We start from the raw sequence: 114766 nt of genomic DNA, 5'->3' as shown, positions 1-114766 counted from the left end.
AACGTCGGCGGCCTGACCCTGGAGGGCGGTGCGGGTGATGATGTGTACACGATCAACAGCGAGGGTGTGACCATCATCGAGCAGAATTTCCCCGGTGGCATCGATCAGCTGAACACCAGCCTGTCGTCGATGCACATGGCTGCGTTCATCGAGAACATGACCTACACCGGCACGGCGGACTTCACCGGATACGGTAACGACGAAGACAACAGAATCATCTCCGGTGCCGGCAATGACGTCCTGTCGGGTGGCGCGGGCGGTGATCGCTTTGAGGGCGGGGCCGGTATCGACATCGTCAGCTACGACGACAGCAACGAAGGGTTGAGCGCCTCGCTGGGCTGGGGGCCGCAAAGCGGTATCGCGCTCTACGATACCTACGTCGATATTGAAGGGCTGCGCGGTAGCCGGTTCGATGACTTCCTGCGAGGCGACTCGGGTGACAACGTCCTCGAAGGCGGGTCTGGTAGTGATCAGATTGTGGGTGGCGATGGCAATGACTATCTCTATGGCGGACTGAAATCCGGTCTCGACACAAATGTCGCGCAGGCCGACTTGCTGTCTGGCGGTTCGGGCGATGACGTCATCGTCAGTGCCGTGAATGACCTGGGTACATTGGCCCATGGAGACGAGGGCGATGACACCGTCACGGTCAACCGCGGCAGTGCCTACGGTGATGAAGGCAATGACGTGCTGACCGGGACCGGCAGCAACTACATGCTGTTCGGTGACAGCGGTCATGACGTGCTGGTTCTCAACCTGGCGGGCCAGTCCGGCACTGGCGGCTTCGCGTTCGGCGGTACGGGTGATGACACCTATGTCGTGAACACCACCGGGCTGGTAACGATTCAGGACGAAGGCTGGGACCTCAATGACACGCTGATCCTGAATACTGTCGCCAATCTCAGTCAGCTGAACGTCACTCGCATCGGTGATGACGCCTATCTGCATGGCGCCAACGACGGCAGCGTCGGCGTTCCCGACAGCGGCGTGAAGCTGCAGGGCTGGTACGCCGAGTCTGCCGTGTATGCCGGGTACAACAAAATCGAGCATCTGCAGACCGCTGACGGCCAGATCTACGACCTGCCGGCCACAATCGATGGATTCGCGATGTTTGGCTGATCCGTCCGATTGATTGAAACAGCTTGATGAAAGGGATGAGTCCGGCCACGGATTCATCCCTTTTTTCATGCCTGCATTTCCTCGCCGACGCAGGGCTGGCGGAGCTGGCGCGTTTCCTGCAAGTCCCCCTCAAATCGCCATAAAACGAGCGCTCGCGGTCATTCACCTGCGCCCGGACTGGCAAAGGTTCAGCCGCAAAGGCCTGCAACAGCGAGGCCGAGCCCTGTGACGTAGAAGAGGGGAGACGATGAAGGCAGTTATTTTGGCGGGTGGCCTCGGCACGCGCATCAGTGAAGAGTCGCACCTCAAGCCCAAGCCGATGATCGAGATCGGCGGCAAGCCAATTCTCTGGCACATCATGAAGCAGTATTCCGCCCACGGAATTCACGACTTCGTGATCTGCCTCGGCTACAAGGGCTACGCGATCAAGGATTTCTTCGCCAACTACTTCCTGCACACTTCCGACGTCACGTTCGACATGCGCAACAACCGCATGGACGTTCACCAGAACTACAGCGAGCCGTGGAGCGTCACCCTGATCGACACCGGCGAGGAAACCATGACCGGTGGCCGTCTGCTGCGTGCCGGCCGTTACCTCAAGGATGAAGAGGCGTTCTGCTTCACCTACGGCGACGGCGTCTCCGACATCAACATTGCGCAACTGGTCGACTACCACAAAGGTCACGGCCGTCTGGCGACCGTCACCGCCGTGCAGCCACCGGGCCGTTACGGCGCCCTTGAGCGGCATGGTGATCAGGTACTCGGCTTCACCGAAAAACCTCGCGGCGACGGCGGCTGGATCAATGGCGGTTTCTTCGTGTTGTCGCCGAAAGTGCTGTCCTACATTGCTGGCGACGAAACCACCTGGGAAGCGGAGCCTTTGGCTCAACTGGCTCAGGACGAACAACTGAAAGCCTTCGAGCACGAAGGTTTCTGGCATCCGATGGACACCCTGCGCGACAAAAACCATCTCGAAGCACTGTGGCAGAGCGGGGAGGCCCCATGGAAGCAATGGGCCTGAGTCCTGAGTTCTGGCGCGGCAAGCGGGTTCTGGTCACCGGGCACACCGGTTTCAAGGGCAGCTGGCTGACCCTGTGGCTGCAAAGCCTCGGTGCGCAAGTCAGCGGTTTTTCCCTCGACCCGTCGACCGAGCCGAGCCTGTTCGAACTGGCACGCGTCAGCGAAGGCATCAACGACCAGCGCGGCGACCTGCGTGACCTCGGCGCCTTGCTGGAAATCATCGCCGACAACGAGCCGGAAATCGTCCTGCACCTGGCGGCGCAGCCGCTGGTGCGCGAAGGCTATCGCGATCCGCTCGGTACTTATTCGAGCAACGTCATGGGCACCCTCAACCTGCTCGAAGCGATTCGTCAGGTCGGTTGCGTGCGGGCCTGTGTGCTGGTGACCACCGACAAGGTCTACGCCAACAAGGAATGGCTGTGGCCGTACCGCGAGGACGAAGCCCTCGGTGGCCACGACCCTTACAGCAGCAGCAAGGCGTGCTGCGAATTGCTGGCGCAGTCTTACGCGGCCTCGTTCTTCCCGGTCGACAAGTACGCCGAGCACGGTCTGGCCCTGGCCACCGCGCGCGCCGGCAACGTGTTGGGTGGCGGTGATTTCGCCCCTGAGCGCCTGATTCCCGACGTACTGAAAGCCTGGTCGGCCGACGAGCCGGTGACTTTGCGTTACCCGCAAGCCGTGCGCCCGTGGCAGCACGCGCTGGAGCCGTTGGCCGGCTACCTGCAACTGGCCGCCGGGCTCTACGAACTAGGCCCGGAGTACGCCGGGGCGTGGAACTTCGGCCCGGGTGAGGCGGACATGTGCAGCGTCGGCGAGGTGGTCGAACTGCTCTCCAATCGCTGGCCTCAGGCCCGTGGCCTGCGCCTCGAAAAGAGTGACCTGCACGAAGCCGGCCTGCTGCGTCTGGACAGCAGTCGCGCCCGTCAGGTGCTGGGCTGGCAACCGCGCTGGTCGTTGCAGCAGTGTCTGACCCAGACCCTCGACTGGCATCTGGCCTGGCAGAACGGCGACGACATGCGCACCGTGACCCTCGGCCAACTGAACCTGTACCGGGGCGCGCTGTGAGCGAATTCTCCTTGAAACAGTTGCCGCTGGTCGGGCTGTTCAGCGTCCAGCACAAACGCTTCGAAGATCAGCGCGGGCATTTCGCCCGACTGTTCTGCGAAGGCAGCCTGAAGGCGTTTGGCGCCGAATTCCACATCCGCCAGATCAACCATTCCTGCACTCGCGAGAAGGGCAGCGTGCGCGGTCTGCATTACCAGAACGCCGACGCGCCGGAAGCCAAATTGATCACCTGCCTGCGCGGTGAAGTGTGGGACGTGGCGGTGGACCTGCGCCCGGATTCCGAGACCTTCCTGCACTGGCACGCCGAGCACCTGAAGGCCGGCGACGGTCGCAGCCTGTTGATCCCGGCCGGCTTCGCCCACGGCTTCCAGACCCTCACCGAGGATGCCGAACTGCTTTACCTGCACAGCGCCGACTACGCGCCGGAGCATGAGGGCGGCCTGTCGGTGAACGACCCGCGGCTGGCGATTGCCTGGCCGTTGCCTGTCAATAATTTGTCAGCGCGTGATTCCAGCCATCCCGCGCTCGATCAACACTTTGCTGGAGTGCGTCTATGAACTGCCGTGGGTGCGCCGCACCGCTGAGCCTGCCGCTGATCGACCTCGGCACCTCGCCACCGTCCAACGCCTACGTGCACGCCGATCGGCTGGAACAGGCCGAACAATGGGTGCCGCTGAAGGTCGCCGTGTGTCAGCAATGCTGGCTGGTGCAGACCGAGGATTACACCTCAGCCGACAGCCTGTTCGACGCCGAGTACGCCTATTTCAGTTCGTTCTCCAGCACTTGGCTGGCCCATGCCGAGCGCTATGTGGCCGAGATGGTCGAGCGCTTCGGTCTGACCGCTGACAGTCGGGTGGTGGAAGTCGCCGCCAACGACGGTTACCTGCTGCAATACGTGGCCGGTCGCGGCATCCCGTGCCTGGGCGTCGAGCCGACCCGCAGCACCGCGCAGGCGGCACGGGAAAAAGGCCTGGAGATCCGTGAGCTGTTCTTCGGCCGCGATACTGCCGCACAGCTGAAAAGCGAAGGCTGGGCCGCCGACCTGATGGCCGCCAACAACGTGCTGGCTCATGTGCCGGACATCAACGATTTCCTCGGCGGTTTCGCCACGCTGCTCAAACCGACCGGCGTGGCTACGTTCGAATTCCCGCAACTGCTGACGCTGATGGCGGGCGCGCAGTTCGACACGCTGTATCACGAACACTATTCGTACCTGTCGTTGACCGCCGTACAAACGCTGTGCGAACGCAACGGCCTGGAAGTGTTCGACGTCAGCCAGCTGACCACCCATGGCGGCTCGCTGCGGGTGTTCGTCCAGCGCAAGGACGGCGAACGCCGCGCCGTGCAGTCTGCGGTGCAACAGCAGTTGCAGGCCGAGCTCGACGCGGGTGTCAAAACCTCCGAGTACTACGCGACACTGGCGCCGGCCGCCGAACGCATCAAGCACGACCTGCTGCGTTTCCTGTTGCAGGCCAAGGCCGATGGCAAGCGTGTGGTCGGTTATGGCGCTGCGGCCAAGGGCAACACCTTGCTCAACTACGCCGGGGTCAAGCCTGATCTGCTGGCCTGGGTCGCCGATGCCAACCCGCACAAGCAAGGCAAGTTCTTGCCGGGCAGCCGTATTCCGATTGTCGCGCCGGCACGGATCGACATCGAGAAGCCGGATTACGTGCTGGTGCTGCCGTGGAACCTGTTGCACGAAGTCAGTCAGCAACTGGCCCAGGTGCGTCAGTGGGACGGTCGCTTCGTGATCGCCGTGCCTGAGTTGAAAGTCCTGTGAAGGTTCTGGTCACCGGAGCCACCGGCTTCGTCGGTCGCCATCTGGTCGCGGCATTGCTGGCCCGTGGCTGCACGGTGCGAGCGGTCGCGCGTAATGTGCAAACCGCCGCGAGCATGCCGTGGATCAATGACGTCGAGTTTGTGAGCGCGGATATTCACGCGGCGGATCTGGATGTCGGTGCGTTGACCGAGGGCGTCGATGCACTCGCGCACCTGGCCTGGCCGGGGTTGCCGAACTATCGGGCGCTGTTCCATTTCGAGCACAACCTGATGGCCGACTACCGCTTCATCAAAGGCGCGGTGGAGGCGGGCGTGAAGCAGGTCCTGGTCACTGGCACCTGCTTCGAGTACGGCATGCAGAGCGGCCCGCTGAGTGAGCAGAATGAAGCGCAACCGGCCAATCCCTACGGACTGGCCAAGCACACCCTGCACCTGTTTTTGCAAAACCTGCAGCAGGAGCATCCGTTCACTCTGCAATGGGCGCGGCTGTTCTATCTGCACGGCGCCGGGCAAAACCCCAACAGTCTGTTGGCGGCGCTGGACCGGGCAATCGATGCGGGCGAGACGACGTTCAACATGTCGGCCGGCGAACAGCTGCGGGACTTCCTGGCGATTGAAACAGCCACCGGTTACCTCGCGGCGATCCTGCATAAGCGCGATTTCGACGGCACGATCAATTGCGCCAGCGGCCAGCCGGTTTCGGTGCGTGCGCTGGTCGAAGAGCGCGTGCGCGTGCGTGGCGCAACCATCGGCCTGAACCTCGGCCACTACCCGTATCCGACCCACGAACCGCTGGCGTTCTGGGCGGTGACCGAGCGCTTGCAACAGTTATTGGGAGAGTCGCAATGAGGCACGAGTTGTATCGGGTCACCGACCTGCCGGTGCTGCAGAACCGCACTTTTGCCGATCCTGAATCGGCGAAAGCGTCGGCCAGCGCCGACCTGTTGCTGGTGCAGGATGAACGCAGCGGTCTGATCTTCAACGCGGCGTTCGACGCCGACAAGCTCAGCTACGACGCCGACTACCAAAACGAGCAGGCGCACTCCGGCCAGTTCCAGAAGCACTTGAGCGATGTCGAAGGCATCATTGCCCGGCACTTCAAGGGGCAGGAGCTGATCGAAGTCGGCTGCGGCAAAGGCTATTTCCTGGAGCTGCTCAAAGGCTTTGGCTATCGCATCACCGGCATCGACCCGGCCTACGAAGGCGAGAACGCCGACGTGATCAAGGCCCCGTTCACCCGTGGTCTGGGGCTGGAAGCGGACGCCATCGTGCTGCGCCATGTGCTGGAGCACATTCAGGATCCGGTGAGTTTTCTGGCGGTAATCGCCGAAGCCAATCAGGGTGGCGGGCAGATCTACATCGAAGTGCCGTGCTTCGACTGGATTCTCGAACATCGCGCCTGGTTCGACCTGTTCTACGAGCATGTCAATTACTTCCGCCTCGATGACCTGCGCCGGATGTTCGGCACGGTGCATGAGGCCGGCCATCTGTTCGGTGGCCAATACCTGTACATCGTCGCTGACCTTGCCACGTTGCGTCTTACCCCGGAACAGCCGGTACCACGCCTGGCATTGCCTGACGATTTCACCGCCAGCCTCGAGCGCGCGGTGCAGATCATTCAGGACGCACCCGAGCAGGGGTCGGCGATCTGGGGCGCCTCGTCCAAAGGCGTGATCTATTCGCTGTTCCTGCAACGCGCCGGTGTGGCGGTGGATCGGGTGGTGGATATCAACCCGGCCAAACAGGGGCGTTACCTGCCCCTGAGCGGCGCGCGGGTGTCCTCGCCGCAAGAGGCGATGGATGCGTTGCCCGAAGGCGCCAACCTGTTTGTGATGAACTCCAATTACCTCGAAGAAATCAAGCGGATGACCGGTGGACGCTACGTCTATCACGCCGTCGACAGCGCTTCGTTCCAGTGACCATTGAGAATTTTCAAATGACCGACAACAGCATCAATAAAGCCTTTGAAGCCGAGTGCCGCGAGCAGATCGCCCAGCAGGGTGACGACCAGAAACTTACCGGTCTGGCCCGTGATTTCTTCAACGAATCGGCCAAACACAAATACAGCTACCACTTCTCGTGGATGGGTCGTCCGATCATCCAGCTGCCGCAAGACATGATGGCCATGCAGGAAATCATCTGGCAGGTGAAACCGGACCTGGTCATCGAGTGCGGCATCGCCCACGGCGGTTCGATCATCTACTACGCCTCCTTGCTGGAGCTGCAAGGTCACGGCGAAGTGCTGGGCATCGATCTGGATATTCGTCCGCACAACCGCGAAGCCATCGAAAGCCACCCGATGAGCAAGCGCATCAAAATGATCGAAGGTTCGAGCATCGACCCGGCCATCGCCGCTCAGGTGCGCGCTGCTGCCGAAGGCAAGAAAGTCATTCTGGTACTCGACTCCAACCACACCCACGACCACGTGCTCGAAGAGCTGCGCCTCTACGCACCACTGGTTTCGGTCGACAGCTACTGCGTGGTGATGGACACCGTGGTTGAAGACATGCCGGCCGACTTCTTCCCGGATCGTCCATGGGGCCCGGGCGACAACCCGAAGACCGCCGTGTGGAAATACCTGGAAGAGAACAAGGATTTCGAAATCGACGTTCAGCTGCAGAACAAGCTGCTGATCACCGTGGCGCCGGACGGTTACCTGCGTCGCGTTCGTTAATTCGCAAATCAACAAAGCGTCATTTTGGCAAATTGCCGGTTGTGGGGAGAGGTTATGCAAGGCAAGTACAGTTCTGAACAAGCGCTGCCGCTCAATGAGCTGTTGACCGTGGTGTTGATTACTCACAATCGTCCGGCGTTTCTGCGCCGGGCGGTGAAGTATTACAGCAGCTTGCCCTGCAAGATCATGGTGCTGGACTCCACGGCCGAGCGTCCTGAAGGCGATTTTTCTGCGGTCGATTATCACCACGTGCCGCAGTTCGCCTACTGGGGCATGCAGGCCAAGCTGGCTTACGGCGTCGAGCAACTGACCACGCCGTACATGGTGCTGGCGGCCGACGACGACTTCATCCTGCATGACTCGCTGGCCGAGTCGGTGAGCTTCCTGCAAGCGAACCAGGATTACGGCATGTGCCACGGCTATTGCCTGATGTACCTGTCGCTGGCCGGTGACGTGAGCTACTACCGCCGCGACAAGAAAGTCATGGAAGATTATTCGTCCGAGAAAGCCCAGGATCGAGTGATTGACTACATGAGTCAGTACATCCCGCCGTTCTACGCGGTGACTCGTACCGACCTGATGAAGACCTGGCATTCGGCATTGCCGCCAGGCACCAGTTTCCAATGGCAGGAAATCGGCCATGTGTATTTCTTGCTGGCCAGCGCCAAGGCGCGGATCCTGCCGATTCCTTACGTGGTACGCGAGATCAACTACGGCAACTCCGAGCACAGCACCGAGGTGTACCACTCGCTGACGTACGCCGACGCCAAATCCGTGGCCGAGCGTGAAGCCTTTGCCGAGTTCCTCGCCGGGTTGCCTACTGCGATCCAGGGCCTGGATGCAGAACAGAGCAAAGCGTTTGTCCTGCAAAGTTTCGAGGCCATGGTCGACAGCCTGCAAAGCGGCCGGGCGCTGACGGCGGAACTGATTGTCCAGTCCACCTGGAACCAGGTGCTCAAGGTGCCGGACCGTCGATTCGGGCCGTTGCAGTACGTCGAAATGCCGTTCTACAACCAGGCATTCTTCGATCGTCTGGCGCAATTCGAATTCATGCTGCACGCGATGCCCGCCGGCCGCGTTCAATTGCAGGGGCTCGAAGGGGTGTGGACGCGTCAGGCGCATCTGCTCCAGGCACGCAACAACGACACGCAGGACAGCGTGCTTGAGCGTCTGTGGCAGGCCCACGACCTCAATGCCTTCAACCGTACCGTGAACAAGCGTCTGGTGGCGCAACTGGAACTGGCGGGCGAAGACGAAGAAGCGCAAAAAATGCGTGACTGGATTGCACGCCTCGATGCGCTGACGGTGGAAGATCACCATCGCACGTTCGACGCCATGCAGTCCGGCCGGCTGCTCAAGTGGCTGGATTCGCGTCAACCGCAAGCCGGGCAGGTCGAGGCGATTGCCGAGCATCTGGCCGTCAACGGTGGCGGTCAGCAGTTCGGCATTTTCCTGCTGGATATGGACAACGATATCGACAAGCTGCAAGTCAGCCTCGACAGCTTGCTTGAAGGCCAGTGCAAGACGTTCAGGATCGTCGTGTTCACCACCGGTGAAGCCCCGGCGGCCACCACCGCACAGAACACCCTGCATTTTGTCCGCGTGACGCCAGGCAACCTGATCGACAAACTCAACCAGAGTGCCCGTCAGTCACCATCCGACTGGGTGCTTCTGGCGCAAGCCGGGGATGAATTCACCGCCAGCGGCCTGTTGCGCGCCAGCCTGGAACTGATGAACGCCGGCGATTGCCGTGCCGTCTCCACCGACGAAATCCAGCGCGCGGAAAACGGTGCGCTGGTGGGCGTGTTCCGTCCGGGTTTCAACCTGGACCTGCTGCTGAGCCTGCCGGCCATGATGGCGCGTCACTGGTTGATTCGTCGCGATGCGCTGGTGGAGGCCGGTGGTTATTCGGCTGACTTCAGCAAGGCGCTGGAGTTCGACCTGCTGCTGCGCATCATCGAGCAGGATGGCCTCAACAGTCTGGCCCACCTTGATGAGCCGCTGCTGATCACCGAGGCGCCAGTGCTGGAGGAGAACGCTCACGAGCGTCTGGCCCTGCTGCGTCACCTGGGCAACCGTGGCTACAAGGCCAAGGTCACGTCGTCCGTGCCGGGCATTTACCAGATCGATTACCACCACAGCGATCGTCCTCTGGTGTCGATCATTGTGCCGGCCGGCGACGATCTGCCAGCCCTGCAGCGCTGCCTGGAAGGGGTGCAGCAACGCACGCGCTATCAGAAGTACGAAATTCTGGTCGCCATCAACGCCGGGCAGTCGGCTGAGGTCAATGACTGGCTTGGCACGTATCAGCATCCGAAAGTCCGGGTACTGCGTGCCGATCAATCGCTGAGTGCACCGGCGTTGTACAACGCCGCCAGCCAGCAGGCGCAGGGCGAGTATCTGGTATTGCTCGCGGCTGACGCAGAGGTAGTCAACCCGAACTGGCTCGACTCGTTGCTCAACCATGCCCTGCGTCCGGAAGTCGGCGTGGTGGGCCCGAAACTGGTCGACCGTGACGGAAAAATCAGCCAGGCCGGTTTGATTCTCGGCATGAACGGCGGGGTTGGCTCGGCATTCGTCGGCGAAAAACACGATGCCCAGGGTTACCTGTACCGGTTGTCCGTGGATCAGAACTACTCGGCGGTTTCGAATGTGTGCCTGATGGTGCGCAAAGAGCTGTTCGTTGCGCTGGACGGTCTGGACGACGTCACATTCTCTGACGGTTTCAGCGATGTCGATCTGTGCCTGAAAGCCGCTCAGGCAGGCTTCCTCACGGTCTGGACGCCTTCGGTGCAAGTCATTCACCAGGCCGAAATTGCCCCGGCAACCCGGGCACTGGCTGCCCTGCAGGAAAAATGGGCCGCGGCTTTCGCCCAGGATCAGGCTTACAACGCGAACCTGAGCCTGAGTGGCAAAGGCTTTGTTCTGAATGACAGCGCTTCGCTGAACTGGGCGCAGTTGATCGGCTAGGTCGACAGGGAACAGGACTCAAGACATGTTCAACGGTAAATCGATTTTCATCTCCGGTGGCACCGGCTCGTTCGGGCGCAAGTTCATTGCGCGCCTGCTCGAGCAATACCAGCCCAAGCGCGTGGTGGTGTTCTCCCGGGATGAGCTCAAGCAATACGAAATGCAGCAGACGTTCAACGCGCCGTGCATGCGTTACTTCCTCGGTGACGTGCGCGACGCCGATCGTCTGCGCCAGGCCATGCGCGGCATCGACTACGTGGTGCATGCCGCGGCGTTGAAGCAGGTGCCGGCGGCGGAATACAACCCGACCGAATGCATCCGCACCAACGTCAACGGCGCGGAGAACATCATCGCCGCTGCCATCGACAACGGCGTGAAGAAAGTCGTCGCGCTGTCGACCGACAAGGCGGCGAGCCCGATCAACCTGTACGGCGCCACCAAGTTGCTGTCGGACAAATTGTTCGTGGCGGCCAACAACATCGCCGGTGAACAACAGACGCGTTTTGCCGTGGTGCGCTACGGCAACGTGGCCGGTTCGCGCGGGTCAGTGGTGCCGTTTTTCAGCAAACTGATTGCCGATGGCGCGAAAGAGCTGCCGATCACCGACGAACGCATGACCCGTTTCTGGATCACCCTCGATCACGGCGTGCAATTCGTCCTCGACAGCTTTGCGCGGATGCACGGCGGTGAAGTGTTCGTGCCGAAGATCCCGTCGATCCGTGTGGTCGATCTGGCTCGCGGCATGGCCGAGCATCTGCCGCACAAGAACGTCGGCATCCGTCCGGGCGAGAAACTGCACGAACTGATGGTGCCGCTGGACGATGCGCGGATGACCCTGGAGTTCGAGGATCACTACACGATCCAGCCTTCGATCCGCTTCACCAGCGTCGATGTCGATTTTGCCGTCGATAAACTTGGCGAGCACGGGCGGCCGGTGGGCGAGGACTTTGAGTACCGCTCCGACACCAACCCGCACTTCCTCTCGGTGGGGCAGATCGCCGACCTGCACGCGAAGCTGTCGGTATGATCCCCTACGGTCGGCAAAGCCTCGACCAGACGGACATCGACGCGGTCGTCGAGGTGTTGCAGTCCGACTGGTTGACCCAGGGACCGACCATCGAGCGTTTCGAACAGGCGATGGCCGAGCGTTGCCAGGCTGATTTCGCCGTCGCGGTGTGCAACGCCACGGCGGCGCTGCACATTGCCTGTCTGGCGGCGGGGCTGGGAGCGGGCGACCGCTTGTGGACCACGCCGAACACCTTTCTGGCGTCGGCCAACTGCGGTCGCTACTGCGGCGCCGACGTTGATTTTGTGGACATCGATCCGCTGACCTGGAACCTCGATGCCGAGGCGCTGGCCAGCAAACTCGACGCGGCCGAGCGCGACGGCACCTTGCCCAAAGTGCTGGTGGCGGTGGCGTTTTCCGGGCAGAGCTGCGACATGCGGCGCATTGCCGAACTGGCCGAACGCTACAACTTCACCGTGATCGAAGACGCTTCCCACGCGGTCGGCGCGAGTTACGCCGGTCGCCCTGTGGGTTGCGGTGAATTTGCCGCGATGACCGTGTTCAGCTTCCACCCGGTGAAAATCATCACCAGTGGCGAAGGCGGCATGGTGCTGACCAATCGCTCGGAGCTGGCCGAGCGTCTGCAACGCCTGCGCAGCCACGGCATGACCCGCGATCCGCAGCAGATGACCGAGCCCAGTCATGGGCCGTGGTACTACCAACAGGTCGAGCTGGGTTTCAATTATCGAATCACCGATCTGCAAGCGGCACTGGGCCTGTCACAGCTGAGCAAACTGGACGACTTCATCGCCCGTCGCCGGGCGCTCGCCGCACGTTACGACCGTTTGCTGGCGTATTTGCCGGTCACCGTGCCGAGCGCCCAGCCGGAGGCCGAATCGGCCTGGCACCTGTACGTGGTGCGCTTGCAGACCGATCGCATCAACCTCAGCCACCGTCAGGTGTTCGAAGGCTTGCGTGCCGCCGGCATTGGCGTGAACCTGCACTACATTCCGGTGCATTTGCAGCCGTACTATCGTGACCTGGGTTTTGCCGAGGGTGACTTCCCCGAGGCCGAGCGTTATTACGCCGAAGCGATCAGCCTGCCGCTGTTTCCGTTGCTGAGCGATCAACAACAGGATTACGTGGTCGAGCAATTGCGTCGGTTGACTGAATGATTGCCGCTGCGGCGGTGGATGGAAAACGGCAATGCGTGATCTGAGCGAACAGGAACAATTCTGGCAGGGCGAATTCGGTAACCAGTACGTCGACCGCAACGTCGGGCAACCGCTGGTGGCCGCCAATCTGGCGTTGTTCGCCAAGGCGCTGACCCGGGCCGGGCGGATCGACAGCCTGCTGGAACTGGGCACCAACGCCGGCAACAACCTGCAGGCGCTGCGTCAGCTGTTGCCGCGTTGCGAGCTGTTCGGGGTCGAAATCAATGCCAGTGCCTGCGCCCAGGCGCGTGCGCTGGAGATTGCGAACATCTGGCACGGTTCGCTGTTCGACTTTCCCCGTGAGCGCCAATACGACCTGACCCTGAGCAAAGGCGTGCTGATTCACCTGGCCCCGGAGCTGTTGCCGACGGCCTATGCGCAGTTGTATGAGTTGAGTTCGCGCTACATCCTGATCGCCGAGTACTACAATCCGTCGCCGGTGGAAGTGTCCTATCGCGGCAACAGCGGCAAACTGTTCAAGCGTGATTTCGCCGGGGAAATGCTCGATCGCTATCCTGATCTGCAACTGCTGGATTACGGATTCGGTTATCGCCGCGATCCGCAATTTCCGGTGGACGACATCACTTGGTTTCTGCTGGAAAAACGTCCTTGAACAACGTCGCAATCATCCCGGCCCGCGGGGGCAGCAAACGCATCCCGCGCAAGAATCTCAAGCCGTTCGACGGCGTGCCGATGATTGTCCGTTCGATTCGCACGGCGCTCGATTCGGGGGTGTTCGATCAGGTGGTGGTCAGCACCGATGACGAAGAAATCGCCGAACTGGCGCAGGCCCATGGTGCGCAGGTGCCGTTCTTGCGGCCGGCGGAGCTGGCCGATGATTTCACCGGCACCGCTGCGGTGATCGTGCATGCCTTGCGGCAACTGCCGCGCTTTGATTACGCCTGCTGCGTGTACGCCACGGCGCCGCTGTTGCAGACGCGGTTTTTGCGCCAAGGGCTTGAGTTACTGGAGCAGTATCCCGACAAGTCCTTTGCTTTTTCGGTCACCGATTTCGGCTTTCCGGTGCAGCGTGCCTTGACCCTCGACGGGCAGGGCGCGCTGACGGCGTTGTATCCCGAGTTTCGCAATACCCGTTCGCAGGATCTGCCCGCTGCCTTTCAGGATGCCGGCCAGTTCTATTGGGGGCGCAGCGAGGCCTGGTTGCGTGGCGAGGTGCTGTATTCGCCGGCCAGTCTGCCGGTGATCCTGCCCCGGTATCTGGTGCAGGACATCGATACCGTCGAAGACTGGAAGCGCGCCGAATACCTTTACGCCGCCCTCAAGGCTGGTGGAGAGCTGCAATGAGAGTGCTGATCCGCGCCGACGCCTCGCCGACCATCGGCAGTGGCCACATCGCCCGGTGCCTGACGCTGGCGCGGGTGTTGCGCGCTCAGGGCAGTCATGTGGCGTTTGCCTGTCGTCGTTTGCCGGGCAATCGGCTTGATGCGTTGCAGGGTGAAGGTTTTGAGACGTTCGCGTTGCCGGATCGTTATGCCGGTGAAGACCCGGAGCAGGCCATCGAATCGATGCTGCCCTGGCAGGCGGATATCGATGCACTGGCGAAGCAGCTGGACGGTCAGGCCGGATTCGACTGGGTCATCGCCGACCACTACGGCCTCGATCATCACTGGCAGACTGCGGCCCGTCGCTTCGCGCCACGAATCGCCGCCGTCGACGATCTGGCGACCCGTCGGTACAGCGTGGACTTGCTGCTCAATCAGAACCTCTCCGGTCTCAGTGAAAATTATCAGCCGCTGCTGCCGCCAGGCTGCCGAACGCTGCTCGGTCCACGCTTCGCCATGCTGCGCGAGGAGTTCAGCGGCCCGGCCATCGACATCAAACCCGTGGCGCGACGGGTGCTGGTGAACTTCGGCGGCTTCGACGCTGCCCGGCAGACCCATCACGCGATGCAGGCGCTGGCGGATTTTTCCGGGCTTGAAGTGGACTTCGTCGCCGGTGCCGATAACCCGGCATGGGCAGAGATGCAGGCACTCGCCGAGACACGGCCGAACTGGCGCCTGCACAGTTTCGTCAGCGATTTTCATCGACGCATGACTGAAGCCGACCTGTTCATTGGCGCCGGCGGTGGTACCAGTTGGGAGCGCGCAGCCATGGGCCTGCCGACGATCTGCATCGCGGTGTCGAACAACCAGCAGGCCAACGGCGAGGTGATGGCCGCGGCCGGGGCACATGTGTTCATGGGCGCCCGGGAGCAGGTCAGCGTCGAGCAACTGCGCGATGCCATCGGCTTTGTCGTGGGCAACGTTTATCTGCGCCAGAGCCTGGCCGAGCGTTCGCGGCAACTGGTGGACGGGCGCGGCGCGCTGCGGGTTGCGGCGGCACTGGCCGGCGCGGTGCTCAAGTTGCGCGCAGTGACGTTGGACGATGCGCAGATGTTGTTCGACGGGCGCAATGCCGAGGTGGTGCGTCGCTGGTCGCTGTACAGCGCTGCGATTGACTGGACGCAACATGTGAACTGGCTGGGCGCGAGTCTGCGCAATCCTCAGCGGTTGCTGCTGGTGGCCGAGGCGGATGATGGCCCGGTCGGCGTCCTGCGCTACGATTTGCGTGGCTTCGAGGCAGAAGTTTCGCTGTATCTGTTCGAAGGGCGTTTCGGCCTTGGTTGGGGCAGGGCGCTGCTGGCGCAGGGTGAAGCTTTCGTGGCTGCGCACTGGCCGCAAATGACCGCCATCACTGCCCGGGTCTTGCCGGCCAATCGGCCCTCGATGAATGTTTTCCGTGACGCCGGGTACACACAAAGTGCCTGCGCGTTCACCAAGGTTTTGAAGGAATCCCGTCCATGAGCAGTTTCAAGATCGGCAATCGCCTGATCGGTGCCGACGCACCGCCGTTCATCATTGCCGAAATGAGCGGCAACCATAATCAGTCGTTGGACGTCGCCCTGCAGATTGTCGAGGCGGCGGCCAAGGCAGGTGCTCACGCCTTGAAGCTGCAAACCTACACCGCCGACACCATGACTCTGGATCTGGCTGAAGGCGAGTTCTTCATCAAGGACCCGAACAGCCTGTGGGCGGGCACTTCGCTTTACGACCTGTATGAAAAGGCCCACACGCCTTGGGAGTGGCATGCGCCGATCTTCGCCCGGGCCAAAGCGCTGGGCATGCTCGCGTTTTCGACACCGTTCGATGACAGCGCCGTGGACTTCCTTGAAAGCCTCGAGGTGCCGGCCTACAAGATCGCCAGTTTTGAAAACACCGATCTGCCGCTGATCCGGCGTGTTGCGGCGACCGGCAAGCCGCTGATCATTTCCACCGGCATGGCCAGCATCGCCGAGCTCGACGAAACCGTACGCGCCGCCCGCGAGGCCGGGTGCAAGGATCTGGTGCTGCTCAAGTGCACCAGCACCTACCCGGCGACGCCGCTCAACAGCCATGTGCGCACCATCCCGCATCTGCGAGAACTGTTTGGTTGTCAGGTGGGGCTGTCCGATCATTCGATGGGCGTCGGGGTGTCGGTGGCCGCCGTGGCGCTGGGCGCGACGGTGCTTGAAAAGCACTTCACCCTCGACCGTGCGGCGGGTGGGGTGGATGCCAGTTTTTCGCTGGAGCCAGCGGAACTGGCCAGCCTTGTGGTCGAAACCGAGCGCGCCTGGCAGGCCATGGGCCAGGTGCATTACGGCGTGACCGAGGCTGAGCAGAAGTCGCTGGTTTACCGCCGGTCGCTGTACGTGACGGCTGACATGGCGGCCGGTGAACCCTTCACGGCGGCCAATCTGCGCGCCATTCGTCCCGGTCTCGGTCTGCCGCCCAAGCACGCCGATGCCGTCCTGGGCCGCCGCGCGCGGGCGCCGATCAAGCGCGGTACGCCGCTGGAATGGTCATTGGTCGAATAACCCGATCTGCACCGATTCGGCAAAATAGCGTGACCTGCGAGTCATAACGCGCATCTTCACTGTATTGTATTGACCGGGGAGATGGCGCCTGGCCCGTTATCGGTTGCAGTGATAGCCCTTTGCGCTCCCCGTGGCTGCCCGTTGTGGCGGCCGTTTTCTGTTTGTCGGCGCCCCTCGAATCCTTGCGAGCGGTGGTATTGGGCTGTTTATTATTGGGAAGCCGTAATGATTGGCATAAAAAGCATTGCGAGCTACGTTCCTGTAGCCGGCGTGGACAATTACGCACAAGGTGCAAAATTCGAGAAGGATGAAGAATTCATCCTCGGCAAGATCGGTTCGGCCTTCCTGCCACGTAAAGACGCAGAACAGGAAACTTCCGATCTGTGTGTTGAAGCGGCCAATGCGCTGTTTGCCAGCAACCCTGAACTGAAACGTGAATCCATCGATGCACTGATCGTCGTCACCCAGAACGGTGACGAAGAAGGCCTGCCGCACACCGCAGCAATCGTCCAGGACAAACTGGGTCTGCCAACCAATGTCGCCGCGTTCGACATTTCCCTGGGCTGCTCCGGTTACGTTTATGGCATCTACGCGATCAAGGGCTTCATGGAAGCTGCCGGCCTGAAGAACGGCCTGCTGATCACCGCTGACCCATATTCGAAGATCGTTGATCCGGAAGATCGCAACACCACCATGCTGTTCGGCGACGCCGCCACCGCGACCTGGATGGGCGAAGACCCGACCTGGGCGCTGGGCAAGGCCAAGTTCGGCACCGACGGTTCCGGTGCGCCGCACCTGAAAGTTACCGATGGCGTGTTCTTCATGAACGGGCGTCAGGTGTTCAACTTTGCGTTGCTCAAAGTCCCGGCGCACTTGCATGAGTTGCTCGACGATTCGGGCCTCAACGCCGATGACATCGATGCGTTCTGCATTCACCAGGGCAGCGCGGCGATTGTCGATGCCGTGGCGCGCCGCTTCGAAGGCGAGCCGGAGAAGTTCATCAAGGACATGGTCGAGACCGGCAACACCGTGTCGTCCAGTGTGCCGCTGCTGCTGGAAAAACACGTGATGGATTCCGACTGGAACCGTATCGCGATCAGTGGTTTCGGTGTCGGTCTGTCGTGGGGTTCGGCGATTATTTATCGTCCTTGAATCTGTTAAAAACGGCGGATACAAAAATAGCGTTCAAGGGTTAACCTTGAACGCTATTTTTTTGCCTGAAGGGAGCGCGAGGCGCCATGAGCGAGTTTTTCCAGGCCAATGCCCACGTCATTGAGCGACGCTGGCCGGCGCTGTTCGCGCGATTGCTGAACGAAGACAGTTCGGTGATCGACGCCGGATTGACACAGGGGCTGGGTTCGACGCTGAGCATCAACGGCATTCAGCTCACCAGTCGCCACGACCGCGTCCATGAGGCCCGGGTTCAGGCCGCCAGCCTGCCGGCGGACAAGTCGCGATTGCACGTCTATGGCACCGGCCTCGGAGATCTGCCGACGGTTCTGCTGGAGCGTGCCGGGCTCGAGCGGCTGTATGTACACATCCTCAATGGCGCGCTGTTTGCGCTGGTGTTGCAGTTGCTCGATCAGCGGCAATGGCTGGAAGACTCGAGGGTAGAGCTTCTGTACGCCGGGGACATGCCGGACATCTGCACGCCGTTCTTTGCCTTGCCTGCCGAAATGCTGCTGGCCGATGACTTCAACGCGAAGATCCGTGATCGGCTGGTCAGTGAAGTGCACTTGAGTTTCAACAATCGTGAGTTCGATCCGCAGTCGCCGTTCATTCTGCAGCGTCTGCAGGACTGCTTGCCGGTGCTGCTCGCTGACGATGATGTGGCGCAATTGTTCGGCACTTGCACTGGCCGGGAAATCTACGTGATCGGCACCGGGCCGACGCTTGAGCAGCATTTCGAGCGACTGGCCACGATTCGCGAGCGAGACGAGCGCCCCTTGTTCATTTGCGTCGACACCGCTTACCGGCCGCTGCGCGAGCACGGGATTGTGCCCGACTATGTAGTGAGCATCGATCAGCGCATCAGCTTTCGGCATTTGCCTTTCGAAGAATCCGACGGCATTCCCTTGGTGTATCTGCCCATGAGCGATCCTGAGGTGTTGAGGGCCTGGAAGGGCAAACGCTATGGCGGTTATTCGCTTAGCCCGGTCTACGCAGCGTTGCGAGAGCAACATCCACGGGCACTGCTGCATGTGGGTGGCAGCGTGATTCACCCCGCGGTGGATCTGGCGGTGAAGATGGGGGCTGCGCAGATCACCCTGTTCGGCGCCGACTTCGCTTTCCCGATGAACAAGACCCACGCCGGCTGGAACGATGGTGATCTTGGGCCGTCGGTGAATCAGGCGCGGCACTGGGTGCGTGACGGGTTCGGTGAGCGCGTCAGTACGCAGCTCAATTTCCGCGGTTATCTGTGTGTGCTGGAGCGATACATCGCCAGCCAGCCGCACGTCGAGTTTTTCAACAGTAGTCGCGCAGGAGCGTTGATTGCCGGGACGCGCTTCAATCAGGAGTTCGTGCAATGAGTGCAATGCAACGAAGTGTCGACGAATGCCGTCGGTGTGCCGGCCTGTTTCGTCTGGGGCGTGATGTCGAAGCAGCGCTGGACATGGTTGATGTATTCGAAGGTGCGCAGCATTTGCTGGTGTCCGCCTCGCCGGATATCCAGCAGTCGTGGGCGCAAGTGCTCACACAAATGCTCGATTGTCAGGAGCGCCAGGATTGGCTCGGGCTCGCCGACTTCATGGAGTACGAATTGATCCGGTTACTGGAAAGTTCGGCGTCCTGAAAAATGCCGAGGGCGCTGGCCCGCAGGTTTGCGCTGCAGACGGTTTCATGGCGTCATTTTTCCGAGGGTGAAGTGCTGCTAAGTCTTTGTTTTCTAGGGGGTGGCAGGGTGATGGCAAATTTTTTCAAAAAAGCCCTCAAGCAACCTGCAAACCCGACGATAACTATTACGAAGGTTCTCTAGGCCATACCCGGCGGTTGCCAGGGCCGGAAGCCGCAGTACCCAACCAACGAGGAATTCGTCATGGCTTTAACAGTAAACACCAACACCACGTCGTTGAACGTTCAGAAGAACCTGAACCGCGCTTCCGACGCTCTGTCGACTTCGATGCAGCGCCTGTCTTCCGGCCTGAAAATCAACAGCGCTAAAGACGACGCTGCTGGCCTGCAAATCTCCAACCGTATGTCTTCCCAGATCCGCGGTAACACCCAGGCCATCCAGAACGCCAACGACGGTATCTCCGTTGCTCAGACCGCTGAAGGCGCTCTGCAAGCTACTACCGACATTCTGCAGCGTATGCGTGAACTGGCTGTTAAAGCACGTAACGGTACCAACGGCACTGCTGACCAGACCGCTACCAACGCTGAATTCGCACAAATGTCCGACGAGATCACCCGTATCTCGGCTTCGACCAACCTGAACGGCAAAAACCTGCTGGACGGTTCGGCTGGTACTGTGACCCTGCAAGTTGGCGCAAACACCGGTTCGGCTAACCACATCGACCTGGTACTGAGCTCCAAGTTCGACGCCGCCAGCCTGTCGGTAGGTAGCGGTACTGTTGTTCTGACCGGTGCTACTTCGGCTGCCGCCGCTTCGAACATCGACAACGCTATCACTGCAATCGACGCCGCTATCGCTGCAATCGGTGCAACTCGTGCCAGCCTGGGTGCTTCGCAAAACCGTCTGAACAGCACCATCCAGAACTTGCAGAACATCAACGAAAACACCACTGCTGCACAAGGTCGCGTACAAGATACCGACTTCGCCGCAGAGACTGCTAACCTGACCAAGCAGCAAACCCTGCAACAGGCTTCGACCTCTGTTCTGGCTCAAGCCAACCAACTGCCTTCCGCTGTACTGAAGCTGCTTCAGTAATTTCGGAATGAGTTTTGGCGGGGGAGTGCGCTTGCGTGCTCTCTCGCTTTTTCACGTTAAGAGGTGATGAGCATGGACATGAGCGTAAAGCTTAACGTGACTTATCCGGCTCCCAAGCCAGCCAGTACCGTCACCGACAAGCCGTCGGAGACCAAGCCTCATGTGGTTGATGCTGTTACTGATTCGAAAAAGAGTCAGGAAACGGATGAAACCAAATTGAAGCTGGCGGTGCAGGAGATCGAGAAGTTTGTTCAGTCGATCAAGCGTAACCTGGAGTTCTCGATCGATGAGCATTCCGGAAAGGTCATCGTCAAGGTGATCGCAAGCGAGACGGGCGAGGTCGTACGACAGATCCCCTCCGCAGAAGCTCTCAAGCTGGCAGACAGCCTCGCCAATGCGAGCCACGTGTTGTTCGACGCCAAAGTCTGATAGCTGGCATGAATCGTGTTTGAAGTTCTTTAGACCCCACAAGGGTCAAAAGACTGGCAACAACCCCAAGGGAGATGCACATGGCAAGTCCAATTTTACCGGGTTCCGGCCTGGGTTCCGGCCTGGACATCGGTGCGATCGTTACTGCGCTGGTCAACGCTGACAAGTCGGCGAAACAGACGCAGATCGATGCCAGTACCAAGACCAACACGCTGAAGATTTCCGGTGTCGGTACGCTGAAGAGTGCGCTGACCGCATTCCAGACGGCGATGACCAACCTGGGCAGCAAGACCAATCCGGCGTTTTCCGGTTACACGGCCACTTCGGGTACTCCGACTGTTCTGGGCGTGACTTCGGATAACACTGCGGTCTCGGGCACTTACAGTGTTGTTGTGAACAATCTGGCTACCGGCTCGAAAATAGCCAGCGCATCCTTTGCCGGCGGTGCTGCCAGTGCCATTCCGAGTGGTACTCTGAAAATCAGTCAGAATGGCACTGATTACAATGTCACGATTCCAGCCAATGCGACCTTGCAGACTACTCGTGACGCGATCAACACGGCTCAGGGTATCAATGGTATTTCTGCCAACATCGTGACGGATAGCACCGGTTCGTCGCGTCTGGTCATCAGCTCGAGCAAGACAGGCGCGGGCTCGGACATGACGGTCAGCGGTATTGCCGGTCTGGAAATCGATGGCACCAAACCGATGAGTGCCACCCCGGCGGCGGGTGATTCCGGAGCGGTCAATGGGCTCGCCAAGGATGCGTCGCTGACCATCGATGGCCTGGTGGTGACCAGCAAAAGCAACAATGTGACGGGTGCCATCAGTGGTTTGTCGATGAACCTGCTGACTGTCCCTAATCCGCCTGGCACGCCAGTTGTGGTGAGTGTTGACGCCAACACCAAGGGATTGCAGACGTCGGTTCAGGCCTTCGTTGATGCCTACAACACCTTGAAAAGTACTGTCGACACCTTGTCCAAGGCAACGCCGGACGAAGATGGCAAGCTGACCGTTCAGGCGGCTTTCACTGGGGATTCCCTGCCGCGTTCGCTGATTGCCGATATTCGTAGCCAGTTGACCATGCCAAGCGGCACCACCGGCGGTCCGATGGCCTACCTGTCGCAGCTGGGCGTCATGACTGACAAGCTCACCGGTAACCTGACTTTCGACACGGTCGCGTTCAACAAAACGATGAGCACGCCAGGCATGACCGGCCAGGTGCAGCAGATGTTCTCTGGCACCACCGATAAAAACGGTTTGTTGGCGCGCATGAGCAAGGCGGTGGATCCGTACCTCAAAGGGGCGGATGGTGTATCTCCCGGTTTGCTCGATCAGCGCATGACCATCCTGAACGGTAACGCGCGCAGCCTTACCGCCCAGCAAACGGCACTGGATATACGCGTTGCCGGCATGACCAAGACGTTGACTGCAAAATACAACGCCATGGACTTGCTGGTAGGGCAAATGAAGGCCACGGCGAGCAGCATTACGTCGTTCTTCAGCTCGCTGAACGCTCAGCAATCTGCGAAGTAACATGTAAGAGCGACAAAAACCCGGCTACGCTTTCGAGCGTGTGCCGGGTTTTTGTCTTGTGGTCTAAAGTTTTTCGGCTCGCTGGCGATACACTGGTCATGCGAGTCATTGTGGCAAATGAGGTAGAACATGAATCCGATGTTAGCCCTTCGGCAATACCAGAAAGTTGGCGCCCACGCTCAGACGTCCGAAGCGAGCCCCCACCGTCTGGTACAAATGTTGATGGAAGGTGGTCTGGCGCGCATTGCGCAGGCCAAGGGCGCGATCGAGCGCAAGGACATCCCTGCAAAATGCACGGCGATCGGCAAGGCCATTGGCATCGTCAGCGGCTTGCGTGAAGGCCTGGATCTGGAGAAGTCCGCCGATACGCTGGCTGATCTGGACGGGCTGTATATCTACATGATGAAGCGTCTTGCCGAGGCCAACATCAACAGCGATCCGCGTATTCTGGATGAAGTCGCCGGCTTGCTGAGCACGGTAAAAGAAGGCTGGGACGCCATCGCGCCTACGCCAGCTCCTCAGTTCTAAGGAGATCACCATGAGTCTTGTATTGCAGCGAATCGAAGAAACCCGAGAAGCGTTGGTCGGTGCCCTGGCCGAGCGCAACTGGGAGGCGATCGGTCAACTGGACCTCGATTGCCGTTCCTGCATGGAAGATGTCTTGAGTGAGACTTCGGTGGATGAAGTGGCGCTACGCGACAATCTTGAGGAGCTGCTGCATGTCTACAAGGAGCTTCTTGAGGTCGCCATGGGTGAACGTCAGGCGATAGTCGACGAGATGTCGCAGATCACCCAAGCGCAGAACGCGGCAAAGGTTTACCATCTGTTTGGTTAATTAACCCTCAGTTAATCCAGACATGTGCGCCATAAATTTGACTGTGCACGGTTTTTTGACTTAACTAGTGGCTGTTTTCAGATTTCAGGCGTCTACAGGCACACGGTGTCCTGCAAGCGTCTCGCTTGCCCCTCGTTTTGGGCATTGAGTTGACTAGGGAAGTTGCTATTGCATGTGGCGTGAAACCAAAATTCTGCTGATCGATGACGATAGCGTCCGCCGCCGCGACCTGGCGGTGATCTTAAATTTTCTTGGCGAAGAAAATTTACCCTGCGGAAGCCATGACTGGCAGCAGGCAGTCGGCTCTTTGTCGTCTAGTCGTGAGGTCATTTGCGTACTGATCGGGACGGTCAATGCTCCTGGTGCGCTTTTGGGCTTGCTAAAGACACTCTCAACCTGGGATGAGTTCCTTCCGGTTTTGCTGATGGGCGATAATTCTTCGGTGGACCTGCCCGAAGACCAGCGCCGCCGGGTGCTTTCGACCCTCGAAATGCCGCCGAGCTACAGCAAATTGCTGGACTCCCTGCACCGTGCCCAGGTCTATCGCGAAATGTATGACCAGGCCCGCGAGCGCGGCCGTCATCGCGAACCCAACCTGTTCCGCAGCCTCGTCGGCACCAGCCGGGCGATCCAGCATGTGCGCCAGATGATGCAGCAGGTGGCCGACACCGACGCCAGTGTATTGATCCTCGGCGAGTCCGGCACCGGCAAGGAAGTGGTTGCGCGCAACCTGCATTACCATTCCAAGCGTCGCGACGCGCCGTTCGTACCGGTCAATTGCGGGGCGATCCCGGCAGAGTTGCTGGAAAGCGAACTGTTCGGCCACGAGAAGGGCGCCTTTACCGGCGCGATCACCAGTCGTGCCGGCCGCTTCGAGCTGGCCAATGGCGGCACACTGTTCCTCGACGAAATCGGTGACATGCCGCTGCCGATGCAGGTCAAGCTGCTGCGCGTGCTGCAGGAACGCACCTTCGAGCGCGTGGGCAGCAACAAGACCCAGAGCGTCGACGTGCGCATCATTGCCGCGACCCACAAGAATCTCGAAAGCATGATCGAGATCGGCACCTTCCGCGAAGATCTCTACTATCGCTTGAACGTGTTCCCGATCGAGATGGCGCCGCTGCGTGAGCGCGTCGAAGACATCCCGTTGCTGATGAACGAGTTGATCTCGCGCATGGAGCACGAGAAACGCGGTTCGATCCGTTTCAATTCCGCCGCCATCATGTCCCTGTGTCGTCACGGCTGGCCGGGCAACGTCCGCGAGCTGGCCAACCTGGTGGAGCGCATGGCGATCATGCATCCGTACGGGGTGATCGGCGTGGTCGAGCTGCCGAAGAAATTCCGCTACGTCGACGACGAAGACGAGCAAATGGTCGACAGCCTGCGCAGCGATCTGGAAGAGCGCGTGGCAATCAACGGTCACACGCCTGACTTCACTGCCAACGCCATGCTGCCGCCGGAAGGGCTTGATCTGAAGGACTACCTCGGTGGTCTGGAACAGGGCCTGATCCAGCAGGCGCTGGATGATGCCAACGGCATCGTGGCCCGTGCCGCCGAGCGTCTGCGCATCCGTCGCACCACGCTGGTGGAGAAGATGCGCAAGTACGGCATGAGCCGACGCGATGGTGATGAACAGGCGGATGATTGACGCCTGTTTTTCAACGGCTTCATTTATAAGCAGTTTTTTTTAGGCACGGGTATTGCTAAGTCCCTCGCAACGTTCCGTTTAACTGACGGTCAGCCAAGCGAGAGAGCACAATGCCCCAAGCCTCCCAGATGTCTTCTGTTCCCGAGTCCTCGGGGCAACTGCCGTCCGTAGAGCAGGCCGGTCGCCAGGGGCTTGAGCAGGCGTTTGCGCTGTTCAACCAGATGTCGAGTCAATTGACCGACTCCTACAGCATGCTTGAAGCGCGGGTCACCGAGCTCAAGGGCGAGCTGGCCGTGGTCAGCGCCCAGCGCATGCAGGAGCTGGCGGAAAAAGAACGTCTGGCCAACCGTCTGCAAAATCTCCTTGATCTGTTGCCGGGTGGCGTCATCGTCATCGATGGCCACGGCATCGTGTGCGAGGCCAATCCCGCCGCCATCGATCTGCTGGGTTTACCGCTGGAAGGCGAGCTGTGGCGGCATGTGATTACCCGTTGCTTTGCGCCCCGTGAAGACGACGGTCATGAAATCTCCCTGAGAAACGGTCGACGCCTGTCGATTGCCACCCGTTCGCTGGATGCCGAGCCGGGGCAATTGGTGCTGCTCAACGACCTGACTGAAACCCGTCACTTGCAGGATCAGCTCGCGCGCCACGAACGGCTGTCGTCGTTGGGGCGTATGGTCGCCTCGCTGGCCCACCAGATCCGAACTCCGCTTTCCGCCGCACTGTTGTATGCCAGTCATTTGACTGAGCAGGCGCTGCCGGTCGCCACCCAGCAGCGCTTTGCCGGGCGCCTCAAGGAGCGTCTGCATGAGCTGGAGCACCAAGTGCGCGACATGCTGGTGTTCGCTCGCGGTGAATTGCCGCTGACCGACCGCATCACGCCCAATGCCTTGATGCAGTCGTTGCAGGCGGCGGCGCTGACCCATGTGCAGGATCTGCCGATCCGTTGGCAATGCGACAGCCATGCGGGCGAGTTGCTGTGCAATCGCGACACGCTGGTCGGGGCAGTCCTCAATCTGATTGAAAACGCGATTCAGGCCAGTGGCGGTGATGTGCGCCTGAAAGTGCATTGCTACACCCGCGACAACACCCTGCGCCTGTGCGTCAGCGATAACGGTGGCGGCATCGAGCCGGCGGTGCTGGCGCGGCTGGGCGAGCCGTTTTTCACCACCAAGGTCACCGGCACCGGCCTGGGCCTGACCGTGGTCAAGGCTGTGGCCCGTGCGCATCAGGGAGAATTGCAACTGCGTTCGCGAGTCGGGCGCGGCACGTGCGCGCAGGTCGTCCTGCCGATGTTTTCCGTTGTACAGGGAGCTGAGTGAAGGTCATGGGCATCAAGGTTCTGCTGGTCGAAGATGACCGCTCGTTGCGCGAAGCGCTGGCCGATACGCTGTTGCTGGCCGGTCACGACTATCATGCAGTGGGTTCGGCCGAAGAGGCGTTGAACGCTGTCGAGCGCGAAGCGTTCAGTCTGGTGGTCAGCGACGTCAACATGCCGGGCATGGACGGCCATCAATTGCTCGGCCTGTTGCGCGCCCGTCAGCCGCAGCTGCCGGTGCTGCTGATGACCGCTCATGGTGCAGTCGAGCGCGCGGTGGATGCCATGCGTCAGGGCGCGGCGGATTATCTGGTCAAGCCATTCGAGCCCAAGGCCCTGCTGGATCTGGTAGCGCGTCACGCCTTGGGCAGCCTTGGTGCCAGCGATGCCGAAGGGCCGGTCGCGGTCGAGCCGGCCAGCGCCCAGTTGCTGGATCTGGCAGCGCGGGTTGCCCGCAGTGATTCCACCGTACTGATTTCCGGCGAGTCCGGCACCGGTAAAGAGGTGCTGGCGCGCTACATTCACCAGCAATCCAATCGTGCCAGTCAGCCGTTCATTGCGATCAACTGCGCGGCGATCCCGGACAATATGCTCGAAGCGACATTGTTCGGTCACGAGAAGGGGTCGTTCACCGGCGCCATCGCGGCGCAGGCCGGCAAGTTCGAGCAGGCCGACGGCGGCACCATTCTGCTCGACGAAATTTCCGAAATGCCCCTGGGTCTGCAAGCCAAGCTGCTGCGGGTCTTGCAGGAACGCGAGGTCGAGCGGGTGGGTGCGCGCAAGCCGATCACCCTCGACATTCGCGTAGTCGCCACCACCAACCGTGATCTGGCGGGTGAAGTGGCGGCGGGGCGGTTCCGTGAAGATCTCTACTATCGTCTGTCGGTGTTTCCACTGGCCTGGCGTCCGCTGCGTGAGCGGACCGCCGACATCCTGCCGCTGGCCGAGCGTCTTTTGGCCAAGCACGTCAATAAAATGAAGCATGCGATGGCGAAGTTCTCGCCCGAGGCGCAGGCGTGCCTGATCGGTTATCCATGGCCGGGCAACGTGCGCGAGCTGGATAACGCGGTCCAGCGGGCGTTGATCCTCCAGCAGGGCGGCTTGATTCAGCCGCAGGATTTCTGCCTCTCCGGGCCTGCGCTGTTCGCCCCTTTGCCGGTGGCGATGCCACTCACTCCCGTCATTCGTGAAGTCGAGATCGAGGCGGATTCGGCCGGTGCGCTGGGCGATGACCTGCGTCGTCGCGAGTTCCAGATGATCATCGACACCCTGCGCACCGAGCGCGGTCGACGCAAGGAGGCTGCCGAAAAACTCGGTATCAGCCCGCGTACGCTGCGCTACAAACTGGCGCAAATGCGCGATGCGGGGATGGACGTCGAAGGCTATCTGTTCGCTACCTGAAGGGTGGTGCAAACGTTTGAAAACGCATTTCTCGAAGCGGTGCCCGTGAGCTGGCACCGTTGTTGCTAACACCTGAGTACCCGCCGAGTGAGTGTCAAAAAATTGCGGGCCGCCCAAGAGAGTAGACCATGAGCCAAGGTATTGAATTTAATCGGTTGATGATGGACATGAAGGCCATGCAAATGGACGCCATGTCGAAGCCGAAATCGACTGCCGCCGTCCCTGAAGTGGCAGGCAGCAGCTTTTCCGACATGCTCGGTCAGGCCATCAACAAAGTGAACGATACCCAACAGGCCTCGAGCCAATTGGCCAACGCGTTCGAAATCGGCAAAAGCGGCGTCGATCTGACGGACGTGATGATTTCCTCGCAGAAGGCCAGCGTGTCGTTCCAGGCACTGACCCAGGTGCGCAACAAGCTGGTTCAGGCTTATCAAGACATCATGCAGATGCCGGTTTAAGGACGAGATTGAGTCATGGCAGAAGCAGTCGCCGATAACGTTCCGGCCAAGGCCACCCCGATAGACGGCAAACCGCCGCTGTTCGGCCTGTCCTTCCTGGAAAACCTCTCCGAGATGACCGTGCTGCGTCAGGTGGGCCTGTTGGTCGGCCTGGCCGCGAGCGTGGCGATTGGCTTTGCCGTGGTGCTGTGGTCGCAGCAACCGGACTACCGGCCTCTGTACGGCAGCCTTGCCGGCATGGACGCCAAGCAGGTCATGGACACTCTGGCCTCCGCCGACATTCCCTACACCGTCGAACCGAATTCCGGCGCCTTGCTGGTCAAGGCCGATGACCTGTCCCGTGCGCGGCTCAAGCTCGCGGCCGCTGGTGTCACTCCCAGCGACGGCAACATCGGTTTTGAAATCCTCGACAAGGAACAGGGTCTGGGCACCAGCCAATTCATGGAAGCGACCCGTTATCGTCGCGGCCTCGAAGGCGAACTGGCCCGCACCATCTCCGCCCTGAACAACGTCAAGGGCGCACGCGTTCACCTGGCCATCCCGAAAAGTTCGGTGTTCGTGCGTGACGAACGCAAGCCAAGCGCATCGGTACTGGTGGAGTTGTACTCCGGTCGTTCGCTGGAGCCAGGCCAGGTCGTTGCCATTATCAACCTGGTGGCGACTTCCGTTCCCGAGCTGAGCAAATCGCAGATCACCGTCGTCGACCAGAAGGGCAACCTGCTGTCGGATCAGGCGGAAAATTCCGAAATGACCATGGCCGGCAAGCAGTTCGACTACAGCCGCCGCATGGAAAGCATGCTCACCCAGCGCGTGCACAACATTCTGCAACCGGTACTGGGCAACGATCGCTACAAGGCTGAAGTGTCGGCCGATATCGATTTCAGTGCCGTCGAATCCACCGCCGAGCAGTTCAATCCCGATCAGCCGGCGCTGCGCAGCGAGCAGTCGGTCAATGAGCAGCGCACCGCCAGCAATGGCCCGCAAGGCGTGCCGGGCGCCCTGAGCAATCAGCCACCGTCGCCGGCGTCGGCGCCGCAAACCACCGGTGGCGCCCAGGCTTCCACCGGCATGGTGCAGCCAGGCCAGCCACTGGTTGACGCCAACGGTCAGCAGATCATGGACCCGGCCACCGGCCAGCCGATGCTCGCGCCGTACCCGGCAGACAAGCGTCAGCAATCCACCAAGAACTTCGAACTCGACCGTTCCATCAGCCACACCAAACAGCAGCAGGGTCGCCTGAATCGCCTGTCGGTGTCGGTGGTGGTGGACGATCAGGTCAAGATCAACCCGGCCAACGGCGAAACCACTCGTGCGCCGTGGAGCGCCGACGAATTGGCGCGCTTCACCCGTCTGGTACAGGACGCCGTCGGCTTCGACGCCAGCCGTGGCGACAGTGTCAGCGTAATCAACATGCCGTTCTCCGCCGAGCGCGGTGAAGTGATTGCCGACATTCCGTTCTACTCCCAGCCATGGTTCTGGGACATCGTCAAGCAAGTGCTGGGTGTGTTGTTCATCCTGGTGCTGGTGTTTGGCGTGCTGCGTCCGGTGCTGAATAACATCACCGGCGGCGGCAAAGGCAAGGAACTGGCCGGTCTGGGCGGTGACGTGGAACTGGGTGGCATGGGCGGTCTGGACGGTGAACTGTCCGGCGATCGCGTCAGCCTCGGTGGCCCGACCAGCATCCTGCTGCCGAGCCCGAGCGAAGGCTATGACGCTCAGTTGAACGCAATCAAGAGTCTGGTGGCAGAAGACCCGGGTCGTGTGGCCCAGGTCGTGAAAGAGTGGATTAACGCAGATGAGTGATAACCGAGCCGCCGTCGCCAAATTGTCCCGGGTCGATAAAGCCGCGATTCTGCTGCTGTCCCTGGGTTCGACCGATGCTGCACAAGTGCTGCGCCACATGGGCCCCAAAGAGGTTCAGCGGGTCGGCGTGGCCATGGCCCAGATGGGCAACGTCCACCGTGAGCAGGTCGAGCAGGTCATGAGCGAGTTCGTCGACATTGTCGGCGACCAGACCAGCCTGGGCGTCGGCTCCGACGACTACGTGCGCAAAATGCTCACCCAGGCCCTGGGCGAAGACAAGGCCAACGGCCTGATCGACCGCATCCTGCTGGGTGGCAACACCAGCGGTCTCGACAGCCTGAAATGGATGGAACCGCGTGCCGTTGCCGACGTGATCCGCTACGAGCACCCGCAGATCCAGGCGATCGTGGTCGCGTACCTCGATCCGGATCAGGCCGGTGAAGTACTGGGCAACTTCGACCACAAGGTGCGCCTGGACATCATCCTGCGCGTCTCGTCGCTGAACACCGTGCAGCCGGCGGCACTGAAAGAATTGAACCAGATCCTCGAGAAGCAGTTCTCCGGCAACTCGAACGCCTCGCGCACCACCCTGGGTGGCATCAAGCGGGCGGCGGACATCATGAACTTCCTCGACAGCTCGATCGAAGGCCAGCTCATGGACTCGATCCGCGAAGTCGACGAAGACCTGTCCGGTCAGATCGAAGACCTCATGTTCGTGTTCAACAACCTGGCCGATGTCGACGACCGCGGTATCCAGGCGCTGTTGCGCGAAGTGTCCTCCGATGTGCTGGTGCTGGCCCTCAAGGGTTCGGACGAAGGCGTCAAGGAAAAGATCTTCAAGAACATGTCCAAACGTGCTGCCGAACTGCTGCGCGACGACCTCGAGGCCAAAGGCCCGGTGCGCGTCAGCGACGTGGAAACGGCGCAGAAGGAAATCCTCACCATCGCCCGCCGTATGGCCGAAGCCGGAGAAATCGTGCTCGGTGGCAAGGGCGGTGAGGAAATGATCTAACACCATGGTCAAGAACGACGACGATGTGACGGACCTGATCCGTGCCCGGGATGTCCGTGGTTTCGAAACGTGGGCGATCCCGAGCTTCGATCCGCCGGCACCGGAACCCGAGCCGGAACCGGAGCCCGAACCGCCGGAAATGGAAGAAGTGCCGCTGGAGGAAGTCCAGCCACTGACCCTGGAAGAGCTCGAAAGCATCCGTCAGGAGGCTTACAACGAGGGTTTCGCCATCGGCGAAAAAGAAGGTTTTCACAGCGCCACCCTCAAGGTGCGTCAGGAAGCCGAAGTGGTCCTCACAGCCAAGGTCAACAGCCTCGAGCAGTTGATGGCGAACCTGTTCGAGCCCATCGCCGAGCAAGACACGCAGATCGAAAAGTCGCTGGTCGACCTTGTGCAGCACATTGCCCGTCAGGTGATCCAGCGCGAGCTGGCCATCGACTCGACGCAGATCGAGCACGTCATGCGCGACGCCCTCAAGCTGTTGCCGCTGGGCGTGGGCAATGTGCGGCTGTACGTCAATCCGCAGGATTTCGAGCAGGTCAAAGCCCTGCGCGAACGCCATGAGGAAACCTGGCGTATCGTCGAGGACGAATCGTTGTTGCCGGGCGGTTGCCGGGTTGAAACCGAACACAGCCGGATCGATGCGAGCATCGAAACCCGTGTCGGCCAGGTCATGGCCAAACTGTTCGATCAACTGCACGAACAGGCCCTGCACCCGGCCGAACCGGACCTGAGCCTGGATCTGCCGCAAACGCCGAAACCGGCACCGGTCACTGACGAGCCGCTCGCGGACGCCCCCGATGCGCCTTGAACGCACCAGTTTCGCCAAGCGCCTGAGCACCTACGCCGAGGCCACCGAAATTCCCGGCGCGCCGATCCTCGAAGGACGCCTGCTGCGCATGGTCGGCCTGACCCTCGAAGCCGAAGGTCTGCGCGCTGCCATGGGCACCCGTTGCATGGTGATCAACGACGACAGCTACCACCCGTCCCAGGTTGAAGCCGAAGTCATGGGCTTCTCCGGCAGCAAGGTTTTCCTGATGCCTGTTGGCAGTGTTGCCGGTATTGCGCCGGGCGCCCGTGTGGTGCCGCTGGCCGATACCGGTCGCCTGCCGATGGGCATGAGCATGCTCGGTCGTGTGCTGGACGGCGCCGGACGTGCGCTGGACGGCAAGGGCGGCATGAAGGCCGAAGACTGGGTGCCGATGGACGGCCCGACGATCAACCCGCTCAACCGTGACCCGATCAGCGTGCCGCTGGACGTCGGCATCCGTTGCATCAACGGTTTGTTGACGGTCGGTCGAGGCCAGCGTCTGGGCCTGTTCGCCGGTACCGGTGTCGGTAAATCCGTCCTGCTTGGCATGATGACCCGCTTCACCGAGGCCGACATCATCGTCGTTGGCCTGATTGGTGAGCGGGGTCGAGAAGTCAAAGAGTTCATCGAGCACATCCTCGGTGAAGAAGGCCTCAAGCGTTCCGTGGTAGTGGCATCGCCGGCGGACGATGCGCCCCTGATGCGTCTGCGGGCGGCGATGTACTGCACGCGGATTGCCGAGTATTTCCGTGACAAGGGCAAGAATGTCCTGTTGCTGATGGATTCCCTGACCCGTTTCGCCCAGGCCCAGCGGGAAATCGCCCTGGCCATCGGCGAGCCGCCGGCGACCAAGGGCTATCCGCCGTCGGTGTTCGCCAAACTGCCGAAACTGGTGGAGCGCGCCGGTAACGCGGAGAAGGGCGGGGGTTCGATCACCGCGTTCTACACCGTGCTGTCCGAGGGTGACGACCAGCAGGACCCGATTGCCGACTCGGCGCGGGGCGTGCTCGACGGCCACATCGTGTTGTCCCGGCGTCTGGCCGAGGAGGGGCATTACCCGGCCATCGACATCGAAGCGTCGATCAGTCGGGTAATGCCGGCCGTGGTGCCGCCTGATCACATGGTCCGGGCGCAATACTTCAAACAGCTGTGGTCCCGTTATCAGCAGAGTCGCGACCTGATCAGTGTCGGTGCCTATGTCGCCGGTGGTGATCGCGAGACTGACCTTGCCATCAATCTGCAGCCGCAACTGGTCAGGTACCTGCGCCAGGGGCTGAACGACAGCATCAGTCTGGGCGAAAGCGAGGCGTACCTCGAAACAATCCTCGCCCCTGCGACCGGCGGGTAACCGGTCATGGCCCTGAGCCGCGCCGCGCGTCTGGCACCGGTGGTGGAAATGGCCGAAAAGGCCGAGAAAACCGCCGTGCAGCGTCTCGGGTATTTCCAGGGGCAGGTGAAAGTGGCCGAAAGCAAACTTGCCGACCTGCATGCCTTTCGTCTGGATTACTCCGAGCAATGGATCGTACGCGGCAGCACCGGCGTGACCGGTCAGTGGCTGCTCGGGTTTCAGGGGTTTCTGACCCAGCTCGACACGGCGGTGGACCAGCAACGGCAAAGCCTGCAATGGCACCAGAACAATCTGGACAAGGCCCGCGAGGCCTGGCAACAGGCGTTCGCCCGCGTCGAAGGCTTGCGAAAACTTGTACAACGCTATCGAGATGAAGCCCAGCGAGTCGAAGACAAGCGCGAGCAAAAGCTGCTGGACGAACTGTCCCAGCGCCTGCCGCGCCGCGATGCTTATTGACGGGGGGATCTCTGACAGTCTCCGGCGGCTTCCTGCCTTGCCCATGGCCCTTGCAAGTGCTAAACCTTGTACACGTTCGTCAATGACAAGGAAGCCAGTACATGTCAGTCGTTACAGAAGTCTCTCCCGATGGTCAAAAGCTGACGATTTCGATCAAGGGGCGGTTCGATTTCGGTCGCCATCAGGAGTTTCGCGAGTCTTATGAACGACTCGACAGGAAGCCCGACTCCATCGTGGTGGATCTGAAGGACGCCACTTACCTCGACAGCTCGGCTCTGGGCATGTTGCTTCTGCTGCGTGATCACGCCGGAGGCGACGACTCGGATGTGCGCGTGGTCAACAGCAATTCGGATGTGCGCAAGATCCTCGCCATTTCCAATTTCGACAAACTGTTCGACATCAGTTGACGGCCATGCAGCCGCAAGAGCCGCTGACGATCCTCATCGCCGAGGACAGCGCCGCCGACCGGTTGCTGTTGTCGACCATCGTCCGTCGTCAGGGGCATGCCGTGCTCACGGCCGCTAACGGTGCCGAAGCCGTTGAGGTGTTTTCCAGCCAGCAGCCCCATCTGGTGCTGATGGACGCGATGATGCCGGTCATGGATGGTTTCGAGGCCGCGCGGCAAATCAAGGTGCTGGCGGGTGAAAACCTGGTGCCGATCATATTCCTCACGTCGCTGACCGAAAGCGAAGCCCTCGCGCGATGCCTGGAGGCGGGGGGTGACGATTTTCTGGCGAAGCCTTACAACCAGGTGATCCTGTCCGCCAAAATCAAGGCGATGGACCGCTTGCGGCGCCTGCAGGCTACGGTCCTTCAGCAGCGCGACCTGATTGCCCGGCATCACGACTACCTGCTCAACGAGCAACGGGTCGCCAAGGCCGTGTTCGACAAAGTCGCGCACTCCGGTTGCCTGAGTGCGCCGAACATCCGGTACCTGCAATCACCCTATGCGCTGTTCAACGGTGATCTGTTGCTGGCGGCCTATACACCTGCCGGCGACATGCATGTGTTGCTGGGTGACTTCACCGGTCACGGTTTGCCTGCGGCGGTGGGGGCCATGCCTCTGGCAGAAGTGTTCTACGGCATGACCGCCAAGGGCTACGGTCTGGCCGAAACCCTGCGTGAAATGAATGCCAAGCTCAAGCGCATCCTGCCGGTGGACATGTTCTGCTGCGCCACGCTGCTCTGTCTGAGTTTTCAACGACGCAGCGTGGAAATCTGGAACGGCGGCATGCCCGACGGTTACCTTCATCGCATCGCCACAGGGGAGCGGGTGCCCCTTGCGGCACGGCATCTGCCGCTGGGAGTGCTCAGTCCTCAGGCCTTCGATGATCGCACCGAGGTGTTCTCGATGGCGGTGGGGGATCGCGTTTTTCTGCTGTCCGACGGCGTGATCGATACCTGCGATGCCAATGATCAGTTGTTCGGCGTCGAGCGCTTGCAGCAGGTGTTTGCCGGTAACCGGCAGCCGGATCGCCTGTTCGCCGAAATCGAGCAGGCGTTGCAGGATTTTCGCGGCGAAGCCCGGGACGATGTGAGCATGGTCGAGGTCAGCCTGCTGGACGTGGTGCAGGTCAATCCGCCGGCTCCGGTGTACTCCGACAGCGGCCAGTCCTGTCCGCTGGACTGGTCGGTGAGTTTTGAATTTCGCGGCGCTACGCTCAAACGCTTCAACCCGTTGCCCTACCTGCTGCAATTGCTGCTGGAGGTGCACGGTCTGCGCACCCAGAGCGGAGCGTTGTACAGTGTACTGGCCGAGCTTTACTCCAATGCGCTGGAGCATGGGGTGTTGGGGCTGGACTCCAGTCTCAAGCGCGATGCCTCGGGTTTTGCGCGTTACTATGAACAGCGCAACAAGCGTCTGGATGCCCTGCAGGACGGCTATGTGCGTGTGCATCTGCAGGTTCGTCCGCAAGGTGAAGGTGGTTGTCTGGTGGTGCGTGTCGAAGACAGCGGCAAGGGTTTTGACGTGGCGCGGGTGATGGAGCGTCCGCTGGACGATGTCCGTCTGTCGGGACGTGGCGTCAGCCTGATCCGGCAATTGAGCAGAAACCCGAGCTGGTCCGACGATGGTCGCAGTGCTCGCGTGGAGTTTTTCTGGGAGGCTCTGGCATAATCCGCGCATTCTTGATCAAGGAGTGAACAAGTGACTGATGCCTGTGTAGATCGCGACGTGCTGAGCGCGTTGCAAGAAGTCATGGAGGATGGCTATCCGGAATTGCTGGATACGTTCCTGGCAGATTCCGAAGCGCGCCTGTGTGAATTGCAAAAAAACGCCGATGCCGACGCCTTGTCGTCTGTCGCCCACAGTTTCAAAGGCAGTAGCAGCAATATGGGGGCGACCCGCCTGGCCGAGCTTTGCCAGGAGCTGGAACAGCACGCCAAGGACAGGAGCCCCTCCGAAATCATCAAGCTGGTGGCCGAAATCCACGACGAATTCGCGCATGTGCGCCCCGTCTATGAGGCCGAGCGACAGCGCTCACCTGCCCATTGAGTCAGCCGTCCGGCGCTTTTGTCCGATGCCGGACGAAACTGGCCCGGCACTTGCAGTCATCTCGTTCAACTGTACCTTTGATCCCAGTGCAGCGGAGACCGTGCCATGCCTGCAACCCCTAACATTCTTCTTCAGACTGCCGCCCAGGCCAAGGCGCAAGCCGCCTCTGCCAAGTCGTCAGCGGTGGCCGCAGTGCCCGGGGACAAGGCCTCCAGCTTCGCTCAAGTATTTGCCGATCAGGGGCAGAACAAGCCTTGCGCTGCCACCGATAACTCGGTGGCACCTGCACGCGACAAGGACTCGGGCAGCGTGGGCAAGGCGGACGCCGGCAAGGATCAGTCTGCCGCTGCTGCATCGACGGTTGCCGATAGCGGCAAAGCCTTGCCCGCCGACAAAACGTCGTCGACCCCCTCGGACGACGACAAGGTTGCCAGCGACGATGCATCCGACACCCCGGCCACGCCGGTCGCCGACACTGCGCCTGTTGTGGATCCGGCACTGGATCCGGCGCTGATGCAAGTCGTGCAGCCGGTTGTCACGCCGCCGGTCGTGGCGGCACCTGTCGTTGAAACGCCAGCGAAGCCTGAGACCCAGGCGCCGGCGGTGGCTGCGTTGCCGGCGGCTGCCACGGCGACGCCTGCCGCCGACAGTGATTTCGATCCCGAGGCCGATCCGCTCGATGCGCTGCCGGTGCTGCGTATGGCGATGGAGCAGAGTGGTCACATTTCCGCTTCCAGCCAATCGCAGCCCAAGGCGACGCCTGCGCAAGCCCAGGCTGATGGCGAGCTGACTTCGGCGCAGACGTTTGCCGCCGGCATGGTCAGCATGCTGGATGTGCAGGCTGACAAGGACAGCACCAGCCAGGGTGGCGAAAAATCCTTCACTGGCCTGATCGACGATGGTCTGAAGGACTTGAAGTCCGCCACCAGCGATACCCGCGTCGATGATTTCGCCAACCGTCTGGCGGCACTGACTCAGGCGGCCACGCCGAAAACCGCCAACGCGGTGCCGGTGAACCAGCCGATCGCCATGCATCAGAATGGCTGGACCGAAGAAGTGGTCAACCGCGTCATGTACCTGTCGAGCAACAACCTGAAGGCTGCCGATATTCAGTTGCAGCCGGCCGAGCTGGGTCGTCTGGATATCCGGGTGAACATGGTGCCGGACCAGCAGACCCAGGTGACATTCATGAGCGCACACCCGAGTGTTCGCGAAGCGCTCGACGGCCAGATGCATCGCCTGCGTGACATGTTCACGCAGCAGGGCATGGGGCAGGTCGATGTCAACGTGTCCGACCAGAACCGTGGCTGGCAAGGGCAGGGCCAGGAACAGGCGCAGCAGGGGCAGGCTGGTCGCACCAGCGCCGCCGGCGGTCGCCTGGATTCGGCCGAAGAAGAGTTGACGCCGGCGGCCGTGGCTGAAGCCGCCGCTCAAACCACCAGCGTGATCGGCAGCAGCGCCGTCGACTACTACGCCTGACACGACGCTGTACTCCTGTGGGAGCGGGCTTGCTCGCGAAATCGGTAAGACAAACAACACATCTGTTGAATGTTTAACCGCATTCGCGAGCAAGCCCGCTCCCACATTGGTTTGTGGTGCTCTCCACGATGCTCCGACACTTCTGGCATAACACTTGCTCTTGCCTTGCCGTGCGACTGTGAAAACCCGATTAGTGACGGATTATTGGCATGGCGAAGAGCGAAGCAGCAGCAGTAAAAGACCCCGCAACCAAAGGCAAACTCAAGATGATCATTGCGATCGTTCTCGGGTTGCTGCTGGCCATCGGCGCGTCTGTGGGGGCGACCTGGTTCTTCATGCACAGCGCCCAGAGCAAACCTGCGGCTGCAGTGGAAACCGCTCCGGTCGGCAAGCAGCCGGCGATTTTCGAGCCGATGGCGCCCGCCTTTGTGGCCAATTACAACCAGAACGGCCGTCAGCGCTACATGCAGGTGAGTATCACCATGCTGGCGCGCAATCAGGCTGATCTGGACGCGCTCAAAGTGCACATGCCGGTGATCCGCAACAACCTGGTGATGCTCTTTTCCGGTCAGGACTTCGCCACACTGGCGACGCCGGTCGGTCAGGAGATGTTGCGCCAGAAGGCCACGGCCAGCGTCCAGGAAGTGGCGCAGAAAGAGCTGGGCAAAGTGGTGATCGAACAGTTGCTTTTCACTAATTTCGTACTGCAGTAGGAACACGACATGGCCGTGCAGGATCTGCTGTCCCAGGATGAAATCGACGCGCTGTTGCATGGCGTCGACGATGGTCTGGTACAGACCGATAACGCTGCCGAACCCGGCAGTGTCAAAAGCTACGACCTGACCAGCCAGGATCGCATCGTCCGTGGACGCATGCCGACTCTGGAGATGATCAACGAGCGTTTTGCCCGCTATACCCGCATCAGCATGTTCAACATGCTGCGCCGCTCGGCGGACGTTGCCGTCGGTGGCGTGCAGGTGATGAAGTTCGGCGAATACGTACACTCGCTGTACGTGCCGACCAGCCTCAACCTGGTCAAGATCAAACCCCTGCGCGGCACCGCGCTGTTCATCCTCGACGCCAAACTGGTGTTCAAGCTGGTGGACAACTTCTTCGGCGGCGACGGCCGTCACGCCAAGATCGAAGGGCGTGAATTCACCCCGACCGAACTGCGTGTGGTGCGCATGGTGCTGGAACAGGCGTTCGTCGATCTGAAGGAAGCCTGGCAGGCGATCATGGAAGTCAATTTCGAGTACATCAACTCGGAAGTGAACCCGGCCATGGCCAACATCGTCGGCCCGAGCGAAGCGATCGTGGTCTCCACGTTCCACATCGAACTCGATGGCGGTGGCGGCGACCTGCACGTGACCATGCCGTACTCGATGATCGAGCCGGTGCGCGAAATGCTCGACGCCGGTTTCCAGTCGGACCTCGACGACCAGGACGAGCGCTGGGTCAACGCCCTGCGTCAGGACGTGCTCGATGTCGACGTGCCGATTGGCGCCACCGTGGCTCGCCGCCAGTTGAAACTGCGCGACATCCTGCACATGCAGCCGGGTGACGTGATCCCGGTCGAGATGCCGGAAGACATGATCATGCGCGCCAACGGCGTGCCGGCCTTCAAGGTCAAGATGGGCTCGCACAAAGGCAACCTTGCGTTGCAGGTGATCGAGCCGATCGAGCGTCGCTGAAGCGACGCAACACCCCTTACGCCTTTAACTGAATTGTTGCCCGCCGAGGACAAATGATGAACGACGAAATGAACGCCCAGGACGATCAGGCACTGGCCGACGAATGGGCTGCGGCCCTGGAAGAGACCGGTGATGGCGGCCAGGCCGACATCGACGCACTGCTGGCCGCCGACGCTGGCACTTCGAGCTCCAACCGTCTGCCGATGGAAGAGTTCGGCAGCGTGCCGAAGAGCAACGAGCCGGTCAGTCTGGACGGTCCAAACCTGGATGTGATTCTCGACATCCCGGTTTCCATCTCCATGGAAGTGGGCAGCACCGACATCAACATCCGCAACCTGCTGCAACTCAACCAGGGTTCGGTGATCGAGCTTGATCGCCTGGCCGGTGAGCCACTGGATGTGCTGGTCAATGGCACCCTCATCGCTCACGGCGAAGTGGTCGTGGTCAACGAAAAGTTCGGCATCCGCCTGACCGACGTGATCAGCCCAAGCGAACGCATCAAGAAGCTGCGCTGAGTGAAAAAGGTTCTGGGTTCCTTGCTGGCCGCGGTGCTGGCACTGCCATTGACTGTCATGGCTGCAGAGCCTGCGGCCGCGACCGCTGCTGCAGCGTCTCCTGCGGCGCCCGCGATTGCTCCGGCAGTCAGCAGTGGTGTCGCCGGGCAATTGACGCAGTTGGTATTCGGCCTGTTGCTGGTGCTGGGGCTGATCTTCTTCCTCGCCTGGCTGCTGCGCCGGGTGCAGAACGCGGGACCGGCGGGCAAGGGGCAGGTGATCGAGCTGATCGGTTCCCGAGCGCTCGGCCCGCGTGACCGTCTGATGCTGGTGCAGGTCGGCAACGAGCAGATTCTGCTTGGCCTGAGCCCCGGCACCATCACCGCGCTGCATGTGCTCAAGGAGCCGGTGGACGTCCCGGCCACCTCCGAAAAAGCGACTCCGGAATTTGCCCAGCATCTGTTGAAGATCCTCGGCAAGGATCAGAAGGATAAGAAGTAATGGGTGCGTTGCGCATCGTCTTGACCCTGGCCTTGATGTTGGCCGCGCCACTGGCGTTTGCCGCCGATCCGTTGTCGATCCCGGCGGTCACCCTGGGCACCAATGCCAACGGGGCGCAGGAGTATTCGGTCAGCCTGCAGATCCTGCTGATCATGACGGCGCTGAGTTTCATCCCGGCTGCCGTCATTCTGATGACCAGCTTTACCCGGATCATCATTGTCTTCTCGATCCTGCGTCAGGCCCTGGGCCTGCAACAGACGCCGTCGAACCAGATTCTCACCGGCATGGCGCTGTTCCTGACCCTGTTCATCATGGCGCCGGTGTTCGACCGGGTGAACAACGATGCCTTGCAGCCGTACCTGGCGGAGAAACTCACCGCCCAGCAAGCGGTGGAAAAGGCCCAGGTGCCGATCAAGGACTTCATGCTCGCGCAGACCCGTTCCAGCGATCTCGAGCTGTTCATGCGTCTGTCCAAGCGCACCGATATCGCGACGCCGGATCAGGCGCCGCTGACCATTCTGGTGCCGGCGTTTGTGACGTCCGAATTGAAAACCGCGTTCCAGATCGGCTTCATGATCTTCATTCCGTTCCTGATCATCGACCTGGTGGTGGCCAGTGTGCTGATGGCGATGGGTATGATGATGCTGTCGCCGCTGATCATTTCCCTGCCGTTCAAGATCATGCTGTTCGTGCTGGTGGATGGCTGGGCGCTGATCATCGGCACCCTGGCCAGTAGCTTCGGAGGTGTTTCGCCATGACGCCGGAAGTTGCGGTCGATATCTTTCGTGAAGCGCTGTGGCTGACCACGATGATGGTCGCGATCCTGGTGGTCCCGAGTCTGCTGGTGGGCCTGCTGGTGTCGATGTTCCAGGCCGCGACGCAGATCAACGAACAGACCCTGAGCTTTCTGCCGCGTCTGCTGGTGATGCTGGTGACCCTGATCGTCGGCGGTCCGTGGATCATCCAGACCTTCATGGAATACATCATCCAGCTGTACAAAAACATTCCGCTGGTCATCGGCTAGGTCATGCAATCGCTGCTTCAGTTGACCGACACCCAGATCAGCACCTGGGTGGCGACGTTCATGCTGCCGCTGTTTCGCATCGGCTCGATGCTGATGGTGATGCCGGTCTTCGGCACCACGCTGGTTCCCAAACGCATCCGCCTGTACCTCGCACTGGCGATCACTGTGGTGATCTCGCCGAACCTGCCGCCCATGCCTGCGGTGAGTCCGCTGGATCTCAGTGGCTTGTTGTTGATCGCCGAGCAGATCCTGGTCGGGGCGGTGCTCGGGTTCTCCTTGCAACTGTTCTTCCAGGCTTTCGTGATCGCGGGGCAGATCGTTGCGATCCAGATGGGCATGGGCTTCGCCTCGATGATCGACCCTACCAACGGCGTGTCGGTGGCGGTGATCGGGCAGTTCTTCACCATGCTAGTGACGTTGCTGTTTCTCGGCATGAACGGTCACCTCGTCGTCTTCGAGGTGCTGACGGAAAGCTTCACCACGCTGCCGGTGGGTGCAGGCCTGATGACCGCGCATTACTGGGAACTGGCCGGCAAGCTCGGCTGGGTGCTGGGCGCGGCATTGATGCTGGTGCTGCCAGCGGTCACTGCGCTGCTGGTGGTCAACATTGCGTTCGGTGTGATGACCCGTGCGGCGCCGCAACTGAACATCTTCTCGATCGGTTTTCCGCTGACCCTCGTGCTCGGTCTGTTCATCGTCTGGGTCGGTCTGGCAGACATTCTCAATCAGTATCAGCCGCTGGCCGTCGAAGCCTTGCAGCTGCTACGTGAACTGGCACAGGCGCGCTGAGTCATGGCAGAGAGCGAGAGCGGTCAGGATAAAACAGAAGACCCCACGGAGAAGCGCAAGAAGGACTCCCGGGAAAAGGGCGAGATTGCGCGCTCCAAGGAGCTCAACACCCTGGCCATCATGCTCGCCGGTTCCGGTGCGCTGCTGGTGTTTGGCGGCATGCTGGCGCAGGACCTGATGGAACTGATGCGCATGAACTTCACGCTGTCGCGAGAAGTGATCATGGATCAGGGGGCCATGGGCAAGTTCCTGATGAGCTCCGGGCTGACAGCGCTGGTGGCGATCCAGCCGATCATGATCACTTTGCTGCTGGCTGCGTTTCTCGGGCCGATCGCGCTCGGCGGCTGGCTGTTCGCCGCGGGCTCTCTGGCACCCAAGTTCAGTCGGATGAACCCCGCTTCGGGGTTCAAGCGCATGTTCTCCATGAAGTCGGTGGTCGAACTGCTCAAGGCATTGGCCAAGTTTCTGATCATTCTGGCCGTGGCGCTGGTGGTGCTGTCCGGGGATGTCGACGACCTGTTGCGCATCGCCCATGAGCCGATGGACCGGGCCATCATCCACAGCCTGCAAGTGGTCGGCTGGAGCACCCTGTGGATGGCGTGCGGGTTGATCATTATCGCGGCAGTCGACGTCCCGGTGCAGATCTGGGAGAGCATCAAGAAGCTCAAGATGACCAAGCAGGAAGTGCGCGACGAGCACAAGGATCAGGAAGGCCGGCCGGAGGTCAAGCAGCGGATCCGTCAGGTGCAGCGCGAGATGTCGCAGCGGCGGATGATGGCGGCGATCCCGGATGCCGATGTGGTCATCACCAACCCGACGCACTACGCCGTGGCCCTCAAGTACGATTCGGAGAAGGGCGGGGCGCCGGTGTTGCTGGCCAAGGGCAGCGACTTCCTGGCACTGAAGATCCGCGAGATCGCCGTGGCCAACGAAGTCATGCTGCTCGAATCGCCAGCCCTGGCGCGTTCGATCTATTACTCCACCGAGCTGGAAGAAGAGATTCCCGGCGGTCTGTACCTGGCGGTCGCTCAGGTGCTGGCGTACGTCTACCAGATCCGCCAGCACCGCGCGGGCAAGGGCAAGTTCCCGGAACCGCTCAAGGACGACCTGCCGATTCCGCCGGACCTGCGGCGCGATTCCTGATTTTTTGGTGATGAAAAAAACCGCCTTCCGGTTGAACCCGGTGGCGGTTTTTTTACGCCTGATGACCTGTGTTGCTTGTGAGAACGCCTTCGCGGGCAAGTCGAATCGTCGCACCGCCGCTCCCACAGGGAAATGCATTCCAAATGTGGGAGCGGGCTTGCCCGCGAAGGCGTCAGCCACCACGACGCATTTCTCAAGCCTTTACACAGAGGTCTGCGACGGCGGTAGTTCCAGATTATTCAGCACCCGATTCGCTGCCAGCTCCCCGAGCATGATCAGTTGCCCGATCCCCATCAGCGTCCTGCGCTGCGAGGCGGGCATGAGGTGAGCAAAGTCATTGGCGATGGTTCTGGCTGAAGCGAGGGTTTCGCAGAGTTCGACCAGCAGCTCTTCGTTTTTGAAGTCTGCGGTGACGGCAAACATTCGACGGGTTTTGCGCGGCGGTGCAGTGGAGCCGGGCGGGCAGAGATAGTGATCGAGCGCGCGGTCGGCGGCTTCGTGAAGCTTTCTGGAGTCGAGGGATTCGTAGGGCGAGGCGGGGTCGGTTTCGGGTGGGTTGGGTGTTGGTTTGATCATGGTGAAGCTCCTGAGGTTATGGAGCCACTTTCGCCTGTCGCTAAACAAGTGAAGGTGGCAGCTGTACGCAGGTTAGCGAACCGGTCTCAGGCACCCCGGCAGACCCAAAGGTCTCCCGCATACAGCCACCATAACGTTATTGCGGACGAAGAGTCCCACAACGAAGCCATGAACGCTGATGCGCTGAGAAAGTTCGAGTCGCTAAACCCGATCGCTGATTCGTCAGCGACCGATCCACAATAGAACCCGCCCCCAAGGCGCACAAGCCGGCGGATTCTGGCGTAGCTGTAGGCAATGGCGCAAGGATTCGTAGCCTGTAAGGCGTGACTGAAAGTGTCTTTTAAACGGCTGAGTTTAAAAGGCACTTTGTGCTGATTTCTCGGGTCTCTTCGCGAGCAAGTCGCATCGTCGCTCCCACATTTGGAATGCATTTCTCTGCGGGAGCGAGCTAGCAGGTTAATAAATACGCCCCTTTTTTGCGAAACGCCCGATGCGATGCATCGGGCACTGGCGGTGAAACAGGTGTAGACCTATTTCAGGACTTGATAAAGTAAAAAGCGCTCAATAGAACATTGAGAAGTTATCTAGGTATGAGTCGCCTCCTCCATCAGTTATGTCTATAAATTTAATTTTTCTGTTTGGTGTTTCTGTTATGTCAACCCATACTTGGTCCTGTCCACCATATGATGGGGTGGACCCGGCTTTAATTAGTTGTAGGTTTTCATCGTAGCATTTGTATGGTGACGGGATTTTAGAGCCGTCGGCAATTCCGAATCTAATGCTTTTTGCTGGTTGTTTTAGTGTGAGTCTTAGAGTTGCGAAGGGGCTAATGTATAAATACTTTTCTGTTATAGGGGGGGCATAAAAACTGCCGTTATCACCGATAGCTACGCGTGCTGCTACTACCGTAACGGTCATGCTGGGGAAGTCCATGACTGTGCCAACGGGCTTTTCACCCACTATGCCTGTCTCGAAACCCTCTAAGATCACTAAAGTGTTTTTCAATAAGTTTAAAGTCAAGGTCGGGAAAGCAATGGGTGCCAAATTGTTGGTGGTGCCTGGCAATACTTCAAGAGATACATTGAATTCAGTATCATGTTTCAGAGTTAATAATTGCTCTCTGGTTAGTGTTTCTTTTATTCCGGAACTCACTTCTGTTGCTGTTATCTTATGGTTGGTTAGTATTGGTAATGTCTGGTCGCTGTTGTTGTTGTCTTTTCCAGAGATTTTTAGTTGCACAATGTTTTCAGTGCTGATACCTGTCCATGGCAGCACGGTAACCTGAGCATTTCCGTCAAAAGAATTCAAATTCAGCACTTTGTCATCCGGTGCTTGTGGAATTTTCGGCGAGGGTAACCGTGCATCTTCATCTGCAATCTTCAACACGTTCAAAGGCAGAATCGGCGATTTGCCGAACTGGGCGTTGTTGCGATTCAAATTCCAGCGCAGTTGGATCGTTTGACCATGCCGCGCGGCAAGAAATGCAGGGCTCAATACGGTGTTCACTCGCTTGTTGCTGTTGAACTCCACCAAAGGAAACTGCGGCGACCCCGCTGGTGGATTGACTTCCACCAGCCGTGCCCGATCGCCGCTCAGTGCTTCAAGGAATTCGATGCGCACCGTAATTCCTTCCGGATAGGCCAAAACATCAATAGGATCTTCTGCCGGTGCTACAAGAAACGGTGGCAGTAGATCCTCCAGCGCTGTCCCGATGCGCAACGTCAATTCATGAGAATGTCCCAGCGTCTCGCCCGCCCGCTGAATGTTGTAATCGGCAACCACCGTACCGTTCAGGTTGGCGGTCACATATTTTTTATCCACGGTAATGCGCACATGCCGGCCAGCGGTGGCAGGGATCAGATCGACATGACCATTGGTGCTGCCACCGCTGGCGGAGCCGCGCCAACGGTAGTTCACGCGATCTTTGTCGCGGGTGTCGAGGTGCGGCGCCACCAGCACGGCACCGGTCGGTGGCACGTTTTCCGGATCGAGCACGTCGTTGGCACCTGTGCCCTCGACTTCCGGTCGCTTGAACGTCGGCAAGGCCACGCCGACCTGCATCCTGAACGGCAGCGACTCGCGAACGCTCAACAGCCCCGTTTCGCTGTCGGAGACGACGTAATAGACCGTGACGTTCAGGCCGTTGAAGCGCTGGATTTCGGCATTGCTCACGCTGCGCAGGACGGGTTGATTGTCCGCTACGTCGCCGACCGTGCGGGGATCCTCGTAGTAAACCTTGTCACCGCCGGGCTTCTGGGCCGACCAGATCAGGTTGATCAGGTGGCTGCTGTTGCGACCGGGATACCAAGGGATCTGCACGGTCGCCCACTTCGTTTCGGATGGCAACGTTCCGCCCGTTGCCTCGACGACGGTAGGGGCGACTAACTGGCTGATGTCGCCAATCACGGTGACGCTGGCATTTTTTGAGCGGCGGTCGCTTTCATCGCTGCGACGGCGCACATAGCCGACCGAGGCTGCGCCTTTGGCGATGGCTTTGACGGCGGCGTTGGGGATCGTGAAGTCGAGATGAAAGGGCACGAACTCCACTCGCATCGATAACGGCCCGACGATGATTTGCGAGCCTTGCGCGGGGGTGCCGGTCCAGGTCAGGAGCACTTCGTCGTAAACGGCAAAGTCCTTCGTCGGCGTGTACACGCGAACGATGACATCGTCGTCACCCAGTGTGTCGAGGTCCACCCGATCGGTCGGCTGGCCGTTGACCAGCACCTGCGGTGCATCCAGCCGATTGCCCCCCAGGTCCACCAACACGTGATGCGTCGCCGACCACGGCGCGCGTTCGTCCGGGTAGTTACCGCAGCGATCAATGGGCTGATACGCCACCGCGACACGATCGCCGTCCCCGGCGGCGTCGATGAGGGCGCGGCTGAAAACGACCTCGATCGGGTTTTTGATCGGGTCCTGGGCCTGTTCCGGCGTAACGACATGCACCCGTTGCTGGCTGCCCCAGCGGGCGAGAATGCGGTCGTATCGGGTGAGGTTGCGGTAGGGCACGATATGCATCGTCACCCCCTCGGGTGGCAGGTTTTCATCGACCTCCTTATGAGAGAGGGTGAACTTGAGATCGGAGTGGCCGTCCTCGCCCGGATCGTCATCGTACTCGCCGGGCCGCGAGAGTTTGACCAGTAAAGTCTGGAAGGGCGTCGAGTCCTCCGGGGTCTGGTTCTTGCGTGTAACCCGGTAGAACACGGGTGTGGCATCCCCCTCATGTACTTGGCCCTTGGCAATGGTGAATGCCACATCTTTGTCGAGCTCGTCGGCGTTTAAGAGTTCTTTGCTCCAGATCGCTGCGCTGTCATTGCCCCAGAACACCTCGACCAGATCGCCAATGGACATGATCAACCAGGCGGGGATGATGCCTTGCAGACCGCCTTCCACGGCTCTGATGGGAATGCCTGCGTCATAGTGTTCGGCGGGGTTGAGGGTAACTTGGGACGGAAAATACAGTGACTTCAGGGCCAGGGGGGGAACAGGCAGTTTCTGACCATTCATGCTACGGACTCCGAACGATGTGTGGGCATGGAGTGATTTAGCTCGCAGCGAGAGATTTGCGCACCTGTTAGATCTTACAGGTGGCGACGAGTGGTCATTAATGAAGAACGCACTTGTGCAGGCGCTTCCGCGGGCTGGAACCGCTCAAGGACGACCTGCCGATTCCGCCGGATCTGCGGCGCGATTCCTGATTTTTTGGTGATGAAAAAAACCGCCTTCCGGTTGAACCCGGTGGCGGTTTTTTTACGCCTGATGACCTGTGTTGCTTGTGAGGCCGCTTTCGCGAGCAGGCTCGCTCCCACATTGGGAATGCGTTTCCCTGTGGGAGCGAGCCTGCTCGCGAAGGCGTCAGTCGCTACGACGCATTTCTCAAGCCTTTACACTGAGGTCTGCGACGGCGGTAGTTCCAGATTATTCAGCACCCGATTCGCTGCCAGTTCCCCGAGCATGATCAATTGCCCAATACCCGTCAGCGTCCTGCGCTGCGAGGCGGGCATGAGGTGAGCAAAGTCATTGGCGATGGTTCTGGCTGAAGCGAGGGTTTCGCAGAGCTCGACCAGCAGCTCTTCGTTTTTGAAGTCTGCGGTGACGGCAAACATCCGGCGGGTTCTGCGCGGTGGTGGCGTGGCGCCGGGCGGGCAGAGATAGTGATCGAGCGCGCGGTCGGCGGCTTCGTGAAGCTTTCTGGAATCGAGGGATTCGTAGGGCGAGGCGGGGTTGGTTTCGGGTGGGTTGGGTGTTGGTTTGATCATGGTGAAGCTCCTATAAGAGTGGAGCCGCACGAAACTGTCGCTAAACAGAAAGGTGGCGGCTGTACGCGGGTTAGCGAACCGGTTATAGGCACCCGGCAGACCCGAGGGTCTCCCGCATACAGCCACCATAGCGGAGTTGCAGACATTGAGTCTGCGACAAGGCATGGAGCGCTGGTGCACCTATTTATGATTCGAGTCGCTAAACCCGATCGCTGATTCGTCAGCGACCGATCCACAATAGAACCCGACCCCAAGGCGCACAAGCCGGCGGATTCTGGCGTAGCTGTAGGCAATGGCGCAAGAATTCGTAGCCTCGAAGGCGTGTCTGGAGGTGTCTTTTAAACACCAGAGTTTAAAAGACAATGGGTGCCGTCGGTCTGAAACGTCCCGCGACCTGTTAGTTCTGACAGTAGACGCGTGTTGTTCCCGGGCGCCTTATAAATCCGGAATTCACGCCGTTGCCTATTCGCACTCTGCGAACGCAGTGGTTGATAACTCATTCACTTGAAGTAGGGGATAGAACATGACAGGGCGCGTTTACCGAAAACTGCCGGGCATGGAGATGGAGTTCGTTTCAGGGAAGCTGGAAAGGGACGCAGGCGAGCGGGCCATCGTCTATGAGGTGACGTGCGACCTGAAGTTGGACTTTCTCAATTTTCTGGTCATGGCCAATCAGTACATTCCGAATTATCTGGATAACCCCATCAATGCGATCCGGCCTGAACTGGCCGGGTTTGCGTATCACTACTCCTACAACTACTTCTTTGGCGCCGCCGGTAATATCAGCAATAACCCGTCGTTGTTCGCTCTCTTCACCGACCGTGGTTATTACATGGACCAGTGGGCGACTGATGGCGGGCCCGTAGAGCGACGATATGGAAAACCCTCATTCACGTTGGTCGGCAACCAATTGCGCATCACGTCGCGGCAGTACTTTCGGCTGGATGCGGGGGCTCCTCCGATCGAAATCAGGGACCTGCCATTCATTCGCTTCGAATGGGCATTTAATCTGATGAAGGGTCATGCGAAGTCCACTGATGTCGCGCCTGTCACCATGGTGGTACTGATGTCTACGGAGGAGGACGTTGTCGATGTCGATGGTCACAGCGTGTTCAGGGGCACGCGCTATCTGGATAATGCAGCCCTCTCTTTCGGTCCGATCACTTCGGCGCACATTCTGGTAGCCAGTTGACTATCGGGGTTTCATCTCAGTGAGCATCGCTGAACAGGGGCGGGCGCACGACGTGCGTGCCGCCCCTTTGTGCATTCATCACCCCTCTGTTTCAAGCCTTGGCAAAAGTTGGAAGGCTTCTTGCAGTAGCCGCCGTGCGCCTGCTTCGGGCGTCAAAAGTTTGCTTTAAAGGAACGGGGAAAACCGGTGGATCGCTCTCAGTTAATCAACAGTGCTCGCTCGAACATTGCCGATCTCAGTCGGGGCAATCTGGGTGTGCCGCTGTTGCTGCTGGTCATGCTGGCGATGATGATGTTGCCGGTGCCGCCGTTCCTGCTCGACGTGTTCTTCACCTTCAACATTGCCCTGTCGATCGTCGTGCTGCTGGTCTGTGTGTACGCCTTGCGGCCGCTGGATTTTGCGGTGTTTCCGACGATCCTGCTGGTGGCGACGCTGTTGCGGCTGGCGCTGAACGTGGCGTCGACGCGGGTGGTGATGCTCCACGGTCAGGACGGCCACGCCGCTGCCGGCAAGGTGATCCAGGCCTTCGGTGAGGTGGTGATCGGCGGCAACTACGTGGTCGGTATCGTGGTCTTCGCGATCCTGATGATCATCAACTTCGTCGTAGTGACCAAGGGGGCCGGGCGGATCTCCGAGGTGAGCGCGCGTTTCACCCTCGATGCGATGCCCGGCAAGCAAATGGCGATCGACGCCGACCTCAACGCCGGTCTGATCGACCAGAACCAGGCCAAGGCCCGTCGTTCCGAAGTCGCCCAAGAGGCTGAGTTCTACGGTTCGATGGACGGTGCCAGCAAGTTCGTTCGCGGTGACGCCATCGCCGGCCTGCTGATTCTGTTCATCAACCTGATCGGCGGCATGGCCGTCGGTATCTTCCAGCACAACATGTCCTTCGCTGACGCCGGCAAGGTGTACGCCTTGCTGACCATCGGTGACGGTTTAGTGGCGCAATTGCCATCACTGTTGTTATCGACAGCGGCAGCGATCATGGTGACCCGTGCTTCCGGCTCGGAAGACATGGGCAAGCAGATCAATCGCCAGATGTTCGCCTCGCCCAAGGCGCTGGCGGTGGCCGCCGGTCTGATGGCGGTCATGGGACTGGTGCCGGGCATGCCGCACTTCTCGTTCCTGACCATGGCCGCGCTGGCCGCCGGTGGTGCTTATCTGTTCTGGAAAAAGCAGAACGTGGCCAAGGTGCAGGCGCTGGAAGAGGTCAAGCGTCAGCAGGAACTGCTGCCGTCGCCGGCCCGTGCCATGGAAACCAAGGAGCTGGGCTGGGACGACGTGACGCCCATCGACATGATCGGCCTGGAAGTCGGCTATCGCCTGATTCCGCTGGTGGACCGCAACCAGGGCGGCCAGTTGCTGGCGCGAATCAAGGGCGTGCGCAAGAAGCTCTCCCAGGACCTTGGCTTCCTGATGCCGACCGTACACATCCGCGACAACCTCGACCTGGCGCCGAGCGCCTATCGCCTGACCCTGATGGGGGTGATCCTGGCCGAAGCCGAGATCTATCCGGATCGCGAACTGGCGATCAACCCGGGGCAGGTCTACGGCACGCTCAACGGCATCACCGCCAAAGATCCGGCTTTTGGCCTGGAGGCGGTGTGGATCGAAGTCAGCCAGCGCGCCCAGGCGCAATCGCTCGGTTACACCGTGGTGGACGCCAGCACCGTGGTCGCCACCCACTTGAACCAGATTCTGTACAAGCACTCCAGCGAGCTGATCGGCCACGAAGAAGTGCAGCAACTCATGCAATTGCTGGCCAAGAGCTCGCCAAAACTGGCTGAAGAGCTGGTGCCGGGTGTGGTCACGTTGTCGCAGTTGCTCAAAGTTTTGCAGGCGCTGTTGGCCGAACACGTGCCGGTGCGCGACATCCGCAGCATTGCCGAAGCCATCGCCAACAACGCCGCCAAGAGTCAAGATACCGCCGCGCTGGTGGCTGCCGTGCGCGTTGGCGTATCCCGCGCCATCGTCCAAAGCATTGTAGGCACTGACTCCGAGCTGCCTGTGATCACCTTGGAACCAAGGTTGGAACAAATATTGCTCAACAGTCTGCAGAAGGCAGGACAAGGCTCGGAAGAGGGCGTTCTGCTGGAGCCGAGCATGGCCGAGAAACTGCAGCGTTCGCTGATCGAAGCGGCGCAGCGTCAGGAAATGCAAGGACAACCGGTGATCCTGTTGGTAGCAGGCCCGGTTCGCGCGATGCTCTCGCGCTTCGGCCGCCTGGCAGTTCCTGGACTGCATGTGCTGGCCTACCAGGAAATTCCGGACAACAAGCAAGTGACCATCGTTGCGACAGTAGGGCCCAACGGCTGAGGTAGTGGTTTATGCAAGTTAAGCGTTTTTTCGCCGCCGATATGCGTCAGGCCATGAAGCTGGTTCGTGATGAGCTGGGCGCTGATGCCGCCATCATTGGCAACCGCCGCATTGCCGGCGGTGTCGAGCTGACGGCGGCGCTGGATTACAAACTGTCGGCGCTGGCCCCGCGTGTTCCGAACATGGAACTCGAGGACGAGCTGCGCAAGACCCAGTCGCGTATCGTCACCGCCCAGGCCGAACTGAGCCTGCGTGGCGAAGCCGACGGCAACACCAATCGCCAGCTGTTCGCCGGGCTGCCATTGACCGCCGGCCTGCCGCTGACCGCAGCCGAGCCTCTGACAGAACCGACGTATGCCGCTCCGGCCCGTCCAGCCCCGGCACCTGCGCCGGCGGCCGCTGGTGTCGATCCGCGTGCGCTGGATTCGATGCGTTTCGAACTCAACAGCCTGCGCGAGCTGATGGAAGTACAGCTCGGCACCCTGGCCTGGAACCAGCTGCAAGGCAGCCGCCCGGCTCAGGCGAATCTGTATCGTCGTCTGCAGCGCATCGGTCTGTCGGGCCCGCTGTCCCGTGATCTGCTGTCGATGATCACCGAGATCGACGAACCTCGTCAGGCCTGGCGCATGCTGCTGGCGCACCTGGCACGAATGATTGCCGTACCGGAAGTCGAGCCGCTGGAAGAGGGTGGGATCATTGCCATGGTCGGCCCGGCCGGCATGGGCAAGACCACTACTCTGGCCAAGCTCGCTGCCCGCTACGTGCTCAAGTACGGCGCGCAGAACATTGCGCTGGTGAGCATGGACAGTTTCCGCATTGGTGCTCAGGAACAGTTGAAAACCCTGGGCCGGATCCTCAATGTGTCGGTGACCCACGTCGATCCGGGCCAGTCCCTGGTGCAGGCGCTGGATCCACTGCTGCGCAAACGCGTGGTGCTGATCGATACCGCCGGCCTGCAGGCCAGCGATCCGGCACTGCGCATGCAGCTGGAAAGCCTGGCCGGTCGTGGCATTCGGTCGAAAAATTATCTGGTGCTGGCAACCACCAGCCAGAAACAGGTTCTAACCGCCGCTTATCACAGTTACAAGCGTTGCGGGCTGGCCGGGTGCATCCTGACTAAACTGGATGAGACGGCCAGCCTTGGCGAAGTGCTGAGCCTGGCGATCAGTCATGAACTGCCGGTCGCCTACCTGACCGACGGCCCGCGGATTCCGGATGATCTGCATCTGCCGCGCCGTCATCAATTGGTCAGCCGCGCCGTCAGCGTGCAAATGCAGGAAGAACCCAGCGAAGAAGCCATGGCTGACATGTTCGCTGATATCTACCACAGTCCGACCAAGCAGGTTGGCTGAGGTAATGAACCGTTTTTGTACCTACATCGATGGTCTGCCATGCATTGTTCCGGTTGTGAACGCGCAGCCAGTAATGTGGCCTCCGTCTATGCAAGACAAGGTAAAGAAATAACATGGGCAGCATGCATCCCGTACAGGTGATCGCGGTGACCGGCGGCAAAGGTGGCGTCGGCAAGACTAACGTGTCAGTGAACTTGTCCCTGGCGCTGGCAGAGCTTGGCCGTCGGGTCATGCTGCTGGACGCCGACCTGGGGCTGGCGAACGTCGACGTTCTGCTGGGCCTCACCCCCAAACGTACCCTGGCCGATGTGATCGAGGGCCGCTGCGAGCTGCGCGACGTGCTGTTGCAAGGCCCCGGCGGGATCCGCATCGTGCCGGCCGCGTCCGGCACCCAGAGCATGGTTCACCTGAGCCCGGCCCAGCATGCCGGTCTGATTCAGGCGTTCAGCGACATCGGCGACAATCTCGACGTGCTGGTGATCGACACCGCTGCGGGTATTGGTGACTCGGTAGTCAGTTTTGTTCGCGCAGCCCAGGAAGTGTTGCTGGTGGTCTGCGACGAGCCGACCTCGATCACCGACGCCTACGCGCTGATCAAGCTGCTCAACCGCGATTACGGCATGAACCGATTCCGCGTCCTGGCCAACATGGCCCAGAGCCCGCAGGAAGGTCGCAATCTGTTCGCCAAGTTGACCAAGGTCACGGATCGCTTCCTCGACGTCGCCTTACAATACGTCGGTGCGGTGCCTTACGACGAGAGCGTGCGCAAGGCGGTGCAGAAGCAGCGTGCGGTCTATGAAGCCTTCCCGCGTTCCAAGTGCGCACTGGCATTCAAGGCGATCGCGCAAAAGGTCGATACCTGGCCGCTGCCCGCCAACCCGCGCGGCCACCTCGAATTTTTCGTCGAGCGCCTCGTGCAGCAAACGGCAGGACCTGTGCTATGACCGCCAGCGGTATGAATCTTTACAAGAAGTCGGCGCGTGACGCGCAGTACGAGCTGATCGAGCGTTACGCGCCGCTGGTCAAACGCATTGCCTACCACTTGCTGGCGCGATTGCCGGCCAGTGTGCAGGTCGAGGACCTGATTCAGGCCGGGATGATCGGCCTGCTCGAAGTCTCGACCAAATACGACGCCAGCAAGGGCGCCAGTTTCGAAACGTACGCGGGCATCCGGATCCGTGGCGCGATGCTCGATGAAGTGCGCAAGGGGGACTGGGCGCCGCGCTCGGTTCACCGCAACACCCGAATGGTCAGCGATGCGATTCGCTCGATTGAAGCTAAAACCGGACGTGACGCTAAAGATCACGAGGTTGCGGCCGAACTCCAATTGAGTCTCGACGATTACTACGGGATTTTGAATGACACCCTGGGCAGCCGACTGTTCAGTTTCGACGACCTGTTGCAGGACGGCGAACATGAAGGGCTGCACGAGGATGGCGCCAGTGCTCATCTTGAGCCGTCGCGTGACCTGGAAGACGAGCGCTTCCAGGCGGCGCTGGCGGACGCGATTGCCAATTTGCCGGAGCGTGAGCGACTGGTGTTGGCGCTGTACTACGACGAAGAACTGAACCTCAAGGAAATCGGTGAAGTCCTTGGCGTCAGTGAATCGCGGGTCAGCCAGTTACACAGCCAGTGCGCGGCCCGTTTGCGGGGGCGTTTGGGAGAGTGGCGAGCGCGCTGAAGGCAGTGTGGGGACACTGCGAACGAGGCTGGTGCGGTGGTGAACGGCACCGGTCTTGCTCTGTTGTGCTCCAGACAGTCGTCGAGTGCTTTGCCGGATTGATTGAAATGGCGCGTCCAGGTGCTGGGCGCGTTTAAGACTGCTTGGAGGTCGAATTGAACAAAGACATGAAAATCCTCATCGTTGATGACTTCTCAACGATGCGGCGGATCATCAAGAACCTGTTGCGTGACCTCGGGTTCACCAACACCGTTGAAGCCGACGATGGCACCACCGCCATTCCGGTGCTCAACAGCGGCAGCATCGACTTTCTGGTGACCGACTGGAACATGCCCGGCATGACCGGTATCGACCTGCTGCGTCACGTGCGCGCCGACGAAAAACTCAAGCACCTGCCAGTGCTGATGGTGACCGCTGAAGCCAAGCGCGAGCAGATCATCGAAGCGGCCCAGGCCGGCGTTAACGGCTACGTGGTCAAACCTTTCACGGCTCAGGCGCTGAAAGAAAAAATCGAGAAGATTTTCGAACGCATCGGCTGATGACGCGCGGGGGAGCTATGGAGCATAAAGAATCTTCACAGGGCGACTTCGAGTCGACCCTGAAAAAACACGCGGTCGAACTGGTCGAAAGCCTTGAAAAGGGCAGGTTCGGCGACGCTGTGCAACTGATCCATGAGCTCAATCAGACCCGTGACCGTGGCCTGTACCAGGAAGTGGGCAAGCTCACGCGTGAACTGCACAGTGCGATCGTCAACTTCCAGATCGATCCGCACATGCCGCAGGCCGAGGAAGTGTCGCAGATCACTGATGCGACCGAGCGTCTGGGCTATGTGGTCAAGCTGACCGAAGCCGCGGCCAACCGCACCATGGATCTGGTGGAAAGCGCGACCCCTGTGGTCAATGGTCTGGCTGACGAAGCCCAGGCGTTGAGTGCTGACTGGGGCCGCTTCATGCGTCGTGAGGTCGGGGCTGAAGAGTTCCGCGAACTGGCGCGCCGGGTCGACGGTTTTCTGTCACGCAGCAGCGCGGACAATCGCGCGGTGTCGAGCAACCTCAACGACATTCTGCTGGCCCAGGATTACCAGGACCTCACAGGTCAAGTGATCAAGCGCGTGACCCAGTTGGTCACCGAAGTCGAAAGCAACCTGCTCAAGCTCGTGCTCATGGCCAGCCAGGTGGACCGCTTTGCGGGCATCGAACATGACCGTGCGGCGATGCTTGCTGAAAAAGATCCACAAAAACATCTCTCGCAGGGTGAAGGTCCGCAGATTCATGCCGATAAACGAGAAGACGTTGTGTCCGGTCAGGACGATGTGGACGATTTGCTATCCAGCCTTGGATTTTGAGTTTAGGTTTTTAGACCTGTAGGAGCACCCCATTAATGAGCTTCGGCGCCGATGAAGAGATCCTTCAGGATTTCCTGGTTGAGGCCGGCGAGATTCTTGAGCAACTGTCCGAACAACTGGTCGAGCTGGAAAGCCGCCCGGATGACGCAGATCTGCTCAACGCAATTTTTCGCGGTTTCCACACTGTAAAAGGGGGCGCCGGCTTCCTTCAGCTCAACGAGCTGGTGGAGTGCTGTCACATCGCCGAAAACGTGTTCGACATCCTGCGCAAGGGTGAGCGACGCGTCGATGCAGAACTGATGGACGTGGTGCTCGAAGCGCTGGACGCGGTGAACAGCATGTTCAGCGAAGTCCGCGATCGCAGTCCGATCACCGCCGCCACCCCGCAACTGCTGGCCGCCCTGGCGCGTCTGGCCGAGCCGCAATCGGCGGATGAAGCCCCGGCTTCGCCCGTTGCCGAGATGATCGAAGAACTGGTCGTTGAGAACGAGGCCGGGGACTCCAGCGACATCACCGATAACGAATTTGAACAGTTGCTGGACTCGCTGAACGCCGTCAAGGCCGAAGCCGAAGCTCCGGCGGCTGCCGCTGCGCCTGCCTCCGATGAAGCGGCCAGCGATGAAATCACCGATGCCGAGTTCGAGTCGCTGCTCGACCAGTTGCATGGCAAGGGCCAGTTCGCGGCGGACGCCGTGGCACCGACGGCTGCTGCACCTGCTGCTCCGGCGGCGGGCGACAGCTCGGACATCACCGACGACGAATTCGAAGCCTTGCTCGATCAGTTGCACGGCAAGGGCAATTTTGCTGTCGATGCGCTGGAGTCGGCGATTGCTTCGGTTCCTGCGACGTCTGCCCCGGCAGCGGCGGCGGCCGGTAGCGATCTGATCACCGACCACGAGTTCGAATCGCTGCTCGACGATCTGCATGGCAAAGGCAAGTTCACTGACGTCGCCACCGGTGCCGTCGTGACTGCCGGCAATGCTTCGGCGGTTGCAGCGCCTGCCGCCAAAGCCCCGGCCGCTGCGGCGAAACCTGCCGCAAAAGCGCCTGAGCCGAAAGCCGAACCGGCCAAACCGGCTGCCGCTGCTGCACCGGCTCCGGCCCGTGCTCCGGCGACACCGCCACCGGAAAAACCGGCGAGCGAAGCCGAGACCACCGTTCGCGTGGACACCGCGCGTCTCGACGAAATCATGAACATGGTCGGCGAGCTGGTGCTGGTGCGTAACCGTCTGGTGCGCCTGGGCCTGAACAGCGGCGACGAGTCGATGCAGAAGGCCGTGTCGAACCTCGACGTGGTCACTGCCGACTTGCAGACCGCGGTGATGAAGACCCGGATGCAGCCGATCAAGAAAGTCTTCGGCCGCTTCCCGCGTCTGGTTCGCGATCTGGCTCGTCAGCTCAAGAAAGAGATCAACCTGGAACTGGTGGGCGAAGAGACCGACCTCGACAAGAACCTCGTCGAGGCACTGGCCGACCCGCTGGTCCACTTGGTGCGCAACGCGGTTGACCACGGTATCGAGTCGCCGGAAGAACGCGAAGCGTCGGGCAAGGCCCGTGGCGGCAAGGTGATCCTGGCGGCCGAGCAGGAAGGCGACCACATCCTGCTGTCGATCTCCGACGACGGCAAAGGCATGGACCCGAACGTCCTGCGCGCCATCGCCGTGAAACGCGGTGTGATGGACAAGGATGCTGCCGATCGCCTGAGCGACACCGAGTGCTACAACCTGATCTTCGCCCCGGGCTTCTCGACCAAGACCGAGATCTCCGACGTGTCTGGCCGCGGTGTGGGCATGGACGTGGTGAAGACCAAGATTTCCCAGCTCAACGGTTCGATCAACATCTACTCGACCAAGGGCGCGGGCTCGAAGATCGTCATCAAGGTACCGCTGACGCTGGCGATCATGCCGACCCTGATGGTGATGCTCGGCAACCAGGCGTTCGCGTTCCCGCTGGTGAACGTCAACGAAATCTTCCACCTCGACCTGTCGACCACCAACGTGGTGGATGGCCAGGAAGTGGTGATCGTGCGGGACAAGGCGCTGCCATTGTTCTACCTCAAGCGCTGGCTGGTCAGCTCCGCGGCTCACGAAGAGCAGCGCGAAGGCCATGTGGTGATCCTTTCGGTGGGCACCCAGCGGATCGGCTTCGTCGTCGATCAACTGGTCGGTCAGGAAGAAGTGGTCATCAAGCCATTGGGCAAAATGCTGCAGGGAACCCCGGGCATGTCCGGCGCCACCATCACCGGTGACGGCCGTATTGCGCTGATTCTCGATGTTCCAAGCATGCTCAAGCGTTACGCCGCACGGCGTATTTGAATCCGGGGCGGCGGGGCGACGACGTCCCGCCGCACCTAATGGAGTGTTTATGGCAGTCAAAGTCCTGGTGGTGGACGATTCGGGTTTTTTCCGCCGCCGCGTCTCGGAAATTCTTTCAGCGGATCCGAGCATCCAGGTTGTCGGTACGGCAACCAACGGTAAAGAGGCGATCGATCAGGCCCTGGCCCTCAAGCCGGACGTGATCACCATGGACTACGAGATGCCGATGATGGATGGCATCACGGCCGTGCGGCACATCATGCAGCGCTGCCCGACGCCGGTGTTGATGTTCTCCTCGCTGACGCACGAAGGCGCCCGGGTCACCCTGGATGCGCTGGACGCCGGCGCGGTGGATTTCCTGCCGAAGAATTTCGAAGACATCTCCCGCAATCCGGAGAAGGTCAAGCAACTGCTGTGCGAGAAGGTTCACAGCATCTCGCGCAGCAACCGTCGTTTCAGTGCCTACAGCGCGCCGACGCCTGCCGCTGCACCGACGCCTGCACCGGCGGCTCCCGCGCCGTCGAGCTTCAGCAGTCACAGCAGCGCACCGGCCCGTCCGGCACCTGCGCCTGCACCGACTCGCGCGCCAGCGGCCAGCGCTTCGTCGCCGGCCCCGAAACGCAAAAACTACAAGCTCGTGGCGATTGGTACATCGACCGGCGGCCCGGTCGCACTGCAGCGGGTTCTGACCCAGTTGCCGGCCAACTTCCCGGCACCGATCGTGTTGATCCAGCACATGCCGGCAGCCTTCACCAAGGCCTTTGCCGAGCGTCTGGACAAGCTGTGCCGCATCAGCGTCAAGGAAGCCGAGGATGGCGACATCCTGCGTCCGGGCCTGGCGCTGCTGGCTCCGGGTGGCAAGCAGATGATGATCGACGGCCGTGGCGCGGTGAAAATCCTGCCGGGCGACGAGCGTCTGAACTACAAGCCTTGCGTGGACATCACTTTCGGTTCCGCAGCGAAATCCTACAGCGACAAAGTTCTGGCGGTCGTGCTGACCGGCATGGGCGCCGACGGTCGCGAAGGCGCCCGTCTGCTCAAGCAGGGCGGCAGCACCGTCTGGGCTCAGGATGAAGCCAGTTGCGTGATCTACGGCATGCCGATGGCGATCGTCAAAGCTGACCTCGCGGATGCGGTATACGGTCTGGACGATATCGGCAAGCACATCGTCGAGGCGTGTATCTGATGGATGTTCTGAGCCTTATCGGGATCATCATGGCGTTTGTCGCGATCATCGGCGGCAACTTCCTTGAAGGCGGTCACCTAGGCGCACTGGCCAACGGCCCGGCAGCGCTGATCGTGCTCGGCGGGACCATCGGTGCCGCCTTGCTGCAATCGCCGATGAGCGCGTTCAAGCGTGCCATGCAGATTCTGGCCTGGATCTTTTTCCCGCCGCGTGTGGATCTGGCCGGCGGCATCGATCGGGTGGTCAACTGGAGCCTCACGGCGCGCAAGGAAGGCCTGCTGGGCCTGGAAGGCGTGGCGGATGCCGAGCCTGATGCCTACTCGCGCAAAGGCCTGCAACTGCTGGTCGACGGCGCCGAGCCGGAAGCGATCCGCAGCATCCTCGAAGTGGATTTCTACACCCAGGAAGCCCGTGACATCGAGGCCGCCAAGGTCTTTGAAAGCATGGGGGGCTACGCGCCGACCATCGGTATCATCGGTGCGGTGATGGGCCTTATCCACGTGATGGGCAACCTGGCCGATCCGTCACAACTGGGCAACGGCATCGCTGTGGCATTCGTCGCCACGATCTACGGTGTGGCCAGCGCCAACCTGATCCTGTTGCCGGTCGCCGCCAAGCTCAAGTCAATCGCGTTGCGGCAGTCGCGTTATCGCGAAATGTTGCTGGAAGGTATTTTGTCGATCGCTGAAGGTGAAAACCCACGCTCCATCGAGTTGAAGCTCCAGGGCTTCATGGATTAAGGGACTAACCTCATGGCACGTCGTCGCCAGCATGAAGAGCACGTAAACCATGAACGTTGGCTGGTTTCCTACGCCGACTTCATCACCTTGCTCTTTGCCTTTTTCGTGGTGATGTACTCCATCTCGTCGATCAACGAAGGCAAGTACAAGGTCATCTCCGAAGCACTGATCGGGGTCTTCACCGACTCCGATCGCTCGCTCAAGCCGATCCCGATCGGTGAAGAACGCCCCAAGACCGTGACCCCGGCCAAGCCGCTGGTCAAGGACAGCGAGCAGGTCGATGCCGGTATCGCGGGGGCCAGCGATCCGTTGAAAAGCATCGCCGACGATATCAGCGCTGCGTTCGGCGACCTGATCGCGAGCAACCAGATGACCGTGCGCGGCAACGAGCTGTGGGTCGAGATCGAACTCAACTCCAGCCTGTTGTTCGGCAGTGGCGATGCGATGCCGAGCGATATCGCGTTCAACATCATCGACAAGGTTGCAGCGATCCTCAAACCGTTCGACAACCCGATCCACGTCGAAGGCTTTACCGACGACCAGCCGATCCGCACCGCGCAGTACCCGACCAACTGGGAGCTGTCGTCAGCGCGCTCGGCGAGCATCGTGCGCATGCTGGCCATGCAAGGCGTCAACCCTGGCCGCATGGCTTCGGTGGGTTACGGCGAATTCCAGCCGGTGGCCAACAACGCAACCGCCGAAGGCCGGGCGAAGAACCGTCGCGTGGTACTGGTGGTGTCGCGCAATCTTGATGTGCGCCGCAGCCTGACGGGCACCGGGACCGCCAATGCAACACCGGACGCCGCGTTGAAGCGTGCTGGCACACAAACTGCACCGACCCCGGTCAAGACGCCGGGACGCGAGAGTGCCGTCAATTCTCCGTCGCCCGCATTAATACGCTGAGCCATGTCTCGGCCGAGCATCTCGGCCGGGAGGAACAATCCGAATGAGAGTCTGGGCAGTCGCCAATCAAAAGGGTGGTGTTGGTAAAACCACTTCTTCCATCGCTTTAGCCGGTTTGCTGGCAGAGGCGGGCAAACGCGTGGTCGTGGTCGATCTCGACCCGCACGGCTCGATGACCAGCTATTTCGGTTACGACCCCGACAGCCTGGAACACAGCAACTACGACCTGTTTCTGCACAAAGGCAGTGTGCCGCAAGGCCTGCCGGGCCAGTTGCTGCTGTCGACCAGCGACGAGCGCATTTCCCTGTTGCCTTCGAGTACCGCGCTGGCCACCCTCGAGCGTCAGTCGCCGGGGCAGAGTGGTTTGGGCCTGGTGATCGCCAAGAGTCTGGCGCAGCTGTGGCAGGACTTCGATTACGCGATCATCGACAGCCCGCCGTTGCTCGGCGTGCTGATGGTCAACGCCCTGGCCGCCAGTCAGCAACTGGTGATCCCGGTGCAGACCGAACACCTGGCCGTCAAAGGCCTGGAGCGCATGGTCAACACCTTGGCGATGATCAACCGTTCGCGCAAACAGGCGCTGCCGTTCAGCATCGTGCCGACCCTGTTCGATCGCCGCACCCAGGCGTCGATGGGCACCTTGCGCGTGCTGCGTGACAAATTCCCCGACGAGATCTGGCAGGGTTATATCCCGGTCGATACCCGTCTGCGTGACGCCAGTCGTGCCGGTGTCACCCCTTCGCAGTTCGACGGCAAGAGCCGTGGCGTGCTGGCCTACCGCGCGCTGCTCAAGCATCTGCTGGCGCAACAACTCGTTCCGCAGGTGGCTTGAGCATGAATCGGCCGATCAAACTGACTTCGCGTCCGCAACTGGCCTTGCAGTCCTATCTGGACAGCTTGCTGGAGGATGTGACGGAAGAGATCCCGCAGGAAACCGAAGCGCCGGTCGAGGTGGTCGAGACCGCCGCGGCGCTCGATGAATTCCAGGCTGCCGTGCTTGAAGAGCAGGCCCGGGATGCGCAAAAAGCTGCCCGGCCGGTCGCCCCGGTTGCAGCGCCTGCCGCTGTGGTAGCCAAAGCGCCTGCGACACTGATCAAAGAGCCTGAGCCGGTGCGCGTGGTCTCGACTCTGGCACCGCTGCTGCAAACCCGACTTCTGCAAACGCCTCCGGTTCCGGCGGCGCCCGAGCCCGAGCCCGAGCCTGAAGCACCTGCGCCAGCCCCGGTCGAACCGACCCTGGTTGCGCCGCTGGTCGAAGTGCATCTGCCGCCCAGCAACACGCCACCACCGGTGGAAACCGACGGCCGTCCGGCCTGGGCTTCGGAAGCTTTCGAATGCCTGCTGTTTGACGTCGCCGGGCTGACCCTGGCCGTGCCACTGGTGTGCCTGGGTTCGATCTATTCGCTGGCCGGCCATGAGCTGACGCCGCTGTTCGGTCAGCCGGAGTGGTTCCTCGGCATCCTGCCAAGCCAGGCCGGGAACCTCAAGGTGCTGGACACCGCACGCTGGGTCATGCCGGATCGCTATCGCGATGACTTCCGTCAGGGCCTGCAATACGTGATTTCGGTACAAGGTTACGAGTGGGGGTTGGCGGTGCATCAGGTCAGCCGCTCGTTGCGTCTGGATCCGAATGAAATCAAATGGAGAAGTCACCGGGGTCAGCGGCCATGGCTCGCGGGCACGGTGATTGAACACATGTGCGCCTTGCTCGATGTATCCGCTCTGGCCGAGTTGATCGCCAGCGGTGGGGCAAAGCACATGTCCGGCAGTAAGCCGAACCACAAACCGACATGACACTTACATAACAGACAGCACCGGCATACGCATGGCGGCGCACAGAACACACACCGCCAGGCGCGGTTTTTCGAGGGGCTAGGGTATGAACGACAAGGCTACGGCGGCAAAGGGTTCCGAAGATCCGATCCTGCAATGGGTGACCTTCAAGCTGGACAATGAAACCTACGGCATCAATGTGATGCGCGTTCAGGAAGTCCTGCGCTACACCGAAATCGCTCCGGTTCCGGGTGCACCGAGCTACGTGCTGGGCATCATCAACCTGCGCGGCAACGTGGTGACCGTGATCGACACCCGTCAGCGCTTCGGCCTGATGAGCGGCGAGATCAGCGACAACACCCGTATCGTCATCATCGAAGCCGACAAGCAGGTTGTTGGCATCATGGTCGACAGCGTGGCTGAAGTGGTTTACCTGCGTCAGTCGGAAATCGAGACCGCACCGAACGTCGGTAACGAAGAGTCGGCCAAGTTCATCCAGGGCGTGTGCAACAAGAACAACGAGTTGCTCATCCTGGTCGAGCTGGACAAGATGATGAGCGAAGAAGAGTGGTCGGAACTGGAGAACATCTGATTGATTCTCGAGGTAGCGGTCATTGTCCTGTTCCTGTTCTGGGCAGGCACGCTGGCAATGTTTCTGGCGTACATCAAGGCGCAGCGGGTCATCGCTGCGCAACAGGCTCAGGGCGATGCGCTGCGTGATCAGCGCATCAAGGACCTGGCCAAGCGTGTCGACGATTACCAGAACGGCAACGTGCGCATGGGCGAAGCCCTGCACGAGCTGCGCGCGGTCGTCGGGCCGATTCCGGACAAGCTTTCCCAACTCGAACAGCGCGACCCGTCGAGCCTGTCGTTCGCCCAGGCGGCGAAACTGGTCGGGATGGGCGCGAGTGTCGATGAGCTGACTCAGTCCTGCGGGTTGACCCAGGCTGAGGCGGAGTTGATGCGCAAGCTGCACAAGAACTGATTATTGCGTTGAGGCTAATGGCCTATTCGCTAGCAAGCCCGCTCCCGCATTCGACTGCATTCCTTCAATAGGATCGCGGTCGAATGTGGGAGCGGGCTTGCTCGCGAAGGGGCCTTCAAAACCTCAGTAATCGTCGCCGCGCTCGGTGACGTCCTTCTCGACCATCGGTGCATCCGGATTGTGTCCCGCCGGGAACTTGCCCTTGAGGTTCCAGGCAAACGCGATGATCTCGGCAATCGTCAGGTACAGCTCTTGCGGGATGCTGTCGCCCAGTTCCATTCGCGCCAGCAACTTCACCAGCTCGGCGTTTTCGTAGATCGGCACTTCACAGTCGCGAGCAATACGCAGGATTTCCTCGGCCAGTTCGTCGTCGCCCTTGGCGGTGAGGGTCGGGGCGTGGCTGCCGTCGTACTTGAGGGCGATGGCCTGGCGTGGAGCGGTGGAATCGTTCATGCGGTTTCGTCGACCCAGCGGTGTTCGAGACGGGTTTGGATGCCTTGCGGCGGGGTGCCGAGGTGACAGTCAAGATCGCCGACGTTCAGCCCCGAATCCAGCAGGCGCTGACGCAGCGTGCTCAGGTTGCTTTCGATCAGGCTGGCGGTATATGGCCGCTCGGCCCACAACTGGCTTGAGAGGCTGCCACTGATCAGTTGTGCCTGAATCTGCATCGGCCCCAGCGGTTCCATGTCGAACGCCAGGTCGACGCGCCACAGTTGCTGCTTCGGTTCCCGCTCATCGCGGCGCTGTTCGTTGGCGTCCTGTTTCTGCGGCGCTTCTTCGCGCTGGAACTTGACCTGCAACGGTACGATGTCCTGCAGGTTGCGCATCGGGATTTCCAGTTGCCAGGTGCTGAGCAGCCGCCCGTCGTCGGTCACGCCGGTCTGTTCCAGGCTCGACAGCTGATGACTTTGCAGGCGCGAGACAGCGGCGGCGGCCAGGCGCAGCAAATGTTCCAGATCGCCTTCACCTTCCAGACTTTGCAGCAGCCGGTCGGGCAGCGGGAAGCTGCTCGGCACCGGCTTCGCACTGACCTGACCGAGCATGCCGAGGGCGTTGCGCACGAAGCTTGGCAGCGCCTGGGCCAGGGTGTTGGCGGCGATGATCGCATTCAGATTGGTATTGCCGGGCAGGCCGGGGGTGAGCTGGGCGATCAGCTTGAGCAGATCGGCTTTCATGTCCGGGGCCAGCGCCGGGTTTTGCCCGGCCAGCAGTTTGGCTTCGAGAAAGGCGCCGCTGTTGAGCAGTGCCTGAGCCAGGCCTTTGGGGGTGGTCAGTTGCCCGACGTCCGGCAGGTTGGCCAGCAGCCGGTCCACTGCGGCACGCAGATCACTGGAGGTCTGGTCGTCGGTGGGTGGCAGGCTTTGGAGCATTTTCAGCAAGCCATCCAACGAACCCTGACGGCTTTGCTGGCTGACCAGTTGCTGACTGACCGCCAGTTGTTCCTGGCGATTGCTCAGTGGCAGGAATTTCAGGGTCTGCGAATCCTGCACCAGCGCCGACAACAGAGTGCCGATGCGTAATGGCTGAGGGCTGTCGATGCTCAGGGTGCTACCGCTCAACACCGTGTTGAGCAGGCTGACCGTCGAGCGGAACACCGTCGGCTGCCCCGGTACCTGCGCCAAGGCCTGATTCGTCAGCACCTTGCCTTGCAGCAGCGTGCCGACCGGCAATTGCGCGGTATCGATGCGGGTGAGGGTAGCGACAGCCGTGGCGATGGCCTGTTGCACGGTGATCGCCAGATTGCCTGCCGACGGCTGAGTGACGGCGAGGTTGGTGCCTTGTGGCAACGGCAGGGTACTTGTCGCTTGCACGGTAGTCTGACGGCCGCCGTCGAGGGTGACCTTGAGCAGCACCTGAAAGGCCTGGTCCGCCGGCTTCAGCGACAACACCTCGGCCTTGGCGCTCTGGCCGGCGGCAATCAGCCCCTCGACCGGCGTCAGCAACTTCAGCAGCTCGCCCACCTGCGGGCGAGCCGTCGCCGGGGCGGTGGGCGGGAGCGGGAGGATGTTCATTTCGCCTGTCATACGCGGACACAACCTGAGGAAAATGCACTCGGGAGAGCAGGGGACGCCATGTATAATGCCGCCCGTCCTTCCGTTCGTTCAAAAAAACATAGCAATTGTTTGACGCAGCTCTCTGGATTGAGCCGTCATTGCATTTATGCTGCAACTCTTTAACGGCCGCCCCAGAGCCGACTTGAACCGTATAAGGCCCGTGAACCCTTGACCAGCCCTGTCCTGCAAACCGTCGGCCTCGCCTGTGAGCGTGATCTCAGACTGCTCTTCGAGAATCTCGAATTGAGACTGGCCAGTGGCGATATGGTGCAGATCAGCGGTCCCAACGGCAGCGGCAAGACCAGCCTGCTGCGTTTGCTGTCCGGCCTGATGCAACCGACCGAAGGTCAGGTGCTGCTCAACGGTCAACCCCTGGCCGAACAACGCAGCGAACTGGCGCGCAATCTGCTGTGGATCGGCCATGCTGCCGGGATCAAGGACCTGCTCACCCCGGAAGAAAACCTCGCCTGGCTCTGCGCCCTGCATCAACCCGCCGGACGCGAGGCGATCTGGCAGGCGCTGGCGGCAGTTGGATTGCGCGGATTCGAGGATGTTCCCTGTCACAGCCTGTCCGCCGGTCAGCAGCGCCGCGTGGCGCTGGCGCGCTTGTATCTGGACAGTCCGCCGCTGTGGATTCTCGATGAACCCTTCACCGCGCTGGACAAACAGGGCGTGGCGCAGCTCGAAGAGCATCTGGCCAGACACTGCGAGCAGGGCGGCCTGGTGGTGCTGACCACTCACCACACGCTGAGCCGGATGCCGGCCGGTTATCGCGACATCGATCTGGGGAACTGGGCAGTATGAGTGTGTTCGGCCTGTTGGTTGCCCGTGAGTCCCGACTGCTGTTCCGCCGCCCGGCGGAGCTGGCCAATCCGCTGATTTTCTTCGCCATCGTCATCGCGCTGTTCCCGCTGGCCGTCGGACCGGAAACTCAAGTATTGCAAAACTTGTCCCCGGGGTTAGTCTGGGTGGCGGCGCTTTTGTCGGTCCTGCTCTCGCTGGACGGGCTTTTCCGCAGTGATTTCGAAGACGGATCCCTTGAACAGTGGGTCCTTTCGCCGCACCCCCTGCCACTTCTGGTGTTGGCCAAGGTGCTGGCACACTGGCTTTTTTCCGGGCTGGCACTGGTTTTGCTCTCGCCGTTACTGGCGTTGATGCTCGGGTTGCCGGCTGCGTGTCTGCCGGTATTGCTGCTTTCGTTGCTGCTGGGTACACCGGTGCTGAGCTTGCTCGGCGCGGTAGGCGCGGCGCTGACGGTCGGTCTGAAACGCGGTGGCCTGTTGCTGGCGCTGTTGATTCTGCCGTTGTACATCCCGGTGTTGATCCTCGGCAGTGGCGCCTTGCAGGCGGCACTGCAGGGCATGCCGGCGACGGGTTATCTGTTGTGGCTTGGCAGCCTGACCGCCCTGGCAATAACCCTGACACCCTTTGCAATAGCTGCTGGCCTGAAGATCAGCGTCGGCGAATAATGAGGTCTGGTTAAAATTTAACCAGCAAAGACCCTGAGACTGCTCGCACCGATGAGCGGCACCCGTGATGGAAACAGTATGAACTGGACCTGGTTTCACAAGCTCGGCTCGCCCAAGTGGTTCTACGGCATCAGCAGCAAGTTCCTGCCGTGGCTGAGCATCGCAGCGTTGCTGCTGATCGCTGTCGGCGTCGTCTGGGGCCTGGCCTTCGCGCCGCCGGACTATCAGCAAGGCAACAGCTTTCGCATCATCTACATCCACGTTCCCGCCGCGATGCTCGCTCAGTCGATCTACGTGATGCTGGCGGTGTGCGGTGTGGTCGGGCTGGTGTGGAAGATGAAACTGGCCGACGTCGCCCTGCAATGCGCTGCTCCGATCGGTGCGTGGATGACCGCCGTGGCGCTGGTCACCGGGGCGATCTGGGGCAAGCCGACCTGGGGTTCGTGGTGGGTCTGGGACGCGCGGCTGACCTCGATGCTGATTCTCCTGTTCCTGTATTTCGGCGTGATCGCCCTGGGCAACGCCATCAGCAATCGCGACAGCGCCGCCAAGGCCTGCGCGGTGCTGGCCATCGTCGGCGTGATCAACATCCCGATCATCAAATACTCAGTGGAGTGGTGGAACACCCTGCACCAGGGCGCGACCTTCACCCTCACCGAAAAACCGGCGATGCCTGCCGAAATGTGGCTGCCGCTGCTGCTGACGGTGTTGGGTTTCTACTGTTTCTTCGGCGCCGTGCTGTTGCTGCGCATGCGCCTTGAAGTGCTCAAGCGCGAAGCCCGCGCCAGTTGGGTGAAAGAAGAAGTGCAGAACAGCCTGGAGGCCGCTCGATGAGTTTCGCGTCATTCGGCGATTTCCTCGCCATGGGCCATCACGGCCTGTATGTCTGGTCGGCCTACGGCATCTGTCTGGCGGTACTGATCCTCAACGTGGCGGCGCCAATCGCGGCCCGCAAGCGTTATCTGCAACAAGAGGCGCGTCGTCTGCGCCGGGAGAACGGCAAGTGAATCCGCTGCGCAAAAAGCGTCTGATCATCATTCTGGCAATTCTGGTCGGGGTCGGCGCTGCCGTCGGCCTGGCCCTGAGCGCCCTGCAGCAGAACATCAACCTGTTTTACACCCCGACCCAGATCGCCAACGGCGAAGCGCCGCAGGACACGCGCATCCGCGCCGGCGGCATGGTCGAGAAAGGTTCGCTGCAACGCTCACCGGATTCCCTGGACGTGAAATTTGTGGTCACTGACTTCAACAAGTCCGTGACCATCACCTACCGTGGAATCCTGCCGGACCTGTTCCGCGAAGGGCAGGGCATTGTTGCTCTCGGCAAGCTCAACGCCGACGGCGTCGTAGTGGCCGATGAAGTGCTGGCCAAGCACGACGAGAAATACATGCCGCCGGAAGTGACCAAGGCCCTGAAGGACAGCGGTCAATCCGCGCCAACCCCAGCGAAGGAGGGTTGATCGATGACTTCAACGATTTTTATTCCCGAGCTTGGCCATCTGGCGATGATTCTGGCGCTGTGTTTCGCGCTGGTGCAGGCGGTGGTGCCGTTGCTCGGTGCCTGGCGCGGCGATCGTCTGTGGATGGGCCTTGCCCAGCCAGCGGCATGGGGACAGTTCGCGTTCCTGCTGTTTGCCTTTGGCGTCTTGACCTACGCGTTCATGACCGACGACTTCTCCGTGGCTTATGTCGCGATGAACTCCAACAGCGCGCTGCCGTGGTACTACAAGTTCAGCGCCGTGTGGGGCGCCCACGAAGGGTCGCTGCTGCTGTGGGCGTTGATCCTGGGTGGCTGGACGTTCGCCGTATCGGTGTTCTCCCGGCAACTGCCGCAAGTGATGCTCGCCCGCGTGCTGGCGGTGATGGGCATGATCAGCACCGGTTTCCTGCTGTTCCTGATCCTGACTTCTAACCCGTTTTCGCGGATCCTGCCGCAGATCCCGGCCGACGGTCGTGACCTCAATCCGCTGCTGCAGGACATCGGTCTGATCGTGCATCCGCCGATGCTGTATATGGGCTATGTCGGTTTCTCGGTGGCGTTTGCGTTCGCCATCGCCGCATTGCTCGGCGGTCGCCTCGATGCGGCGTGGGCACGCTGGTCGCGACCGTGGACCATCGTCGCGTGGGCCTTCCTCGGCATCGGCATCACCCTCGGTTCGTGGTGGGCCTACTACGAACTCGGCTGGGGCGGCTGGTGGTTCTGGGACCCGGTGGAAAACGCCTCCTTCATGCCGTGGCTGGTGGGTACGGCGCTGATCCACTCGCTGGCGGTCACCGAGAAACGTGGCGTGTTCAAGAGCTGGACGGTGTTGCTGGCGATTGCCGCCTTCTCCCTGAGCCTGCTCGGTACCTTCCTCGTACGTTCCGGCGTGCTGACGTCGGTGCATGCGTTTGCCTCGGATCCTGAGCGCGGTGTGTTCATCCTGATCTTCCTGCTGTTCGTGGTCGGCGGTTCGCTGACGCTGTTTGCCTTGCGCGCCCCGGTGGTCAAGAGCCAGGTCGGCTTCAACCTGTGGTCGCGGGAAACCCTGCTGCTGGGCAACAACCTGGTGCTGGTGGTGGCCGCGTCGATGATCCTGCTCGGCACGCTGTATCCGCTGATTCTCGATGCGATCAGCGGCGCCAAGCTGTCGGTCGGCCCGCCGTATTTCAACGCGTTGTTCATTCCGTTGATGGCGCTGCTGATGGTGGTGATGGCGGTCGGTGTGATCGTGCGCTGGAAAGATACGCCGGTTAAATGGCTGGTCAGCATGCTCACTCCGGTGCTGCTGGGCAGCGTCGCGCTGGCCGTGGTGGCCGGTGTTGCCTACGGTGATTTCAACTGGGCGGTGCTGGCGACCTTCCTGCTGGCGGCCTGGGTGTTGCTGGCCGGCGTGCGCGACATCTTCGACAAGACGCGCCACAAGGGCCTGATCAAAGGTCTGCCGACCCTGACCCGCAGCTACTGGGGCATGCAGCTCGCCCACCTCGGTATCGCCGTGTGTGCGCTGGGCGTCGTGTTGTCGAGCCAGAACAGTGCCGAGCGCGACCTGCGTCTGGCGCCGGGCGAGTCAATGGAACTGGCCGGTTATCAGTTTGTGTTCGAAGGTGCCAAACACTTCGAAGGCCCGAACTTCACTTCCGACAAGGGCACCATCCGGGTGATCCGCGATGGCCGCGAAATCAGCGTGTTGCACCCGGAAAAACGCCTGTACACCGTGCAGAGTTCGATGATGACCGAAGCCGGGATCGACGCCGGTTTCACCCGTGACCTCTACGTCGCGCTGGGTGAACCACTGGGCGACGGCGCCTGGGCGGTGCGGGTGCATGTGAAACCGTTTGTACGCTGGATCTGGTTCGGCGGTCTGCTGACCGGTCTGGGCGGGATACTGGCGGCGCTGGACCGGCGTTACCGGGTCAAGGTCAAAGCCCGTGTGCGTGAAGCGCTGGGCATGGAAGGAGCCGCTGCATGAGACGTTGGTTGATGCTGGTGCCACTGGCGATTTTCCTGCTGGTGGCGGTATTTCTTTATCGCGGTCTGTACCTGGATCCGGCGGAGCTGCCGTCGGCGATGATCGGCAAACCGTTCCCGGAGTTTTCCCTGCCGGCGGTGCAGGGCGACAAGACCCTGACCAAGGCCGACATCCTCGGCAAACCGGCGCTGGTCAACGTCTGGGGCACCTGGTGCATTTCCTGCCGGGTCGAGCACCCGGTGCTGAACAAACTCGCCGAGCGCGGCGTGGTGATCTACGGCATCAACTACAAGGACACCAACGCCGATGCGTTGAAGTGGCTGGCCGAATTCCACAATCCGTATCAACTGGACATCCGTGACGACGAAGGCTCCCTGGGCCTGAATCTCGGTGTCTACGGCGCGCCGGAAACCTTCTTCATCGACGCCAAGGGCATCATTCGCGACAAGTACGTTGGCGTGATCGACGAGCAGGTCTGGCGCGAAAAACTGGCGGCCAAGTATCAGGCGCTGGTCGACGAGGCCAAGCCATGAAGCGCTTTTTAGCTGCCATGGTGCTGGGTTTGAGTTTGGCCGGTGTGGCCCACGCCGCCATCGACACCTACGAGTTTGCCAAAGAAGGCGATCGCGAGCGTTTCCGCGAACTGACCAAGGAACTGCGCTGCCCCAAGTGCCAGAACCAGGACATCGCCGACTCCAACGCGCCGATTGCCGCCGACCTGCGCAAAGAGATTTTCCGCATGCTCGGCGAGGGCAAGGACAATCAGCAGATCATCGACTTCATGGTCGACCGCTACGGTGATTTCGTTCGCTACAAGCCGGCGCTCAATGCCAAGACTGCGCTGCTGTGGTTTGGCCCGGCCGGGTTGTTGCTCGGTGGTTTTGTCGTCATCGCCGTGATCGTCCGCCGCCGTCGCGGGCAACGCGCCGAGACGCCGCAATCGCTGTCCCCTGAAGAACGTCAGCGCCTCGACCAACTGTTGGATAAAACCCAAGAATGATTGATTTCTGGCTTGCCGCAGGGCTGTTGCTTCTGGTCGCCCTGAGTTTTCTGTTGATCCCCGTCCTGCGTGAACGTCGCGCCCAGCGTGAAGAGGATCGAACCGCCCTCAACGTCGCCCTGTATCAGGAGCGCGTCGCCGAACTGCAATCGCAGCAGGCTGAAGGCGTGCTCGACGCTGCGCAAATGGACAGCGGCCGTGCCGAAGCGGCCCGTGAGTTGCTGGCCGACACCGAAGGTGCGGCGCCGGCGCGGGTTTCGAAACTGGGCAAACCGCTGCCGCTGCTGGCAGCCGTACTCGTGCCGGTGCTGGGCCTTGGTTTGTACATGCATTTCGGTGCCGCTGACAAAGTCGAACTGACCCGCGAGTTCGCCCAGGCACCGCAATCCATGGAAGAGATGACCCAACGGCTGGAGCGCGCAGTCGCCGCGCAACCGGATTCAGCCGAAGGCCTGTATTTTCTCGGCCGTACCTATATGGCTCAGGATCGTCCGGCGGACGCGGCGAAGATGTTCGAACGCGCCGCCAACCTGGCCGGCCGTCAACCGGAACTGCTCGGCCAGTGGGCGCAGGCGCAGTACTTCGCCGATGGCAAGAAGTGGTCGGACAAGATTCAAGCCCTGACCGACGAAGCACTGAAGGCTGATCCGAAAGAAGTCACCAGCCTCGGCCTGCTGGGGATCGCCGCGTTCGAAGGCGAGCGCTATCAGCAAGCCATCGATTACTGGAATCGTCTGCTGGAGCAACTGCCAGCGAATGACAAGTCCCGCGAAGCTCTGCAGGGCGGTATCGCGCGAGCGACCGAGAAACTTGAAGCCAGCGGCGGCAAGGTGGCTCAGGCACCGGCCGTGAAAACCGCACGGCTCAAGGTCAGCGTCGATCTGGCCAGCGAACTGAAAGGAAAGGTGCAACCGGGCGACAGCGTGTTCATCTTCGCCCGCGCCGTTTCCGGTCCTCCAGCACCGTTGGCGGCCAAGCGTCTGACTGTCGCGGACCTGCCGGTCACCGTCGAGCTGAGTGATGCCGACGCAATGATGCCGCAATTGAAACTGTCGAACTTCCCCGAAGTCCAACTGGTTGCGCGCATCTCCCGAGCCGGTCAACCGACCGCCGGTGAGTGGGTCGGTCGCAGCGGGCCTCTGGCCAGCAGCACCACCGCGCCGCAAAAACTGACCATCGACAGCCCGGACAAATAGCCGGAACCAACAGGAAAGCACCGCCATGAACGCCATCGCCCGAATCACAGTCCTCACACTGGCCCTGGGCTTGAGCGCATGTGCGGTGCAACGACCAGAGCCGACCACAAGGCTGCCGCCGATCCCACCGTCACAACCCAGCCCGACGCCATCGACCAGCCCGACGCCGGGCAAACCGGGCATTCCGGCCAAACCCTCGAAACCCGCCCCACGCACCTCAGCAAGCTTCGCCCCGCCACCGGGCGGCAACAGCCACTGGGATCAGAAACTGGGCGTGTACGTGCTGGATGACCAGACCAACACCTTCTACCGCCAGCGCACCTACTACCGCTGGAACAACGGCTGGAGCCGCTCGATCAGCCCCAACGGCCCGTGGGAAGAAACCAACATCCACGGCGTACCGGCGGGACTGGGCAAGCAGTTCGGGGAGTAATGAAAAACGGCGATCTCAGGATCGCCGTTTTGCTGTCTGGGGTGATGAGTTTTTAAAGGATCGCGTGATAACTGCTGAGTGCCTGGACCGATTTAATCAGGCCTTGTCGTTGCAGTAGATCAAGAAAGGGTTCGACGTCCATGGCAGGCATTTTCAGCTGCCGACGCTGTTTTTGGGCCGCTGCAACCACTGCTGCCGCATCAAGCCCCAAGAGGTTGTCGACGAACTCGTCCGGATGCTGCGCTTCGATGCCGAAAGGCTCCAGCGCTTTGCAGGGAAAGTCTTTCTGGTTGAACGTCACTATCACGCTTGCGCCGCAACGGATGGCCGCTGCCAGAACATGACGATCATCGCAGTCGGGCAAGCTGAGTCCGGCAATCAGGTCTTCATAGTCATGGACACAGGCGTCGGGTATCGCTTGATCCATCAGGCCGGACGTACGATCCAGCTGTTCCATCGTCAGGTCAGGGCGGTTCTTCAGCAGATTGCGTTTCCATTCGCAGTGAATCTCCTGGGTCCATCGCGCCCGAAATCGCCCCGAGAGGGCAAGCCACATGAGGAAATCTCTCAAGGGGGCGGGGTACAAGACGCATGCATCATATAAAGCGGTGAAAGAGGAATGCCTCACTCGTATCCTGTCCTTAACGCCTGAGCTTGCTCTGCGAGAAGCGCCATTGCCTGCTCGCTGGCGCTGGTGCGCCGGGTCTTATAGTCCATCAGATCGGCAAAACGCACACGTCGGTGCTTGCCTGTTTTGTGGTAGGACAACTCGCCGCTTTCCAGCAGTTTTATGAGGTGTGGACGTGAGACGTTGAGCAGGTCGGCGGCTTCCTGGGTCGTCAATTCGGCATGCACCGGTACGACCTGAACCGCGTTGCCGGCTGCCAGCTCCGCCAGAATGTCGATCAGCAGACGCAGGGCCGAGGTGGGCAGTTCAACGCGATGAGCTTCATTCTGCTCGTCGAAAATCTGAATGTGCTGGGTCTCGAAATGGGTCGCAAGGTAAGCGGCCAGGGCACGCTGCCCTTCAATGGCGGCTTTTATTTCGCGTTCTACGGGGAGGCTGATGGAGGGATGAATAACGGTCGACATGGCGAGTCCGGCTTTGGAAATGAGGAATGCCGGAACGTTATTCGAAATAAGCGAAAATCGCAATAAACGAAACAATTGTCGGTTTTATGGTTTTTTCGCCAATAACCCCTGCACATATTCAACGAACGCCCGCGCCTTGACGCTGGCCAGCCTGCCCGTCGGAAACACCGCCGACAGGTAGTCAAAACATCCTGCAAAACAACCAATGTTGCGTCACAACCTTCCGCAGGCTACTAAAGGTATCTCTAGAGTTACTTTAATGGGCGAGGCAATTTCACAATGCAATACCCAATCTGCATCGAGTGGGGTGACGAGAACACCGCCATCGGTATTCAGATCCCCGATATTCCCGGCGCGGTAACCGCCGGTGATACGTTTGAGGATGCCTACAACGCAGCCGTCGAGATTGCCCACATCATGCTGCAGGAAATCGCGGCGGATGGTGATTCGATTCCGATGCCGACCTCGGCAGCCGCCCATCGCAACAACCCGGAGTTTGCCGACATGGGCTGGGGCATGCTCGAGCTGGACATCTCGCCATACATGGGCAAGACCGAGAAGGTGAACGTGACGTTGCCCGGCTATGTCATCCAGCGGATCGACCGCTACGTGCGTGAACACAACGTCAAAAGCCGCTCTTCCTTTCTGGCAGATGCCGCCATGGAAAAACTGGTTCGGCATTGAGCATCGAGCACTGTCGGATCAGTGATCCGACAGTGCTTTTTTCAGATTTCAGACAGTCGCCAAAGCAGCCTTTTGCGAAACACTCAAAAACCGCACCAGTGCCAGCAGCGGGAAGGCGCTGCCGACAATCACGATCCACAACCAGCCGCCATGTTCGTACACCGCGCTGGCCACCGACGAGCCGAAGGCGCCACCGACAAAGATGCTGGTCATGTACAGCGCGTTGAGGCGGCCGCGGCTTTTGGCGTCGAGGGAGTAGACCGCGCGCTGGCCGAGCACCATGTTCATCTGCACGCAGAAGTCGAGCACCACGCCGGTCACGGCCAGGCCGATCACGCTGTAGGCCGGGTGGATGAAGGCCGGCAGGAAGCTCAGGCTGGCGAACAGCATGGCCAGCAGCGAGGCGATGCGGGTGTGGCCGGCGTCGGCCAGGCGTCCGCTGATCGGGGCGGCGATGGCACCGATGGCACCGACCAGGGCGAAGATCGCGATTTCACTCTGGGACAGGCCATGGTTGCGCGCCAGTTCCAGCGGCACGGCGGTCCAGAACAGGCTGAAGGTGGCGAACATGCAGGCCTGGTAGAACGCCCGCTGACGCAGCACCGGTTGCTGGCGCAGCAGCGTCCACAGCGAGCCGATCAACTGGCCGTAGGAAGCACTGTGATCAGGTTGGCGCTTGGGCACGGTCAGGGCCAGCACGATGCTGATCGCCGCCATCAACCCCGCCGCGATCATGAACATCGCCCGCCAGCCGAGATGGTCGGCAACGACGCTCGATACCGGACGCGCCAGCAGAATCCCCAGCAGCAAACCGCCCATGATGCCGCCGACCACCCGGCCACGGGATTCCTCGGGCGCCAGATGCGCCGCCAGCGGAATCAGGATCTGCACCGACACCGAGCTGAAGCCCACCAGCAGCGAAATCAGCAGGAACACATTGGGCTGATCGGTAAACGCCGCCCCCAACAGACTGGCAATCGCCACCACCGTGGTGATGATCATCAAGCGGCGGTTTTCCAGCAGGTCCGCCAGCGGCACCAGGAAGAACAGGCCCAGCGCATAGCCGATCTGGGTCAGCGACACGATGAAGCTGGCCATGGTGTCAGTCAGGCCGATGTCCGGCGCAATCAGGCCGATGATTGGCTGGGCGTAGTAGATGTTGGCAACGATGGCGCCGCAGCAGAAAGCGAACAGCAGCACCATGCCTCGGGTCATTGCGTGAGTTGTGGCGGTCATAGGGTTTCTCGATCCAGCGAAAAGGAATGCGGTGAGGCTAAGGGACGAACCGGACCGGCGGTAGAAGCCTTGGATCGATATCAGTCATTCCGTTGCGGAATAGATGGCAGCCGGTGAAGTGTCGTCCATCGGCGAACCTTGCGTCCGACCGGGGAGGGCCGATGATACATTCACTTACATCTTGTTCGATAGCGTGCTTATGTTGTCATTGGGTTTCCACCTGCAAACAACCGGAGGATTGCGATGTTTCGACAGCTGCTTCGCCACACCACGACTCTTGTAATGATCGGCGTACTGGGTGCCGGGAGCGTCTACGCCGGCGAAGCTCCGGGCATGCGCATGGGCGTGCGCGGCGAAATCACCGGGGTCAGCCCCGACTCGCTCAAGGTTCACCTCAACAGCGGTGAAAACGTGGTCGTCCAGTTGACCCCGGACACCAAAGTCCGCGCCGTCACCCTGGCCAACATCGAAGACATCAAGCCCGGCAGCTACATCGGATCGGCCGCCATTCCCCAGGAAGATGGCACGCTCAAGGCGCTGGAGGTTCACGTGTTCCCGCCGGAACTGGCCGGCAGCGGCGACGGTCATCGGCCGTTCGACCTGGCCAAGGGCAGCAGCATGACCAACGGCAGCGTCGGCGATCTGGTGGTGAGCAACGGCCGGGTGCTGACCGTCAATTACAAGGGCGGCCAGCAGAAGATCCTGGTGCCGGAGGACGTGCCGATCGTCAACCTGACGCCCGGCGATCGCAGCCTGCTCAAGGTTGGCGTGAAGATCGTCACCTTCGTGACCCAGAGCGCGGACGGCACGCTGACCGCGCAATCGATCTCGGCGGGCAAGGATGGCGTCAAGCCGCCCATGTAGCCGCTCACAAAAAAGGCGACCTCTCGAGGTCGCCTTTTTCATTTCAGCTCACGCCTTACTGGCCATTGTAGATCTGGTCGAAGATCCCGCCGTCATTGAAGTGGGTCTTCTGCACGGTGCGCCAGTCGCCGAAGGTTTTCTCGACCGACAGGAAGTCGACTTTCGGGAAGCGGTCGGTGTATTTGGCCAGTACCGCCGGGTCACGTGGACGCAGGTAGTTGGCGGCGGCGATTTCCTGACCTTCCGGCGACCACAGGTACTTCAGGTATTCCTCGGCCGCGGCGCGGGAGCCTTTCTTCTCGACCACTTTGTCGACCACCGACACCGGTGGCTCGGCTTCGGCGGAGACGCTCGGGTAGATGACTTCGAACTGGTCGCGGCCGAACTCGCGGGCGATCATTTCGGCTTCGTTCTCGAAGGTCACCAGCACGTCGCCGATCTGGTTGGTCATGAAGGTGGTGGTGGCGGCACGGCCGCCGGTATCGAGCACCGGCGCTTGCTTGAACAGTTTGCCGACGAAGGCCTTGGCCTTGTTTTCATCACCGCCATTCTTCAGCACATAGCCCCAGGCCGACAGGTAGGTGTAGCGGCCGTTGCCCGAGGTTTTCGGGTTCGGCACGATCACTTGCACGCCGTCCTTGAGCAGATCCGGCCAGTCTTTCAGGGCTTTCGGGTTGCCTTTGCGCACGATGAACACGGTGGCCGAGGTGAATGGCGCACTGTTGTTCGGCAGACGGGTGACCCAATCCTTCGGTACCAGTTGGCCGTTGTCCGCCAGAGCGTTGATGTCGGTGGCCATGTTCATGGTGATGACGTCAGCCGGCAGGCCGTCGATCACCGAGCGCGCCTGTTTGCTCGAACCGCCGAAAGACATTTGCACCGTGATGTTTTCGTTGTGTTCGGCCTGCCAGTGTTTCTGGAACGCAGTGTTGTAGTCCTTGTAGAAATCGCGCATCACGTCGTAGGAAACGTTAAGCAGGGTCGGTGCGGCCTGAGCCACGCTGCCGAAGGCCAGACCAGCGGCGAGAAGTGAGGCGCCAAAGAGTTTTTTCACTGCGCATTCCTTGTTCTGTAGGGGTGTTTTTTACAAAGATGAGGCCATTTGCCAGCGACTATAGCGGGGCACGCATAGTCGCTTAAAGATTAAAAAGAACTTTGCTTATTCCATTTTCTTAAATAACGGGTTGCCGCATCGCGAACAGAAAGCGGCGCTGCTTTCATGGCTCTTTTTCTGGCAAACCGGGCAGTCGTGTTGCAACTGTTCACCACGCATCGCATTGGCCAGTTCAGCGGTGAAGATCCCGGTGGGCACCGCGATGATCGAGTAACCGGTGATCATCACCAGCGACGAAATCACCTGGCCCAACGGCGTCTTCGGCACGATGTCGCCGAAGCCGACGGTAGTCAGGGTCACGATAGCCCAATAGATGCCCTTGGGAATGCTGGTGAATCCGTGTTCCGGGCCTTCGATCACGTACATCAACGTGCCGAAGACCGTTACGAGTGTGCAGACGCTCACCAGAAACACCACGATCTTCTGCTTGCTGCCGCGCAGCGCCGACATCAGGTAGTTGGCTTGCTTGAGGTAGGGACTGAGTTTGAGGACGCGGAAAATCCGTAGCATCCGGATGATCCGGATAATCAGCAGGTACTGCGCATCGCTGTAGTACAGCGCCAGGATACCCGGCACGATCGCCAGCAGATCCACCAGTCCATAAAAACTGAAGGCGTAGCGCAGCGGTTTGGGCGAGCAGTACAGACGCAGGATGTACTCGCCGGCAAAGATGATGGTGAACCCCCACTCGATATACGCCAGCACATCGGCGTAATTGCGGTGAATGCTGTCGATGCTGTCGAGCATCACGATCACCAGGCTGGCCAGAATGATCAGCAGCAGAATGCCGTCGAAACGTCGCCCGGCGGGGGTGTCGCTCTGGAAAATCATGACGTAAAGCTGTTCACGCCAGTGCTTGTTACTGTCCATGGATCACGCCTGAATCAAAGATCAGCGCAGCCTAGGTTGATTCTCCCCGTCAGCGCAAGGCGCCGCGTTCAACTCGGGTTGGTGCATCAGGCGAATGCCGCTGCGCAGCAGCCAGCAAGCGAGAATGAACGGCGCCGTGAGGGTCGCCAGCCCCAAGGCACTGAACAGCGGTGTCAGCAGCAGCGCCAGGCCGATGCCGAACAGCGGCAGCCACGGTTGTTGGCGCTGGGCGCTGAAGGCGAGGGCGGCGAGGACTGCGTTGTAACCACCCAGACCCAGCAGCGCGACCTGGCTGTCGTGGTGCGACAGGCTGGAACCCAGGCCAATCGCCGAAGCCAGCAGCGCCCAGGCAAAGGCCCGGCGATCGGCGATCAGCAAACCGGCGGCGATCAATCCACCGGCCAATGGATGGTTGAGAAACATCACCTGACCGAAGCCTTTCAGGGCGGCACCGAGCAGGTTCACGGTGTTCAGCTCAAGCGCCGGAGCAGGCGTCGAAGCTTCGGCGAAACACAGGAACACCCAGCTCAGCAACACAAAAGGCGCGGTGTAGGCGGGCAGGTATTCGGTGAGGCGTGCGCGTTTGAGCCACTGCTGCGTGATCATCGCGCTCAGACCACCGGCCGCCAGAATCAGCGGCGGCAGCATCGGCGACCAGGGGAAATACAGGCTCAGCAACAGACCGACCAGCACGCCGTTGTAGCTGAACAGTCCGGCCTGGCGATCCGCCTTGGCGTAGTTGCGCCGTTGCGCGGTGAGCAATCCGGCGACCGCGCCCAGCAGCGCGCCGGCGAACAGCACCGGCGCGGTGAATAAAATGGCCAAAAGGCACAGCAGGCCACACAGCGGATGACGCTGGAGGAAGATTTGACTGAAGCCGTTGAGCAAAGCCTCGGCCCAGTCGGGGCAGTGGGTGTTGAAATGATTGGCAGGCATGGCAGTTCTGAAAGTCAGTGAAACCGAGTTGCCTTCTTCGCCAGCAGGCTGGCTCCCACATTGAATCTTTGTTCAGTCATTGAGTTTGTGATGCACACAAATCAACTGTGGGAGCGAGCCTGCTCGCGAAGAGGCCGGTACAGGCGCTAAATCAACGTTTCGATACGCAGCGAGTTAGTCGATCCAGGCTGCCCGAACGGCACCCCCGCAGTGATCAGCAGCGTGTCGCCACGCTCGGCCATGCCTTGCGCCTGGGCGATTTCCAGCGCGGTCGAACACACTTCATCCACCTGACGCAGGCGATCATTGACCACCGAATGAATGCCCCACGCCACGCTCAAGCGGCGTGCGGTCTGCAGGTTCGGCGTCAGGTTGAGGATCGGCGCTTTCGGCCGCTCCCGCGCCGCACGCAGACTCGATGCACCGGACTCGCTGTAGTTGACCAGCACCGCCACCGGCAACACGTTGCTGATCCGACGTATTGCACAGCTGATTGCATCGGACACGGTCGCTTCGGCTTTCGGCCGGCTGACGTCGAGTTGGGTCTGGTAATCCGGACCGTTCTCCACCTGGCGGATGATCTTGCTCATCATCTGCACGGCTTCCAGCGGGTACTCACCGGACGCGGTTTCGGCTGACAGCATCACCGCGTCGGCACCTTCGGCCACGGCGTTGGCCACGTCGGTGACTTCGGCGCGGGTCGGCGCCGGGGAGAAGCGCATCGACTCGAGCATCTGCGTCGCCACCACCACCGGTTTGCCGAGCTGGCGGCAGGTGGTGATGATGTTTTTCTGGATCTGCGGCACGCTCTCGGCCGGCACTTCCACGCCCAGGTCACCGCGAGCCACCATGATCGCGTCGCTCAGTTCGGCGATCTCGCGCAGTTGCTCGACGGCCGACGGCTTCTCGATTTTCGCCATCAGGAACGCCTTGTCGCCGATCAGCTCGCGGGCCTCGCGGATGTCTTGCGGACGCTGCACGAACGACAGCGCGACCCAGTCCACACCCAGTTCCAGACCGAAACTCAGGTCGCGGCGATCCTTGGTGGTCAGCGGGCTCAGATCGAGCACCGCTTGCGGCACGTTCACACCTTTGCGATCCGACAGCTCGCCACCGTTGAGCACGGTGGTGTCGATCGCATCGGAGTATTTGGTGACGACGCGCAGTCGCAGTTTGCCGTCATCGAGCAGCAGATCCATCCCGGCTTCAAGCGCCGCGATGATCTCCGGGTGCGGCAGGTTCACCCGGCGTTCGTCGCCCGGTGTCGCGTCCAGATCAAGGCGGAAGGCCTGACCGCGATGCAGCTGAACCTTGCCGTCAGCGAACTTGCCGACCCGCAGTTTCGGCCCTTGCAGGTCCATCAGGATCCCGAGCGGATAGTTGAGCTGGCGCTCGACTTCGCGGATCCACTGATAGCGCTTGGCGTGGTCGGCGTGATCGCCGTGGCTGAAGTTGAGGCGGAAGATATTGACCCCGGCCTCGACCAGCTCGCGGATGTCTTCGATGCCGTCGACGGCTGGCCCGAGGGTGGCGAGGATTTTGACCTTTTTATCAGGCGTCATGATTTAGAGCTCTCGAGGATCAGGATGGCGCGGAAGTCGTTGACGTTGGTGCGGGTCGGCTCGGTGACGATCAGCGCATCGAGCGCCGCGAAGTAGCCGTAACCGTTGTTGTTATCCAGCTCGTCGCTGGCGCTCAGGCCCAGGGCGGTGGCGCGGGCGTAGCTGTCCGGGGTCATGATCGCGCCGGCGTTGTCTTCCGAGCCGTCGATGCCGTCGGTGTCACCGGCCAGGGCGTAGACGCCGGGCTGGCCCTTGAGGCTGTCGGTGAGGCTGAGGAGAAATTCGGCGTTGCGTCCGCCACGGCCATTGCCGCGCACGGTCACCGTGGTTTCGCCGCCGGAGAGAATCACGCACGGCGCCGCCAGCGGCTGACCGTGATGGATGATCTGGCGCGCGATGCCGGCGTGGACTTTCGCCACTTCGCGGGATTCGCCTTCCAGGTCGCCGAGGATCAGCGTGCTGAAACCGGCCTGACGGCATTTCACCGCCGCCGCATCCAGCGATTGCTGGGGGCGGGCGATCAACTGGAAGTGACTGCGGGCCAGGCTCGGATCACCGGGTTTGACGGTTTCCGATTCCGGGCTTTGCAGCCAGCTGCGCACGGAGGCCGGAATCTCGATGCCGTAGCGCTTGATGATCGCCAGCGCTTCGGCGCTGGTGCTCGGGTCGGCCACGGTCGGGCCGGAGGCGATGACTGTGGCGAGATCGCCCGGCACATCGGAAATCGCGTAGGTATAAACAGTGGCGGGCCAGCAGGCTTTGCCCAGGCGTCCGCCCTTGATCGCCGAGAGGTGCTTGCGCACGCAGTTCATCTCGCCGATGGTCGCGCCGGATTTGAGCAGGGCTTTGTTGATCGACTGTTTGTCGGCCAGGGTGATGCCTTCGGCCGGCAGCGCCAGCAGGGCAGAACCGCCGCCGGACAACAGGAAAATCACGCGGTCTTCTTCGGTCAGGTTGCTGACCAGTTCCAGCACGCGTTTGGCCACGGCCAGACCGGCAGCGTCCGGCACCGGGTGCGCGGCTTCGACCACTTCGATTTTTTCACACGGGGCGCCGTGACCGTAGCGGGTCACCACAAGGCCCGAGACTTCACCTTCCCAGCAGCGCTCGACCACTTGCGCCATGGCGGCGGCAGCCTTGCCGGCGCCGATGACGATCACGCGACCTGTGCGATCGGCCGGCAGATGCGCTTCGAGGACCTGGTTCGGATGGGCCGCGTCGATGGCTGTGGCAAACAGCTCGCGCAGCAGTTGTTGCGGATCGACCGACATGGCGGGCTCCCGGAATTCTTGTTATTCGAAAGGGCAACTCGGAACCCTGTGGGAGCTAGCCTGCTAGCGATTCAGGCGCTGAGGTCTGGCAGACACTCCGCGTCGATTTCATCGCCAGCAGGCTGGCTCCCACAGGTTTGATGCAGGTTGGGGCAGGGCTTACTTCTTGTCGCGAATCGAGAAGTTGGCCATGTGTTCCAGGCCCTTGATCAGCGCCGAGTGGTCCCAGTTGCTGCCACCGATGGCCGCGCAGGTGCTGAACACTTGCTGGGCGTTGGCGGTGTTCGGCAGGTTGATGTTCAGCTCCTTGGCGCCTTGCAGGGCCAGGTTCAGGTCCTTCTGGTGCAGGCTGATGCGGAAGCCCGGATCGAAGGTGCCCTTGATCATGCGCTCGCCGTGCACTTCGAGGATCTTCGAGGAGGCGAAACCGCCCATCAGCGCTTCGCGTACCTTGGCTGGATCGGCACCGTTTTTCGACGCGAACAGCAGGGCTTCGGCCACGGCCTGAATGTTCAGGGCAACGATGATCTGGTTCGCCACCTTGGCGGTCTGACCGTCGCCATTGCCGCCGACCCGGGTGATGTTCTTGCCCATGGCCTGGAACAGCGGCAGTGCGCGTTCGAAGGCATCGGCGTCGCCACCGACCATGATGCTCAGGGTCGCGGCCTTGGCACCGACTTCCCCACCGGACACCGGAGCGTCGAGGTATTGCGCGCCTTTCTCGTTGATCTTCGCCGCGAAAGCCTTGGTGGCGGTCGGCGAGATCGAGCTCATGTCGATCACCACCTTGCCCTTGCCGATACCGGCCGCGACGCCGTCGGCGCGGAACAGCACGTCTTCGACCTGCGGGGTATCCGGGACCATGACGATGATGAATTCGGCTTCCTGCGCCACTTCGCGTGGGTTGGCCAGAGCGACGGCGCCAGCAGCGACCAGGTCGGCAGGGGCGGCGTCGTGGTGCGCCGACAGGAACAGGCTGTGACCGGCTTTCTGCAGGTTCGCCGCCATTGGGTGGCCCATGATGCCGGTGCCGATGAATCCGATTTTAGCCATGAGAAATTCCTCTTGTTTTTGTCTTGCTCAAGCAAATAGGGGGTGTTGCTTTGGGTGGGAGCGGGTTTGCTCGCGAATGCGGTTCAACATTCAACATCTTCGGTGACTGACACACCGTCTTCGCGAGCAAGCCCGCTCCCACAGGGTTTTGCATTGTTCTTAAATCGCGTTATGGGTCTTCAGCCAGCCGAGGCCCGCTTCAGTCGTGGTCAGCGGTTTGTACTCGCAGCCGACCCAGCCCTGATAACCGATGCGATCAAGGTGTTCGAACAGGAAGCGGTAGTTGATCTCGCCAGTGCCCGGCTCGTTGCGGCCCGGATTGTCGGCCAGCTGCACATGGTTGATCTCGGCCAGGTGCGATTGCAGGGTGCGGGCCAGATCGCCTTCCATGATTTGCATGTGATAGATGTCGTATTGCAGGAACAGATTGGCGCTGCCGACCTGCTCGCGAATCGACAGGGCCTGCGCCGTGTTGTTCAGGTAGAAACCCGGGATGTCGCGGGTGTTGATCGCTTCCATCACCAGTTTGATGCCGACGGCTTGCAGCTTGTCGGCGGCGTACTTGAGGTTGGCGACGAAGGTCTTTTCAACGGTGGCATCGTCCACGCCCTGCGGACGAATACCGGCCAGGCAGTTGACTTGGGTGTTGCCCAGGACCTGTGCGTAAGCGATGGCCAGATCGACCCCGGCACGGAACTCTTCGACCCGGTCCGGCAGGCACGCGATACCGCGCTCGCCCTTGGCCCAGTCGCCGGCCGGCAGGTTGAACAGCACTTGGGTCAGACCGTTGGCGTCGAGTCTGGCCTTGATTTCGGCAGAGCTGAAATCGTACGGAAACAGATACTCGACACCGCTGAAGCCAGCCTTGGCGGCGGCGTCGAAACGGGCAAGGAAATCCTGTTCGGTGAACAGCATGGACAGGTTGGCTGCGAAACGCGGCATGGTGGTCTCCTAAAACGGTTTTGACGCGGGTGGTCAGACTAAACGCGATCAAGTCCCCTCTCCTGGGGGAGAGGGTTAGGGTGAGGGGGAATCTTGAGTCTGATCCCGATTTTGCGAGCACTGCAAAACCTTTCCCTCACCCCAGCCCTCTCCCGGAGGGAGAGGGGGCTAAAAGCAATCAGTCGAGCAACGAAATCGCGGTAGGCGCATCGTTGCCGACCAGCGCCAGGTCTTCGAATTCGTTGACGGCGTTGATCTCGGTCCCCATGGAGATGTTGGTCACACGCTCCAGAATGATCTCGACGATCACCGGCACCTTGAACTCTTCGATCAGCTCTTCGGCCTTGCGCAGGGCAGGGGCGATGTCAGCCGGTTCGAACACACGCAGTGCCTTGCAGCCCAGGCCTTCGGCGACGGCGACGTGATCGACACCGTAACCGTTGAGTTCCGGTGCGTTGAGGTTATCGAAGGACAGCTGCACGCAGTAGTCCATTTCGAACCCGCGCTGGGCCTGACGGATCAGCCCCAGGTACGAGTTGTTCACCACGACGTGGATGTACGGCAGTTTGAACTGGGCGCCGACCGCCAGTTCTTCGATCATGAACTGGAAGTCATAGTCCCCCGACAGGGCCACGACTTTACGGTTCGGATCGGCCTTCACCACGCCCAGCGCTGCCGGAATGGTCCAGCCCAACGGGCCGGCCTGGCCGCAGTTGATCCAGTGACGCGGCTTGTAGACGTGCAGGAACTGCGCGCCGGCAATCTGCGACAGACCAATGGTGCTGACGTAGCAGGTGTCCTTGCCGAACACCTGGTTCATTTCTTCGTAAACGCGCTGCGGCTTGACCGGCACGTTGTCGAAGTGGGTCTTGCGTTGCAGGCTGGACTTGCGCTGCTGGCAGTCCTGCAGCCAGGCAGAGCGGTTTTTCAGTTTGCCGGCGGCTTGCCATTCACGGGCGACCTCGATGAACACGGTCAGCGCGGCGGCGGCGTCGGAAACGATGCCCAGGTCCGGAGTGAACACGCGGCCGATCTGGGTGCCTTCGATGTCGACGTGAATGAACTTGCGACCTTCGGTGTAAACATCGACCGAACCGGTGTGACGGTTGGCCCAACGGTTACCGATGCCCAGCACCACGTCGGATTTCAGCATCGTGGCGTTGCCGTAACGGTGCGAAGTCTGCAGACCGACCATGCCGACCATCAGCGGGTGATCGTCCGGAATCGTGCCCCAGCCCATCAGGGTCGGGATGACCGGGATGCCGGTCAGCTCGGCGAACTCGACCAGCAGATCGCTGGCGTCGGCGTTAATGATGCCGCCACCGGCCACCAGCAATGGACGCTCGGCCTGATCAAGCATCGCCAGGGCCTTTTCAACCTGCACGCGAGTCGCGCTCGGCTTGGCCAGCGGCAGTGGCTGGTAGGCGTCGATGTCGAATTCGATTTCGGCCATCTGCACGTCGAACGGCAGGTCGATCAGCACCGGGCCCGGACGGCCGGAGCGCATTTCATAGAAAGCTTTCTGGAACGCGTAAGGCACCTGGCCCGGCTCCAGAACGGTGGTTGCCCACTTGGTCACCGGCTTGACGATGCTGGTGATGTCGACGGCCTGGAAGTCTTCCTTGTGCATCCGGGCACGGGGTGCTTGCCCGGTGATGCAGAGGATCGGGATCGAGTCCGCGGAGGCGCTGTACAGACCGGTGACCATGTCGGTACCGGCCGGGCCGGAAGTGCCGATGCACACGCCGATGTTGCCGGCCTTGGTGCGGGTGTAGCCCTCGGCCATGTGCGAGGCGCCTTCAACGTGGCGAGCGAGGACGTGATCGATGCCACCGACTTTCTTCAGGGCGGAATACAGCGGGTTGATCGCAGCACCCGGAATGCCAAAAGCGGTATCAACCCCTTCACGGCGCATCACCAGAACGGCGGCTTCGATTGCTCTCATTTTGCTCATGGTTTTGTGCCTCTTTACGTTTTGTAATTGTATACAAGTGGCTTTGCGCAGAGTGTATTCACGGCGGACGGCGCAGGTCAATCCATTTTCTCAAGCGGCTGTTTCATTCGTCGGAAGCCTGTTCTGCTGTGGCTTTTCGTCGCATGAGGCGCTTTTCGAGAATTATTGTATACAAAAAATAATTCATTGTGTTCTATTTGTGGCATCGGACTGCGGCACAAACGCGCAGCCCAACGACTTTCCCAATAACAAAATGAGGACGGCACCATGAGCGCTTTAACCTTGAAAGTCGCAGTCAAGCTGGTCAACGAAGCCATCAATGCAGGGCGTGCGATCTCCGCTGCGCCGCTGACCATCGCGGTACTGGATACCGGCGGCCATCTGGTCACCCTGCAACGCGAAGACGGCGCCAGCCTGCTGCGCCCGAACATCGCCATCGGCAAAGCCTGGGGCGCCATCGCCCTGGGCAAGGGCTCACGCCTGCTGGCGCTGGACGCGCAACAACGCCCCGCGTTCATCGCCGCACTCAACAGCATGGGGCAGGGCAGCGTCGTGCCGGCACCGGGTGGTGTGTTGATTCGTGATCAGGCGGGGAGCGTGCTGGGTGCGATCGGCATCAGCGGCGATCTGTCGGACATCGATGAGCAGGTGGCAATCAAGGCCGTGGAGGCCCTGGATCTGCGGGCGGATGCGGGGGTGGCTGCGTGATTTGCGGCGTTTGAATTGACGTTGTCGCGAGCAGGCCCACGGTTGACCTCATTTGTACTGAAGGAACTCGGTCGAATGTGGGAGCGGGCTTGCTCGCGAAGGCGATTTTCCAGACATATCCAGCTAAAAATCTTGCCTTCAATATTCGATACTCCCGGCTAGCCTTTTCATGAAGTCAATCATGAGAAAAGGCAATGGAATGCCGAAACTGTCTGCATCACACCGACTTAGAGTCGGACGTTTTACCGAACAAAATCGCATCTATCTCCTGACAGCCAATACTCATAAACGCGAACCTGTCTTCAAGGATTACGCCTTGGGAAGACTAGTTGTTCATCAGTTCAGGCATGCACAAGATACGGGGTTTATTGATTCATTGGCTTGGGTCGTCATGCCGGATCACTTCCACTGGCTGGTGCAATTGCAGAAAGGATCACTGGGGCAGTTGATGTGTCAGGTCAAGTCCTTGAGTGCCAGATCAGTCAATTCAGCGACTGGCAGGACGGGTAGCCTGTGGCAACCAAGCTTCCATGATCATTCGCTTCGGCAGGAGGAAAGTCTGGTTAGGTTGGCACGGTACGTCGTAGCCAACCCGTTGCGGGCTGGACTGGTGGAAAAGCTCGGTGACTATCCCCTGTGGGATGCGATCTGGGTCTGACCGTGAGACCGAGTTGCCACATTCGCGAGCAAGCCTGCTCCCACATTTGATTTGTGGTGCTCATAGATCAAATGTGGGAGTGAGCTTGCTCGCGATGCATTCAGCGCAGTCTTTCAGTCCGGCTCGCAGCCCTTGAGCACCAACCGGGTGATGGTTTGTGCCGCTGCTTCATAGTCGGCTTCGTCGAGCTTTTCCTTGCCGGTCACGGCGGAGATCTGCCAGTCGAAGTCGGCGTAGGTCTGGGTCGCGGCCCAGATGCTGAACATCAGGTGGTTGGGGTCGATCGGGGCGATCTGGCCGCGGTCGATCCAGGTCTGGATGCAGTTGATGTTGTGCTTGGCCTGGCCATTGAGTTGCTCGACCAGGTCGGCGCTCAGGTGCGGGGCGCCGTGCATGATTTCGCTGGCGAACACCTTGGAGGCAAACGGCAGGTCGCGGGAGATGCGGATCTTCGAGCGGATGTAGCCGCTCAGCACTTCGCTAGGTACGCCGTCCGGGTTGAACGGGGTCGAGGCCTGCAGGATCGGCACGATGATACTTTCCAGCACCTCGCGGTAGAGGTTTTCCTTGGACTTGAAGTAGTAATAGACGTTGGGCTTGGGCAGTCCTGCCTTGGCGGCGATGTCGCTGGTTTTGGTCGCCGCGAAGCCCTTGTCGGCAAACTCTTCACTGGCGGCACGCAGGATCAGTTCTTTGTTGCGCTCGCGGATTGTGCTCATAAACCCGGTGGTTCCTTGCCTGTTCTGGCGGTTGCGCATGGTAGCACCGGCCTCGCGCGACGCTCAACAATGCCCCGTGTGGCCTGCAGTCGCGGTATGCTGCGCGGCATTATTCACATAAGGAAACATGATTCATGGCAGGAAGCAGTTTGCTGGTGCTGATCGACGACATCGCTACCGTTCTGGATGATGTGGCGTTGATGAGCAAAATGGCCGCCAAGAAGACCGCCGGGGTGCTCGGCGATGACTTGGCGCTCAATGCCCAGCAAGTCTCCGGCGTACGCGCCGAGCGGGAAATTCCCGTCGTGTGGGCGGTGGCCAAGGGCTCGTTCGTCAACAAGCTGATCCTGGTACCGTCGGCGCTGGCGATCAGTGCCTTTGTGCCGTGGCTGGTGACGCCGCTGTTGATGGTCGGTGGCGCGTATCTGTGCTTCGAAGGTTTCGAAAAGCTCGCGCACCCGCTGCTGCACGGCAAGGATGAAGATCAGGCCGAGCATGCGCAGTTGACCGCCGCGGTGGCCGATCCTGCGACCGATCTGGTGGCCTACGAGAAGGACAAGATCAAAGGCGCGATCCGCACCGACTTCATCCTTTCGGCGGAAATCATCGCCATCACCCTCGGCACCGTGGCCGAGGCTTCGCTGACCCAGCAAGTGATCGTGATGTCGGGCATCGCCGTCGTCATGACCGTGGGCGTCTATGGCCTGGTGGCCGGGATCGTCAAGCTCGATGACCTCGGTCTGTGGCTGACGCAGAAGCCCGGCGCTGCGGCGAAACGCATTGGCAACGCGATCCTGCGGGCCGCGCCTTACATGATGAAAGGCTTGTCGGTGATCGGCACGGCGGCGATGTTCCTGGTCGGCGGCGGCATCCTCACTCACGGCGTACCGCAGGTGCATGACTGGATCGAGAGCGTGGCCGCTGCGGCGGGCAGCGTAGGGTTTGCAGTGCCTGTGTTGCTCAACGGCGTCGCGGGGGTCGTGGCGGGGGCGGTGGTGCTGGCTGTTGTATCGGTCGTCGGGAAGATCTGGAAAGCCCTGAAGGGCTGATGTCTGCTCAATGAAAAAGGCCATTCGATTTGCATCGTATGGCCTTTTTTTGTAACTGCCGGATTTACTCGGCGATCTGCAGTTTGCGCGATTCGGTATACACGTAGCGCACCTTCTCGTACTCGAACGGCGAGTTCATCTGGCCGTATCGGAAATGGGTCTGATAGCGCTTGTCGACTGCCCGCAGCGCCCAGATTTCCGGATGGTTTTCGCTGACTTTCGATACGTTCAGGTAGTTGATCGCCGATTCGGCGGTGTAGTCCACCGCGAGGCCCGCGGTGTCGCGGATGTTCGACGGGCCGAGAATCGGCAGCACGAAGTAGGCGCCGCCCGGTACACCGTAGAAGCCCAGGGTCTGGCCGAAGTCTTCGTTCTGGCGTGGCAGGCCCATGGCGGTGGCCGGATCCCACAGGCCGGCGATGCCGATGGTGGTGTTGAGCAGCAGGCGCGCGGTGGTTTCCATCGAGCGCTTGCCTTTGAACTGCAACAGGCTGTTGACCAGGTTCGGCACGTCGCCAAGGTTGTTGAAAAAGTTGCTCACACCGGAACGCACGAAGCCGGGCGTGACATAACGATAACCATCGACCACCGGCAGGAACACCCATTGGTCGAAGCGGTAGTTGAAGTGGTAGACCCGGCGGTTCCACGATTCCAGCGGGTCATACACATTCAGCGCGTTGAGCGTGGAGCGCTCGAACTCGCGCTGGTCCAGCCCCGGGTTGAACTTGAGTTTGGACAGCGGCTCCTTGAAGCCGTCACTGTCGACCACCACCGGTGCGTTGGCTTTGCTGTTGTCGGCCTGGGCCACGCCTGCACAGAGTAACGCTGCAAACAGCAGGAGATATTTAGCCACGGAAGAACTCCAGCATGGCGTCGCTGTTGACGCGGTAGTTAAGGTTGCCGCAATGGCCGCCCAGTGGGTAAACCGTCAGCCGATCGCCGAAGGTCTTGCGCAGGAAACCGAGGTCGCCGGGGCCGAGGATCACGTCGTCGGCGTTGTGCATCACGGCGATTTTCGGGCTGTCGTGCAGGTAATCCTTGAGGGCGTACAGGCTGACCTGATCGATCAGTTGCAGCAGGCTGCCGCCGTCGGTGCGAGCGCGCCACATCGGGATCACCTGTTCAGTCAGGTAGCAGTCGAAGTCGCATTGCAGCGCACGCTTGAGGAACGGCGTGAGACTGGTGCCTTCGGTGATCGGGAATTTCGGCGGGGTGATCAGGCCGCGACGGTTGATCAGGTCAGAGGTAAAGGCGATGTCGGCGGCCGAGAAACGGAACGAGGTGCCGATCAGCATCGCCATCTGCTCGTTGCTCAGGTGCTGCTTGGACTGCTGGAAGTCATAGAGCAACGCATCGTTGAGGTCGATGTAGCCCTTTTGCTGGAAGTAGCGGGTCAACTTGGACAGCACCAGTTCATAGAACGTGGTGCTGTTGTTGATGCCCTTGACCTCGGTCTGCACCAGCTTGTCGAGGTTGGTGATCGAGGTGTAGAGGTTGACCGGCGGATTCAGCAGCAGGACTTTCTTGAAGTTGAAACTGCGGCGGGTTTCGTCCAGGTGGGCGACGAACGCAGCGTCCAGCGCACCGAGGCTGTAGCCGCTCAAGTAATAGTCGGTGACCGGCACTTTCGGATTTTGCGCGCGAACGGCCTGCATCACCCGGTACATGTCTTCGGCGTCTTCCTTGGTCACGCCGGGGGTGGCGAAACGCGAGGCGGCGCTCATGAAGTCGAAACTGGTGGGGGAGGACAGCTGCACCACGTGGTAGCCGGCCTTGTAGTAGAGCTTTTTCAGGTATTCGTTGAGGCTGCTGTCATAACGCGCGCCGGTGCCGGCAATCAGGAAGATCAGCGGGGCAGCCTTGTCCTGGGTGGCGATGCGATAGGTGAGCTTTTTCACTGCCCAGAAATTGTCCGGCAGGATGAACTCGCGTTCCGGGCGCAGGGTGACGCTGCGGTCGGTCTGATTGATGTCGTCGTCCGACGGCAACTCCGGACGCAGGTCCGGCGGCGTGGTGGCGATGGTCGCTTCGAACGGGTTGGTCAGGGGATAGCCATAGCTGGCGGCGTCGATATCCACCGCCAGCGCGGACGCACTCAGAATAAGGCCGCCAAACAGGGCGGCGAAGCGCAAGGATCGGAGCATGAGTGAATCCCTTAAAGGAAGGTGCCGAATGAGGTTCGCAGGCTATGACCACTGGGTTAGCGCCAAAGTGCCATGCCGAGGCACCAAACTGACGGAATTCGGGGTAATAGCAGTCGGACGATACACTTTGCGCGGATCGAATGACCAGTTAAGAGTTGTTAGTTCTTGCACAAGGCTGGCAGGCGATTAAGCTGGCCGCCGATTTCATCGATTGGAGTGCTCCATGTCCCGCCGCTTGCCTGTGATTCTGCTGCTCGTTCTGTTGCCGTTATGGCTGGCTGCCAGTTATGGCGCGCGTTATGGCTTTATGGAGGACGCGCAATGGGTGGGCATCTGCGTGGATGAGGCGAGCCGATGGGAATGCTCGGTGCGCTCGAACCTTGGGCTGTTGATCCACTTTCAGGTGCTGGGCTGGGCGGCCATTGCAGCTGCGGTGATCGGTTTTGTCGTGCCAGGACGGGCAGGGTGGTGGCTGGCGGTGCTGGCGCTGGTGTTCGGGTTGCCGGCGCTGGCGCTGTACAACACGACGCTGGCGGTGTTTGCGGTGGTGATTGCCGGGTTGCGGCTGGTTAGAGAGTCTCGCGGCGTCTGACAGTCAGCCATCGCTGGCAAGCCAGCTCCCATACTTGATCCATGCAGACACAGAACCTGTGGCAGACGGGAATCCTGTGGGAGCTGGCTTGCCAGCGAAGAGGCCGGTTCAGCCTCTGAAGGTCAGCTTTTGCGAACCTGCAGGCAGCGCCACAGCGCTAGCACCATCAACCCGCTGACCAGCGCCCAGCCCCAGGCCTGCTGGTTCTGCAGACCTTCACGGAACAGCTGCGGGGCGATGCCCGCGCCAATGATGAAGGTCAGCAAGGCGATTTCCCGGCGCGGCACGCTCACCGGACGGCACAGATAAACCAGCGCCGGCAGGATGAACGCCATGCTCGCAAAGCTGCGATAGCGCGGATCGAACACCATCTCCAGCATCATCACCGCGCTGGCAAAACCGGCTGCCGCTACCAGCCAGCCGGCCCGGCGTTCGAACACGGCGAAGGCGCGCTCACGCCAGCCATTGCGGGCGCTCAAGGTGAGCGCGGCGTGGGCCAGAATCAGCAGGTTCAGTGTCGTCAGCAAACCGACCCACAGCCATTCGCTGGTGAACCGCGTGGTCACCCGTGCCAGATCGCCCCAGGCGCCAATCGAACAGGCGGCCAGTGCGCCGAGCAGAGGCAGGATCAGGGCGCTGCGGGTCGTGCGCACGCGACCGCCCAGCAGCAGCGTGCCAATGAAAATCAGCCCGCCGACGCCCAGCCACTGTTTCCAGTACGGCACGTTGGTCACCGGCCCGGCGAGTACCCCCTTGTCCTGACGGTCTGCATCGAACAATCCCCAGTAACCGCCGACCGCGCCTTCACTGCCGCGCTTCCACGGCTGGTCGAAGGCTTCAATCAGGTTATAACGCCAGCCCTGCTGTTCCGCGAGGGTGACAAAACCGCGAATGAACTTGGCTTCGTTGACCCGGCTCGGCAGCGCGGTTTCACGCTGGCGGCCTTCGCTCGGCCAGCCGGTTTCGCCAATCATTACGTCCTTGGGGGCGAACTTGTTGCCGAACACCTGGCGCACATCGGCCACGTGTTGCAGGGCGGCGTCGATGTTCGATGGATCGTCTTCCCAGTACGGCAGCAAATGAATGGTCAGGAAGTCCACCGCCGGCGCGACTTCCGGGTGCTTGAGCCAGAACTCCCAGACATCGGCGTAGGTCACCGGTTGCTTGATATGGCTTTTGACCTTGTTGATCAACTTCGCCAGTTGCGCACCGGTGACTTCCTTGCGCAGCAAGGCTTCGTTGCCGACGATCACCGCGCTGACCACATCCGGGTTGGCGTTGGCCGAAGCGATCAGCAGATCAACTTCTTTCTCGGTGTCCACCGGGTTGCTGTTGACCCAGGCGCCGATCATCAGCTTCAAGCCATGCTTGCGTGCCAGCTCCGGCAGGGCTTCGAGGCCCGTCATGGAGTAGGTGCGGATGCATTCGAAGCGGGTGGCGAGCAGGGCAAGGTCGGCGTCCATGCGCTCCGGGCGCAGTTTGAACGGCACGTCGAACGGCGACTGATCCTTGTCGAACGGGGTGTAGGAGGCGCATTGCAACTTGTGGGTCGGGGTGGCGACGTCCGGCAGGATCACCGGTTTGCCGAGGCCATACCAGAAGCTGCACAGGGCAAACAGCCCGAGCAGGCAGGCGAACAGATAAGGAAGAAAGGGGAAACGGGAAGTCGCGGACATGGTCAGGCCGAGTGGCTGCAAAGCGACGCATGTTACCTGCATTTATAAGGAGGTTGGTGGCCCGCGCGATTTTGACATGCAAAGTTCGGGCGGATTGTCTGGCGCCAAATATCCGGACGCAGTTAATGGCTTTCTGATGTCGTTTCTCGTTGCCTTGAGGTCGCTGACAGAGCAGGTCTTATCGGGCGTCAGGTTGATGATCGGAGCCATCAGTACTCCGCTGATGTTCGAACGAGTTCGCGGTCAGGCGTGATGGGGGCGCTGTGCACCATAACAATACGTTGACGATGTCCGGCATCCGTCGGGCGCAGCATTTCGGGGAAGTAACGATGAAGATGCGACGACTTTTAGGCGCAGGTGCCGCTCTGGTACTTGCGATGAGCTCCACTTTCGCCAGCGCTGAAAAACAGACCCTGAACATCGGTTACGTTGACGGCTGGTCCGACAGCGTCGCGACCACCCACGTGGCGGCCGAAGTGATCAAGCAGAAACTCGGCTACGACGTGAAACTGCAGGCCGTCGCCACCGGGATCATGTGGCAGGGTGTTGCCACCGGCAAACTCGACGCCATGCTCTCGGCCTGGCTGCCGGTGACCCACGGCGAATACTGGACCAAGAACAAGGATCAGGTCGTCGATTACGGCCCGAACTTCAAGGACGCGAAAATCGGCCTGATCGTGCCGGAGTATGTGAAAGCCAAGTCGATCGAAGACCTGAAAACCGATGACACGTTCAAGAATCGCATCGTCGGCATCGATGCCGGTTCAGGCGTGATGCTCAAGACCGATCAGGCCATCAAGGATTACGGCCTCGACAAATACACCCTCAAGGCCAGTTCCGGCGCCGGCATGATTGCCGAGCTGACCCGTGCCGAGAAGAAAAACGAATCCATCGCCGTCACCGGTTGGGTGCCGCACTGGATGTTCGCCAAGTGGAAACTGCGTTTCCTCGACGACCCGAAAGGCGTGTATGGCGCGGCTGAAACCGTGAACAGCATCGGCAGCAAGGAGCTGGCGACCAAGGCGCCGGAAGTGGCCAAGTTCCTGAAGAACTTCCAGTGGGCTTCGAAAGACGAAATCGGCGAAGTCATGCTGGCGATCCAGGACGGTGCCAAACCTGACGCAGCCGCCAAGGACTGGGTCGCCAAACACCCGGACCGCGTGGCTGAATGGACCAAGTAATCTAAGTCGAAGCGTCTACTCTGCGCTTCCCAGGGCCGCCCGGCCTTCTCGTCGGGCGGCCTTTTTTATTGCCCTTCCTTTAATGGCGGATGCGCAACTTTTTCGGGCCGTCTGGAAATTGGCAAAAACGCCATGGCGTTCTACTACTAAGGTCGTCTGGAAGCCGGCTCGCAGCCGCATACAGTGGATACGTTCCAAAAATAAAAATCTGTGCTGCGAGGATAAAAACAATGAACGACAGCATTTACCTCTCTATTCAGAACAGCCCGCGCTTCAAGGAGCTGGTGAAAAAAAGGGAAAGGTTCGCCTGGATACTCTCGGCGATCATGCTAGGGCTCTACTCCGGATTCATCCTGCTGATCGCGTACGGGCCGCAAGTGCTCGGGACCAAGATCAGTGCCGGCTCATCGATCACCTGGGGCATCCCCATCGGTGTCGGGCTGATCGTCTCGGCCTTCGTCCTGACCGGTATCTACGTACGCCGCGCCAATGGCGAGTTCGACGACCTGAACAATGCGATTCTCAAGGAGGCTCAGCAATGATCCGGCGTCTACTGGCTCTTTTGAGCATCGCAGCGTTCGCTCCAGCCGCCTGGGCCGCTGACGCCCTGACCGGCGAAGTCCACAAACAACCGCTCAACGTTTCCGCGATCGTCATGTTCGTGGTGTTCGTCGGCGCGACCCTGTGCATCACCTACTGGGCGTCCAAACGCAACAAGTCGGCCGCCGACTACTATGCGGCGGGCGGCAAGATCACCGGTTTCCAGAACGGTCTGGCGATTGCCGGTGACTACATGTCGGCAGCGTCATTCCTGGGGATCTCCGCGCTGGTGTTCACCTCCGGCTACGACGGCCTGATCTATTCGATCGGCTTTCTGGTGGGCTGGCCGATCATTCTGTTCCTGATCGCCGAGCGTCTGCGTAACCTGGGCAAGTACACCTTTGCCGACGTGGCGTCCTACCGCCTCGGGCAAACCCAGATCCGCACGCTGTCTGCCTGCGGTTCGCTGGTGGTGGTGGCGTTCTACCTGATCGCGCAAATGGTTGGTGCCGGCAAGCTGATCCAGCTGCTGTTCGGTCTCGACTACCACGTTGCGGTGATCCTGGTCGGTATCCTGATGTGCCTGTACGTGCTGTTCGGCGGCATGCTGGCGACCACCTGGGTGCAGATCATCAAGGCTGTGCTGTTGCTGTCCGGTGCCTCGTTCATGGCGCTGATGGTGATGAAGCACGTCAACTTCGACTTCAACACCCTGTTCTCCGAAGCCATCAAGGTTCACACCAAGGGCGAGGCGATCATGAGCCCCGGCGGTCTGGTGAAAGACCCGATCTCGGCGTTCTCCCTCGGCCTGGCACTGATGTTCGGTACCGCTGGCCTGCCGCACATCCTGATGCGCTTCTTCACTGTGAGTGACGCGAAAGAAGCCCGTAAGAGCGTGCTGTACGCCACCGGTTTCATTGGCTACTTCTACATCCTGACCTTCATCATCGGCTTCGGCGCGATCCTGCTGGTCAGCACCAACCCGGCCTTTAAAGATGCGGCGGGCGCGCTGCTCGGCGGCAACAACATGGCGGCGGTGCACCTGGCCAACGCCGTGGGCGGCAGCATCTTCCTCGGCTTCATCTCGGCCGTGGCGTTCGCAACCATTCTGGCGGTCGTGGCCGGTCTGACCCTGGCCGGCGCTTCGGCGGTGTCCCATGACCTGTACGCCAGCGTGATCAAGAAGGGCAAGGCCAACGACAAGGATGAGATCCGCGTTTCGAAGATCACCACCATCGCGCTGGGCGTTCTGGCCATCGGCCTGGGCATCCTGTTCGAAAGCCAGAACATCGCGTTCATGGTGGGTCTGGCGTTCTCCATCGCGGCGAGCTGCAACTTCCCGGTGCTGCTGCTTTCGATGTATTGGAAGAAATTGACCACCCGTGGCGCCATGATTGGCGGCTGGCTGGGTCTGGTGAGTGCGGTGGGGCTGATGATTCTTGGCCCGACCATCTGGGTGCAGATTCTGCATCATGAGAAGGCGATCTTCCCTTACGAATATCCGGCGTTGTTCTCGATGATCATTGCGTTCATCGGCATCTGGTTCTTCTCGATCACCGATAAGTCGGCGGCGGCAGAGAACGAGCGTGCGCTGTTCTTCCCGCAGTTTGTGCGTTCGCAGACTGGGTTGGGGGCGAGTGGGGCGGTTTCGCACTGAGGCTTCTGGGTTGAATAATGTAGGTTGAGTTGGATGGAAATGCCCTGGTCGAGAGATTGGGGCATTTTTTTTGTGGGCGGTTATCGGATGTTCTTGGGGATTGGGTGTATATCCGTTGCTGCGGTAACGGCTTCTTGGGGTTCCGCCCTTACGGCGGGTCACTTTTGGCAAACGCCCCAAAAGTAACCAAAAGGTCTCTAACCCTGACGTACGGCCCTCGCTGTGGCTCGGGTTCCTTCGCTCCGGGATTGATCCGGGGGCATCGCCTCCGGTTTGCTTCGCTGCACCTCCTCTCGATGCATGCGGCTGCGCCGCACGGTCGCTGCGCTCCCACCCCCGGATCAATCCCTCCACTCAGCCTGCCGACGGGCCCTGAGATCAAAAGCTTTACTCGAGCTAACGCTCATCGTGTTGAGTGGTGAGGAGCGGGGGCTCTTGATCTGGCTTTTGCTTTGGCTTTGGCTTTGGCTTTTGATTTTTTGCCCCTTCGGCAGGCCGAGCGGAGGTGTCCGTCAGGGGGTAGGCGCGCAGCGCCGTGCGGCGCAGCCGCATACATCGAGAGGAGGTGCAGCGAAGCAAACCGTAGGCGATGCCCCCTGATGGACACCGTAGCGAGGGAACACTGAGCCTAGGCGAAGTGCCGTACGCCGGGGACCAAGCCTTTTGGTTCCTTTTTGGCGTTTGAAAAAGGGACTCGCTGTAAGAGCGAAACCGCCAGCGGCATCACCCGAAGAAACGGATATGCCCCCCAATAAAAACAGCCACAAAAAAACGGCCCCCATTCACATGGAGGCCGTTCCCGGTAAAACGCTAAGACGCTATCGCAAGACAGCTCTTATTTGCGGTCTTCCAGCTTGGTAATGTCACGCGACTCGTAGCCGGTGTACAGCTGACGCGGACGGCCAATCTTGTACGGGCTCGAGAGCATTTCCTTCCAGTGGGAGATCCAGCCGACAGTACGTGCCAGGGCGAAGATGACGGTGAACATGCTGGTCGGAATGCCGATCGCCTTGAGGATGATCCCCGAGTAGAAGTCGACGTTCGGGTACAGCGAGCGTTCGATGAAGTACGGATCGGTCAGAGCGATCTCTTCCAGGCGCATGGCCAGTTCGAGTTGCGGATCGTTCTGGATGCCCAGCTCCTTCAATACTTCGTCGCAGGTCTGCTTCATGACAGTCGCGCGAGGGTCGCGGTTCTTGTAGACGCGGTGACCGAAGCCCATCAGCTTGAACGGATCGTTCTTGTCCTTGGCCTTGGCGATGAACTTGTCGATGTTCGAGACATCGCCGATTTCATCGAGCATGGTCAGCACGGCTTCGTTCGCACCGCCGTGGGCAGGGCCCCACAGTGCGGCGATACCGGCGGCGATACAGGCGAACGGGTTGGCACCCGAAGAGCCCGCCAGGCGCACGGTGGAGGTCGAAGCGTTCTGCTCGTGGTCGGCATGGAGGATGAAGATCCGGTCCATGGCCTTGGCGAGTACCGGGCTGATCGGTTTGATCTCGCACGGGGTGTTGAACATCATGTGCAGGAAGTTTTCCGCGTACGACAGGTCGTTGCGCGGGTACATCATGGGTTGACCCATGGAGTACTTGTAAACCATCGCGGCCAGGGTCGGCATCTTGGCAACCAGGCGGATCGCGGAGATTTCGCGATGCTGCGGGTTATTGATGTCGAGGGAGTCGTGGTAGAAGGCCGAGAGGGCGCCGACTACACCACACATGACGGCCATCGGGTGGGCGTCGCGGCGGAAGCCGTTGAAGAAGGTTTTCAGCTGCTCGTGAACCATGGTGTGGTTCTTCACGGTGCCGACGAACTGGGCCTTTTGCTCTGCAGTCGGCAGTTCGCCGTTCAGCAGCAGGTAGCAGGTTTCCAGGTAGTCCGACTTTTCAGCCAGTTGTTCGATCGGGTAGCCGCGGTGCAGCAGGATGCCGTTGTCGCCGTCGATATAGGTGATCTTCGATTCGCAGGAAGCGGTCGACATGAAACCGGGGTCGAAAGTGAAGCGGCCCGTGGCCGTCAGGCCCCGAACATCGATTACATCGGGACCAACGGTGCCGGTTAAAATGGGCAGCTCGACGGGGGCTGCGCCCTCGATGATCAACTGCGCTTTTTTGTCAGCCATGTGGCCTCCTATTTATGCTTGAAATCATCAGACAGACCCCCCACGCAGGGCCCGCACCACTATAGTGAGATAAATTCGAATGTCAATTTGCCTAAAGTCTTGCTCCAGAAGGCTTTAACCGTACTTTTTCCTCGAAATTGCCTGCCATTTACGCCTTTTATACGACTTGTGCAATCCGCTATTGGGGGTAGGCGATTGCGTTGTCATTAGTAGCCTAACTGTCTATACTCGGCGACCGACCGCCAAGGGCTTTTGGGCTTGCTTTCATTGGGGGTCGCATCCCTGGGTGGTGGTTACCTGACCAGTGCACTCCCCAACAACTTTGCCCTGATTGTTAGGGGCTCTTCAGTGTGAAAAAAAAGCCGTGAAAAGCCAACGACCTGTAAACCTAGACCTAAGGACCATCAAACTCCCCATCACCGGCGTTACGTCGTTTCTTCACCGTGTTTCCGGCATCATCCTCTTCCTGGGCCTCGGCATCATGCTTTATGCATTGGGCAAATCCCTGGGTTCCGAGGAAGGTTATGTCGAGGTGAAGGCATGCTTGACCAGCCCGCTGGCCAAGTTCGTAGCATGGGGCCTCCTGTCCGCTCTTCTGTATCACCTGGTTGCCGGTGTGCGCCACTTGATCATGGACATGGGCATCGGTGAGACGCTGGAAGGCGGCCGCCTGGGCTCGAAACTGATCATCGCCGTTTCCGTGGTGCTGATCGTTCTGGCAGGAGTTTGGATATGGTAACCAGCGTTACAAACCTTTCGCGTTCGGGCCTCTATGACTGGATGGCACAGCGTGTGTCTGCGGTCGTTCTCGCGGCTTATTTCATATTCCTGATCGGCTACCTCGCCGCTCACCCGGGCATCGGTTATGAACAATGGCATGGCCTGTTCGCCCACAACGGAATGCGTATCTTCAGTCTGCTGGCACTGGTTGCCCTGGGCGCTCACGCCTGGGTCGGCATGTGGACCATCGCGACCGACTACCTGACGCCGATGGCGCTGGGCAAGTCTGCGACTGCAGTACGTTTCCTTTTCCAGGCAGTATGCGGCGTCGCGATGTTCGCTTACTTCGTCTGGGGTGTGCAGATTCTCTGGGGTATCTGATTCATGGCTAACATTCCAACGATTTCTTTCGACGCCATCATCATTGGCGGCGGCGGTGCCGGCATGCGCGCTGCGCTGCAGCTGGCACAGGGCGGTCACAAGACTGCCGTGATCACCAAGGTCTTCCCGACCCGTTCGCACACTGTTTCCGCCCAGGGCGGCATCACCTGCGCAATCGCGTCGGCCGACCCGAACGATGACTGGCGCTGGCACATGTACGATACCGTCAAGGGTTCCGACTACATCGGTGACCAGGACGCTATCGAATACATGTGTCAGGAAGGCCCGGCTGCCGTTTTCGAGCTGGATCACATGGGTCTGCCGTTCTCGCGTACCGAAACCGGCCGTATCTACCAGCGTCCGTTCGGCGGTCAGTCGAAGGATTACGGTAAAGGCGGGCAGGCTGCCCGTACCTGCGCAGCATCCGACCGTACCGGTCATGCGCTGCTGCACACCCTTTATCAGGGCAACCTGAAAGCCGGTACCACGTTCCTGAACGAGTACTACGCTGTCGACCTGGTAAAAAACCAGGAAGGCGAATTCGTCGGTGTGATCGCAATCTGCATCGAAACCGGCGAAACCACCTACATCCGCGCGAAAGCCACCGTTCTGGCTACCGGCGGTGCAGGTCGTATCTATGCCTCCACCACAAACGCCCTGATCAACACCGGTGACGGCGTCGGCATGGCTCTGCGTGCTGGCGTGCCGGTACAAGACATCGAAATGTGGCAGTTCCACCCGACCGGCATCGCCGGCGCCGGTGTACTGGTTACCGAAGGTTGCCGTGGTGAAGGTGGTTACCTGATCAACAAGCACGGCGAGCGTTTCATGGAGCGTTATGCTCCGAACGCCAAAGACCTTGCCGGTCGTGACGTGGTTGCCCGTTCGATGGTTAAAGAAATCATCGCCGGCAACGGTTGCGGTCCGAATGGCGACCACGTAATGCTCAAGCTCGACCACCTGGGCGAGGAAGTGCTGCACAGCCGTCTGCCAGGCATCTGCGAACTGTCGAAGACGTTCGCACACGTTGACCCGGTGGTTGCTCCGGTTCCGGTTGTTCCGACTTGCCACTACATGATGGGCGGCGTTGCCACCAACATTCACGGCCAGGCGATCACCCAGGACGCCGAAGGTGTGGATCAGATCATTCCTGGTCTGTTCGCCGTAGGTGAAGTGGCTTGCGTATCGGTTCACGGTGCCAACCGTCTGGGCGGCAACTCGCTGCTCGACCTGGTGGTATTCGGTCGCGCTGCCGGCCTGCACCTGGAGAAGGCGCTGACCGATGGCATCGAATACGACGACGCTACCGAAGCCGACATCGAAGCTGCCCTGGCGCGTCTGAACGCCCTGAACAACCGTACCGACGGTGAAGACGTCGCTACCCTGCGTCGCGAGCTGCAAAGCTGCATGCAGAACTACTTCGGTGTATTCCGTACCGGCGAATACATGCAGAAGGGTATTGCCCAGCTGGCCGATCTGCGCAAGCGCATCGCCAACGTGAAGATCAACGATAAGTCGCAGGCGTTCAACACTGCACGTATCGAGGCGCTGGAACTGCAAAACCTGCTGGAAGTGGCTGAAGCTACCGCCATTGCTGCCGAAGTACGTAAAGAGTCCCGCGGCGCTCACGCCCGTGAAGACTTCGAAGATCGTGACGACGAAAACTGGCTGTGCCACACCCTGTACTTCCCGGGTGAGAAACGTGTCGCCAAGCGTGCCGTGAACTTCTCGCCGAAGACTGTTCCGACTTTCGAACCAAAAGTCCGGACTTATTAAGGGTGACCGCCATGTTGAAAGTCAGTGTTTATCGTTACAACCCTGATCAGGACGCTGCGCCGTTCATGCAGGAATTCCAGGTCGATACCGGTGGTAAGGACCTGATGGTGCTGGACGTGCTGGCCCTGATCAAAGAGCAGGACGAAGGTTTCTCCTATCGTCGCTCCTGCCGTGAAGGCGTCTGCGGCTCCGACGGCATGAACATCAACGGCAAGAACGGCCTGGCGTGCATCACGCCGCTGTCCGCTGTCGTCAAAGGTAACAAGCTGATCATTCGTCCTCTGCCAGGTTTGCCGGTTATCCGTGACCTGGTCGTCGATATGAGCATCTTCTACAAGCAATACGAGAAGGTTAAGCCTTTCCTGCAGAACGACACGCCGGCTCCGGCCATCGAGCGTCTGCAGTCCCCTGAAGAGCGTGAAAAGCTCGACGGTCTGTACGAGTGCATCCTGTGCGCCTGCTGCTCGACCTCTTGCCCGTCCTTCTGGTGGAACCCGGACAAGTTCCTGGGTCCGGCTGCACTGCTGCAAGCGTACCGCTTCCTGGCAGACAGCCGTGACACCAAGACGTCCGAGCGTCTGGCATCCCTCGATGACCCGTTCAGCGTCTTCCGCTGCCGGGGCATCATGAACTGCGTCAACGTATGTCCGAAAGGCCTGAACCCGACTAAGGCCATCGGTCACATCCGTAACATGCTGCTTTCGAGCGGCGTGTGATTCAGAAGCTGTAAAAGTAGTACTGCTTCACCGTAGAGGCTGTGGCGCGGGCTTCAACCCGCGCCAGGGCTATAACCAGAGCAACAGCCATAAGCTGCAGCTCTTATTTTGAAGAAATGAGACAAGCAGGGGCATCCGGGCTGGTACCCGGACTATCAGTGTGATCCTAAGTGGCTTGTTTTGGTCGCTGCATTCGGACTTCTGCAAGCTTGCTCGGTGTCGGCACCGATGGTGTTCCCCTAACCGAGGGTGACCAAGCATGCAAGAAAGCGTGATGCAGCGCATGTGGAACAGCGCCTACCTTTCAGGTGGAAACGCTGCCTATGTGGAAGAGCTTTATGAGCTCTACCTGCACGACCCTAACGCTGTGCCAGAAGAGTGGCGCACCTACTTTCAGAAGCTGCCTGCCGACGGCGGCTCTGCCACCGATGTTTCGCACTCCACAATTCGCGATCATTTCGTGCTGCTGGCAAAGAACCAGCGCCGCGCCCAACCGGTTTCCGCCGGCAGCGTGAGCAGTGAGCACGAGAAGAAGCAAGTTGAAGTGTTGCGATTGATCCAGGCCTACCGTATGCGTGGCCACCAGGCAGCCCAGCTTGACCCGCTTGGGCTGTGGCAGCGTCCTGCACCTGCAGACCTGTCGATCAATCATTACGGCTTGACCAATGCCGATCTTGATACGACCTTCCGTGCCGGCGACCTGTTCATCGGCAAAGAGGAAGCGAGCCTACGCGAAATTCACGAAGCGTTGCAGCAGACATATTGCCGCACCATCGGCGCTGAATTTACGCACATCACCGATTCCGAGCAGCGCCAGTGGTTCCAGCAGCGTCTGGAAAGCGTACGTGGCCGTCCGGAATACTCCGCCGACATCAAGAGCCACCTGCTTGAGCGCGTGACGGCCGGTGAAGGCCTGGAAAAATACCTGGGTACCAAATACCCGGGCACCAAGCGTTTCGGTCTGGAAGGCGGCGAAAGCCTGATTCCGATGCTCGACGAACTGATCCAGCGTTCCGGTTCCTACGGCACCAAGGAAGTCGTCATCGGCATGGCCCACCGTGGCCGTCTGAACGTACTGGTCAACACCTTCGGCAAGAACCCGCGCGAGCTGTTCGATGAGTTCGAAGGCAAGAAGAAGGTCGAGCTGGGTTCCGGTGACGTTAAATACCACCAGGGCTTCTCGTCCAACGTGATGACCGCGGGCGGTGAAGTTCACCTGGCCATGGCGTTCAACCCGTCCCACCTGGAAATCGTTTCCCCGGTGGTCGAAGGTTCGGTACGTGCTCGTCAGGACCGTCGCAACGATGCGACCGGCGAGAAGGTATTGCCGATCTCCATCCACGGTGACGCGGCATTCGCCGGTCAAGGCGTGGTGATGGAAACCTTCCAGATGTCGCAGACCCGCGGTTTCAAGACCGGCGGTACCGTGCACATCGTGATCAACAACCAGGTCGGTTTCACCATCAGCAATCCGCTGGACTCGCGCTCCACCGAGTACGCGACCGACGTTGCGAAGATGATCCAGGCGCCGATCCTCCATGTGAATGGCGATGATCCGGAAGCCGTATTGTTCGTGACCCAGCTGGCCATCGACTACCGCATGCAGTTCAAGCGTGACGTGGTGATCGACCTGGTCTGCTACCGTCGTCGTGGCCACAACGAGGCCGACGAGCCAAGCGGCACCCAGCCACTGATGTATCAGCAGATCACCAAGCAGCGCACCACCCGTGAGCTGTACGCTGATCGTCTGACCCAGGCCGGTGTACTGGATGCCGAGCGCGTTCAGGCGAAAGTCGACGAATACCGCAACGCGCTGGACAACGGTCTGCACGTAGTGAAATCGCTGGTCAAAGAGCCGAACAAAGAGCTGTTCGTGGACTGGCGTCCGTATCTGGGCCACGCCTGGACTGCGCGTCACGACACTCGCTTCGATCTGAAGACTCTGCAGGAACTGTCCGCCAAGCTGCTGGAAATTCCGGAAGGCTTCGTGGTTCAGCGCCAGGTTGCGAAGATCTACGAAGACCGTCAGAAGATGCAAGCCGGCGGCCTGCCGATCAACTGGGGTTACGCTGAAACCATGGCGTACGCGACCCTGGCGTTCGAAGGTCACCCGATCCGCATGACCGGTCAGGACATCGGCCGCGGTACGTTCTCGCACCGTCACGCTGTTCTGCACAACCAGAAAGATGCCGGTACCTACATTCCGCTCAAGCATCTGTATGAAGGTCAGCCGCGTTTCGACCTGTACGACTCGTTCCTGTCGGAAGAGGCCGTGCTGGCGTTCGAATACGGTTACTCGACCACCACGCCGAACGCGCTGGTGATCTGGGAAGCCCAGTTCGGCGACTTCGCCAACGGTGCACAGGTTGTCATCGACCAGTTCATCACCAGCGGCGAGCACAAGTGGGGCCGTCTCTGCGGTCTGACCATGCTGCTGCCACACGGCTACGAAGGCCAGGGCCCTGAGCACAGCTCGGCGCGTCTTGAGCGTTACCTGCAGCTGTGCGCCGAGCACAACATTCAGGTGTGCATGCCGACGACTCCGGCGCAGATCTACCACTTGCTGCGTCGTCAGGTGATTCGCCCGCTGCGCAAGCCGCTGGTAGTGCTGACTCCGAAGTCGCTGCTGCGCCACAAGCTGGCCATCTCGACGCTGGAAGATCTGGCCGAAGGTTCCTTCCAGACCGTTATCCCGGAAATCGATGCACTGGACCCGAAAAAGGTCGAGCGCGTGGTTCTGTGCAGCGGCAAGGTCTACTACGACCTGCTGGAAAAACGCCGTGCCGAAGGCCGCGAAGATATCGCCATCGTGCGTATCGAGCAGCTGTACCCATTCCCTGAGGACGACTTGAAAGAAGTCCTGGCTCCTTACACCAACGCCAAAGCGGCTGTCTGGTGCCAGGAAGAGCCGATGAACCAGGGCGCCTGGTACTGCAGCCAGCACCACCTGCGTCGCAGCATCAGCAACCTCAACAAATCTCTCGTACTCGAGTACGCGGGCCGTGAGGCTTCTGCTGCACCTGCATGTGGTTACGCATCGATGCACGCCGAGCAGCAGGAAAAACTGCTGCAAGACGCGTTTACCGTTTAACGCCTTCGCGCACCTGAAACCGAATTTAAGGAACCACAGACAATGGCTATCGAGATCAAAGCCCCCACTTTCCCGGAATCGGTTGCCGATGGCACCGTTGCCACCTGGCACAAACAACCGGGCGACGCCGTCAAGCGTGACGAACTGATCGTCGACATCGAAACCGACAAGGTCGTTCTGGAAGTGCTGGCCACCGCCGACGGCGTGCTGGGCGCAATCGTCAAGGGCGAGGGCGAAACCGTTCTGTCCGACGAAGTCCTGGGCTCCATCGTTGAAGGCGGCGCTGCTGCCGCTGCTCCGGCTGCCGCTGCTGCTCCGGCCGCTGCTGCCGCTGCCCCGGCTGCTGCCGGCGCTGACGAAGACGCGATCGCCGCACCAGCCGCTCGCAAGCTGGCCGAAGAAAACGGCATCAACCTGGCTTCCGTTAAAGGCACCGGCAAAGACGGCCGTGTGACCAAGGAAGACGTGGTTGCCGCAGTTGAAGCGAAGAAATCCGCTCCGGCTGCTGCGCCGAAAGCTGCTGCTCCGGCCGCTGCCGCTCCTGTGTTCGCCGCTGGCGACCGCATCGAGAAGCGCGTTCCGATGACTCGCGTTCGTGCCACCGTTGCCAAGCGCCTGGTTGAAGCCCAGTCGAACATGGCGATGCTGACCACTTTCAACGAAGTCGACATGACCGAAGTCATGGCGCTGCGTTCGAAGTACAAGGACCTGTTCGAGAAGTCCCACAACGGCGTACGCCTGGGCTTCATGTCGTTCTTCGTGAAGGCTGCCACCGAAGCGCTGAAACGCTTCCCTGCGGTCAACGCTTCGATCGACGGCAACGACATCGTTTACCACGGCTATGCCGACATCGGTGTGGCAGTGTCCAGCGACCGTGGCCTGGTGGTTCCGGTTCTGCGCAACGCCGAGCACATGAGCCTGGCTGAAATCGAAGGCGGCATCGCCACCTTCGGCAAGAAGGCTCGTGACGGCAAACTGTCGATGGACGAAATGACCGGCGGTACCTTCACCATCACCAACGGTGGTACCTTCGGTTCGATGATGTCGACCCCGATCGTCAACCCGCCGCAGGCAGCGATTCTGGGCATGCACAACATCATCCAGCGTCCGATGGCCATCAACGGTCAGGTCGTTATCCGTCCGATGATGTACCTGGCACTGTCCTACGATCACCGCCTGATCGATGGCAAAGAAGCTGTGACTTTCCTGGTGACCATCAAGAACCTGCTGGAAGATCCGGCTCGTCTGTTGCTGGATATCTGATAGAAGCAGCCATGAGCTGCAGGTTTCAGGCTGCCGGGAACGGCAGTCTGGCTTGCAGCTTGCGGCTTGAAGCTTTTCGCTAAAGAGGATTTTTTGAATGTCGCAGAAATTTGACGTAGTAGTGATCGGTGCGGGCCCTGGCGGCTACGTGGCAGCCATCAAGGCCGCGCAACTCGGCCTGAGCACTGCCTGCATCGAGAAGTACACCGATGCTGAAGGCAAGCAAGCCCTGGGCGGCACCTGCCTGAACGTAGGCTGCATTCCTTCCAAGGCGCTGCTGGACAGCTCCTGGAAATACAAGGAAGCGAAAGAAAGCTTCAACGTCCACGGTATCTCGACCGGCGAAGTCAAAATGGACGTCGCTGCGATGGTTGGCCGCAAGGCTGGCATCGTCAAGAACCTGACCGGCGGTGTTGCCACCCTGTTCAAGGCCAACGGCGTTACTTCGATCCAGGGCCACGGCAAACTGCTGGCCGGCAAGAAAGTCGAAGTCACCAAGCCCGACGGCTCGGTTGAAGTCATCGAAGCCGAAAACGTCATCCTGGCTCCAGGTTCGCGTCCGATCGACATTCCACCGGCTCCGGTCGATCAGAAAGTCATCGTCGATTCGACTGGCGCTCTGGAATTCCAATCCGTACCTAAACGTCTGGGCGTGATCGGCGCTGGCGTGATTGGTCTGGAACTGGGTTCGGTCTGGTCGCGTCTGGGTGCAGAAGTGACTGTCCTGGAAGCCCTGGACACCTTCCTGATGGCAGCGGACACCGCGGTTTCCAAGGAAGCGCTGAAAACCCTGACCAAACAGGGGCTGGACATCAAGCTGGGCGCTCGCGTAACCGGCTCGAAAGTGAACGGCGACGAAGTCGTTGTGAACTACACCGACGCCAACGGCGAACAGACCATCACTTTCGACAAGCTGATCGTAGCCGTTGGTCGCCGTCCGGTGACCACTGATCTGCTGGCAGCCGACAGCGGCGTGACCCTGGACGAGCGCGGTTTCGTGCACGTTGACGATCACTGCGCCACCACCGTACCGGGCGTCTACGCCATCGGTGACGTGGTTCGCGGCATGATGCTGGCTCACAAGGCCTCGGAAGAGGGCATCATGGTCGTCGAGCGCATCAAGGGCCACAAGGCCCAGATGAACTATGACCTGATCCCTTCGGTTATTTATACTCACCCGGAAATCGCATGGGTCGGTAAAACCGAGCAGGCCTTGAAAGCTGAAGGCGTTGAAGTTAACGTCGGCACCTTCCCGTTCGCAGCATCCGGCCGTGCCATGGCCGCCAACGATACCGGTGGTTTCGTCAAGGTCATCGCCGATGCCAAGACTGACCGCGTATTGGGCGTGCACGTGATTGGCCCGAGCGCTGCAGAACTGGTTCAGCAGGGCGCGATCGGTATGGAATTCGGCACCAGCGCTGAAGACCTGGGCATGATGGTTTTCTCCCATCCGACCCTGTCCGAAGCCTTGCACGAAGCAGCTCTGGCAGTGAATGGCGGCGCCATCCACATTGCCAACCGCAAGAAGCGTTAAGACACACAATAAGAAACCACGGCGGTACGGCCCGTCGTGAGCCTTGCGTGCAAGACTCACCGCGGAATGTCCGCTGGACGCAGCCTTGCGTAGCTGCACCGGGTATCCGGAAAGGCTACGCAAGCAGCAGTCACAGGTGGCGCGGCACTCATAAAGAGCGCAGCGCCGAATGCGCAGTACCTAACGAAGACGGTAAAAAGCATGAATCTTCACGAGTATCAGGGTAAGCAGCTGTTCGCTGAATACGGCCTGCCAGTTTCCACTGGTTTCGCAGTAGACACCCCGGAAGCAGCAGCAGAAGCTTGCGACAAAATCGGCGGCAACGAGTGGGTTGTCAAAGCCCAGGTTCACGCCGGTGGTCGCGGTAAAGCGGGCGGCGTCAAGCTGGTTCGCAGCAAAGAAGACGCCAAAGCCTTCGCACAGCAGTGGCTGGGCAAGCGTCTGGTGACTTACCAGACTGATGCCAATGGCCAGCCAGTCACCAAGATCCTGGTTGAATCGTGCACTGATATCGCTAAAGAGCTGTACCTGGGCGCTGTCGTTGACCGTTCGAGCCGTCGCATCGTGTTCATGGCTTCCACCGAAGGTGGCGTGGACATCGAGAAAATCGCTCACGACACTCCAGAAAAAATTCTGAAAGCCACTATCGATCCACTGGTTGGCGCTCAGCCATTCCAGGGTCGCGAGCTGGCATTCCAGCTGGGTCTGGAAGGCAAGCAGGTTGCTCAGTTCGCCAAGATCTTCGTAGGTCTGGCCAAGCTGTTCAAGGATCACGACCTGGCTCTGCTGGAAGTGAACCCGCTGGTGATCAAGGCTGACGGCGATCTGCACTGCCTGGACGCCAAGATCAACATCGACGCCAACGCAATGTACCGTCAGCCTAAGCTGAAGACTTTCCACGATCCGTCCCAGGACGATCCGCGCGAAGCGCACGCTGCCAAGTTCGAACTGAACTATGTAGCGCTGGAAGGCAACATCGGCTGCATGGTGAACGGTGCCGGCCTGGCCATGGGTACCATGGACATCGTCAACCTGCACGGCGGCAAGCCAGCCAACTTCCTCGACGTAGGTGGTGGTGCTACCAAAGAGCGCGTGACCGAAGCTTTCAAAATCATTCTGTCCGACAGCAATGTCGCTGCAGTACTGGTTAACATCTTCGGCGGCATCGTTCGTTGCGACATGATTGCCGAAGGCATCATCGGTGCAGTGAAAGAAGTCGGCGTGAAAATCCCGGTTGTTGTTCGTCTTGAAGGCAACAACGCTGAACTGGGCGCTAAAGTACTGGCAGAAAGCGGTTTGAACATCATCGCTGCTACCAGCCTGACCGACGCTGCTCAACAAGTCGTTAAAGCTGCGGAGGGCAAGTAATGAGCGTCCTGATCAATAAAGACACCAAAGTAATCTGCCAGGGCTTCACCGGTGCGCAGGGTACTTTCCACTCCGAACAAGCCATTGCCTACGGCACCAAAATGGTTGGCGGCGTGACACCAGGCAAAGGTGGCACCACTCACCTGAACCTGCCTGTGTTCAACACTGTGAAAGAAGCTGTAGAAGCCACTGGCGCCACCGCCAGCGTGATCTACGTTCCGGCTCCTTTCTGCAAGGACTCGATCCTGGAAGCAGCGTTCGGCGGCATCAAGCTGATCGTCTGCATCACCGAAGGCATTCCTACCCTGGACATGCTGGACGCGAAAGTTAAGTGCGACGAGCTGGGTGTTACCCTGATCGGCCCTAACTGCCCAGGCGTGATCACTCCGGGCGAGTGCAAGATCGGCATCATGCCAGGTCACATCCACTTGCCAGGCAAGGTCGGTATCGTTTCCCGTTCCGGCACCCTGACCTACGAAGCTGTTAAGCAGACCACTGACGCCGGTTTCGGTCAGTCGACTTGCGTCGGCATCGGCGGTGACCCGATCCCGGGCTCGAACTTCATCGACATCCTGAAGCTGTTCCAGGAAGACCCGAAGACCGAAGCGATCGTCATGATCGGCGAGATCGGCGGTTCGGCTGAAGAAGAAGCGGCTGCCTACATCAAAGCCAACGTGACCAAGCCGGTTGTTTCCTACATCGCTGGTGTGACTGCTCCTCCGGGCAAGCGCATGGGCCATGCGGGTGCAATCATCTCCGGCGGCAAAGGCACTGCAGACGAGAAATTCGCTGCGCTGCAAGACGCAGGCGTGAAAACCGTGCGTTCGCTGGCAGACATCGGCAAGGCCCTGGCCGAGCTGACTGGCTGGGAAGTGAAGAAGTAAGCTTCGGCTGACTTCTCTGCTCCAGCAACAAAGGCCACCTTCGGGTGGCCTTTGTCGTTTCTGTTGGGTGAGTTGACGAAGGTGAGTTATAGGCACCTGCCCAATTACATGCAAAAACGCGACACAGACATGTCGCGTATCGGATAGTTCGCCCTCAAACAGTGCGTTTGTCAGACAAATTCGTTAGGCTAGCAGCCATTTTTGCGTCTGCCGCCCACAAGGCATGCAACGCGCTAAACGGGTCAGTCCCATACGGATTGACAGCATTTCCCTAACCCCACAGGGAAATCCCCCTCTAAATTCCGATTCAGTAGTGTGGTATTTCCTTAATGAAAGTTTTGAAAGGTCAGGACATCCTGGCACTTGGCTTTATGACATTCGCCCTGTTCGTCGGGGCCGGCAACATCATTTTCCCGCCTATCGTCGGTTTGCAGTCCGGGCCAAACGTCTGGATGGCGGCGCTGGGCTTCCTGATCACGGCAGTCGGTCTGCCGGTGGTCACCGTCGTGGCGCTGGCCAAGGTCGGCGGAGCGATGGATGCCTTGAGCACGCCGATCGGCAAGATTGCCGGTGGCGTACTGGCAGCCGCGTGCTATCTGGCGGTCGGCCCGTTGTTCGCCACGCCGCGTACCGCAACCGTGTCTTTCGAAGTGGGCCTGGCGCCGCTGACCGGTGAAAGCCCGCTGGCGCTGTTCCTCTACAGCTCGGTGTATTTCCTGCTGGTATTCTTCATCTCGCTCTATCCGGGCCGTCTGCTGGATACCGTAGGACGTTTCCTGGCGCCGCTGAAGATCATTGCCCTGGCCGTACTCGGCATCGCTGCGTTCGCGCTGCCGGCCGGTGATATCGGCGTGGCCACTCCGGAATACGTCGCGGCACCGTTCTCTCAAGGCTTCATCAATGGTTACCTGACCATGGATACCCTGGGCGCCCTGGTGTTCGGCATCGTCATCGTCAATGCGATCCGCTCCCGTGGCGTTGAGTCTCCGGCACTGATCACCCGTTACGCGATCATCGCCGGGCTGATTGCCGGTGTCGGTCTGGCGTTGGTGTATGTCAGCCTGTTCCGTCTGGGTTCCGGCAGTCATGAAGTGGCCGCTGGCGCTACCAACGGCGCGGCGGTGTTGCACGCTTATGTGCAACATACCTTCGGTTCGCTGGGCAGTGGCTTCCTCGCGGTACTGATCTCCCTGGCGTGTCTGGTGACGGCGGTCGGCCTGACCTGTGCCTGCGCTGAATACTTCAGTCGCGTAGTGCCGCTGTCCTACAAGACGCTGGTCATCATCCTCGCCGCGTTTTCGTTGCTGGTGTCCAACCTGGGCCTGACCAAGCTGATCGCGTTCTCGATCCCGGTGCTGACCGCGATCTACCCGCCGTGCATCGTGCTGGTGGCCCTGAGCTTCTGTGCCGCGTTCTGGCATGAACAGAGCCGCATCATGGGCCCGGTGATGCTGGTGTCGTTCGTGTTCGGCACCATCGATGCGCTGAAAGGCGCCGGTCTGGCTGACTGGATGCCATCGCAACTGGCCCACCTGCCGCTGAGCGAGCAAGGCCTGGCGTGGCTGGTGCCTTGCGTGATGACCCTGGTAGTTGCCGTCGTTTGTGATCGCCTGCTGGGCAAGCGCGCCGAAGCACTTGCCTAAGATTGCCGGGCTGCCACAAGCGGCCTTGGGCGATTAAACAGAAATGCCCCGTATCAATCGATACGGGGCATTTTTTATGGGCGTGAGGCAGTGTCTTTTTCCTTCGACTAACGTCGAAGGGGAGCCGAAATCTTCATCACAGGGAATTGCATGTCGTTCATACAAGCCAACCTGATTCATCTGCTGGCCGCGCTCTGGTTCGTCATCTGCTGGGGCGGTTACACCCGTTATGCCACCTGGAAGGGCCGTGACACCGCGTGCCTGGCCAGTGTGTTGCACCTGTACCGCGAAGACTGGATGCGTCGCATGCTGCTGCGTGACAACCGCATCGCCGACGCCAGCGTGATCGGCAACCTTGAGCGCAATGCGTCGTTCTTCGCCTCCAGCACGTTGATTATCCTGGCCGGCATTCTGACTGTGCTCGGTGCTTCGGAGCGTGCAGTGTCGTTGCTGGCAGACATCCCGATGGTGCAGCAGGCCTCCCAGGGTATGTCGGAGATCAAGTTGCTGTGCCTGGCGCTGGTGTTTGTGTATGCCTTCTTCACCTTCAGCTGGTGCATGCGCCAATACAACTTCGCCGCCATTCTGGTCGGCTCGGCCCCGATGATCGGTGAGCGTCAGGTTTCCGAGCAGGAGCGCAAGGCGTTCGCTTCACGGGCGGCACGGGTGATTTCGATGGCGGCCAACCAGTTCAACTTCGGTCTGCGTTCCTACTACTTCGGGATGAGCATGCTGGCGTGGTTCGTCAGCCCGTGGCTGTTCATGTTGATGAGCGCTGGCGTTGTGCTGGTGTTGTATCGCCGCGAGTTTCATTCCGACGTGCTCGATGTAATGGTCTATACCCCTACAGAGGCGCCATTGCCTGAAGCGAACAAAGAGGCTGCTTGATGAGTATTCCGTTCTGGTGTGTGTTGATCAGTGCGTTGTTGATCTACGTGGCGCGCATGCCCGTGGGCAAGGCCATGAAAGAGCAGGGTGGCTACAACAACCACCTGCCGCGTCAGCAGCAGGCGCAGCTCACCGGTTACGGAGCCCGGGCGTTGGCCGCCCACCAGAACAGCATCGAAGCCTTCATCCTGTTTGCCGTCGGCGTGCTGATGGCGCATACGACGCAGACGGCGGGATGGCTCATCGATACATTGGCGATCATCTTCGTGATCGCACGGATTCTCTATTTGTGGTTCTACCTCGCGGACATTCCCGCGCTGCGCAGTCTGGTCTGGCTGGTCGGCTTAGTTTGCTCATTGTTGTTGATGATTAGTCCGACTTTTAGAAC

General features: G+C 60.4%; 111 protein-coding genes and 1 pseudogene (2 of these 112 cut by a window edge). 90 read left to right on the top strand and 22 right to left on the bottom strand.

Features of this window, described 5'->3' with window-relative positions; genetic code table 11:
* The 44 genes from J5M72_RS16095 to flhB form a co-directional block, all read left to right on the top strand.
* Nucleotides 1-1119: the 3' portion of a calcium-binding protein gene (locus J5M72_RS16095; RefSeq protein WP_207866346.1), read on the top strand. The gene continues 885 nt to the left of window position 1, outside the view; only the last 1119 of its 2004 coding nucleotides appear in the window; its start codon lies off the left edge, out of view; its stop codon occupies nucleotides 1117-1119.
* 247 nt (nucleotides 1120-1366) lie between these two features.
* Nucleotides 1367-2140, top strand: a complete 774-nt coding sequence (rfbF, locus tag J5M72_RS16090) for a glucose-1-phosphate cytidylyltransferase (RefSeq protein WP_085605742.1) — start codon at nucleotides 1367-1369, stop codon at nucleotides 2138-2140.
* A complete protein-coding gene (gene rfbG, locus J5M72_RS16085) occupies nucleotides 2122-3204 on the top strand; it encodes a CDP-glucose 4,6-dehydratase (RefSeq protein ID WP_207866344.1) in 1083 nt (360 codons plus the stop codon). The genes rfbF and rfbG overlap by 19 nt, the downstream gene beginning before the upstream one ends.
* Nucleotides 3201-3761 (top strand): dTDP-4-dehydrorhamnose 3,5-epimerase, encoded by a 561-nt coding sequence (gene rfbC / locus J5M72_RS16080; RefSeq protein ID WP_207866342.1) that lies wholly within the window; start codon nucleotides 3201-3203, stop codon nucleotides 3759-3761. The genes rfbG and rfbC overlap by 4 nt, the downstream gene beginning before the upstream one ends.
* Nucleotides 3758-4984 carry a class I SAM-dependent methyltransferase gene (locus J5M72_RS16075; protein ID WP_207866340.1) on the top strand — a complete coding sequence of 409 codons (1227 nt, stop codon included), beginning with the start codon at nucleotides 3758-3760 and terminating at the stop codon, nucleotides 4982-4984. Before rfbC ends, J5M72_RS16075 begins: the two co-directional genes overlap by 4 nt.
* Entirely contained in the window at nucleotides 4981-5832 is an 852-nt protein-coding gene (locus tag J5M72_RS16070) for an NAD(P)-dependent oxidoreductase (RefSeq protein WP_207866338.1), read from the top strand. The genes J5M72_RS16075 and J5M72_RS16070 overlap by 4 nt, the downstream gene beginning before the upstream one ends.
* Nucleotides 5829-6902, top strand: a complete 1074-nt coding sequence (locus J5M72_RS16065) for a class I SAM-dependent methyltransferase (RefSeq protein ID WP_207866336.1) — start codon at nucleotides 5829-5831, stop codon at nucleotides 6900-6902. The genes J5M72_RS16070 and J5M72_RS16065 overlap by 4 nt, the downstream gene beginning before the upstream one ends.
* Nucleotides 6903-6919: 17 nt before the next feature.
* Nucleotides 6920-7657: a cephalosporin hydroxylase family protein gene (locus tag J5M72_RS16060; protein ID WP_007958324.1), complete on the top strand. Its 738-nt coding sequence runs from the start codon at nucleotides 6920-6922 to the stop codon at nucleotides 7655-7657.
* A gap of 54 nt (nucleotides 7658-7711) precedes the next feature.
* Complete coding sequence (locus J5M72_RS16055) at nucleotides 7712-10627, top strand: TIGR00180 family glycosyltransferase (RefSeq protein WP_207866334.1); 2916 nt, start codon at nucleotides 7712-7714, stop codon at nucleotides 10625-10627.
* 25 nt (nucleotides 10628-10652) lie between these two features.
* A complete protein-coding gene (pseB, locus tag J5M72_RS16050) occupies nucleotides 10653-11654 on the top strand; it encodes a UDP-N-acetylglucosamine 4,6-dehydratase (inverting) (protein WP_207866332.1) in 1002 nt (333 codons plus the stop codon).
* Nucleotides 11651-12808 (top strand): UDP-4-amino-4,6-dideoxy-N-acetyl-beta-L-altrosamine transaminase, encoded by a 1158-nt coding sequence (gene pseC, locus J5M72_RS16045; RefSeq protein ID WP_207866330.1) that lies wholly within the window; start codon nucleotides 11651-11653, stop codon nucleotides 12806-12808. The genes pseB and pseC overlap by 4 nt, the downstream gene beginning before the upstream one ends.
* A gap of 31 nt (nucleotides 12809-12839) precedes the next feature.
* Entirely contained in the window at nucleotides 12840-13460 is a 621-nt protein-coding gene (locus tag J5M72_RS16040) for a pseudaminic acid biosynthesis-associated methylase (RefSeq protein WP_102717463.1), read from the top strand.
* The gene (gene pseF, locus J5M72_RS16035; RefSeq protein ID WP_207866328.1) at nucleotides 13457-14152 is read left to right on the top strand and encodes a pseudaminic acid cytidylyltransferase; all 696 of its coding nucleotides are present in this window, start codon (nucleotides 13457-13459) and stop codon (nucleotides 14150-14152) included. The genes J5M72_RS16040 and pseF overlap by 4 nt, the downstream gene beginning before the upstream one ends.
* On the top strand, nucleotides 14149-15651 hold the full coding sequence (gene pseG / locus J5M72_RS16030) for a UDP-2,4-diacetamido-2,4,6-trideoxy-beta-L-altropyranose hydrolase (protein ID WP_207866326.1): 1503 nt from the start codon (nucleotides 14149-14151) through the stop codon (nucleotides 15649-15651). The genes pseF and pseG overlap by 4 nt, the downstream gene beginning before the upstream one ends.
* Nucleotides 15648-16700, top strand: coding sequence for a pseudaminic acid synthase (pseI, locus tag J5M72_RS16025; RefSeq protein ID WP_207866323.1), 1053 nt, complete (start codon nucleotides 15648-15650; stop codon nucleotides 16698-16700). Before pseG ends, pseI begins: the two co-directional genes overlap by 4 nt.
* Nucleotides 16701-16925: 225 nt before the next feature.
* Nucleotides 16926-17852, top strand: a complete 927-nt coding sequence (locus J5M72_RS16020; RefSeq protein WP_207866321.1) for a ketoacyl-ACP synthase III — start codon at nucleotides 16926-16928, stop codon at nucleotides 17850-17852.
* Nucleotides 17853-17938: 86 nt separating this feature from the next.
* Entirely contained in the window at nucleotides 17939-19231 is a 1293-nt protein-coding gene (locus tag J5M72_RS16015) for a 6-hydroxymethylpterin diphosphokinase MptE-like protein (protein WP_169429396.1), read from the top strand.
* Nucleotides 19228-19494, top strand: coding sequence for a hypothetical protein (locus tag J5M72_RS16010; protein WP_169429397.1), 267 nt, complete (start codon nucleotides 19228-19230; stop codon nucleotides 19492-19494). The genes J5M72_RS16015 and J5M72_RS16010 overlap by 4 nt, the downstream gene beginning before the upstream one ends.
* 243 nt (nucleotides 19495-19737) lie before the next feature.
* Entirely contained in the window at nucleotides 19738-20589 is an 852-nt protein-coding gene (locus tag J5M72_RS16005) for a flagellin domain-containing protein (protein ID WP_085605772.1), read from the top strand.
* Nucleotides 20590-20661: 72 nt separating this feature from the next.
* Nucleotides 20662-21018, top strand: coding sequence for a flagellar protein FlaG (locus J5M72_RS16000; RefSeq protein WP_169429398.1), 357 nt, complete (start codon nucleotides 20662-20664; stop codon nucleotides 21016-21018).
* An 80-nt stretch (nucleotides 21019-21098) separates the two neighbouring features.
* Nucleotides 21099-22553, top strand: a complete 1455-nt coding sequence (gene fliD, locus J5M72_RS15995) for a flagellar filament capping protein FliD (protein WP_207866319.1) — start codon at nucleotides 21099-21101, stop codon at nucleotides 22551-22553.
* A 129-nt stretch (nucleotides 22554-22682) separates the two neighbouring features.
* Nucleotides 22683-23081, top strand: coding sequence for a flagellar export chaperone FliS (gene fliS, locus J5M72_RS15990; protein ID WP_169429400.1), 399 nt, complete (start codon nucleotides 22683-22685; stop codon nucleotides 23079-23081).
* 10 nt (nucleotides 23082-23091) lie between these two features.
* Nucleotides 23092-23388, top strand: coding sequence for a flagellar protein FliT (locus J5M72_RS15985; RefSeq protein ID WP_207866316.1), 297 nt, complete (start codon nucleotides 23092-23094; stop codon nucleotides 23386-23388).
* Nucleotides 23389-23560: 172 nt separating this feature from the next.
* The gene (locus J5M72_RS15980; RefSeq protein ID WP_016984300.1) at nucleotides 23561-25036 is read left to right on the top strand and encodes a sigma-54 dependent transcriptional regulator; all 1476 of its coding nucleotides are present in this window, start codon (nucleotides 23561-23563) and stop codon (nucleotides 25034-25036) included.
* Between the two features lie 128 nt (nucleotides 25037-25164).
* Nucleotides 25165-26358, top strand: coding sequence for an ATP-binding protein (locus J5M72_RS15975; RefSeq protein WP_243433360.1), 1194 nt, complete (start codon nucleotides 25165-25167; stop codon nucleotides 26356-26358).
* 5 nt (nucleotides 26359-26363) lie between these two features.
* Complete coding sequence (locus J5M72_RS15970) at nucleotides 26364-27755, top strand: sigma-54 dependent transcriptional regulator (RefSeq protein WP_207866312.1); 1392 nt, start codon at nucleotides 26364-26366, stop codon at nucleotides 27753-27755.
* A 128-nt stretch (nucleotides 27756-27883) separates the two neighbouring features.
* Nucleotides 27884-28213, top strand: a complete 330-nt coding sequence (gene fliE, locus J5M72_RS15965) for a flagellar hook-basal body complex protein FliE (protein WP_085710460.1) — start codon at nucleotides 27884-27886, stop codon at nucleotides 28211-28213.
* Nucleotides 28214-28228: 15 nt separating this feature from the next.
* The gene (gene fliF, locus J5M72_RS15960; RefSeq protein WP_169429404.1) at nucleotides 28229-30016 is read left to right on the top strand and encodes a flagellar basal-body MS-ring/collar protein FliF; all 1788 of its coding nucleotides are present in this window, start codon (nucleotides 28229-28231) and stop codon (nucleotides 30014-30016) included.
* Complete coding sequence (gene fliG, locus J5M72_RS15955; RefSeq protein WP_007958288.1) at nucleotides 30009-31028, top strand: flagellar motor switch protein FliG; 1020 nt, start codon at nucleotides 30009-30011, stop codon at nucleotides 31026-31028. The genes fliF and fliG overlap by 8 nt, the downstream gene beginning before the upstream one ends.
* A 4-nt stretch (nucleotides 31029-31032) precedes the next feature.
* Nucleotides 31033-31839, top strand: coding sequence for a flagellar assembly protein FliH (gene fliH / locus J5M72_RS15950; RefSeq protein WP_169429405.1), 807 nt, complete (start codon nucleotides 31033-31035; stop codon nucleotides 31837-31839).
* Nucleotides 31829-33187, top strand: coding sequence for a flagellar protein export ATPase FliI (gene fliI, locus J5M72_RS15945; RefSeq protein ID WP_207866310.1), 1359 nt, complete (start codon nucleotides 31829-31831; stop codon nucleotides 33185-33187). Before fliH ends, fliI begins: the two co-directional genes overlap by 11 nt.
* Nucleotides 33188-33193: 6 nt before the next feature.
* Complete coding sequence (gene fliJ / locus J5M72_RS15940) at nucleotides 33194-33643, top strand: flagellar export protein FliJ (protein ID WP_114881898.1); 450 nt, start codon at nucleotides 33194-33196, stop codon at nucleotides 33641-33643.
* A 101-nt stretch (nucleotides 33644-33744) separates the two neighbouring features.
* Entirely contained in the window at nucleotides 33745-34050 is a 306-nt protein-coding gene (locus J5M72_RS15935; RefSeq protein ID WP_065260769.1) for an STAS domain-containing protein, read from the top strand.
* A gap of 5 nt (nucleotides 34051-34055) precedes the next feature.
* Complete coding sequence (locus tag J5M72_RS15930) at nucleotides 34056-35759, top strand: fused response regulator/phosphatase (protein WP_207866308.1); 1704 nt, start codon at nucleotides 34056-34058, stop codon at nucleotides 35757-35759.
* A gap of 30 nt (nucleotides 35760-35789) precedes the next feature.
* Complete coding sequence (locus J5M72_RS15925; RefSeq protein WP_169429408.1) at nucleotides 35790-36137, top strand: Hpt domain-containing protein; 348 nt, start codon at nucleotides 35790-35792, stop codon at nucleotides 36135-36137.
* A gap of 105 nt (nucleotides 36138-36242) precedes the next feature.
* Entirely contained in the window at nucleotides 36243-37616 is a 1374-nt protein-coding gene (locus J5M72_RS15920; protein WP_207866306.1) for a flagellar hook-length control protein FliK, read from the top strand.
* A gap of 209 nt (nucleotides 37617-37825) precedes the next feature.
* Complete coding sequence (gene fliL, locus J5M72_RS15915; RefSeq protein WP_065260765.1) at nucleotides 37826-38329, top strand: flagellar basal body-associated protein FliL; 504 nt, start codon at nucleotides 37826-37828, stop codon at nucleotides 38327-38329.
* 9 nt (nucleotides 38330-38338) lie between these two features.
* Complete coding sequence (gene fliM, locus J5M72_RS15910) at nucleotides 38339-39307, top strand: flagellar motor switch protein FliM (RefSeq protein WP_003222890.1); 969 nt, start codon at nucleotides 38339-38341, stop codon at nucleotides 39305-39307.
* Between the two features lie 53 nt (nucleotides 39308-39360).
* Nucleotides 39361-39822, top strand: coding sequence for a flagellar motor switch protein FliN (gene fliN, locus J5M72_RS15905; RefSeq protein ID WP_207866304.1), 462 nt, complete (start codon nucleotides 39361-39363; stop codon nucleotides 39820-39822).
* Complete coding sequence (gene fliO, locus J5M72_RS15900) at nucleotides 39823-40302, top strand: flagellar biosynthetic protein FliO (protein WP_225739953.1); 480 nt, start codon at nucleotides 39823-39825, stop codon at nucleotides 40300-40302.
* Nucleotides 40302-41060, top strand: coding sequence for a flagellar type III secretion system pore protein FliP (fliP, locus tag J5M72_RS15895; protein ID WP_085710474.1), 759 nt, complete (start codon nucleotides 40302-40304; stop codon nucleotides 41058-41060). Before fliO ends, fliP begins: the two co-directional genes overlap by 1 nt.
* Nucleotides 41057-41326 carry a flagellar biosynthesis protein FliQ gene (gene fliQ, locus J5M72_RS15890; RefSeq protein WP_085710476.1) on the top strand — a complete coding sequence of 90 codons (270 nt, stop codon included), beginning with the start codon at nucleotides 41057-41059 and terminating at the stop codon, nucleotides 41324-41326. Before fliP ends, fliQ begins: the two co-directional genes overlap by 4 nt.
* A gap of 3 nt (nucleotides 41327-41329) precedes the next feature.
* Nucleotides 41330-42115: a flagellar biosynthetic protein FliR gene (gene fliR, locus J5M72_RS15885; protein ID WP_114881905.1), complete on the top strand. Its 786-nt coding sequence runs from the start codon at nucleotides 41330-41332 to the stop codon at nucleotides 42113-42115.
* A 3-nt stretch (nucleotides 42116-42118) separates the two neighbouring features.
* Nucleotides 42119-43258, top strand: a complete 1140-nt coding sequence (gene flhB, locus J5M72_RS15880) for a flagellar biosynthesis protein FlhB (protein WP_169429411.1) — start codon at nucleotides 42119-42121, stop codon at nucleotides 43256-43258.
* 201 nt (nucleotides 43259-43459) lie between these two features.
* On the opposite strand, the gene J5M72_RS15875 is transcribed toward flhB, so the two are convergent.
* The 3 genes from J5M72_RS15875 to J5M72_RS15865 all read right to left on the bottom strand — a co-directional run bounded on the left by J5M72_RS15875 (nucleotide 43460) and on the right by J5M72_RS15865 (nucleotide 48096).
* Nucleotides 43460-43834, bottom strand: coding sequence for a hypothetical protein (locus tag J5M72_RS15875; RefSeq protein ID WP_169429412.1), 375 nt, complete (start codon nucleotides 43832-43834; stop codon nucleotides 43460-43462).
* Between the two features lie 561 nt (nucleotides 43835-44395).
* Nucleotides 44396-47344: a hypothetical protein gene (locus J5M72_RS15870; RefSeq protein ID WP_207866302.1), complete on the bottom strand. Its 2949-nt coding sequence runs from the start codon at nucleotides 47342-47344 to the stop codon at nucleotides 44396-44398.
* A gap of 377 nt (nucleotides 47345-47721) precedes the next feature.
* Nucleotides 47722-48096 carry a hypothetical protein gene (locus tag J5M72_RS15865; protein WP_207866300.1) on the bottom strand — a complete coding sequence of 125 codons (375 nt, stop codon included), beginning with the start codon at nucleotides 48094-48096 and terminating at the stop codon, nucleotides 47722-47724.
* Nucleotides 48097-48619: 523 nt separating this feature from the next.
* Here J5M72_RS15865 and J5M72_RS15860 point away from each other — a divergent pair.
* From J5M72_RS15860 to J5M72_RS15790, 15 genes are all read left to right on the top strand, one after another.
* Entirely contained in the window at nucleotides 48620-49288 is a 669-nt protein-coding gene (locus tag J5M72_RS15860) for a hypothetical protein (protein ID WP_207866298.1), read from the top strand.
* Between the two features lie 186 nt (nucleotides 49289-49474).
* On the top strand, nucleotides 49475-51604 hold the full coding sequence (gene flhA / locus J5M72_RS15855) for a flagellar biosynthesis protein FlhA (protein ID WP_169429417.1): 2130 nt from the start codon (nucleotides 49475-49477) through the stop codon (nucleotides 51602-51604).
* A gap of 11 nt (nucleotides 51605-51615) precedes the next feature.
* A complete protein-coding gene (gene flhF / locus J5M72_RS15850) occupies nucleotides 51616-52956 on the top strand; it encodes a flagellar biosynthesis protein FlhF (RefSeq protein WP_207866296.1) in 1341 nt (446 codons plus the stop codon).
* 113 nt (nucleotides 52957-53069) lie between these two features.
* A complete protein-coding gene (gene fleN / locus J5M72_RS15845; RefSeq protein ID WP_003222917.1) occupies nucleotides 53070-53900 on the top strand; it encodes a flagellar synthesis regulator FleN in 831 nt (276 codons plus the stop codon).
* The gene (gene fliA, locus J5M72_RS15840) at nucleotides 53897-54637 is read left to right on the top strand and encodes an RNA polymerase sigma factor FliA (RefSeq protein ID WP_007951959.1); all 741 of its coding nucleotides are present in this window, start codon (nucleotides 53897-53899) and stop codon (nucleotides 54635-54637) included. Before fleN ends, fliA begins: the two co-directional genes overlap by 4 nt.
* Nucleotides 54638-54804: 167 nt before the next feature.
* Nucleotides 54805-55176 (top strand): chemotaxis response regulator CheY, encoded by a 372-nt coding sequence (locus J5M72_RS15835; protein ID WP_003183998.1) that lies wholly within the window; start codon nucleotides 54805-54807, stop codon nucleotides 55174-55176.
* Nucleotides 55177-55193: 17 nt separating this feature from the next.
* Nucleotides 55194-55982, top strand: a complete 789-nt coding sequence (locus J5M72_RS15830) for a protein phosphatase CheZ (protein ID WP_085710486.1) — start codon at nucleotides 55194-55196, stop codon at nucleotides 55980-55982.
* A gap of 35 nt (nucleotides 55983-56017) precedes the next feature.
* Nucleotides 56018-58297: a chemotaxis protein CheA gene (locus tag J5M72_RS15825; RefSeq protein ID WP_207866294.1), complete on the top strand. Its 2280-nt coding sequence runs from the start codon at nucleotides 56018-56020 to the stop codon at nucleotides 58295-58297.
* A 49-nt stretch (nucleotides 58298-58346) separates the two neighbouring features.
* Complete coding sequence (locus J5M72_RS15820; protein ID WP_207866292.1) at nucleotides 58347-59483, top strand: chemotaxis response regulator protein-glutamate methylesterase; 1137 nt, start codon at nucleotides 58347-58349, stop codon at nucleotides 59481-59483.
* Nucleotides 59483-60223: a flagellar motor protein gene (locus J5M72_RS15815; protein ID WP_169429421.1), complete on the top strand. Its 741-nt coding sequence runs from the start codon at nucleotides 59483-59485 to the stop codon at nucleotides 60221-60223. Before J5M72_RS15820 ends, J5M72_RS15815 begins: the two co-directional genes overlap by 1 nt.
* A gap of 12 nt (nucleotides 60224-60235) precedes the next feature.
* Entirely contained in the window at nucleotides 60236-61126 is an 891-nt protein-coding gene (gene motD, locus J5M72_RS15810; protein ID WP_085710492.1) for a flagellar motor protein MotD, read from the top strand.
* A gap of 43 nt (nucleotides 61127-61169) precedes the next feature.
* Nucleotides 61170-61958, top strand: coding sequence for a ParA family protein (locus J5M72_RS15805; protein WP_007959220.1), 789 nt, complete (start codon nucleotides 61170-61172; stop codon nucleotides 61956-61958).
* A gap of 2 nt (nucleotides 61959-61960) precedes the next feature.
* Nucleotides 61961-62920 (top strand): CheW domain-containing protein, encoded by a 960-nt coding sequence (locus J5M72_RS15800; RefSeq protein ID WP_207866290.1) that lies wholly within the window; start codon nucleotides 61961-61963, stop codon nucleotides 62918-62920.
* Nucleotides 62921-63005: 85 nt separating this feature from the next.
* Nucleotides 63006-63491, top strand: coding sequence for a chemotaxis protein CheW (locus J5M72_RS15795; protein ID WP_007959223.1), 486 nt, complete (start codon nucleotides 63006-63008; stop codon nucleotides 63489-63491).
* Entirely contained in the window at nucleotides 63492-63884 is a 393-nt protein-coding gene (locus tag J5M72_RS15790; RefSeq protein ID WP_169429423.1) for a DUF2802 domain-containing protein, read from the top strand. It begins immediately after the preceding gene.
* Between the two features lie 123 nt (nucleotides 63885-64007).
* On the opposite strand, the gene J5M72_RS15785 is transcribed toward J5M72_RS15790, so the two are convergent.
* Together J5M72_RS15785 and J5M72_RS15780 are read right to left on the bottom strand one after the other, a co-directional pair.
* Nucleotides 64008-64337, bottom strand: coding sequence for an EscU/YscU/HrcU family type III secretion system export apparatus switch protein (locus J5M72_RS15785; protein WP_207866288.1), 330 nt, complete (start codon nucleotides 64335-64337; stop codon nucleotides 64008-64010).
* On the bottom strand, nucleotides 64334-65908 hold the full coding sequence (locus tag J5M72_RS15780) for a flagellar hook-length control protein FliK (protein ID WP_207866286.1): 1575 nt from the start codon (nucleotides 65906-65908) through the stop codon (nucleotides 64334-64336). The genes J5M72_RS15785 and J5M72_RS15780 overlap by 4 nt, the downstream gene beginning before the upstream one ends.
* Before the next feature lie 198 nt (nucleotides 65909-66106).
* Here J5M72_RS15780 and ccmA point away from each other — a divergent pair, with 198 nt between their 5' ends.
* The 10 genes from ccmA to J5M72_RS15730 all read left to right on the top strand — a co-directional run bounded on the left by ccmA (nucleotide 66107) and on the right by J5M72_RS15730 (nucleotide 73487).
* A complete protein-coding gene (ccmA, locus tag J5M72_RS15775) occupies nucleotides 66107-66742 on the top strand; it encodes a cytochrome c biogenesis heme-transporting ATPase CcmA (protein ID WP_169429426.1) in 636 nt (211 codons plus the stop codon).
* A complete protein-coding gene (ccmB, locus tag J5M72_RS15770; protein ID WP_085710502.1) occupies nucleotides 66739-67407 on the top strand; it encodes a heme exporter protein CcmB in 669 nt (222 codons plus the stop codon). Before ccmA ends, ccmB begins: the two co-directional genes overlap by 4 nt.
* A 78-nt stretch (nucleotides 67408-67485) precedes the next feature.
* Nucleotides 67486-68241, top strand: coding sequence for a heme ABC transporter permease (locus J5M72_RS15765; RefSeq protein ID WP_085733725.1), 756 nt, complete (start codon nucleotides 67486-67488; stop codon nucleotides 68239-68241).
* Nucleotides 68238-68414 carry a heme exporter protein CcmD gene (gene ccmD / locus J5M72_RS15760; RefSeq protein WP_011333085.1) on the top strand — a complete coding sequence of 59 codons (177 nt, stop codon included), beginning with the start codon at nucleotides 68238-68240 and terminating at the stop codon, nucleotides 68412-68414. Before J5M72_RS15765 ends, ccmD begins: the two co-directional genes overlap by 4 nt.
* Entirely contained in the window at nucleotides 68411-68866 is a 456-nt protein-coding gene (ccmE, locus tag J5M72_RS15755; RefSeq protein ID WP_085699419.1) for a cytochrome c maturation protein CcmE, read from the top strand. Before ccmD ends, ccmE begins: the two co-directional genes overlap by 4 nt.
* A gap of 3 nt (nucleotides 68867-68869) precedes the next feature.
* Nucleotides 68870-70858 (top strand): heme lyase CcmF/NrfE family subunit, encoded by a 1989-nt coding sequence (locus tag J5M72_RS15750; protein ID WP_169429427.1) that lies wholly within the window; start codon nucleotides 68870-68872, stop codon nucleotides 70856-70858.
* The gene (locus tag J5M72_RS15745; protein ID WP_011333088.1) at nucleotides 70855-71391 is read left to right on the top strand and encodes a DsbE family thiol:disulfide interchange protein; all 537 of its coding nucleotides are present in this window, start codon (nucleotides 70855-70857) and stop codon (nucleotides 71389-71391) included. Before J5M72_RS15750 ends, J5M72_RS15745 begins: the two co-directional genes overlap by 4 nt.
* Complete coding sequence (locus tag J5M72_RS15740) at nucleotides 71388-71858, top strand: cytochrome c-type biogenesis protein (protein WP_169429428.1); 471 nt, start codon at nucleotides 71388-71390, stop codon at nucleotides 71856-71858. Before J5M72_RS15745 ends, J5M72_RS15740 begins: the two co-directional genes overlap by 4 nt.
* A complete protein-coding gene (gene ccmI / locus J5M72_RS15735) occupies nucleotides 71855-73054 on the top strand; it encodes a c-type cytochrome biogenesis protein CcmI (RefSeq protein ID WP_169429429.1) in 1200 nt (399 codons plus the stop codon). Before J5M72_RS15740 ends, ccmI begins: the two co-directional genes overlap by 4 nt.
* A gap of 25 nt (nucleotides 73055-73079) precedes the next feature.
* Nucleotides 73080-73487 carry a hypothetical protein gene (locus J5M72_RS15730; RefSeq protein ID WP_207866284.1) on the top strand — a complete coding sequence of 136 codons (408 nt, stop codon included), beginning with the start codon at nucleotides 73080-73082 and terminating at the stop codon, nucleotides 73485-73487.
* A gap of 52 nt (nucleotides 73488-73539) precedes the next feature.
* On the opposite strand, the gene J5M72_RS15725 is transcribed toward J5M72_RS15730, so the two are convergent.
* The 3 genes and pseudogenes from J5M72_RS15725 to J5M72_RS28960 all read right to left on the bottom strand — a co-directional run.
* Nucleotides 73540-74115: a PIN domain-containing protein gene (locus tag J5M72_RS15725; RefSeq protein ID WP_108560305.1), complete on the bottom strand. Its 576-nt coding sequence runs from the start codon at nucleotides 74113-74115 to the stop codon at nucleotides 73540-73542.
* Entirely contained in the window at nucleotides 74112-74579 is a 468-nt protein-coding gene (locus J5M72_RS15720) for a helix-turn-helix domain-containing protein (RefSeq protein WP_207866283.1), read from the bottom strand. The genes J5M72_RS15725 and J5M72_RS15720 overlap by 4 nt, the downstream gene beginning before the upstream one ends.
* An 84-nt stretch (nucleotides 74580-74663) precedes the next feature.
* Nucleotides 74664-74756 (bottom strand): annotated as a pseudogene (locus J5M72_RS28960) (LysR family transcriptional regulator); the annotation flags it as partial.
* 102 nt (nucleotides 74757-74858) lie between these two features.
* On the opposite strand from J5M72_RS28960, the gene J5M72_RS15715 reads away from it, so the two are divergent.
* A complete protein-coding gene (locus J5M72_RS15715; protein WP_085699412.1) occupies nucleotides 74859-75263 on the top strand; it encodes a type II toxin-antitoxin system HicB family antitoxin in 405 nt (134 codons plus the stop codon).
* Nucleotides 75264-75311: 48 nt separating this feature from the next.
* Here J5M72_RS15715 and J5M72_RS15710 read toward each other — a convergent pair whose 3' ends face one another.
* A complete protein-coding gene (locus J5M72_RS15710; protein ID WP_207866282.1) occupies nucleotides 75312-76499 on the bottom strand; it encodes an MFS transporter in 1188 nt (395 codons plus the stop codon).
* A 243-nt stretch (nucleotides 76500-76742) separates the two neighbouring features.
* Between J5M72_RS15710 and J5M72_RS15705 the strand changes: the two genes are divergently transcribed.
* Entirely contained in the window at nucleotides 76743-77363 is a 621-nt protein-coding gene (locus J5M72_RS15705) for a DUF5666 domain-containing protein (RefSeq protein WP_207866281.1), read from the top strand.
* A 55-nt stretch (nucleotides 77364-77418) separates the two neighbouring features.
* Here the strand turns inward: J5M72_RS15705 and J5M72_RS15700 are convergent, their stop codons facing one another.
* The 8 genes from J5M72_RS15700 to gcl all read right to left on the bottom strand — a co-directional run bounded on the left by J5M72_RS15700 (nucleotide 77419) and on the right by gcl (nucleotide 87065).
* Nucleotides 77419-78417 (bottom strand): sulfate ABC transporter substrate-binding protein, encoded by a 999-nt coding sequence (locus J5M72_RS15700; protein WP_169429434.1) that lies wholly within the window; start codon nucleotides 78415-78417, stop codon nucleotides 77419-77421.
* 105 nt (nucleotides 78418-78522) lie between these two features.
* A complete protein-coding gene (locus J5M72_RS15695; RefSeq protein WP_207866280.1) occupies nucleotides 78523-79347 on the bottom strand; it encodes an ion transporter in 825 nt (274 codons plus the stop codon).
* Between the two features lie 21 nt (nucleotides 79348-79368).
* Nucleotides 79369-80283, bottom strand: a complete 915-nt coding sequence (locus J5M72_RS15690; RefSeq protein WP_207866279.1) for an urea transporter — start codon at nucleotides 80281-80283, stop codon at nucleotides 79369-79371.
* A 146-nt stretch (nucleotides 80284-80429) separates the two neighbouring features.
* The gene (gene pyk / locus J5M72_RS15685; RefSeq protein ID WP_207866278.1) at nucleotides 80430-81845 is read right to left on the bottom strand and encodes a pyruvate kinase; all 1416 of its coding nucleotides are present in this window, start codon (nucleotides 81843-81845) and stop codon (nucleotides 80430-80432) included.
* A complete protein-coding gene (locus J5M72_RS15680; RefSeq protein ID WP_207866276.1) occupies nucleotides 81842-83116 on the bottom strand; it encodes a glycerate kinase in 1275 nt (424 codons plus the stop codon). The genes pyk and J5M72_RS15680 overlap by 4 nt, the downstream gene beginning before the upstream one ends.
* Nucleotides 83117-83275: 159 nt before the next feature.
* Nucleotides 83276-84169, bottom strand: a complete 894-nt coding sequence (locus tag J5M72_RS15675; RefSeq protein ID WP_207866274.1) for a 2-hydroxy-3-oxopropionate reductase — start codon at nucleotides 84167-84169, stop codon at nucleotides 83276-83278.
* Between the two features lie 159 nt (nucleotides 84170-84328).
* Entirely contained in the window at nucleotides 84329-85111 is a 783-nt protein-coding gene (gene hyi / locus J5M72_RS15670; RefSeq protein WP_011333102.1) for a hydroxypyruvate isomerase, read from the bottom strand.
* Nucleotides 85112-85289: 178 nt separating this feature from the next.
* Nucleotides 85290-87065, bottom strand: coding sequence for a glyoxylate carboligase (gene gcl / locus J5M72_RS15665; RefSeq protein ID WP_207866272.1), 1776 nt, complete (start codon nucleotides 87063-87065; stop codon nucleotides 85290-85292).
* Between the two features lie 267 nt (nucleotides 87066-87332).
* Here gcl and J5M72_RS15660 point away from each other — a divergent pair, with 267 nt between their 5' ends.
* Both J5M72_RS15660 and J5M72_RS15655 read left to right on the top strand, forming a co-directional pair.
* Complete coding sequence (locus J5M72_RS15660) at nucleotides 87333-87773, top strand: heme-binding protein (protein ID WP_169429440.1); 441 nt, start codon at nucleotides 87333-87335, stop codon at nucleotides 87771-87773.
* A gap of 199 nt (nucleotides 87774-87972) precedes the next feature.
* Entirely contained in the window at nucleotides 87973-88431 is a 459-nt protein-coding gene (locus tag J5M72_RS15655) for a transposase (RefSeq protein ID WP_207866386.1), read from the top strand.
* Between the two features lie 113 nt (nucleotides 88432-88544).
* Here the strand turns inward: J5M72_RS15655 and J5M72_RS15650 are convergent, their stop codons facing one another.
* The gene (locus J5M72_RS15650) at nucleotides 88545-89150 is read right to left on the bottom strand and encodes a TetR/AcrR family transcriptional regulator (RefSeq protein ID WP_169429442.1); all 606 of its coding nucleotides are present in this window, start codon (nucleotides 89148-89150) and stop codon (nucleotides 88545-88547) included.
* Between the two features lie 134 nt (nucleotides 89151-89284).
* Between J5M72_RS15650 and J5M72_RS15645 the strand changes: the two genes are divergently transcribed.
* Complete coding sequence (locus J5M72_RS15645) at nucleotides 89285-90199, top strand: DUF808 domain-containing protein (protein WP_207866270.1); 915 nt, start codon at nucleotides 89285-89287, stop codon at nucleotides 90197-90199.
* A 64-nt stretch (nucleotides 90200-90263) separates the two neighbouring features.
* Here the strand turns inward: J5M72_RS15645 and J5M72_RS15640 are convergent, their stop codons facing one another.
* Nucleotides 90264-91052 (bottom strand): VacJ family lipoprotein, encoded by a 789-nt coding sequence (locus J5M72_RS15640; protein WP_169429444.1) that lies wholly within the window; start codon nucleotides 91050-91052, stop codon nucleotides 90264-90266.
* Entirely contained in the window at nucleotides 91045-92343 is a 1299-nt protein-coding gene (locus J5M72_RS15635; RefSeq protein ID WP_207866268.1) for a serine/threonine protein kinase, read from the bottom strand. The genes J5M72_RS15640 and J5M72_RS15635 overlap by 8 nt, the downstream gene beginning before the upstream one ends.
* A gap of 223 nt (nucleotides 92344-92566) precedes the next feature.
* Between J5M72_RS15635 and J5M72_RS15630 the strand changes: the two genes are divergently transcribed.
* The gene (locus J5M72_RS15630; RefSeq protein WP_169429446.1) at nucleotides 92567-92935 is read left to right on the top strand and encodes a hypothetical protein; all 369 of its coding nucleotides are present in this window, start codon (nucleotides 92567-92569) and stop codon (nucleotides 92933-92935) included.
* A 122-nt stretch (nucleotides 92936-93057) separates the two neighbouring features.
* Here J5M72_RS15630 and J5M72_RS15625 read toward each other — a convergent pair whose 3' ends face one another.
* Nucleotides 93058-94653 (bottom strand): beta (1-6) glucans synthase, encoded by a 1596-nt coding sequence (locus J5M72_RS15625; protein ID WP_207866266.1) that lies wholly within the window; start codon nucleotides 94651-94653, stop codon nucleotides 93058-93060.
* A gap of 287 nt (nucleotides 94654-94940) precedes the next feature.
* On the opposite strand from J5M72_RS15625, the gene J5M72_RS15620 reads away from it, so the two are divergent.
* The 3 genes from J5M72_RS15620 to J5M72_RS15610 all read left to right on the top strand — a co-directional run bounded on the left by J5M72_RS15620 (nucleotide 94941) and on the right by J5M72_RS15610 (nucleotide 97989).
* Nucleotides 94941-95792, top strand: coding sequence for a glycine betaine ABC transporter substrate-binding protein (locus J5M72_RS15620; RefSeq protein ID WP_169429448.1), 852 nt, complete (start codon nucleotides 94941-94943; stop codon nucleotides 95790-95792).
* 230 nt (nucleotides 95793-96022) lie between these two features.
* Nucleotides 96023-96334: a DUF485 domain-containing protein gene (locus J5M72_RS15615; protein ID WP_096822125.1), complete on the top strand. Its 312-nt coding sequence runs from the start codon at nucleotides 96023-96025 to the stop codon at nucleotides 96332-96334.
* Complete coding sequence (locus tag J5M72_RS15610) at nucleotides 96331-97989, top strand: cation acetate symporter (RefSeq protein WP_169429449.1); 1659 nt, start codon at nucleotides 96331-96333, stop codon at nucleotides 97987-97989. Before J5M72_RS15615 ends, J5M72_RS15610 begins: the two co-directional genes overlap by 4 nt.
* An 835-nt stretch (nucleotides 97990-98824) precedes the next feature.
* Here J5M72_RS15610 and gltA read toward each other — a convergent pair.
* Entirely contained in the window at nucleotides 98825-100114 is a 1290-nt protein-coding gene (gene gltA, locus J5M72_RS15605; RefSeq protein WP_007959044.1) for a citrate synthase, read from the bottom strand.
* A gap of 364 nt (nucleotides 100115-100478) precedes the next feature.
* On the opposite strand from gltA, the gene sdhC reads away from it, so the two are divergent.
* The 12 genes from sdhC to J5M72_RS15545 all read left to right on the top strand — a co-directional run.
* A complete protein-coding gene (sdhC, locus tag J5M72_RS15600; RefSeq protein WP_011333113.1) occupies nucleotides 100479-100853 on the top strand; it encodes a succinate dehydrogenase, cytochrome b556 subunit in 375 nt (124 codons plus the stop codon).
* On the top strand, nucleotides 100847-101215 hold the full coding sequence (sdhD, locus tag J5M72_RS15595; protein ID WP_085710546.1) for a succinate dehydrogenase, hydrophobic membrane anchor protein: 369 nt from the start codon (nucleotides 100847-100849) through the stop codon (nucleotides 101213-101215). The genes sdhC and sdhD overlap by 7 nt, the downstream gene beginning before the upstream one ends.
* Nucleotides 101216-101218: 3 nt before the next feature.
* On the top strand, nucleotides 101219-102991 hold the full coding sequence (sdhA, locus tag J5M72_RS15590) for a succinate dehydrogenase flavoprotein subunit (RefSeq protein WP_085682949.1): 1773 nt from the start codon (nucleotides 101219-101221) through the stop codon (nucleotides 102989-102991).
* Nucleotides 102992-103002: 11 nt separating this feature from the next.
* Complete coding sequence (locus J5M72_RS15585) at nucleotides 103003-103707, top strand: succinate dehydrogenase iron-sulfur subunit (RefSeq protein WP_169429450.1); 705 nt, start codon at nucleotides 103003-103005, stop codon at nucleotides 103705-103707.
* A gap of 259 nt (nucleotides 103708-103966) precedes the next feature.
* Complete coding sequence (locus tag J5M72_RS15580) at nucleotides 103967-106798, top strand: 2-oxoglutarate dehydrogenase E1 component (protein WP_085732274.1); 2832 nt, start codon at nucleotides 103967-103969, stop codon at nucleotides 106796-106798.
* A 42-nt stretch (nucleotides 106799-106840) separates the two neighbouring features.
* Nucleotides 106841-108061: a 2-oxoglutarate dehydrogenase complex dihydrolipoyllysine-residue succinyltransferase gene (odhB, locus tag J5M72_RS15575; RefSeq protein WP_169429451.1), complete on the top strand. Its 1221-nt coding sequence runs from the start codon at nucleotides 106841-106843 to the stop codon at nucleotides 108059-108061.
* Between the two features lie 97 nt (nucleotides 108062-108158).
* Nucleotides 108159-109595: a dihydrolipoyl dehydrogenase gene (gene lpdA, locus J5M72_RS15570; RefSeq protein ID WP_011333117.1), complete on the top strand. Its 1437-nt coding sequence runs from the start codon at nucleotides 108159-108161 to the stop codon at nucleotides 109593-109595.
* A gap of 201 nt (nucleotides 109596-109796) precedes the next feature.
* A complete protein-coding gene (gene sucC / locus J5M72_RS15565; protein ID WP_007959029.1) occupies nucleotides 109797-110963 on the top strand; it encodes an ADP-forming succinate--CoA ligase subunit beta in 1167 nt (388 codons plus the stop codon).
* Nucleotides 110963-111847: a succinate--CoA ligase subunit alpha gene (gene sucD, locus J5M72_RS15560; RefSeq protein ID WP_011333119.1), complete on the top strand. Its 885-nt coding sequence runs from the start codon at nucleotides 110963-110965 to the stop codon at nucleotides 111845-111847. The genes sucC and sucD overlap by 1 nt, the downstream gene beginning before the upstream one ends.
* A 329-nt stretch (nucleotides 111848-112176) precedes the next feature.
* Complete coding sequence (gene brnQ / locus J5M72_RS15555) at nucleotides 112177-113490, top strand: branched-chain amino acid transport system II carrier protein (protein ID WP_169429452.1); 1314 nt, start codon at nucleotides 112177-112179, stop codon at nucleotides 113488-113490.
* A 150-nt stretch (nucleotides 113491-113640) separates the two neighbouring features.
* On the top strand, nucleotides 113641-114378 hold the full coding sequence (locus tag J5M72_RS15550) for a DUF599 family protein (protein ID WP_011333121.1): 738 nt from the start codon (nucleotides 113641-113643) through the stop codon (nucleotides 114376-114378).
* Nucleotides 114378-114766, top strand: the 5' portion of a protein-coding gene (locus J5M72_RS15545; protein WP_169429453.1) for an MAPEG family protein. The gene runs 13 nt beyond the window's last position; only the first 389 of its 402 coding nucleotides appear in the window; it begins with the start codon at nucleotides 114378-114380; its stop codon lies beyond the right edge, outside the window. The genes J5M72_RS15550 and J5M72_RS15545 overlap by 1 nt, the downstream gene beginning before the upstream one ends.

Source organism: Pseudomonas sp. 58(2021) (assembly GCF_017491585.1).
Classification (GTDB): Bacteria; Pseudomonadota; Gammaproteobacteria; order Pseudomonadales; family Pseudomonadaceae; genus Aquipseudomonas; species Aquipseudomonas fluorescens_BT.
This window is presented reverse-complemented; position numbering and strand designations above follow the sequence as displayed.

Coding starts and splice junctions, on each gene's coding strand:
- rfbF (WP_085605742.1), top strand. CDS start 1,367: ATGAAGGCAGTTATTTTGGCGGGTGGCCTCGGCACGCGCATCAGTGAA.
- rfbG (WP_207866344.1), top strand. CDS start 2,122: ATGGAAGCAATGGGCCTGAGTCCTGAGTTCTGGCGCGGCAAGCGGGTT.
- J5M72_RS16075 (WP_207866340.1), top strand. CDS start 3,758: ATGAACTGCCGTGGGTGCGCCGCACCGCTGAGCCTGCCGCTGATCGAC.
- J5M72_RS16065 (WP_207866336.1), top strand. CDS start 5,829: ATGAGGCACGAGTTGTATCGGGTCACCGACCTGCCGGTGCTGCAGAAC.
- J5M72_RS16060 (WP_007958324.1), top strand. CDS start 6,920: ATGACCGACAACAGCATCAATAAAGCCTTTGAAGCCGAGTGCCGCGAG.
- J5M72_RS16055 (WP_207866334.1), top strand. CDS start 7,712: ATGCAAGGCAAGTACAGTTCTGAACAAGCGCTGCCGCTCAATGAGCTG.
- pseB (WP_207866332.1), top strand. CDS start 10,653: ATGTTCAACGGTAAATCGATTTTCATCTCCGGTGGCACCGGCTCGTTC.
- pseC (WP_207866330.1), top strand. CDS start 11,651: ATGATCCCCTACGGTCGGCAAAGCCTCGACCAGACGGACATCGACGCG.
- J5M72_RS16040 (WP_102717463.1), top strand. CDS start 12,840: ATGCGTGATCTGAGCGAACAGGAACAATTCTGGCAGGGCGAATTCGGT.
- pseG (WP_207866326.1), top strand. CDS start 14,149: ATGAGAGTGCTGATCCGCGCCGACGCCTCGCCGACCATCGGCAGTGGC.
- pseI (WP_207866323.1), top strand. CDS start 15,648: ATGAGCAGTTTCAAGATCGGCAATCGCCTGATCGGTGCCGACGCACCG.
- J5M72_RS16020 (WP_207866321.1), top strand. CDS start 16,926: ATGATTGGCATAAAAAGCATTGCGAGCTACGTTCCTGTAGCCGGCGTG.
- J5M72_RS16015 (WP_169429396.1), top strand. CDS start 17,939: ATGAGCGAGTTTTTCCAGGCCAATGCCCACGTCATTGAGCGACGCTGG.
- J5M72_RS16010 (WP_169429397.1), top strand. CDS start 19,228: ATGAGTGCAATGCAACGAAGTGTCGACGAATGCCGTCGGTGTGCCGGC.
- J5M72_RS16005 (WP_085605772.1), top strand. CDS start 19,738: ATGGCTTTAACAGTAAACACCAACACCACGTCGTTGAACGTTCAGAAG.
- J5M72_RS16000 (WP_169429398.1), top strand. CDS start 20,662: ATGGACATGAGCGTAAAGCTTAACGTGACTTATCCGGCTCCCAAGCCA.
- fliD (WP_207866319.1), top strand. CDS start 21,099: ATGGCAAGTCCAATTTTACCGGGTTCCGGCCTGGGTTCCGGCCTGGAC.
- fliS (WP_169429400.1), top strand. CDS start 22,683: ATGAATCCGATGTTAGCCCTTCGGCAATACCAGAAAGTTGGCGCCCAC.
- J5M72_RS15985 (WP_207866316.1), top strand. CDS start 23,092: ATGAGTCTTGTATTGCAGCGAATCGAAGAAACCCGAGAAGCGTTGGTC.
- J5M72_RS15980 (WP_016984300.1), top strand. CDS start 23,561: ATGTGGCGTGAAACCAAAATTCTGCTGATCGATGACGATAGCGTCCGC.
- J5M72_RS15975 (WP_243433360.1), top strand. CDS start 25,165: ATGTCTTCTGTTCCCGAGTCCTCGGGGCAACTGCCGTCCGTAGAGCAG.
- J5M72_RS15970 (WP_207866312.1), top strand. CDS start 26,364: ATGGGCATCAAGGTTCTGCTGGTCGAAGATGACCGCTCGTTGCGCGAA.
- fliE (WP_085710460.1), top strand. CDS start 27,884: ATGAGCCAAGGTATTGAATTTAATCGGTTGATGATGGACATGAAGGCC.
- fliF (WP_169429404.1), top strand. CDS start 28,229: ATGGCAGAAGCAGTCGCCGATAACGTTCCGGCCAAGGCCACCCCGATA.
- fliG (WP_007958288.1), top strand. CDS start 30,009: ATGAGTGATAACCGAGCCGCCGTCGCCAAATTGTCCCGGGTCGATAAA.
- fliH (WP_169429405.1), top strand. CDS start 31,033: ATGGTCAAGAACGACGACGATGTGACGGACCTGATCCGTGCCCGGGAT.
- fliI (WP_207866310.1), top strand. CDS start 31,829: ATGCGCCTTGAACGCACCAGTTTCGCCAAGCGCCTGAGCACCTACGCC.
- fliJ (WP_114881898.1), top strand. CDS start 33,194: ATGGCCCTGAGCCGCGCCGCGCGTCTGGCACCGGTGGTGGAAATGGCC.
- J5M72_RS15935 (WP_065260769.1), top strand. CDS start 33,745: ATGTCAGTCGTTACAGAAGTCTCTCCCGATGGTCAAAAGCTGACGATT.
- J5M72_RS15930 (WP_207866308.1), top strand. CDS start 34,056: ATGCAGCCGCAAGAGCCGCTGACGATCCTCATCGCCGAGGACAGCGCC.
- J5M72_RS15920 (WP_207866306.1), top strand. CDS start 36,243: ATGCCTGCAACCCCTAACATTCTTCTTCAGACTGCCGCCCAGGCCAAG.
- fliL (WP_065260765.1), top strand. CDS start 37,826: ATGGCGAAGAGCGAAGCAGCAGCAGTAAAAGACCCCGCAACCAAAGGC.
- fliM (WP_003222890.1), top strand. CDS start 38,339: ATGGCCGTGCAGGATCTGCTGTCCCAGGATGAAATCGACGCGCTGTTG.
- fliN (WP_207866304.1), top strand. CDS start 39,361: ATGATGAACGACGAAATGAACGCCCAGGACGATCAGGCACTGGCCGAC.
- fliP (WP_085710474.1), top strand. CDS start 40,302: ATGGGTGCGTTGCGCATCGTCTTGACCCTGGCCTTGATGTTGGCCGCG.
- fliQ (WP_085710476.1), top strand. CDS start 41,057: ATGACGCCGGAAGTTGCGGTCGATATCTTTCGTGAAGCGCTGTGGCTG.
- fliR (WP_114881905.1), top strand. CDS start 41,330: ATGCAATCGCTGCTTCAGTTGACCGACACCCAGATCAGCACCTGGGTG.
- flhB (WP_169429411.1), top strand. CDS start 42,119: ATGGCAGAGAGCGAGAGCGGTCAGGATAAAACAGAAGACCCCACGGAG.
- J5M72_RS15875 (WP_169429412.1), bottom strand. CDS start 43,834: ATGATCAAACCAACACCCAACCCACCCGAAACCGACCCCGCCTCGCCC.
- J5M72_RS15870 (WP_207866302.1), bottom strand. CDS start 47,344: ATGAATGGTCAGAAACTGCCTGTTCCCCCCCTGGCCCTGAAGTCACTG.
- J5M72_RS15865 (WP_207866300.1), bottom strand. CDS start 48,096: ATGATCAAACCAACACCCAACCCACCCGAAACCAACCCCGCCTCGCCC.
- J5M72_RS15860 (WP_207866298.1), top strand. CDS start 48,620: ATGACAGGGCGCGTTTACCGAAAACTGCCGGGCATGGAGATGGAGTTC.
- flhF (WP_207866296.1), top strand. CDS start 51,616: ATGCAAGTTAAGCGTTTTTTCGCCGCCGATATGCGTCAGGCCATGAAG.
- fleN (WP_003222917.1), top strand. CDS start 53,070: ATGGGCAGCATGCATCCCGTACAGGTGATCGCGGTGACCGGCGGCAAA.
- fliA (WP_007951959.1), top strand. CDS start 53,897: ATGACCGCCAGCGGTATGAATCTTTACAAGAAGTCGGCGCGTGACGCG.
- J5M72_RS15835 (WP_003183998.1), top strand. CDS start 54,805: ATGAAAATCCTCATCGTTGATGACTTCTCAACGATGCGGCGGATCATC.
- J5M72_RS15830 (WP_085710486.1), top strand. CDS start 55,194: ATGGAGCATAAAGAATCTTCACAGGGCGACTTCGAGTCGACCCTGAAA.
- J5M72_RS15825 (WP_207866294.1), top strand. CDS start 56,018: ATGAGCTTCGGCGCCGATGAAGAGATCCTTCAGGATTTCCTGGTTGAG.
- J5M72_RS15820 (WP_207866292.1), top strand. CDS start 58,347: ATGGCAGTCAAAGTCCTGGTGGTGGACGATTCGGGTTTTTTCCGCCGC.
- J5M72_RS15815 (WP_169429421.1), top strand. CDS start 59,483: ATGGATGTTCTGAGCCTTATCGGGATCATCATGGCGTTTGTCGCGATC.
- motD (WP_085710492.1), top strand. CDS start 60,236: ATGGCACGTCGTCGCCAGCATGAAGAGCACGTAAACCATGAACGTTGG.
- J5M72_RS15805 (WP_007959220.1), top strand. CDS start 61,170: ATGAGAGTCTGGGCAGTCGCCAATCAAAAGGGTGGTGTTGGTAAAACC.
- J5M72_RS15800 (WP_207866290.1), top strand. CDS start 61,961: ATGAATCGGCCGATCAAACTGACTTCGCGTCCGCAACTGGCCTTGCAG.
- J5M72_RS15795 (WP_007959223.1), top strand. CDS start 63,006: ATGAACGACAAGGCTACGGCGGCAAAGGGTTCCGAAGATCCGATCCTG.
- J5M72_RS15785 (WP_207866288.1), bottom strand. CDS start 64,337: ATGAACGATTCCACCGCTCCACGCCAGGCCATCGCCCTCAAGTACGAC.
- J5M72_RS15780 (WP_207866286.1), bottom strand. CDS start 65,908: ATGACAGGCGAAATGAACATCCTCCCGCTCCCGCCCACCGCCCCGGCG.
- ccmB (WP_085710502.1), top strand. CDS start 66,739: ATGAGTGTGTTCGGCCTGTTGGTTGCCCGTGAGTCCCGACTGCTGTTC.
- J5M72_RS15765 (WP_085733725.1), top strand. CDS start 67,486: ATGAACTGGACCTGGTTTCACAAGCTCGGCTCGCCCAAGTGGTTCTAC.
- ccmD (WP_011333085.1), top strand. CDS start 68,238: ATGAGTTTCGCGTCATTCGGCGATTTCCTCGCCATGGGCCATCACGGC.
- J5M72_RS15750 (WP_169429427.1), top strand. CDS start 68,870: ATGACTTCAACGATTTTTATTCCCGAGCTTGGCCATCTGGCGATGATT.
- J5M72_RS15745 (WP_011333088.1), top strand. CDS start 70,855: ATGAGACGTTGGTTGATGCTGGTGCCACTGGCGATTTTCCTGCTGGTG.
- J5M72_RS15740 (WP_169429428.1), top strand. CDS start 71,388: ATGAAGCGCTTTTTAGCTGCCATGGTGCTGGGTTTGAGTTTGGCCGGT.
- ccmI (WP_169429429.1), top strand. CDS start 71,855: ATGATTGATTTCTGGCTTGCCGCAGGGCTGTTGCTTCTGGTCGCCCTG.
- J5M72_RS15730 (WP_207866284.1), top strand. CDS start 73,080: ATGAACGCCATCGCCCGAATCACAGTCCTCACACTGGCCCTGGGCTTG.
- J5M72_RS15720 (WP_207866283.1), bottom strand. CDS start 74,579: ATGTCGACCGTTATTCATCCCTCCATCAGCCTCCCCGTAGAACGCGAA.
- J5M72_RS15715 (WP_085699412.1), top strand. CDS start 74,859: ATGCAATACCCAATCTGCATCGAGTGGGGTGACGAGAACACCGCCATC.
- J5M72_RS15710 (WP_207866282.1), bottom strand. CDS start 76,499: ATGACCGCCACAACTCACGCAATGACCCGAGGCATGGTGCTGCTGTTC.
- J5M72_RS15705 (WP_207866281.1), top strand. CDS start 76,743: ATGTTTCGACAGCTGCTTCGCCACACCACGACTCTTGTAATGATCGGC.
- J5M72_RS15695 (WP_207866280.1), bottom strand. CDS start 79,347: ATGGACAGTAACAAGCACTGGCGTGAACAGCTTTACGTCATGATTTTC.
- J5M72_RS15690 (WP_207866279.1), bottom strand. CDS start 80,283: ATGCCTGCCAATCATTTCAACACCCACTGCCCCGACTGGGCCGAGGCT.
- pyk (WP_207866278.1), bottom strand. CDS start 81,845: ATGACGCCTGATAAAAAGGTCAAAATCCTCGCCACCCTCGGGCCAGCC.
- J5M72_RS15680 (WP_207866276.1), bottom strand. CDS start 83,116: ATGTCGGTCGATCCGCAACAACTGCTGCGCGAGCTGTTTGCCACAGCC.
- J5M72_RS15675 (WP_207866274.1), bottom strand. CDS start 84,169: ATGGCTAAAATCGGATTCATCGGCACCGGCATCATGGGCCACCCAATG.
- hyi (WP_011333102.1), bottom strand. CDS start 85,111: ATGCCGCGTTTCGCAGCCAACCTGTCCATGCTGTTCACCGAACAGGAT.
- gcl (WP_207866272.1), bottom strand. CDS start 87,065: ATGAGCAAAATGAGAGCAATCGAAGCCGCCGTTCTGGTGATGCGCCGT.
- J5M72_RS15660 (WP_169429440.1), top strand. CDS start 87,333: ATGAGCGCTTTAACCTTGAAAGTCGCAGTCAAGCTGGTCAACGAAGCC.
- J5M72_RS15655 (WP_207866386.1), top strand. CDS start 87,973: ATGCCGAAACTGTCTGCATCACACCGACTTAGAGTCGGACGTTTTACC.
- J5M72_RS15650 (WP_169429442.1), bottom strand. CDS start 89,150: ATGAGCACAATCCGCGAGCGCAACAAAGAACTGATCCTGCGTGCCGCC.
- J5M72_RS15645 (WP_207866270.1), top strand. CDS start 89,285: ATGGCAGGAAGCAGTTTGCTGGTGCTGATCGACGACATCGCTACCGTT.
- J5M72_RS15635 (WP_207866268.1), bottom strand. CDS start 92,343: ATGCTCCGATCCTTGCGCTTCGCCGCCCTGTTTGGCGGCCTTATTCTG.
- J5M72_RS15630 (WP_169429446.1), top strand. CDS start 92,567: ATGTCCCGCCGCTTGCCTGTGATTCTGCTGCTCGTTCTGTTGCCGTTA.
- J5M72_RS15625 (WP_207866266.1), bottom strand. CDS start 94,653: ATGCAGGTAACATGCGTCGCTTTGCAGCCACTCGGCCTGACCATGTCC.
- J5M72_RS15620 (WP_169429448.1), top strand. CDS start 94,941: ATGAAGATGCGACGACTTTTAGGCGCAGGTGCCGCTCTGGTACTTGCG.
- J5M72_RS15615 (WP_096822125.1), top strand. CDS start 96,023: ATGAACGACAGCATTTACCTCTCTATTCAGAACAGCCCGCGCTTCAAG.
- J5M72_RS15610 (WP_169429449.1), top strand. CDS start 96,331: ATGATCCGGCGTCTACTGGCTCTTTTGAGCATCGCAGCGTTCGCTCCA.
- gltA (WP_007959044.1), bottom strand. CDS start 100,114: ATGGCTGACAAAAAAGCGCAGTTGATCATCGAGGGCGCAGCCCCCGTC.
- sdhD (WP_085710546.1), top strand. CDS start 100,847: ATGGTAACCAGCGTTACAAACCTTTCGCGTTCGGGCCTCTATGACTGG.
- sdhA (WP_085682949.1), top strand. CDS start 101,219: ATGGCTAACATTCCAACGATTTCTTTCGACGCCATCATCATTGGCGGC.
- J5M72_RS15585 (WP_169429450.1), top strand. CDS start 103,003: ATGTTGAAAGTCAGTGTTTATCGTTACAACCCTGATCAGGACGCTGCG.
- J5M72_RS15580 (WP_085732274.1), top strand. CDS start 103,967: ATGCAAGAAAGCGTGATGCAGCGCATGTGGAACAGCGCCTACCTTTCA.
- odhB (WP_169429451.1), top strand. CDS start 106,841: ATGGCTATCGAGATCAAAGCCCCCACTTTCCCGGAATCGGTTGCCGAT.
- lpdA (WP_011333117.1), top strand. CDS start 108,159: ATGTCGCAGAAATTTGACGTAGTAGTGATCGGTGCGGGCCCTGGCGGC.
- sucC (WP_007959029.1), top strand. CDS start 109,797: ATGAATCTTCACGAGTATCAGGGTAAGCAGCTGTTCGCTGAATACGGC.
- sucD (WP_011333119.1), top strand. CDS start 110,963: ATGAGCGTCCTGATCAATAAAGACACCAAAGTAATCTGCCAGGGCTTC.
- brnQ (WP_169429452.1), top strand. CDS start 112,177: ATGAAAGTTTTGAAAGGTCAGGACATCCTGGCACTTGGCTTTATGACA.
- J5M72_RS15550 (WP_011333121.1), top strand. CDS start 113,641: ATGTCGTTCATACAAGCCAACCTGATTCATCTGCTGGCCGCGCTCTGG.